This is a genomic window from Nonomuraea sp. NPDC050680 (assembly GCF_040654555.1).
Taxonomy (GTDB): domain Bacteria; phylum Actinomycetota; class Actinomycetes; order Streptosporangiales; family Streptosporangiaceae; genus Nonomuraea.
The window spans coordinates 1-115,343 of sequence record NZ_JBFAIF010000013.1 but is presented as its reverse complement, the minus strand read 5'-3'; the positions used below and the strand labels follow the sequence as shown (position 1 = coordinate 115,343).

The window sequence follows — 115,343 nt, the reverse complement described above, 5'->3', positions numbered from 1 at the left end:
AAGGTTGACAAGGCGCCGGCTGACCCGGCAAACCATTTTCCGACTCGGGCACCGCGATGGTGCTGACCGCCCAGGTCCACCGGTTTCCGACCTGAGCACCGCGACGGTGCTCACCGACCAGATCCACCGGTCTCCGACCTGAACACCACACCGGCGCTCACCGACCAGATCCACCGGTCTCCGACCTGAACACCACACCGGCGCTCACCGACCAGATCCACCGGTCTCGACCTGAACACCACACCGGTGCTCACCGACCAAGTGCAGCGGTCCGTTGTCTTGGCGGCCGGCTGCGCGTACGACCTGCCTGAGGTGAACCGCACCGACGTGGATGGCCGACCCCTGCCAGATCGGCGTTCCGGCCACGGCGCTCGGCGAAGGCGTTCCGTCAAGGCGTGCCGACGGAGGCGGTCCGACCACTGCGATCCCGCCGGTCCTCCGGTCCGACCACTGCGATCCCGCCGGTCCCCCGGTCCGACCATGGCGGTCCCGTGCGGGCGGTCCGGCGCCCCGGTCATCCGGCGGACGCCTGCCGCCGGATTGTTCTTGCGCCCGGCCACGAGCGCGGAGTAGAGAACAGGGAGCAAGGAGCGCGCAGCAGAGACACGCCGAAGCGCTTTACAGGACGCATGTTCGCATCGGGCTGACACTTCGTCGTGCTTTTGCCGTTCAGCCGCCCGGTGCCTGCGGTTTCCTCACCATTCTACCGCCGACCCGGTCTTACACCGTGTATCGAGGGTGGCTCAGGTGATTCCGGGGATCTTCCCGGTACGCCAGAATCGGTCCCTGTGAAGCACGGGTACACCAACAGCACGGTCGGCGACGACACATGGGTCGTCAAGTGTTACGAAGGTCCTGACGCGGCGATCCGCCTCAAGACCGAGAGCAGGTTCCTGCGCCGACTGCGCGGGCGGCTGCCTGTGCCCGCCGTACACCGGGTGACCCCGACGAGCGTGACCACTCGCTACGTACGCGGGGCGCACGGCCAAGACCTGCTCGACGAGGGCCGCGTGACCGAGGTCCTCGCCGGATGCGGGCAGACGCTGGCCCGCATCCACCGGCTCGGGATCGTGCACGGCGATTACGGGCCGCAGAACCTGCTGTTCGATCCCGCCACGTTCGAGACGGCGGCGATCCTCGACTGGGAGTGGGCGCACCCGGGCGAGCCGATCGAGGACCTCGCGTGGTGCGAATGGATCGTACGCATGCACCACCCGGAGCACGTATCGCGCCTGCCGTCCTTCTTCGACGCGTACGGCGGCCCGGTGCCGTCCTGGCCGGACCGTCACGCGGCCATGGTGGCGCGCTGCCGTGCCCTGCTCGACTTCACCGGCCGGTGGGAGCCGGGCGGCGACGGCGAGAAACTGTGGCTCGAGCGCCTCGACATCACCGCCTCCTGGACCGACGCAGCCTGACACAGCCTGACGCCGACGCGGGCGGACATAAGGGCGGTGTCGTGGCGCGTGGCGTACGGGCCGGCTCGCGTCGCGCTCGTGGCCGGCCTGGGGCCGCCGTCTGGAGCCGCGGCCCGTCAGAGCAAGCGCAGCCGCCAGTCGTTGCAGCGCATCGGATGACCTACCGGGTACTCGAAGTCGACCTCCCCGACGAAGGTGAACCCGGCCTTGCGGCAGATCGCGTTGGACGCCTGATGCTCCACGGAGGGGTAGGCATGCAGGTGCCGGTGCCTGCCCTCCGCCCGAGCCTTGGTCGCGATGGCAATGGCAGCCGCCGTCGCGATGCCCCGCCCCTGAAACTCCGGCAAAATCCCCCAGCCCGTCTCATACACGGTCTCACCCTGCCATTCGCGCTCCCAGAAGCCGATCGAGCCGACCGTCTCCAGCTCAGGCTCGACGACCACGCTGAACATGGCGCCCAAGCCCGGATCATCCAGCTTGAGGTAGCGCTCGTGCCGCCCGACCACCTCTTCCTCGGTCTCGGGACCGCCCAGGTGCTCGGTCATCTCAGGAGCGTTGAGGCGGCGCAGCAGCTCCAGGTCACCCTGCGACCAGGACTCAAGTCGGACAAAAGGTATCTCCATCCCGCGGATGGTACTCAACGAGTCTGACAATCACCGCGCGAACCTTGCGACGTCCGGACCCATCTTGCGAGTGACCGTGCCGTGTTCGGATTACCTCCGCCGACGGGAGCGATGAAGACACTCCTACGGTGTTGCCGCGGCGGCCGAAGAAGGTCTCGAACATCTGTCGTCCGGATGCGCCGAGGTGGGGTTGCAGTGCCGGCCGGCAACCCGCGGGCGCGACGGTTCTGCGAACGATTCGGGATCACATCGTTGGGACGGCAGGACCCGCCGCCGGAGGAGGCGCACTATCGGCTGAGGGTACGCACTATTCGCTATGAGAACCTCAGGTTCTGCTATGGGCTCGTAGTCCGTGTTGTGCCGGTGGAACGTGGTCTGGGGCACGGATTCGGTCTCATCTTCGGAGGCGGCGGCGAGTGTGGGGTTTCCGGCCAAGCCTGGGGTTGCGGAGGCGGGGGCGGCGTTCGCTTGGACGCCCGGGGATGGGCCGTGACCGTCATCTTCCGGCTCGCCCCCGAAACGGCCCATCCGTACCTCAGCCAACTCACGGAACAACTCGATGACGTCCAGCCGTGTGCCCGACCGGCGCTCGGTGCCCGCCCCACCGCCCGCAGGCGGTGGACAGCGTCCGGCGGGCCATGCACCCAAGCCGGGACGGCGCCAGCCGTACCGGACAGGGCATGTCAGGAATTCTCACCATCGGACCGGCTTCCACCACGCCAAAGCCACCCCCGTGCTCATGCTCGCCAAGCACCGGGGCGGCCCAGGCCAGGCCACGCCCGTCCGAGTTGCCTGATTCCTTCAGGGAACTACAGGGAATTCAAGACGCTCGCAGGGAGTACATGAGCGGGACCCTGGGTGCACCCTCCGGCAAGCGGTACCCAGTGTGGTCGCCGGACATCGTGGCGAAGCGGCGGAAGAGGGTGTGGTCATACTCGTGCAGGAACTCCACACGCAGGCCCGCCGCCGCCACCGCGCTGACAACATCACCGATGCCGTGCTGGAACTGCACGGAGGTGTGAGACTCGATCAGCCGGCCACCGGTGTAGGTGTACGGTTCCTCCCAGACGTGCGGACCCCGGTCGAAGTAGTCGTAGGCGATCGTCGTGCCGGTCTCTTCATCAAGGACATGGGGAAAGGGGTGGAATTCCGCGAGGTACAGGAATCCGCTCGGTTTCAGCAGCGCGGCGACCGCCTCCGCCCAGCGGGTGAGCTCGGGCAGCCACACCAGGGCGCCGAGGCCGGTGTAGACGATGTCGTAGGTCTCGCCGAGCGCCTCGACCGCGTCGTACACGTCGGCGGTGACGAACCTCGCCGGCAGGCCGCAGTCGGCGGCGATGGCCTTGGCCTGGTCGATGGCGGCGTCGGAGAAGTCGAGCCCGGTCACCTCGGCGCCGAGCCTGGCCCAGGAGAGCGTGTCCAGGCCGAGGTGACACTGCAGGTGCGCCAAGCGGCGGCCGGACACGTCGCCGACCTCCGCGACCTCGAATGGTCTCAGGACGCTCCGGCCGTTGGCCTTGAAACCGTCGACATCGTAGAAGTCGCTGTCGAGATGGATCGGGACCCGTGCGTTCCAGTTGGCCCGGTTGGTCGTCAGATAGTCCATGACGCCTGAGCGTAAGCAGGAACGCGGTCGCGACGCCTCCCATTAAGTCGGGCGTACCGCCGCCAAAGGAACCTGCCGAATTCGGACTCACCCAGCCGGCCGGGCCGCGACGTTCGGATCAGGTTTGCCAACCCGGCGTTCGATCAGAGCTGGGCGCATCGATGGCAGCAGTGTCGCCGCGCTGTCAGGATGGGAGTATGTCCGGCGATCTTCGGCTGCGAGCCACCTTCGACCGCGTGGCTGACCTCTATCAGGACGCCCGCCCCGACTACCCGGCGGAGCTGTATTCCGACCTGCTGGCGATCACCGCGATCACGCCACCCGCGCACCTGCTCGAAGTCGGATGCGGTCCGGGCAAAGCCACGCTGCCATTGGCACGGATGGGCTTCAGGATCACCGCGGTCGAACTCGGCGATGCTCTGGCGGCCGAGGCACGGCACCGCCTCGCCGAATTCGCCGACGTTTCCGTGATCACGTCGTCATTCGAAGACTGGGAGCCGCCGGCAGAGACCCGCTTCGATCTCGCCTACGCGGCCACGGCGTGGAAATGGGTGGACCCGGAGGTCAAGTACGCGAAAGCAGCCGAGCTGCTCGCCCCGGGCGGCCATTTGGCCGTGTGGAACGCCGACCACGCGTTCCCGGCAGGTTTCGACCCGTTCTTTACCGAGATCCAGAAGGTCTACGACGAGATCGGCGAAGGTGATGGCGCCCCGTGGCCGCCGCCACCGCCTGAGAACCGGTCCGACCCCATCGCCACCGAATTTGCGACCTCCGGACACTTCACGGTGGTCGGGACGAGACTCTACGTGTGGGCTTTGCGCTACACGACAGACGAATACATCGCTCTGCTCGACACGTTCTCCGGCCACATCGCCATGGAGCCGGCCAGACGCGAACATCTCTACCGTGAGGTTCGCCGTCTCCTCGCCGCACGCCCGGACGGACGACTCGTCCGCCACTGGTCGGTCGGCCTCACCATCGGCCGACGCCTATGACCCGGAGAAACCCGTGACCAAACGACGCCCGTGCACCGGATCTTGACGCGCTCTCCCCGGAAACCGCACACCGACCTGCTTGGCTCATGGTCATGACGACCATCGCGTACCTGGACCAACTCGCCGCCAGCACCCCCGGCCGCGCGTACAAGCGGGACCTGCTGACCATGATGGACCTGCGGCCCAGCCAGACCGTACTCGACATCGGCTGCGGCCCCGGCACCGACCTGGCCGATCTCTCCGACGGTGTGACTCCTTCGGGTACGGTGATCGGCCTCGACCACGACCCGGCCATGGCGGACCAGGCCCGCTTACGGCTGGCTGACCGTGCCAACGTCGAGATCCGCGTCGGCGACGCCCACGCGATGCCCCTCGACGACGGCACCGTCGACCGGGCGCGTACGGATCGGATGCTGCAGCACGTACCGGGCCCGGGGCGGGTGCTGGCCGAGTTTCGCCGCGTGGCCCGGCCGGGCGCCACCATCGCCATGGCCGAACCCGACTGGCACGGCCTGCTGATCGACTCACCGGCCGGCCCGGGCCTCGTCCGGTACATCACCACGGAGGTGATCAGAAACCCGGCCATCGGCCGGAGTCTCGCCCGCCTCGCCGAACAGGCCGGACTGACCGTACGTACGGCGACGGTGTTCAGCCCGGTGATCCGGGACCTGGAGACGGCCGAGCAGCTCTTCGGCCTCCGCCGCACCCTCTCCAGGGCTGTGCACGCGGGTTACCTGGAGGACTCCGCCGACCTCGGCTCCGGGCCCTTCCTGGCGACTTGCACGCTGTTCATGGTGGTGGCCGACGCACCTTGACGGCGCCAACGCCTGGCAGACCGGAAGTTCCCGGCACAGGCAATCTGACGACGGGTGGGCCGTACACAACAAGTACAGAGCAAGTACCAGCTCTGTACGGCCCGCAGCCCCCTACTTGGCGTTCGCCTTGAGGTAGTCGCTGTTCATCTGGGCGATGGTGTCCAGCGGAATCCCCTTGGGGCACACAGCGGTGCACTCACCCGTGTTCGTGCACCCGCCGAACCCCTCCGCGTCCATCTGGTCCACCATCGCCTTGGCCCGCGTCAGACGCTCCGGCTGGCCCTGCGGAAGCAGCGACAGGTGAGTGATCTTGGCGGCCGTGAAGAGCGACGCCGACCCGTTCGGGCAGGCCGCCACGCAGGCCCCGCAGCCGATGCAGGTGGCGGCGTCGAAGGCGTCGTCGGCGTCCTCCTTGCGTACCGGGATGCTGTGGGCGTCGGGCGCCGAGCCCGCCGGGACCGAGATGAAGCCGCCGGCCTGAATGATGCGGTCGAACGCCGACCGGTCAACCACCAGGTCCTTCACCACCGGGAACGGTGCCGCGCGCCACGGCTCGATGGTGATGGTGGCGCCGTCCTCGAAGTGCCGCATGTGGAGCTGGCAGGTGGTGGTGGCGCGCTGCTCGCCGTGCGCGACGCCGTTGATGACCATGCCGCACATGCCGCAGATGCCCTCGCGGCAGTCGTGGTCGAAGGCCACCGGGTCGTCGCCCGACAGGATGAGGCGCTCGTTGAGGACGTCGAGCATCTCCAGGAAGGACATGTCCGGGGAGACATCTTCAACCCGGTAAGTCGCCATCTTGCCGGGAGCTGACGGGCCGCTCTGGCGCCAGACCTTCAAAGTCAAGTTCACTTGTAGCTCCGCTGGGTCATCTTGACGTACTCGTACTCGAGCGCTTCCTTGTGCAGCACCGGTCCGTCCCCGGAGAACTCCCAGGCCGACACGTGTGCGAAGTGCTCGTCATCCCGCAGGGCCTCGCCGTCGGCGTCCTGCGACTCGGCGCGGAAGTGGCCGCCGCACGACTCGGTGCGGATCAGCGCGTCCAGGCACATGAGCTCGGCCAGGTCGAAGAAGTCCGCGACCCGCCCGGCCTTCTCCAGGACCTGGTTCAGCTCCTCGGCGGTGCCCGAGACCTTGACGTCGCGCCAGAATTCCTCGCGCAGCTCCGGAATGCGCTCCAGCGCCTTGCGCAGCGACTCCTCGGTGCGTTCCATGCCGCAGTAGTCCCACATGAGCTTGCCGAGCTCGCGGTGGAAGGAGTCGGGGGTACGCGTGCCGTTCACCGCGAGCAGCCGGTCGATCTTGTTTCGTACCTTGATCTCGGCCTCGGCCACGGCGTCCTCGGAGACCTCCCCGAACGGCCCGGCCGCCAGGTAGTCGCCGAGCGTGGTGGGCAGCACGAAGTAGCCGTCGGCCAGGCCCTGCATCAGCGCCGAGGCGCCGAGGCGGTTGGCGCCGTGGTCGGAGAAGTTGGCCTCGCCGATCACGAACAGGCCGGGGATCGTGGACTGCAGGTCGTAGTCCACCCACAGGCCGCCCATGGTGTAGTGGACGGCCGGGTAGATGCGCATCGGCGCCTCGTAGGGGTTCTCGCCCGTGATGCGCTCGTACATCTCGAAGAGGTTGCCGTACTTCTTCTCCACGGCGTCCCGGCCGAGACGGTTGATCGCGTCGGCGAAGTCCAGGTAGACCCCGAGCCCACCGGGTCCGACGCCGCGGCCCTCGTCGCAGACGTTCTTGGCGGCGCGGGAGGCGATGTCCCGGGGGACAAGATTCCCGAAAGCCGGATAAATCCGCTCCAGGTAGTAATCGCGTTCGTCTTCTGGAATGTCGCCAGGAGCCCGGGAGTCACCGCCGACGAGCGGCACCCACACCCGGCCGTCGTTGCGCAGCGACTCCGACATCAGCGTCAGCTTCGACTGGTACTCGCCCGACACCGGAATGCAGGTCGGGTGGATCTGCGTGTAGCAGGGGTTGGCGAAGTACGCGCCACGCTCGTGCGCCCGCCAGATCGCCGTGGTGTTGCACCCCTTGGCGTTCGTGGACAGGAAGAACACGTTCCCGTAACCGCCGGAGGCCAGCACGACGGCGTCGGCCACGTGCCGCTCGATCTCCCCGGTGACCATGTCGCGGACGATGATCCCGCGCGCCCGGCCGTCGGCCACGATCACGTCGAGCATCTCGTGCCGGGTGAACATCTCCACGGTCCCGGCCGCGATCTGCCGCTCCAGGGCCTGGTAGGCGCCGAGCAGCAGCTGCTGGCCCGTCTGGCCGCGCGCGTAGAACGTACGCGACACCTGCGCGCCGCCGAACGATCGGGTGTCCAGCAGCCCGCCGTACTCACGGGCGAACGGGACGCCCTGGGCGACCGCCTGGTCGATGATGTTCACGGAGACCTGGGCGAGGCGGTAGACGTTCGACTCGCGGGCCCGGAAGTCACCGCCCTTCACCGTGTCGTAGAAAAGGCGATAGATCGAGTCACCGTCGCCGCGGTAGTTCTTCGCGGCGTTAATCCCGCCCTGCGCGGCGATGGAGTGCGCGCGGCGCGGCGTGTCCTGATAACAGAACGACTTGACGTTGTAGCCCAGCTCCCCCAGCGTCGCGGCGGCGGAACCGCCCGCCAGGCCGGTGCCGACCACGATCACGTTGAGCTTGCGCTTGTTGGCCGGGTTGACGAGCTTGGCGCCGAACTTCCGCTTCTCCCACCGCTCCTCGATGGGACCCGAGGGGGCCTTGGCGTCCTTGATCTCCGGGCCTTCGGTGTACTTCACTTGATCACTCCGAACGTGACGGCGAGCGGCGGCGCGAGGAAGCCGATGACCAGGACCGCGGACACCAGCGCCGCGACCGGGCGAAGGGCCTTGAAACGGGTGGCCCAGCCAAGGGTCTGGAACATGCTCCAGATGCCGTGCCGCAGGTGCAGACCGACCATGACGACGGCCACGACGTAGAAGAGCGTGACCCACCAGCGCGACAGGTCGAACCCGGCGATCATCCGGTCGGCCGGCGCGGCGTCGTACCCCTTGGGGTTCACCACGCCGAAGCTCAGGTCGAGCAGGTGCCAGACCAGGAAGAGCAGGATCGTCACGCCACCCCACCGCATGATGTGCGTGGTGTAGCCCTTGGCCTGCGACTTCTTGGCCACGTACTTCACCGGCCGGGCGTGGTGGGCCCGCCGCGCCAGCGAGATCGCGGCCCACATGTGCAGGACCACCGCCACGACGAGGCCGGCCTCCAGCAGCGTCAGCACCGTCCGGTACGGCGCGAGCGGCTCCAGCAGGGTGCGGAGCGCCTCGGCGTACTCGTTGAACGAGTCCTTGCCGAGGAAGATCTTGAGGTTGCCCAGCATGTGGAGGATCAGGAAGAGCACCATCGCGGCGCCCGTGACGGCCATGATGGCCTTCTTGCCATTGGACGAGCGCAGGAATCCGCCGCGCTTTCCGCTGGGGGTCGGCTTTTTCGGCGTGGGCTTCAAGACTGGCGCGGTAGCGGCGCCTCGCTCAATCGTGGCTGTCACGTCTTCCGACGCTAGATACCCAGCCATGATCCGTCCAAGTCATGACAGGCCTGGTTTCCATAGCCTTCCGCTATGATGCTTGGTTTGTACGGCCGGCGTAAGGAAATCCCACGAGCCGGTGCGAGGAAAATCACATGCAGCTGCAACAGCTCGCCTACTTCGTAGCCGTCGCGGAGACCAGGCACTTCACCCAGGCCGCCGAGCGGATGCGGGTCGCCCAGCCGTCACTCAGCAAGCAGATCAAGGCATTGGAGAGCGACCTCGGCGCCCCGCTGCTCTCCAGGGCGCGCGGCAACGTCACGCTGACCCCGGCGGGAGAGGCGCTGCTACCGCTCGCCCGCCGGATGCTGGCCGACGCCGGCACCGCCCGGCAGGAGGTGGCCGAGCTCGCCGGACTGCGCAGGGGCCGGGTCCGCCTCGGCGCCACGCCGTCACTGTGCGCCGGGCTGCTGGCCGATGCCCTAGCCCGCTTCCACCTCGCCTATCCGGGCATCGAGCTGCTGGTCGAGGAGGACGGCTCACGCGACCTGGTCAGGGCGCTGGCCCGCGGGCAGCTCGACCTGTCCCTCATCATCACGCCGCTGCAGGGCGACGACCCGTCCCTGGTGACCGAGGAGATCCTGCGCGAGAACCTCGTCGTGGTGACGCCCTCCCACCAGCCGGAGCGCAAGCCGTACCTGCGCATGGAGGATCTGCGCGGCCGGGGGATGGTGATGTTCAGGCGCGGCTACGACCTGCGCGAGGCGACGCTGGCGGCCTGCCGCCAGGCCGGGTTCGAGCCCAGGTTCGCGGTGGAGGGCGGCGAGATGGACGCCGTCCTGCGGTTCGTGGAGGCGGGGCTGGGGCTGGCCGTGGTGCCGTCCATGGTGCTCGACGGGCGGCCGGGGCTGACCGGCACTCCCCTGGCACCGCCGGGGCTGAGCCGCACCATCGCGCTGGCCCACCGCAAGGACGTGGAGCCGACGAGGGCGGCGCAGGCCTTCCGTACCACCCTGCTGTCCTTCGTCGTGGAAGCCGGTCATGAGCGCACGCTTCCGCAAGGGGTAGAGCTCATCGCAGAATAATCCCAACAGCCGAACTTCTATCAACTACCACCGGTGGAAGCTGGTGGTTTGCTCTCACGGTCCCATCTGGCTGAAGGGAGGCCGGTAGCGTGTGGCTAGTTGATGGCAGCCCAGCCCGCTACGCCGCGTGCGGCGATGTTGCGGGCCGCGATGTGGTCGGCGTGCCCAGCGAGGCCACACCCGATGCAGACGAACCGGCCCCGAACCGGCCGGTTCGCCCTGGACACACACCCGCATTCCGGACACGCCTGCGACGTATACGCGGGGTCGACCAGCAGGAAGGCGATTCCGGCGCGGGCGGCTTTGTAGCGGGTGAACGTGATCTGCTGGGCGAAGGCCCAGTTGTGCAGGGTGCGCCGCTGGAACCGATGAACCCTTACCCGGCCGCGGATACCCTGCAAATCCTCCAGGGCGACACCGCGGCCGGTGCGTTCGGCTTCACGCACCACGAACTTCGAGATTTGGTGGTTGAGGTCGGTCATCATCCGGTGCTCACGACCGGACAGGCGGCGCAGCACCCGCCGCGCCGCAGAAGTCCCCTTCTTCTGCAGGCGCCGGCGTTGGCGGTGCCGCCGCTCGCGCAGGGTGCGGACGTGGCCGTTGCTGCCGATCGGCCCCGGCAGAGCCGGGCCGGGCAACACCGCGCCGTCGCTGGTGACTGCCAGGTTGGCTATTCCTTGATCCACCCCGACGAAGCCGCTGACCGGCTCGCGTACCGCCGGTGCGGGCAGGGTGAGGGCGACCTGCAGCAGCCACACACCGCGTCGGCGGATCAGGTCGGCCTCGCCCACCGGCAGCGTGTCGATGGCTTTGAGGTCTTCTGGCCGGCCGGTGTAGGGGATGGTGACGCGGCCGGTGGGGGTCCACAGCGACACGGTGCGGGCGTCACGATTGAAGCTCATCAGCCGGGCGTCGTAGGGGACGGCGCCGTGCGGGCGGAAGATGTGGGCGCGTTTCTTGCTGGCGCGCCGGTTGGCGTAGGCGCCGGCGACCCGGGCGATCGCCCGCACGGCCGCTTGCGCGCCGAGCCCGGTCACCTGCCCGCGTACCTCGTAGTAGGCCAGCCGGTGCAGCTCCACCACAGCGAACGTGCGGTGCTGCCACGCCAGGCGGGAGACGACGGTGGCCGCCTGATTACACAGCAGCACCGCCGCGGCCAGCGCGTCGGCTTGGGCCGGGGTGGGCGTGAGCCGCAGTTGCACGATCGTGGGCAGGCCGTTGCGTTTGGTGGTGGAGCGGCGGATCGCCATCGCGTACCTCCTGTCACAGCGTTCTCACCCACCGCACATGTTACCGAACGTGACCGAGTCTTTCCATACTGTTTTCGAAAGATGGGGTGGCGCTTCCTCCCGGCCCTGAAGGACCGGGTCTCCGCCATCAAAACTTCTACGAAGAGGCGCGTGTGACGGCAACTCTCAACGAAACGCTGACGCTCCTCCTCATCGAGGACGACGCCGGTGACGCGTTCCTCGTCGAGGAGCTCCTGAAGCAGGCCGAGGCACCGCCGCACATCACCTGGGTACGCAGCCTGGCCGAGGGCAAGGCCAAGCTCGACGCCCGGATCCAGTGCGTACTCGTCGACCTCACGCTCCCCGACGCCACCGGCCTGGAAGCGCTGGAGCAGGTGCTGGGAGCGGCGCCGCACGCGGCCGTACTGGTGCTCACCGGGCTGCGCGACGCCCACGTGGGGGTCGTCGCGGTCAAGGCCGGAGCGCAGGACTACCTCGTCAAGCAGGACGTCGACGCGCGGCTGCTGGCCAGGGCCATCCGCTACGCGATGGAGCGCAAGCGGGCCGATCTGGCGCAGCTCAGGCTGGTCGCGGCCGAGCTGACGGCCAAGGAGAACGCCCGGCTGGAGAGCGGCCTGCTGCCGGTCGCCCTGCTGCACACCGACGCGCTGGAGCACACCACCCGCTACCTGCCGGGCAGCCAGGGGTCGCTGCTGGCCGGCGACTTCCTCGACACCGTGCAGACGCCTGATGGCGCGGTGCACGTCGTGGTCGGCGACGTCTGCGGGCACGGACCCGACGAGGCCGCGCTCGGCGTGGCGCTGCGCATCGCCTGGCGCACGCTGGTGCTCGCCGGGCAGACCGGCGAGCGGCTGCTGCACACGCTCGACGCCGTCCTGCGCGCCGAGCGCCAGGCCCCGGAGATCTTCACCACGCTGTGCATGGCGACCATCACGCCCGACCTGCGCAACGCCAGGATGCGGGTGGTCGGACACCCACCGCCCGTCCTCGTCCGTGACGGAGTGGTCGGCGTGGTCCCCGGCGCGCCCTCCGGGCCGCCGCTCGGCATCTTCTCCGACGCCGAGTGGACCGTCCTCGACGTGCCGCTGGGCGAGGAATGGTCCATGATGCTCTACACCGACGGTCTGATCGAGGCCGCGGTGGGCGAGCAAAAGGAGCTGCTCGGCGTGGACGGCCTGGTCGACCTGGTACGCGAGCACGGCTCGATCGATCTCGACCGGCTGATCAGGCACGTGGGCACGCTGAGCGACGACCTCGCCGTGGTGCGCGTCAGCAGGAGGTCGCAGTGAGCATCCATCCGCTGCCCCCGCCGAAGCCGGCGACGGGCGTCGGCAGACTGCCGGTGGGTCGCTGGTTCCTCGCCGTCGGCGTGGTGAGCGCCGTGGCGTTCGTGCTGGGGGCCACGCTGATCATGAAGCTGGTCGCCGACGTACGGGAGCGGGGTCCGCGGGCCGACGTCGCAGCCCAGCTCGACCGGCTGAACGCGGCGCTGATCGTGCTGCTGACCGTGGTCGCCGTGGTGGGGATCGGGCTGCTGTTCATCGTCCGCTACGCCGTACTGAAGCCCATCGCCCAGCTGACCGACCAGGTGCGCAAGGTCGCGGCGGGCGACTTCGACCACCGGCTGCACGTGGCGCGGCCGGCGGAGCTGGCCGAGCTGTCGAGCCACGTCGACTCCATGCGCGCGCGCATCGTGTCGGCCTGGCGGCGGGCCGAGGAGCAGTCCGACGAGCTGCGCAGGTCCAACGGGGAGCTGGAGCAGTTCGCCTACGTCGCCAGTCACGACCTGCAGGAGCCGCTGCGCAAGGTGGCCAGCTTCACGCAGATGCTGGAGCAGAGGTACGGCGACCGGCTCGACGACCGGGCCAAGGAGTACATCCGCTACGCGGTCGACGGCGCCAAGCGCATGCAGCTGCTCATCAACGACCTGCTCGACTTCTCCAGGGTGGGCCGGGTCACCGGCGAGCGAGTGGTCACCGACACGGACGCGGCGCTCTCCACGGCCCTGGACAACCTGTCGGCCGCCATGGAGGACACCGGCACGGTCGTCACCCGCGACGCCCTGCCCAAGGTGGTCGGCAACCGTGGCCAGCTCACCCAGCTCTTCCAGAACCTGATCGAGAACGCCGTCAAGTTCCGCTCGGACCTGCCGCCGCGCGTGCACATCGGCGTCAAGCGGGCCGGGCGGATGTGGGAGTTCAGCTGCTCGGACAACGGGATCGGGGTGGACGCCAAGTACGCCGACCGCATCTTCCTGATCTTCCAGCGCCTGCATCCACGGGACGTGTATCCAGGGACCGGCATCGGGCTCGCGCTCTGCCGCAAGATCGTCGAGTATCACGGCGGGCAGCTCTGGCTCGACAGCGGAGACAGCGGTGCCGACAAGGCCGACAAAGCCGACAAGGCCGACGGGAAGGGCGCGACGTTCCGCTGGACCCTGCCCGCGGCTGGAGATGAAGATGACGACTGACTGGCGGCCGATCGAGGTGCTCCTGGTCGAGGACGACCAGGGTGACGTGCTCCTCACCAAGGAGGCGTTCGACTTCAACAAGGTCCGCAACCGCCTGCATGTGGTCAACGACGGCGAGCAGGCGATGGCCTTCCTGCGCCGGGAGGACGGTTACCACGACGCGCCGACGCCCGACCTCATCCTGCTCGACCTGAACCTGCCCCGGATGGGCGGCTTGGAGGTGCTCACCGAGGTGAAGGCCGACGCCGAGCTGCGCACGATCCCCGTGGTGATCCTGACGACCTCCGAGGCGGAGGAGGACATCCTGCACAGCTATCGGCTGCACGCCAATGCGTATGTCTCCAAACCGGTAGATTTTGAGCAATTTATCCGAGTTGTCCGCCAAATAGATGATTTTTTCGTGACTGTGGTTAAGCTCCCGAGCAAAGGGCAGCCCACGTGACAGGGGTACGTGACAGGAATCACAGCGAGTCATCGAAAAAGTGAGTGACCCTCCTCACAAATCCCGAGGCGGTCGTCGTAACGTATCCCCCACCAAAGTGCGCGCTGCGAGCGGAGGCCATGCCCCGCCGTGCACGCGCCAAGCGAACAACCCGGATTCCCTGCGAGCAGGGTCCGCGGGAGGTGGAGAGGTCCGCGATGACCCAAACGACGCCCGATGCTCCTGTCAGAAGGCAGCGTGCGCAGATAAAGGTGCGCACGCTGCGCACCGACAGATGGTGGCTGGCCCCGCTGCTGACGTTCCTGGCACTCAGTGCCTTCCTCGTCTACGGCGTGTGGGCGATCTTCGACGGCAGCTACTACCTCGATCCGTACATCGCCCCGTTCTCGTCGCCGTGTCTGACGACCTCGTGTGCCGAGGGCGCGCGGCTGTTCGGCTGGGCGCCGATCGGTGACTGGTACACGCTGCCGCCCGGTCTGCTGATTCTCGGCCTGCCCGGCGGGTTCCGGCTGACCTGCTACTACTACCGGAAGTCCTACTACCGGTCCTTCTGGCTGTCGCCGCCCGCGTGCGCCGTACAGGAGCCGCACGGCAAGTACAGCGGTGAGACGCGCTTCCCGCTGATCATGCAGAACATCCACCGGTACTTCTTCTACGCGGCCATCGTCATCGGCGCGATCCTGAGCTACGACGCGATCCTGGCGGTCGTCCACAAGCCGCTCGGCCTGGGCTCGTGGATCCTGATCGCCAACGCCGTCCTGATCGTCGCCTACACGCTGTCGTGCCACTCGTGCCGGCACATCACCGCGGGCCGGCTCAACCACTTCTCCCGGCACCCGCTTCGCTACCGGGCCTGGACCTTCGTCTCCAAGCTCAACGCCAAGCACCAGCCACTCGCGTGGGCCTCGATGTTCTCCGTCATGGGCGCCGACCTCTACGTCCGCCTGGTCGCCAAGGGCATCATCGCCTTCCCGTTCGCTTAAGGATCTTTCTGTGGAAATCGAGCGTCACGAATACGACGTCGTCGTCATCGGCGCGGGCGGCGCCGGGCTGCGGGCCGCCATCGAGGCCCGCCAGCAGGGCAAGCGGACGGCGATCGTCTGCAAGTCGCTGTTCGGCAAGGCCCACACGGTCATGGCCGAGGGCGGCGCGGCCGCCGCGATGGGCAACGTCAACTCAGACGACAACTGGATGGTGCACTTCCGTGACACCATGCGGGGCGGCAAGTTCCTGAACAACTGGCGGATGGCCGAACTCCACGCCAAGGAGGCCCCCGACCGGGTCTGGGAGCTGGAGGCGTGGGGCGCGCTGTTCGACCGCACCAAGGACGGCAAGATCAGCCAGCGTAACTTCGGCGGGCACGAGTACCCCCGGCTGGCCCACGTCGGCGACCGCACCGGGCTGGAGCTGATCCGCACGCTGCAGCAGCGCGTCGTCGCGCTCCAGCAGGAGGACTTCGAGACGCACGGCGATCACGAGGCCTACATCAAGGTCTTCGCGGAATGTACGGTCACCCGCCTGCTCAAGGACGGCGACCGCATCTCGGGTGGCTTCGGCTACTGGCGCGAGTCCGGAAATTTCGTGGTCTTTGATGCGCCCGCCGTCGTGCTCGCGACCGGCGGCATCGGCAAGTCCTACGTGGTCACCTCCAACTCCTGGGAGTACACCGGCGACGGCCACGCCCTGGCCCTGCTGGCCGGCGCGAAGCTGATCAACATGGAGTTCATCCAGTTCCACCCCACGGGGATGGTCTGGCCGCCGTCCGTACGCGGCATCCTCGTCACCGAGTCGGTCCGCGGCGACGGCGGCGTGCTGCGCAACTCCAATGGCGAGCGCTTCATGTTCAACTACATCCCCGAGGTGTTCAAGGACAAGTACGCCACCAGCGAGGAGGAGGGCGACCGCTGGTACACCGACCAGGCCAACAACCGCCGTCCCCCGGAGCTGCTGCCGCGTGACGAGGTGGCTCGGGCGATCAACTCCGAGGTCAAGGCGGGGCGCGGCTCTCCCCAGGGCGGCGTCTTCCTCGACGTGTCCAGCCGGCTCCCGGCCGAGGAGATCAAGCGGCGGCTGCCGTCGATGCACCACCAGTTCAAGGAGCTGGCCGACGTCGACATCACCGCCGAGCCCATGCAGGTGGGCCCGACCTGCCACTACATCATGGGCGGCGTCGAGGTCGACGCCGACACCGGCGCGGCGGCCGTGCCGGGGCTCTTCGCCGCGGGCGAGGTCTCGGGCGGCATGCACGGCTCCAACCGCCTGGGCGGCAACTCGCTGTCCGACCTGCTGGTCTTCGGGCGCCGAGCGGGTGCCGGAGCCGCCGCGTACATCGACGGCCTGCCCGCCAGGCCCAAGGTGGCCCAGGAGCTCGTGGAGGAGGCGCACGCCGAGGCGCTGGCGCCGCTGGGCCGCTCCGGCGAGAACCCCTACGAGGTGCACCACGAGCTCCAGCGGACGATGAACGAACTCGTCGGCATCATCCGCAAGGCCGAAGAGGTCTCCGAGGCCCTGGAGGCCGTGGAGAAGCTCAAGGAGCGGGTGCAGCTGGTCGGCGCGGCCGGCTCGCGGATCTACAACCCCGGCTGGCACCTCGCGATCGACCTGCGCAACATGGTCCTCGTCTCGGAGTGCGTGGCGCGGGCCGCGCTGCTGCGCGAGGAGAGCCGCGGCGGGCACACCCGCGACGACTTCCCCGGCATGAACCCGGCGTGGCGCCGCAAGCTGCTCGTCTGCTCGACGGAGGACGGCTCGTCCGTCTCGGTCGAGGAGAAGGTGCAGCCTACGATGGCCGACCACCTGATCAAGCTGTTCGACCGGGACGAGCTGGCGAAATACCTCACCGACGAAGAGATGACCGAGTTCGACGGGATCGCAAAGTCATGAGCTACAAGGCAAAGTTCAAGGTATGGCGCGGTGAGGGCGGTGAGGGCAAGCTCGAGGACTTCACCGTCGAGGTGAACGAGGGCGAGGTCGTCCTCGACATCATCCACCGTCTGCAGGCCACGCAGGCGCCGGACCTGGCGGTCCGCTGGAACTGCAAGGCCGGCAAGTGCGGCTCCTGCTCGATGGAGATCAACGGCAAGCCCCGGCTGGGCTGCATGACGCGGATGTCCACCTTCACCGAGGACGAGACGATCACCGTCACGCCGATGCGTACGTTCCCCGTCATCAAGGACCTCGTCACCGACGTCTCGTTCAACTACGAAAAAGCACGAGAAATCCCGTCCTTCACCCCGCCGGAGGGTGTGCGGCCGGGCGAGTACCGGATGAAGCAGGTCGACGTCGAGCGGTCCCAGGAGTTCCGCAAGTGCATCGAATGCTTCATGTGCAACAACATCTGCCACGTCATCCGTGACCACGAGGAGAACAAGCCCGCCTTCGCCGGGCCGCGCTTCCTCATGCGCATCGCGGAGCTCGACATGCACCCGTACGACGTGGCGGACCGGCAGGAATCAGCCCAGGAGGAGCACGGGCTGGGCTACTGCAACATCACCAAGTGCTGCACCGAGGTCTGTCCCGAGCACATCAAGATCACCGACAACGCGCTCATCCCGATGAAGGAGCGCGTGGCCGATCGCAAGTACGACCCGATCGTGTGGCTGGGCAACAAGATCTTCAAGCGCGCCAAGTGACGTCGTACTGACCGTCGTACCGAATCAGGCCGGTGAGGGCTCCCCTCACCGGCCTTTTTCTCAGGGCCGCGTGACTTTATGACTTCTTTTGCTAAAGTGGTCAACAAGTCACACGGAGGTCGCACGATGGCGTTGGGAAGACCGAGCGAGGCGGCCGACCGCGCCGACCGGATCCTCGACGCGGCGGCCGAGCTGACCGTGCGCCTCGGCGTTCGCAAGGTGACGATCGACGACATCGCCCAGCGGGCCGGCATCGGCAAGGGCACCGTCTACCTGCACTGGCGTACCAAACAGCAGCTCTTCGCGGCCCTGTTCGTACGCGAGGCCATCATCTACGTCGAGACGCTGCTGGCGGAGTTGCGCCGCGATTCGGCCGCGGTGCTGCCCCACCGCATGCTCAGCACGCTGTTCCTGGTGAGCTGCCGCCGGCCGGTGCTGCGGGCGCTCCTCGCCGGCAACCTGCCGCTGCTCGAAGGCAGGATGGCGGACAGCGCGACACGCAGCCACGAGCTGCTCGCCACCGCGCGCTTCCATGAGGTGATGCTCCGGCACGGCCTGCTCCGCGACGACGTCGAGCACCTGATCTACGGCCTGACCGCGACGCAGGCGAGCTTCTACCTCCTCGGCACCGTGATCACGGTGCCCGACGAGCCGGACCCTGAAGCCAAGGCCAGGGTGCTCGCGCACATCGTCCGGCACGCGTACGAGCCGGCCGAGCAGCCTGACCCGCAGGTGATCGCCGCCGCAGCAGCGGAGATCATCGCCGCCTTAGAAGCCCTGATACCGCCGTACCGGAAGTGGCTCTACGCCGCGCACCCCTGATGAAAGGTCGTTCCATGGCAGCCAAGATCTGCCTCGTCACAGGCGCGTCGGCCGGCATCGGCCACGCCACCGCACTCGAACTGCTGCGTGCCGGCCACACGGTGTACGGCGTGGCCCGGCGCGTCGACCGGATGGAGGACATCCGCGAGGCCGGCGGCCACACCCTCGCGATGGACGTCACCAAGGAGGAGGACCTGCGACGCGTCGTCGACACCGTCCTCGCCGAGCAGTCGCGCATCGACGTGCTGGTGAACAACGCCGGCGTCGGCGTGTACGGGGCCGCCGAAGACGTGCCGCTCGACACCGCGCGCCACCAGTTCGAGGTCAACCTGTTCGGGCCCGCCCGCCTGATCCAGCTGGTCCTGCCAGGCATGCGCGAGCGCCGCTCCGGCGCGATCGTCAACGTCTCCTCGATCGCCGGGGTGATCTCGCTCCCGCTCGGCGCCTGGTACCACGCCTCGAAGCACGCCCTGGAAGGCTATTCCGACACCCTGCGCCAGGAGGTCGGCCGCTTCGGCATCAAGGTGGTGGTCGTCCAGCCCGGCCTCATCAAGACGGAGTTCGAGTCGAGCACTCCCCACGACCTGAGAGAGATCTCCGGCGAAGGCGCCTACGCCTCCGTCGCGAACGCGATGGCGGACCGCGCGGAAGCGGCTTTCGCCGGGAAGAACAAGGCTTCGGACCCCTTCGTGGTCGCCCAGACCATCCGCACGGCCATCGACGCCAAGAGCCCCAAGCCGCGGTACGCCGTCGGCTACCTGGCCAACCTCCTGCTGAGAGTCCACCGGCTGCTCTCGGACCGCGCCTTCGACAAGCTCGTCACCCGTACGTGACTGTAGGTTCCGCGCGGAGCGCGCCGCTGTCTGAGGCGGGAGGCCATGCGCCGGCCGTAATGGTCACGCGTGGCCAGGCCGTGGACGACGTGCCGATCGGTGGCGAGCTCGGACACTTGCCTTACGTGCCTTCACGCTCTCCCCAGATAACGACAACAGTCGCGAAATCGTACGACAGCGTTACGAGCGACGTCCCCAGCGGCGCTTGGGCTTCTGCGGAGGCAGCGGCTGGATGGCGGTCACATCGGCGGGCGACTCGTCGGCGAGCGGCCCTTCGAGGGTAGGCCCTCCGGCTGTAGGTCCTTCGCCAAGCTCTTCTGTGCGCAGCCCTTCGCTACCAGGCCCTTCGATACCACGTCCTTCGGCACCAGGTCGGGGCTGGCCGATGCTCTGCCACGGCTCGGCGTCGCCGGTCTCGGCGGCCGAGGCGGCGCCCAGCGGGCGCTCAGGCGAGTCTTCGTACGGACCGGCACCACCGGGCGGGATGTCCGCGGGCGGCTGCTCAGCCGGGACCAGAGCCTCGAACGGAGCCCGGTACGACTCCCCCTCAGGCTCGGGCCGGCTGAAGGCATCGAAGTCGGACTTGGTCGGCTCCTGGCTGAAGGTGTCGAACTCGTCCGGATGCAGCACCACAGGCTCGCCCGCCGCCATGGGCGGCTGCGCCGGACCGTAGCCGGGCTGGCCGTGCATGTTCGGGTCCTGGTAGACCGCGCCGTACTGGACCTGTCCCCCTGGATAGGTCTGTACGGGGACGAAGCTGATGATCGGCGCGTACGCCGTACCGCCCGGATAACCGGGCGCCGCGAAACCGGCAGTGGCATAGCCGGGACCTGCCGGATAGCCGCTCCCTCCCGGTCCACCGGGGGCTCCCGGGAAACCACCAGGGGCTCCCGGGAAGCCGGGCTGACCCGGGCCGCCCGGCAGGCCCGCCTTGCGCACGGCCGCCGCGTGGGCCATCCGGCGCAGTCGCCCCTCGAAGATGAGCACCGCGAACAGCACCAGCAGCACCAGCACGAGCGCCGGGATGCTGAGCTGCTGGGTCAGCGTCCGCTGGTCGTACTCGGGGGCCGCGTTACGCAGCTCGAGCGGGACCGACTCCTCCGTCGAGCTCTCCGTCAAGCTCGGCGACGGCGTCGTCGAAGGGGTCTCCACGGACGCCACGGTCGGCAGGACCACGCCCGTGTCCGTGGGCTCGGGCGTGGACGAGGGAGTGGTCGCGGCCGGCACCTCTACGCTCTGCGACGTTAACGGCTGCAGCGGCGAGGGCGTGGTCTTGGGCGTACTGGGGGTCGAACTCGGCGTCTTCGACTGCTTCGGGGTGCTCGTCTTCGTCGTCGTCTTCGTGGGCGCGGTGACGGTCTTGGTGATCGTCGTTTCCGGGTCCGGAGTGGGGGTTTCCAGCGTCGTGGTGACCGTGACGGTGGTCTCCGGCGTGATGTCGCACACCTCGCCGGCATCGCAGGGCTCGACGGCGGGGTCGTAGGCGACTGCGGAGGCGCTCGCGCTCTGGATGACGAAGGGAACCGCACCGGCACCCGTCAGCCCTAAGGCCAGAATCAGTGCGGACACGGCCGTCGCTCGCGTACGTGCCACCTGTGCCCTCCGCGCAGTCCCCGAAACCATGGTCAAGGAAATCCTAGCCGGGTAAAACTAACAGTAAAGACGGAATTACAACACCTTTCGTCGCAATCGCGCCCGTTGTGCCCTAGCGACCAGCCACAGCCCACCGAGCAGCACCGCGATCCCGCCGGCGACCCATGGCAGTCCGCGTACGCCTGCCAGGGGATTCACCCGTTCGGCCGGTTCAAAGCGGTTACCGGGAATGGCGAAAGGCAGGGGCGGCCCAACTTCTTCAGCCGATGTCATGGCTCCCCACCCGGCTCCCGCACCGGCACCGAAACCCGGAGTCCCAAGTCCCGGAGTGCCACCTGCTGGGGTACCGCTCTGTGGGGTGCCCAGGTCTGGAGCCCCGGCTCTCGGCATGCCGCCGGTACCGACTCCCGAAGTGCCGCCGATGACTCCTGGAGTGCCGCCCACTCCCGGAGTGCCGACCCCCGATGTCGGCGGAGGAAGGACCTGGGGGGCCTGGGGCAGCGTCAGTGCGGGCTCGCGCCGCAGCTCAGGCGCCGGGACCTGGACGGCCGTCCCGTTCCGTACGGCACTGGACGGGTGCGTATGACCGGCTGAGACCATCCGCAGATGGGACTTCGTGGTATGCCCGTTTCCAGGGCGTACCCTTCCGGCGACCGCCGTCTCGTCCGGGCGAGCGTCCTCGGCGCCGCGTTGGACGCGCACCGCTCGGCCACTCAGCGTGACGTCACCACGCGGGATCTCGACGAACGTCCCCGCTCTGTCCTCGGCGGACTCCCCACGCACCACCCCCTGTCCGCGCGTCGCCTTCGGCAGGGTCTGGGCAGATGGCTTCGTCCCCTGCGGCAGGGTCTGGGCGGACGCCTTCGTTCCCTGCGGCAGGGTCTGGGCGGACGCCTTCGTCCCCTGCGGCAGGGTCGCCACAGGCACCGCCGGCCTGCCGCTCGCTCTTACAGGCGCGCTCACTGGCTCCTTGACGGGGGTCGTGGTCGAGCCGACGACGGTCGCGACACCGCCGCCCGTGTCACGTGCCCGAGCCGCCGCCGTGAGCACGACCTCCTTCGGCCCGCGCGGCACCGTGAGCAGCACGTCCACCGACCGATCCCCCGCCACATCACCCAGCGCACACACCCGCGCCCCAGGGACCGCATCCGACGCCACCCCGCCCGGCGCGACTCCGCCACCTGGGTGCGTCTCACCGGACGCGCTCACACCCGGCGCGGTCACACCCCGTGCTGTCGCATCCGGCGCGCTGACCACTGGCGAGGTCGGCACCAGCGCGGTCCTCAGCGACACGGCCAGCGCCGACGATGGCCCGGACGCCAGCACACCTCTCGGCGCCGTCACCCCGTCGACCGGTCGCCCACCCGCCGAAGCCTGTCCGTCAGCCGCCTCCCCAGCGGCGAGCGCGTTCAGCGCGGCGGTCCGAGCCGCCAAAGCACCGTCCGGCAAAGCCTGCCCGGCGGTCGCCTGCCCACTCACACCCGGCCCGCGCGCAACCTCCCGGCCCGCAACCTGCCCATCGCTCGCCAGCCCACCCGAAACCGCCAGCCCACCCGGAACGGCCAGCCCACTCGGGACCTGCCCGCCCGGAACGGCCAGCCCGCCCGGGACCTGCCCGCCCGGAACCGCCAGCCCGCCTGGGACCGCCCGCCCCTCAACCGCCCGATCCCCCGGCCCGCCTACGACTCCCGGGTCCGCGTCCAACAGCTCACCAGCGGGCAAGCTGGGGCACGTCATCGACGTCAGCGCCGGTGCCGGGCTGGTCGCCACCGCGAGCCGGGCGTCGCGCCCCATCCCCTCCAGGCTCACCCGAAACCGCAGGGTATCCCCCGTACGTGCCCATCGCCCGATCTCGCCCGCATCGCCCAGTCGCTCGAAGACCAGCGCGAGCCCAGCTCCTCCAGCGGCCCGGAAGACCTCGGCTGCCACGGGCTCGCACTCGATGCCCGCCAAAACCGACGCCCCCGCGAAGGCCAGTGCCCCCGCCACGATCCAGCCATGTCTGACCACGTCGCCTCCCCTCAGGCCGCGTGACATTACTCTCAGTAATCGTTATGTCACCCAGAGGAGATGGTTAACCCTGTCGAAGCAGATCTTCCACGGCTTTCATGACCGGCAGATCCGCCCCGAGCCAAGCCACGTCGTAATACTCATCAGGCCCGAGCCACCGCAGCGCCAGATGCTCCTTGGCCTCCGGCACGCCCGAGGCCAAGGCGGCCAGCCAGGCCCGCATGACATACCCCTCCGACAGCGGCCAGTCGCCGCCCACCCGCGCGCCCACGGACACGGTCACGCCGAGCTCCTCACGGCACTCCCTGATCAGCGCCTCGATCTCGCTCTCGCCGGGATCCACCTTGCCGCCCGGGAACTCCCACCCGCCGGCGAGGGCGGGCGGCTCGGCCCGCTGCGCGGCGAGTACGCACCCATCCGAGGAGACGATCACCGCCGCCACCACGATCACCGTCATGCCGTCACCACGATCACTGTCATGCCACCACCGCGATCTCTGTCATAGTGCGGCATTCTGCAGCTTCTTGAGCTGTTCGAGCACGTCGGGGTTCTGTAACGGACGGGTGAAACCCATAATATTGCCGCGCGCTTGATACGTCGTCACCTTGATCGGCCCGCACAGCGTGCAGCGGGCCTCCACCATCTTGCCCTTCGACACGATCATTCCGACATGCCCGGGGTTGTTCGGCCCCGTGCCCGGTCCTGCGTTGAAGAACACCAGGTCGCCCGCCTGTTCGTCACCCTGCGGGATCTTCACGCCGAACGGCCACTGCGTGAACGTGGTCCGCGGGATCGACAGCCCCGCCGCCCGATAGGCGGCGTAGATGATGCCCGAGCAGTCGAACGCGTCGGGCCCGGTCCCGCCCCACAGGTACGGCTTGCCGCGCTGGGCCAGCGCGAACTCCAGGATCTTGGCCACCACGTCACTCGGCGCGGCCTCGACCAGCGGATCGTCACAGGCCTCGTCGGCCTGCGGCGGCACCTCGACGGCACCGGACTTGGCGTAGCCCTTGGCGATCTGCTCGACCTGGTCGACGTACCACCAGGCGCGGTTGTAGATGAACAGCGCCTGCCGTACCTTCTCCGGAGCGCCGTTGCGCTTGAGCATCTTCGCGGCGCCCATGATCGCGTCGGCGGGGTTGTAGATGTCACCCACGCCGTCACCGTCGCCGTCGGAGGCGTACCCGTTGAACTTCGACGACATCGCGATCTGCGCCTTGCCGCCCCACGTGCCGATCAGGAACTGCATCGGCCCGGCCGCGCCCGCGGAGTTGGTGCCGCTCTTGACGCCCGCCATGTTCGAGCGGCCGTGGTCGGTCTCCCGCTTGCCGACGGCGGCCAGGATGTTCCACTGGACGCCGATCTTCGTGCCGAACTTCTTGTACAGCTCCAGGTAGTCGGCCGGGATGTCGGAGGCGCCGGTGTCGGACACCTCCTGTACGGGCGTGTCGCCGTTGACGCAGTCAGTACGGGCGGTGCTCCCGCTGCCGAGGAACGACGGGATCGAGGTCATGAGCATCGGCGACATGATGACGACGGCGAGGAGCAGCACCCCGGCGGCTCCGACCGCCAGGGCGACGCGAGCGCGGGAGGTGTTCACCCCTGGGTGTCTCCGTCCTGGCCCTCGTCGGCGGGTTGCAGGTCGAAGACCCGCCAGTCGGAGCCCATCTGACTCACTGTGACCGCGTAGTCGTCCACGAGCTGCTTGTTGCCGCTCTTGGCGGTGATCTGCTGCGTGCCGGTCACCACGAAGACGATGGACGACTTCTCGACCTGCCTGATCTCCTTCATCTTGGCCGTCCCCGCCGCCACGAGCTCGTCGGCGCGGTCGCGCTCGACGGTGCCGGGCGAGGTGCGCGTCCTGGCGAGCACGTTGCCGAACTCGGCGGTGGTGAACACCTTGACCCGATCCACATAGGCCGAGGGCTCCTCGTCGTAGCGGAACGTTCCGTACGCGGCGGTGAACCGCTCGGCCAGGTCGGCCGCCGCGGCGAGCTGCTCCTTGGTCATCGGCAGGTAGGAGTAGATGTCGAACGGCTTGCCGCTGGCGGTCGCCAGCGGCTTGCTCGGCGCGGCCGGTGAGACGGTCGTGGTGTGGCCCGCGGACGCCTGCCCCGCGTCCGGTTCGCCGGAGTCCGGCCACATCGTCAGGTAGATGCCGACGGCGGCGATGACCACCACGATGGCGGCGAAGGCGACGCCCCGCCTGTCACCCGGCTGCGCCATGATCAGTCCCTGTCCGGGTTGCTGGGCTTGAGCCAGAACGGCACGGACGGCTCGCCCTCACCGGAGCCACTGCCACGGCGGCTGCTCGGCAGCCAGAGCGGCGGTGCCTCGGAGGAACGGCCCTTCGGCTCGTCGGCCTGGCGCCGACCGCCTGAACCGCCTGAACCGCCACCACCGAACATCCCGCCGCCCGACGAACCACGACTCGCCGACCGGGACCCGCCAGAACCGCCGGAACCCCCCGAACCGCCCGAGCCACCAGAGCCACCCGAACGACCGGAGCCACTCAGCCAGGATCCACCCGACCCTGACCCGCCCGACCTGGAGCCGCCCGACCCGCCGAACCGCGTACCACCCGACCTGGAGCCGCCGGAGCCGCCAGACCCACCCGCGCCACGGCGTGACGCCCAGCCACCCCCGGAACGCCCGCCGAACCAGCCACCTCCACCGGCCCCGCCACTCCCCGCGCCGACGCTTCCGCCACCGACGCTCCCAGCACCGGCGGCGGACCCACCTGACGCGCCACCTGACGAGCCGCCCGACGTCCGCGCCCCGCCGGGCGGCGGAGTGCCACGGGTGCGGGTCGGCGTGCCGCTCAGGTTGAGCGGCGGCGCGGCCCCGGCACGCGGTGCCGGCACCTGCCGGCCCGCGGCCTTACCACCCTGCTGGTCGGTGTTCAGCGGCGCGGCCGTGGCGGGGACCCGGGTGCCGGACGCGGCCGCGCCTTCAGCGGTCTCCTGCCCACGGGCCCGGCCCTGGGCGACCGTGGACGCCGCCGCCGCGGTGCCCGCCGACGCGCCCATCGCGGCCGCCTGGATGAGCGGCTCGGCCTTGCGCGCACCCCAGCGGCCGATCCTGGCCGCCGCCACCGGCGGCAGCGCCGAAGACGACCGCTCGAGTACGGAGGAGGAGGCGGCGTCGCCGAGCATGCGCGTGGTCAGCGTGTGCCCGTTCATCGAGGCGAACAGATGCTGGAACGGCCGCCGGTAGAAGAACACCGCGATCGTCAGCAGCGCCATGAACAGGATCTGCAGCCCCCACGGCATGGCGGTCGAGATGATCAGCGCGTAGCCGTACACCAGCACGCCGAGCACGAGCGCGAGCACGGCCTGCCGGAGCAGCGTGCCGATCAGCATCTCCACCCAGCGCATGGCGATGATCCGCCCGCTGCCCGGATGCACGCCGATCAGCAGGAACACCGGCCCGAGGATGAGCAGCAGCAGGAAGCCGACCTTCAGGACCAGCAGCGAGACCGCGACCAGGAAGATGAGCACCCCGGCGACCAGGGCGGCGATCAGCGCGCCGATGGCCACGCCGAGCCTGCTGGTCCAGTCGCGGCCAGAGAAGATCATGTAGCGGGAGTCGTTCTTGAGCTTCTCGGCGATCTCGGCGTATTTCGCCTGATGCGCGCCGACGTCCGGCGCCGGTTGATCGGCCGTCGCGGCGGGGATCGACTGTGTCTCCAGCATCGTACGGCCGAAGTCGCGCACGATCGGCTGGTTGGGGTCGGCGGTGCCGAACAGGCCCATCAGCCACGGCTTGCAGACCAGCGTGGACCACAGCGCCTCGGCGTTCTGGTCGACCCCGGGCGTGCCGGTCTGGCCGTAGCCGCCCGCCTTGACCTCCGGGTTCGTCTGGCCGGGGCCGGGCAGGCAGGAGGCGCCGCCCGCGCCGGGCAGGCCGGAGAAGGCCGAGTTGACGACCTCGCCCGTCTTGTCCGTGACGATCGTGCCGAGGCCGGTGAAGTCGCCGGGCCTGCTGAAGAACCAGGTCGCGACCGTGACCGCGAGCACCATCCAGATCACGCCTTCGGCGGTGGTGGTGGCCCGCTTGCGGATCAGTCCGTACCAGGCCAGCCAGATGGCGCCGAGGATGACGATCGGCCGGAGCAGCGGCCAGTACATCGCGTTGGACAGGTTCGTCACGATGTCATCGACCACGTCCTTGATGGACTGCAGCGGCCCTTCCGTAGCCGCGGCCTGGTAGGTGGTGATGGTCACCCGGTCGATCGCCTTGGCCCACAGGAAGATCGTGTTGGCCCAGGTGTTGCCGAGCACCGCGGCGAAGTCAGAGCAGCCCAGGTCGTAGGTGTGCCAGAACTGGCCGCTCATGCCGAACTGGGCGTAGTTGGTGGTCGGCGCCGCCGCCGCGCCGCCCTCGGGAACGGGCGCCTGCATCATGCCGTCGGAGCCGCTGCCGATCACCTCAGGAGCGAGCGCGCCGGACAGGTCGCAGGGGCCCGCGGCGGTGGCGGGTGAGAGCGCGCCCACCACGATCGGCACCACGAGGATGCTCACGAGCAGGGCCAGAGCGAGCGCGAGCCGCCTGGGTAGCCGGATCTTCATGACCGCACCTCCTGCGCTCTGCCGCCCACTCCCCCTTGAAGATCATGATGCCCGTTGTCGCTGGGTTTGTCGTGTGTCGGATTGGTGTCGAGCCAGCGGAGCAGATCTTCGGAGATCAGGTCTACTCCGATGCGGCCCGCCCTGCCATCCAGATCACGGAAAATGCATTCGCCGTTGCCGAGCGATCTCAGCACCGCCTTGTGCTCTTCCGATGCCTCCACGCCCAGCAGGGACATCACGTGATCGACCTCCACCCGCTCGGTGGACCTGAACGCGAAGACCGAGGACAGACAGTTGGTGACCTGCTCGTTCAGCAGGTCACCGGCATTCTGTGAGACGAGCACCAGCGCGGTGTTGCGGGAACGACCCATGCGGCTGACCTCCGGCACCAGCTTCGCACCCTCCGGCGTGGACGTGATCGCCCATGCCTCGTCCAAGAAGATCGCCTTGGGCGCACGGCGGTCCAGGCTGTTCATCAGCCGCCGGGCGAACTGGGAGACCAGGTAGAGCAGCGCGACCGACAGCCGCTGCTCGTAGGAGTAGTCGTCGCGGCCCGTGGCCACGTCGGGCAGCGTCAGGCCACCGAGCGTGAACACGGTGGTCCAGCCCTCGGTGTCGACCTGGTCGCCGCCTGAAGGGTCGAAGCAGAGCTTGGCCAGCCGCATCTCCGACATGGACCGGAGTACGGCGCCGAGGTTCTTGGAGGCGGCGTCCGTGGACTGCTCCAGGAACTCCACCACCTTGCCGAGCGAGGGGTCCACGCCGTTGGACACGGCCGCGACGGCCTGGATCATCGCCGACTCGCGTTCCTCCGACATCCGGGGCAGCAGCAGGCGCAGCGTCTCCGTGGCCATGGTCTTCTTGGCCGCGATGTCGTCGCCGAACGAGAACGGGTCGAGCAGGCCGGGCGCGGCCGAGCCGAGCGGGATGACGCGGGCCTTGCGCTCGCGCTTCTGCAGCAGCTGTACCAGCGACTCGGCGTCGCCCTTGGGGTCGATCACGGCGACGGTGACGCCGCGCAGCGCCATCTGATAGATCATCAGCAGCGCGAGCGTGGTCTTGCCGCCACCGGGCTCGCCGGTGATCGCGATGGCCGTCGGCCGGTTGCGGGTGGCCGCGACGAGCGGGTCGAAGTGCACGATGCTGCGGGCCCTGCCGACGGTCTCCCCGATGTACGGCCCGAGCCAGCCCTCGCTGCCGTCGCCCAGCCGGTCGCCCAGGTCCACGGTCGCCGTGGCCATGCCGCCGGCGATCGTCCGCAGCGGCTGCCGCTGGGCGTAGGCGTTGACCCTGACCTTCTCTCCCGGCAGCGCCTCGCAGAACAGCGAGAACTGGTCGCCCGTCGAGCTGACCACGTCGATGCCCATGTCACGGTAGTGCTCGACGACCGCTTCGACCCGCTGTACGCACAGGTCCTCGGTCGGGGCCGACACGATCAGCCGGTGCCAGCCGTACACGAAGGGCAGCCGCTCCTTCGTGATGCCGTGCTCCAGCATGCGGGCCGCGTCGATCTGCTCGGCGAGCGCGAGCGGCGCCTCCGCGCCGGCCTCGCGGATGTGGATGTCCATGTCGCGCGCGTGCGCGAGCTTGCGCGCGACGTCCTTCGACGCCTTGACCGGCGGGATCAGCCGCATCCTCGACGAGATCTCGACGGGGAAGGGCAACTGATCGGCGAAGTGCAACCACGGCTCGCCGTCCGGGAACGGCATGATGTCCGGGAAACGGGCGAACGACAGCTGCGCGACATAGGAGTCGCCCTGCGGCTGCACGATGCGCAGCAGCGACCTGCCGTTGTGGATCTCACCCTCGACCAGCGACTCGATCTCGCCCTTGCCCCAGCGCCGCTTCGGGCTCGCCGACGGCGGCGGATCACCGAGCGCGCCCGCGGCCGAGTGCTGGAACAGCCACGCCACCTCCACGGAGGTGGCATGCCTGGCGTAGAGGGCGCTGGAGGCGAGTGCCCGGCCCAGCCGTTCGGCCTGCTCGGTCCATCTGCCGATCTCGCCTTCCGGCACTTGGTCGTCCTCGAGCCCGAGCGCCTTCTCCGTACGCTGGTAGAAGCCGAAGAGCTGCCCCAGCACGCCCGCGCCCACCTGCTTGCCCCGAGGGCCGAGGCGGACACCGATGTAGACCTCCTTGGACCAGAAGTCCTTGGCCCAGACGTGCCGGTACATCTCCTCCAGATAGTCGCGCCAGCCCGGCCCCTCGTCGGAGGTGGCGTTGAGCGTCATCGCCCATTCGGCCGCGGGATAGGTGCGGTGCGCGACCCTCAGGTGTACCTCGGCGTCGGGCATCCGGATCGTGGCCAGCGCGATCGTGATGTTGGTGGCCAGCGCCTCACGCTCTTCGGGCGTGACGAACTCGTAGCTGATCGTCGGAAGGCGGAAATACGCCCATGCGCAGGTGTTGGTGAGCAGGATGCGGTCGTCGAAATAGCGGACCGCCAGGCGCTGATGCGCTCGGGACCCCCTGCTCATGCCGCCCCCTCGGCGCATGAACAAGTCAGGCCTGCTCGCATGTTCACTTATCGCTCACCGATTCTCGTGCCCGGGGGGTCACTCGCCAACTCCTCTTCGCTCGGACGGACCGTCTGTGCCGCAAAGCCCGCGACCACGACCCCGGCGAGGGCGAGGTAGGCCCGCCGCCCGGCCGCGCGCAACTGCCCAGGATCGACCACCCCGTCGCCGCCCGGCGCCAGGTCGTCCTCCCAGGGGACCCTGACGATGGCCCGGCACCTGCCGCTGGCCACCGACTCCGCCTGCTCGACGTCGGCCATCGAACGCCTGCTCACGCCGTTGACCACCATGACCGCCCGCCTGCGCAGGTCCGCGCAGCCGTGCCCGTCGAGCCACTCGTACGTCATCGCCACCGCCTCGGGCGCCTCCTCACTCGCGGGGACCACCAGGACCAGCTGGTCGGCGTACGGAAGCACGCGAGCCGCGAGCGCGGCGGCCGGGTCCATGACGGCCAGCTTGTAGTGCCGGTCGAGCAGGTGCATGGCCTGGCCCAGCCGGTGGTCGGAGAACAGCGTCCGGTCGGACAGCCGCTGCTCGGCGTCCGCGTCGGTGTCGGCGCCGATCACCTCCAGCCCCGACCCGGTGCGCGTGGTGTAGCCCCGCATGGTCAGGTAGCCACTGACCCGCTCGAGCCCCGCCAGCAACGAGGCCAGCGTCTCGGGGGTCTCCGGGTCGATCCTGCTGGTCAGGGTGTGGCCACCGATGTTGGCATCGATGGCCACGACCCGGTCGTCGCGATACTGGGCGAAGGTGTGCCCCAGCATCAGCGCGGTCGTGCTCTGCCCGGCGCCACCGGTGCAGCCGAGCACCACGACCCGGCGACTGCCGCTGAACACCGCCCTGGTCCGGGCCTCGTCGATCTCCGATCCATCGGTCCGCACGCTGCCGCCGCCGACGACCACCTGCGCGATCCGCCGCCAGCCACCGGAGTCGCGGCCGACCACGGACTCGACCCGCCGCACCCGCTCGCCCGGCGTGGGCCCCTGGGTGATCTGCCTGGCCACGGGCGCCCGCACGACCTGCTCACTCTGCTCGCTTTCGAACGGCCCGCCGCCCACTGCCTCGTCCGCGGACATCCCGCTGTCGCGGTCGCTCGCGGACATCCCGCTGTCGCGGTCGCTTGCCGGCGCGGCTCGCTCGCCCTTCGCGGGGCCGGCCCCTTGACGGCCGCGCTCGCCCTTCGCCGGGCCGTTCTCCTGACGGGCCCGCTCGCTCTTGGCGGGGCCGATCTCGTGGACGGACGCGGTGGTCGCGGACTTGGCGACAAACGCGGTGGTCTCGGGGTCGGGGACGGACGCGATGGTCGCGGGGTCGTGGACGGACGCGGTGGTCGCGGGCTCGCCGCGCCCCACGGGAGCCGTCCCGGCCTTCGGGGCCTCGTCGTCGCGCGTCACCGGCCGGATGAAGCGCACCGGCTTGCTTTCGGGGCTGAGCGGCGGCCAGAGCCGTTGCACGTCCGGGAACACGAGCGGCGGGCTCTGCCTGGGCGGCTTCCCCTTCCTGTGCTGGTCACGCGCCACCTCATCCACCCCGGCCGCGCGCACCTCCTCGGGACCGGCGCCGTCGGAGGGGGTCACGTCGCCGTCGGAGGGGGTCACGTCAGAGGGAGTCGCGTCAGCGGGCGCCGTCTCAGCGCTCGCGGTCTCAGAGGGGGCCGCCTCAGAAGGGTCCGCCTCGGCGCGGGTCACCTCGGCGCGTGCCGCCCCGCTGGACGCCGTCGTGTCGGCGCTGGACGCCGTCGTGTCGGCGCTCGCCGCCAACCTACGCAGCCGCCGCAGCGCCTCTGTGTCGATCGGCTTTCCGGCCACCCGGGCTACGTCCTCGCCGCTCCTGTCGATCGGCTTCTCGGCCACCAGGGCGACGTCTTCGCTACCTCTGTCGATCGGCTTCCCGGTCGCCTGGACGACCTCTTCGCCGCCCTCGTCCCCCTGTACGGCGATCAGTGGCGGCCCCGTCGGCCGTGAACCGCTCTCAGCGGTCTTGCCCACCCTCGACCCCACACCCGATGTCTCGTCCGCCGACGAGCCCGTCTTGGCCGACCGTGAGCCCATCGCGAGCGTCTTGTCCGGATGAACGGACGGCTCAGGCTGTCGTACCGACGGCTGGACCGCGAGCTCGGTGCCCAGGGCGGGCGCGGTGCCGCGGCGCGTGATCGAGCCCCAGCCGGGGCGGGCGGGCCTGGGCTCGGCGACCGGGGCCTGGGCGGCCGCCGCGGCGGCGGCCGCGACCGCGGGGCGGACCTGGCGTGGGCCGGTCACCGGCTCGGCGCCGACGGCCCGCCTGGTCTCGGTGGCGATCTCCAGCTCGGCGCGACGCTTGGGCTGGCGTGCCTTGCGCGGCGCCTTGACCCGCTTGGGCGTGACCTGCCAGACGCGTCCCGCGAAGGTGACCATCTCGGGCTCGGAAGTCGGCGCCATCCGGCACCAGGCCCGCGGCTCGCCCACGTAGCGCAGCTGCGACTGCAGGAGCTCGGTCAAGCGCTTGCTCTCGATCACCGGGCGGGTGGACAGCCAGGTGACGACACCCGGTGGTACCAGGTAAAGCACGTGCCATGGTGCGGCGAAAGGGATGTGCAAGAGCATGAGGAGCAGGGACCATGGAGCCAGGACGCCGACGAACACACCGATCCACACGATCGGGAGGGGCATCGGCAGCCGTAGGTCGTACAGCTTGTAGAGCCGCTTCTCAATTCGCCAGATATTGGTATACGTGGGCAGGTCCACGCGGTCCTCCTCTCCACCCGCTCGTACAATGACCGCCCTTGAGCGGTCTCAATCCTTTACTTGATGCCCAGTGCTCCCGCGATCGCCTTCGCCGTCACCTCAATGATGTTGGGCACGTAGAAGATCACGCCGATGGCGATGGCCAGGATGAGGAACTGCACGAACCTCGTGATCTCGCGCGTGAAGAGGAAGAACAGCGCGACCACGGAGACGACGACGAGGAAGAGCGGGGCGAAGAAGGCCCGCAGGAAGTTGGCGAGCCCCTCGGAGTCGATGCCGGTGGGGGCGGGCGTTGGCGTCATTTCGATCAGGTTGAGCACTATCGTTTTCAAGATCACTTCTTTGTCCTCCCGGGGGTACCGATCAACAAGGCGTTCGTGCGTCTACCCAACGGCCCGACCGGCACCGCGGATGTCGTCGACGTACCATTTGTCGCCCTGCTTCTCGACGGTGAGGCGATATGCCTGCTCCAGGCGGGCGCCGACCGCGTTGGCGTCGGTGGCGTTCGGATCGGCCGACGGCGTCGCGCCACTCGGCACGCTCCACACCACGACCACCTGGATCTCTCGAGTGGTGGCGCCCCCCACAGGCACCACGATGTCCTTGAGCTCGGCGAAGGTGAAGGCGCCGCCGAAGCTCGCGATGCTCTTGCCCGGGGCGACATAACGCTGCAGCCCCGTCGTGTCGCCTGAGCCGTAGTTCTTGAAGAAGTCCTCCAGCTGCGGCTTGAGCTCGGCGGCTGCGGCGTCGTCGTTCTCGGGCTTGGCGAGCTGAGGCAGGTCGGCCCGGCCGGGCGCGGGCAGTATGGCGGGCCGGCCGGAGACGACGAATCTGCCGCCGCCGTCGTCCGAGTAGTAGATCGGGACCGACAGCATCATCCGGCGGGAGCCCGACTGGAAGGCCACGGTGACGATCGCGTCGCTGGCGCTGGTGGCCTCGATGTCGTACGGCTGGATCGCGACGGCGGCCAGTTTGCCGTTGCCGTCCCAGCCCATCTGCTGATCCATGCCGTCCGCCAGGAACGCGGCCAGCTTGCCCGCCCTGCTCGGCGCGTCGGCGGGAGTGAAATTCAGATAGACGCCGGCGAACTGGGCCGCGAACGCCATGCCGCGGTCGGCCGGGAATCCGTGATTGGCCACGGGCGCCTCGTTCGGAGCCGCCGCGCCACTCTGAGTAAATCTCTCAAATGGGGCACGGACCCCATTGACCACGATAACTATAATAAGCGCCCAAAGAACGATACGGCCGGTCCACACCAGCCATCTCCCCCCGGCGCCAGACCAGCCGCCACGACGCGGCCTGCGGGCAGGCGACACGTCGAAGTCGGCCATGTCATGGCGAGCCGAAAGCTCGGGGTCGCCAGGGATCCGAGGACCCTGCTGGACGGTTGACCTACGAGCCATCACGCCTCCGCTCGCGCCGATCCCCCGGGCTGGCGCGGTGTCGTCCGTTGCCGATCCCCATCATCCGCGGTGAAGCAGTCACCCTACCGGTCTCCGCCATTGTTCCAGGAAAGCCACGCCCATGCTGCAGGCATCGCCGTCCATGGGCAAACCAGGTTGTGTATGCCACGCTGGAGTGCCAACTCTTGTCACTTCCCCTGCCAAATGGGCATTTGACCAGGCCAGAGGCCGGTAATGGCATAGCCCCGCGGCCACGGATTCCTGTCCAAACCAGCCATGGACTCTCTTTGACCTGCGGAATTGGTATAACACGCGAACGGCCGCATGCCCGTGAGGGGGCCTGCGGCCGGGTGCGTGGCGCGCCCTCAGGCAGGCTCTGGGTCCTGCCCCAAGTCGCGCCGTCTCCTGCTACGCAGATCGACCACCGTGGGCGCCACCGATCGCTCCAGCGAACCACGCAGGCCTTCGAGCATGGTGGCGGCGTCCTGCCCACGCACCCGCATGGCGAGCTCTTCGCGCTCGTCCACTTTCCTGCGCAAGTACGCCTCGCGATTGACGCGCAGACCGTACATGAGCTCGACCCGCAACAGGGCGAGCTCCTCTTCGAGGCTGATGCCCGCCAGTGAAGGTGCGGGACGTCGTTTCCGGATAATGCGACGGATCATGAGGGCCCTCCCGAGTCAGCGTAAACGCTGTGACGATTCGACGCGTAGGGGCCCAAAGTGGTTGACAACTCACTTATCCGAGAATCAGCCGTTGAAGCAGAGCTCCCGGCCGCGGTTCGTCCACCTGCGGCCGGTTATCGACCGGCGGGGCGCCGTCGTGTCCGGCTCAGGCTGACCGGGCACCCACCGTCAGGGCGCGCAGTTCCCGCGCCGAAGGCAGAGCGCGGGCCTTCTCCGGCAAGGCATCGATGATCAGATGGGCCGCTGAGATCACTCGGGTATCGCGTCGCTCGGTGGGTAGCGCGTCGAGGAGTCGCAACGCCCGATGCGTGCCCTCGGCAGGATCGGTGCGGGCGTGGAGCGCGGCGCCATAGAGCGCGAGCAGGGTCGCTGTGCGATGCCCCGCCGGATAGAAGCTCTCGGCTGTATGGCGGGCATCCTCGGCGCGCTTGGTGTCCCCCGCGAGCGTGTAGATCAGTGTTCGGTCGTACCACAGCGCACGGCCTTGACGTGAGTCTCCCGAGGAAGACAGCCGCTCGTATGTCTCCTCAGTGCGGCGTAGCGCGGTGATCGCCTCATCGTGGCGCCCGATCGTCGAAAGGATCGCAGCCTCGACTCCGAGAGCGGCCACGAGCGGCGCGCTGGGGGCATCTCCCGCGAGACGACGTGCTTCGCGTGCCACAAGAAGCACACTGTCGAGGTCCTCATCCGGATCATGTCGCCGGTAACCCGCTTCCCAGCCTCGCAGCCACGACGCCAGGAGATCATCACCGGACTGCTCGCTCAGCTGACGGGCTTGTGCCCACCATCGGTGCGCCTCGCGACGGTTGCCCAGGTCGAACCACTTGCCACCGATCAGGGCCGCGTGACGCGCGGCTGCATGGGCGAGGTCACGCTGGGCGTTCCCCCGGGACGCGTTGCGCGCAGGGGCGGAACCCACCGTGGATGCCGACACCTTCGACGCGCTGAAGGTCGAGGTCGCCCGGCAGGAAGAGATCGCCAAGCGGGTGATCTCATGATCCGGCGACAGCCTGCCCGCGCCCCCGGACGGCACCGTAACGGCCAGGCTCACACCAAGGTGTACCGCCGCCTGTGGGATGGCCCGGCCCGCGCCGAGGCTGAACTACTCGATCAGACATGGCCCGGTTGGAGCGTGCTCTACAGCCTCGGCAACCGCCGTTTCTACGCCGTGGCGGCATGGCCGGCACCGAGGCCGTTGATCGTCGAAGACGACACTCCAGAAGGCTTGGAGGAGCGGATGCGCGAGGCAGAGTCGGCCTTCACTTGGTACGCGCCCCTCATCCCTCCCCAGAGCAGGCACGGCGGTACCGCTTCCCTGGCGTACGCCGCCGTGCCGTAGTTACCGCCTGGCTGCTCTTGGAGTCAGCTGCCATAGAGGGTGGGCAGATCGACCAGGGCGAGGGGGTTCCAGGGTGGCGATCCGCCGCTCACAGTGGCCAAGCGGTCAGCAATTCGCCAGGGCCGTAGGCGGCATCGAGCCCCGGACAGTCGACTCCGCTGCGCGAGACAGCCACCACTGGAACGGGCTCGTCGGTGAGCGCGGCGCGGTGCCGGTGAAGGGCTGCCAGGTCGTGCCGGTCGAAGGGGGATTGCTCCATCCACTTGATGGAGCCGACGAAGAGCAGTTCCTTGGCGATGGGGGCGCGGTCCGCCCCGACAATATCGATCTCGATGTCGTTGGTGCGTGTCCAGTAGCCGCCCACCGCAGGGGCCGCGGGCAGCCGGTCGTCCGGCAGTATCCGGGCGAGCGCCTCGCGGACGAGCGGCTCGACCGCCCGGCCGCGCCAGCTGGTCCAGTTGTCCCGGATCCGCGCCAAAGTCAGATCTCCCCGTCCCCCGCTCGATCTCCTCCATGGAAGGACCGAGAAGATGCAGCCAAAACCGCAGGTACGGATCCGCCACCCGGTAGCGGCGATCCTTCGACGGGCGCAAGGACACGGGCAAATCCGCGGCAATGACCCGCTTGTTTGTGAGCAGTTCCAGCGCTCGCTGTAGCGGCGTGGCGCCGGTCCCGCCGGCCGCACGGGCGATGTTGGTGAAGGTACGCTCGCCACTACCGATCGCCGCCAGCACCGCACGGGCCTGAGCCTGCGGCGGGAACTCCGCGGCCAGCGAGCGCTCGGCGGACACCAGCAATGCCGAGACCGGATCGTTCAGCGACTCGCCGAGGAAGTCCCACAGTCCCGCGCCGTGCGGCCACTCCGCGCAGATCAGCGGCAGCCCGCCGGGGACCAGTGCGGCGTCGAAGGCTCCTAGCGTTCCCGGCGCATGTTACTAACATCAATGTTAGTAACAACAATGTTAGTAACGTCATCCGGCGCGGGAAAGCGCCAAGGGCCCGGCCCCCTGAACGTTGAAGCGGAACTCCACCGTGCACCCGCGCTTGTGTCGTCCGAAGACTGGCCGCTCTTGGAGTCAGCTGCCATAGAGGGTGAGCAGATCGACCAGGAGGAGGTCGTCACGGCGGCCGGCCAGATCGACCAGGTCGGGGTGGAAGCCGTGCAGAGAGTACAGGGCGAGAGTGGTGCCGGCGGTGTCATACCCCTGATCTGCGAGCAGGGCACGAATGCGTTCCAGGCGCTCCAGGTCACCGGTCCCCCGGCGGGCGGCGGTCGCCTTGGCCTCACCGAGGAGCGCGATCCTCGCTCGGAGGGCCTGCGGGCGTTCGCCGGCGGCCAGAGCGATGACGTCGACCTCGTGCTTCGTGCGGCCGGCCTGGTCGGCGACCTCGGTGGTGCCGACCGAACCGGGCAGCCCACCGGGCAGCAGGGTGTGGGCGTAACGGCGGGTGAAGTCGCGGGCCAGGTCCTCGAAGTGCGGTCCGAGGATCTTGGAGTTGAAGGTCGGAGCGGCCTGCTGCCACACCTGCTCGGCGAAGCCCTGCTCTACGGCGGCGGCCTGCGGGAGGGTGATGAGCTGGTTGAAGCGGATGACGGGGTCGGCGAGGGTGATGACGGGGTGCCTGGAGCGGAGGATGTCCTGTTCGCGCCGGATGTAGCCGGTGGATTCCAGCACTCCGAGGGGGTAAGCGACGGCGTTGCGCGGGCGCTCCAGGGCAGCACCGATCTTGCTGGGGGTGGTGGCGCCCTGCGCGATCGCGGTGAGGATGTCGTAGTACAGGGTGTGCTGCGTGATCCTCGGGTCCTCGCGCAGCAGGTACTCGGTCTCGGCGCGGGAGTACACCGCACGCCCCGGATCGAGCAGTGTCCGGGTCAGCCAAGCGTCGAAGCCGTCGTCCGGATGCGGACGGGCGGCCACCGGCCGGTAGCCCGGGGCCCCACCGAGGACCGCGTGCACCTTCAGCGCGGTCAGCGGGTCATCGATCCGCCAGAAGGCCCGGCTGTCCCGGTAGCCGAAGGCACCCAGCCGTAGATCGACCACCGCACGGCCGCGCAGCGGCTTGGTCCCTGAGAGCAGTTCGTGCATGACGCTCATCGCGGAGCCGCACAGGATCAGCCGCGGACCCGACCCTGCACCCGGCCGGGCGCCGCGCTGGCGCTCGTCGTAGAGCTGTTGCAGCAGTCCCGGGATTTCGGGCGAGTGCTGGAGCAGGTACGGCAACTCGTCGATCACCAGGAGCGGGTGCGACGAACGGGCGGTCACATCAAGGGCATTGGACAGGACGTCACGCCAGTCGGTCAGGCGCAGGCTCCCCGGCCTCAGCCCGGCGTGGGCGGCGACCGCGTCACTGAACCGCCGGATCGCGGGCAGCCGCCCTTCCTCCCGCACGGCCGTGACATACAGGCCGCCGACCTGCTCGGACAGGGCCTGCAGAAGGTACGACTTCCCATGCCGCCGCCGCCCGGACACGATGCCGAGCCGCATCGCCGGGTCCGGATCGGTGAGGAACTCAGCGAGTAGATCCCACTCCCGGTCCCGATCGACCACGTGGTCCGGCTTGGTCGGCAGGCTCTCCTCCACCCATCCTCCTACATTTCGACTGCGACGGAATATGGCTAAGTCTACTTCGACGCATTCCGTCGTACCGGGATGTGCTGAGGCTCCAGACCAACAGGAAAGGGGCCCACCCTCAAAGGTGGACCCCTTCTGACCTGACCCGCACTCCGAAACGCCAGAAATCAAACGTTGAAGCGGAACTCCACAACATCTCCGTCACGCATGACGTAGTCCTTGCCCTCGATGCGGGCCTTGCCCACCGAGCGGGCGCTGGCGATGGAGCCCGCCTCGACCAGGTCGTCGAACGAGACGACCTCGGCCTTGATGAAGCCGCGCTGGAAGTCGGTGTGGATCACGCCGGCGGCCTCGGGCGCGGTGGCGCCCTTGCGGATCGTCCAGGCCCTGGTCTCCTTGGGCCCGGCCGTCAGGTAGGTCTGCAGGCCGAGCGTCTCGAAGCCCACTCTCGCCAGCTGCGACAGGCCGGACTCCTCCTGGCCCACCGACTGCAGCAGCTCCAGTGCCTCCTCGTCGTCGAGCTCGACCAGCTCCGACTCGATCTTGGCGTCGAGGAAGACCGCCTCGGCCGGGGCGACCAGGGTGGACAGCTGCTCCCTGAGCGCGGCGTCGATCAGCTCGTCGGCGTCGAGGTTGAACACGTAGAGGAAGGGCTTGGCCGTCAGCAGGTGGAGCTCGCGCAGCTCCTCGCGGTCGAGGCCGCTCTCGAAGATGGTCTTGCCGGTCTCGAGCACGGCCAGGGCGGCCTCGGCGGCCTCCAGCGCGACCTTCTTGTCCTTATTGTGGCGCGCCTCCTTCTGCAGGCGCGGCACGGCCTTCTCGACGGTCTGCAGGTCGGCCATGATCAACTCGGTGTTGATGGTCTCGATGTCGCGCTTGGGGGAGATCTCGCCGTCGACGTGCGTGACGTCGGGGTCGGTGAAGACCCGGATCACCTGGCAGATGGCGTCGGTGTCGCGGATGTTGGCGAGGAACTGGTTGCCCCGCCCCTGCCCCTCCGAGGCGCCCTTGACCAGGCCGGCGATGTCGACGAACTCCACCTTGGCGGGCAGCACCTTCGCCGAGGAGAAGATCTCGGCCAGCTTGGGCAGGCGGTCGTCGGGCACGCCCACGATGCCCACGTTGGGCTCGATGGTGGCGAACGGGTAGTTCGCGGCTAGGGCGTTGCCGGTCTTGGTCAACGCGTTGAACAGCGTGGACTTGCCGACGTTGGGCAAACCGACAATGCCGATGGAGAGGCTCACGTTCGCCGAGTTTACTTGCTCACAAGACTCAGGCAGGTCACGGGCCGATAGGAGCCCCGAGCCTCCAGGTAGCGCTCGGAGCTGCCCGGGCAGCTCGCGGCGGACTCGGCGAACGCGGTCACCCGCGCCCAGGCCCTCGGCGACGCGCAGGCGACCCGGTCGATCGCCGACCTGGTCACCGCGCCGGGCCCCGGCTCGGCCACGCACATCCCCCGGCCGAGCACCTTGCCGCCCCGGCCCAGGCAGATCACGGCGTCGCCGGACGGCGTGCCGGGTGCCGGACCGCCCAAGGTGAGCGTGTCGAGGGTGGTCGCGGGGCAGCTCGACGGTGAACGGACGAGGGCGACGGCTCTGCCGTACCAGCCGGACTCCGAACACGGCCGCTCGCGGCCGTCGAGCGCGACGCAGTCGCCCGGTCTGAGCACGCCCCCGCCACCGCCCGGCGCGCCGGGGTGCGGTTCGAGGAAGTTGCGTACGCAGGCGGCGCGCCCTCCGTCGATGCGCAGGACGTCGTCGACGTCGTCGGGGCAGGCGCCCGGCCCCGGCGGGTCGGCGGACACGGCGACCACCTCGGAGTCACCGCCGTTGCAGGGCGTCAGGTCGTAGCGTTCGGCGGATCGGCGTACGCACGCGCCGGCCTCCCACCGCAGTACCGGCCGGAAGTTAGGGGCGGCGACGAGGCGCGGGGAGCCGGCGCGGACGACCACCACCGCCAGCGCGGCCACGCCGGCCGCCACGGCGAGCGCCGCCACGAGCGACAACGTCGGCCGCCATCGGGTAATCATACAAGTACTGTCGGTGACCGAGGATGAGGCGCACAAGCGGAATGCCCAAGCGTGTCGGAGAGATCCGCGATCAATGACCTGCAATCATCGTTCGGGTGGACAAGCGGTGGAGCGGTAGTGGATAGCGGAGTGGATGTCGTCTCGCTTCTCATCGGCCTCGCCGTCGGGTTGGCCATCGGGTTCATGATCGCCCGCACCCGGGCGGCGGTGCGGCTGGCCGAGTCCGACGCCAAGGCCAGATCGGCCGCCGACAAACTCGTCTACGTCGAGGAGCAGCTCGCCGAGCGCTTCCAGGCGCTGTCCACCCGGGCGCTCGACGTCAACAATCTCCGCTTCCTGGAGCTGGCCGAGACCCGGCTGGCCGCCAGCCGCGCCGAGGCCAGCGGCGACCTCGACCAGCGCAGGCAGGCGGTCGAGCACCTGGTCGAACCGCTGAAGGACGCGCTCACGCGGGTGGAGGCCCAGCTGCGCGACACCGAGTCGGCCCAGCGCGCCGGCCGGGCCGAGCTGGCCAAGCAGATGGAGTTCGTCCGGCAGAGCAGTGTGGAGCTGCGTTCGCAGACCATGGCGCTGGTCCGGGCGCTGCAACGGCCCGAGGCCCGTGGCCGGTGGGGCGAGCTGCAGTTGCGCAGGGTCGCCGAGATCGCCGGGATGCAGCGCTACTGCGACTTCGACGAACAGGTCACCGAGGGCGCCATGCGGCCCGACATGATCGTGCGGCTGGCCGGCGGCAAGAACATCGTGATCGACTCCAAGGTGTCGCTGGCCGCCTATCTGGAGGCCGCGGAGGCGTCCGACGAGTCGCTGGCCACCGTGCGGCTCGACGCGCACGCCAGGCACGTACGCGAGCACGTCGACCGGCTGGCCGCCAAGACGTACTGGCAGGGGTTCAACCCGTCGCCGGAGTTCGTGGTGCTGTTCATCCCCGGCGAGGCGTTCCTGGCGCCCGCGCTGGAGCGGGATCCGGCGCTGCTGGAGTACGCGATGACGCGCCGCGTGCACATCGCCACCCCGACCACGCTGATCACGATGCTGCGCACCGCCCAGTACGCCTGGCAACAGGCCGCGCTGAGCGAGAACGCGCGCGCGGTGTTCGAGCTGGGCAAGGAGCTGTACGAGCGGCTCTCGTCGCTGGGCAGGAATGTCGAGTCCCTGGGCAAGTCCCTGACCCGGGCCGTCGAGGCGTACAACAAGACTGTGGGATCGCTCGAAAGCCGCGTGCTGGTCAGCGCGCGCAAGCTGCACGATCTGGGCGTCGTCGACGGCGAGCTCGACGCTCCGGAGATGCTGGACGGCCTGCCCAGGCCGCTGGCCTCGCCCGAACTGCTGGAAACCTCGTCTCTGATCTCGCACGCGAACGGTAAGTTGGCCAACGGGTCGCAGTAAGGGGGCGGGGGCCAATGAGTGAGAGAGGCAAGCGATCAGCCGTCAGGCTGACCGCTCGCGGTGCCATCGCGCTCGCCTTGATCGCCACGCTGGCGGCCTATGTCGTGGCCGCCCTGATCGACCTGCCGATCGTGGTCGGGCCGGTGTTCGTGGTGGCGAGCCTGCTCGGCGTGCTCCTGGTCAACCCGCGCGAGCTGCTGTCGCTGGTGGTGACGCCGCCGCTGGTGTTCTTCGTCGCGACGTTCTTCGTCGAGCTGGGCCGGGCGTTCGGCTCGGTGTCGATCGTGCAGTCGCTCGCGCTCGGCCTGTTCAGCTCGTTGTCACGTGGGGCGCCCTGGCTGTTCGCGGGCTCGGCGATCGTGCTCGTCGTCGCCTGGCGTCGCGGCCTGCGCGACAACGTGCGGGACCTGCGCGAGGACCTGCGGGCGGGCGCCGAAGCGCCGCGCCCGCGCCAGTCGTTCGTACCGGAGCCGGAGGGCTACTTCGAGCCCAAGGTGTACGGCACGGCGCGCACCGAGGACTGACCCGGCTGCCCCGGGACTGACCTGGCCAGTACCGGGACTGACCATGTCGTCGGGAACGCTGGCTACGCGCGTGTCCGGGTCAGGATGCTCACCAATTTCGTTAGTCATCCCTAGTGTTGTTTATGTATCTTGGGGTATGGAGTTGCTGCGCATGTCCAAGGCCGCGAAGCGTCTGGGTATCCACCCGATGACGCTTCGCCAGTGGGCTATCGACGGCAAGATCCCGTTTTCCTGGGTCGGTCGTGAGCGCCGGTTCTCCTCGCTCGATGTGGAAAATTTGAAGCGCGGCAGCGGCTCGACAGCCTCCCGTCCAAGGCGGGAGGTTCTGTATGTGCGCGTGTCCGGCTCGTCCGGGCAGGAGTCCTGGCTGGCAGCGCAGGAACAGGAGTTGCGGGCCACGTCCACGGGTGAGGTCGTGAAGGTCGTCAGGGACCGTGGATCGGGCCTGCGGGAGAACCGGCCGGGCCTGAATCGGGTGTTGGCGATGGTTTGCGATGGCTCGGTGTCGGTGGTGCGGGTGACGCATGAGGACCGGCTGGCCCGGTTCGGGGTGGGATGGCTCAAGCGCCTGTTGTCCGTGTACGGCGTCACGCTCGAAGTCCTGCACCCGAACAAGTCCGGTGGCCGCGATGAACTCCTCGAAGACTTCGTGTCCTTGGTCACCACCTTCGCCGGTCGCGTGTACGGCATGCGCTCGACGGAGGCCCGCAAGCGGCTGCTGGCCGAGACCGGCCAGTGCGCCAGCGAGGAGGATGGTGCCGTGTGAGCCGGAAACTTCCGCTTGCCGAGGGCGAAACCTCCCGCACCGCATGCGCACGAGGCATGCTGCGCACCGCAGTGGATGAGAAGAGCGGCGAACTCCTGACCCCGGCTGTGCTGGCGGAGCGCGTCGGATGGGCTGTCGACCTCGTCGGTGGCATGGCCGGCGCGCTGATGGCCGGGCACTGGAACACGGCTGATGTGGACCGGCTGGCTGGTGGTGAGGACGCCGGGGGCCGCAGACTGCCGTCGAATGCGTGGATGGCCCTGCGACGCCTCGGCTGGACGGCTGCCCCGCCCGAGGGGATCAAGGTCAACGACCGTATCGTCCGCATGGCCCAAGAGGCGGCCGGGCGGACGCTGCGGTCGGCGAAATGGCGCGCCGACCTGACCGCCGCAGTACTGGCCACCTGGCCCGCCGATCCGAACACGCGCACCGCCCAGGAGTGGGAGCAGGTCCGTGCGGCGGCACCCGGTGGGCAGTTCCTGCCGTCCAGCGTGATCAAGTCCCGCACCCGCCAAGCGGCTGCCTTCACCACCAAGCACGGGCGCCTTCCGGCCGATGTGTTCGAACTGGAACCCGCACCCCGGGCGGCGCGGATACTGCTGCTGTCGGCATGCGACAGCCAGCAGGCCACCATCGAACGCGCCGACGACTCCACCCGGGCGCTGCTGCGACTCCAGCTCCCCACCCGGCCCGACCCGCAGGCATACGCGGACTGGACGTGGGTCGCATGCCCCATCGCCCTGCCCCCGACGATCCCGCCGAGTGCGGTGCTGCACCTGCCCGCTGTGCGCATCCACGGCGGCCGGGCGCGGGTCGATCTCGCCTACACCGTGGCCGTCCCCACGACCCGGCGCACCGGACACACCGTTGCGCTCGGTGTGGACTGGGGGCTTAACACGCTGCTGAGCGCGGGTGCGGTACGGCTGCACAGCGACGGGAAGATCACCGCTCTCGGGGCCGGGGGGCAGTTCCGGGCTGCTGGGGTAGCGGCCAAGCAGCACCGGCTCCGGCGTCTGTCAGAGCGTCTGCACGCCAAGGCCGACCACTACCAGCGGCTCATGGACGGCCGCGCCCCCGATCCGGCTCTGGCCGGCCACCACACGCTCCTGTCGCAAGAGATCCAGCGCGTCTGCGCCCGCCGCTCCAACCTCAACGACGCCCTGTCCTGGGCCGCCGCCCGCTGGGCCGTGGACCAGGCCATCGCCGCCGGCGCCAGCGTCATCTACCTGGAAGACCTGCGCTCGATGGAGGCCAAGGGCATGGGCCGCACGCACAACACGCGCATGTCCCAGCAGGTGCGCGGCCAGATCACCGACCGGATGCGGCACCTCGCCGCCGAGACCGGCATCGCCGTGGTGAGCGTCCCAGCCCGCAACACCTCCAAGCACTGCCCCCAATGCCTCACACCACTGCGGCACCGCAAGGCACCCGACCGCCCCACGGTCGCGGGCTGGAAATGGGCCATCTGCCCCAACCAGTCCTGCGGCTGGCAAGGCGACCGTGACATGGGCGCCTGGCGCCGCATCGCCGCCCGCGGCCTGACCCATCAGGCCACGACCGTCATCGACCATGCCAGCGCAACCATGGCCATCCGCACCATCGTGGACAAGCTCGAAACCCAAGCCGTGGTCATCCCGACCACCACCATCAGCCGCAGCGACCGGTCCAAGACCGGACCCACTCGGCACAGGCCAACACGCCCCGCGCCCAGGCGACGCAGGGCACCCTCCCCCACCAGCCCTGCGGGCTCGGCGGGCAAGCGTCCGGGGGGACACGCACCCACGGACCGGGCCCGGCTGCCCCGCGCAGCCCACCGGAACCAGGACGTGACAACGATCAGCACACCCACCACGGGCCACCGGCCACGCGGGGCAGCCCTGGGCGCGGGATTCCACCTCCACGCCCACGCCACCCCACCACAGTGGGCACAACCCCCGCCAGACACCATGTCCGACGTGGGATCGCTCAGCTGATCAGAGACGCTCGGAGGTCCTTGCGGAGCTCGTGCGGCAGTGCGAAGCGCACGCTCTCGTGGACCGGCTCGACCTCGGCGACATCGTCGAACCCGTGCTCGGCCAGCCGGGCGAGCACCTCGGCGACCAGCTCCTCCGGCACCGAGGCGCCACTGGTCACGCCGACCGTGGTCACGCCTTCGAGCCACTCGTCACGGATGAAGGTGGCGTTGTCGACCAGGTAGGAGGCGTCGGCGCCGTAGTCCTTGGCCACCTCGACCAGGCGCTTGGAGTTGGAGGAGTTTTCCGACCCGACCACGATGACCAGCTGCGACTCGGCGGCGATCTCCTTGACCGCGACCTGGCGGTTCTGCGTCGCGTAGCAGATGTCGTCGCTGGGCGGGTCGATCAGCGTGGGGAAGCGTTCCTTGAGCTTGGCCACCGTCTCGTTGGTCTCGTCGACCGAGAGCGTGGTCTGCGACAGCCAGACCAGCTTGGACGGGTCCTTGACCTGGATCCGGTCAACGGAGTCGAGGCCGTCGACTAGCTGGATGTGGTCGGGCGCCTCACCGGCGGTGCCTTCGACCTCTTCGTGCCCCTCGTGCCCGATCAGCAGGATGTCGTATTCCTGACCGGCGAACCTCTTTGCCTCGTTATGCACCTTGGTGACCAGCGGGCAGGTAGCGTCGATCGTGCGCAATCCGCGTTGCCTGGCCTCGTCGTGCACCGCGGGCGAGACACCGTGGGCCGAGAACACCACGATCTCGCCCTCTGGCACTTCTTCGGTCTCCTCGACGAAGATGGCGCCTCTGGCCTCCAGCGTCTTGACCACGTGCGTGTTGTGAACGATCTGCTTACGCACGTAGACGGGCGCACCGTACTGCTCCAGGGCTTTCTCGACCGCCACCACGGCTCGATCGACTCCGGCGCAGTAGCCGCGTGGCCGGGCTACGAGCACTCGGCGGGAAGTGGGGGTCTGGGGCTCCATACTTCTTATGCTACGTGGAGCGGCCGACAGGCCCGCGCGTGCGTGGTTGCCCGCCGTGCCAGACTGGCCGTCCAATACAGACCTCCCAGGGAGACGTCATGTCCCTCAGCGACGTGATACGCAACATCACGAAGACCATCACCAACAAGGACGAGCTGAAGGAGAAGGCCAAGGACCTTCCGCTCCTCGTGATCCAGACCACTTTGAGCGCGGCCGGTCAGGCGCTGCTGCTCGTCGACCGGATGAAGAACTCGATCAGAGGGATCGGCGGCAAGGAGGACAAGGAGGCGGACCACGACTCCCGCCCGTCCGCCGTCGGCCAAGTGACCCCCTCCGCGGACGAGGAGGTGGCGAAGCCCGCTCGCAAGGAGCCGGTCATCTTCGCGCCGCGCCCCACGCCGTCCGACACCCCCGCGTCCAACGGCTCCCCCAAGACCAAGCCGGACCCGGTCATCTTCGCCCCGGCGGCCAAGCCGAAGCCCGAGGCCACCACCACCGAGACCGCTGCCACCGAGACTGTCGCCACCGCGCCCGCCCCGGTGACCACCCCCGAGCCGACCGTCGCCCCCGAGCCGGCCGTGGCGCCCGAGCCGATCGTGGCGCCCGAGCCCAAGGCCGCGCCGGAGCCTGCGTCTGCCACCGCCGAGCCCGCCGTTCTCGCCGAGCCCGCCGCCACCGTGGAGCCCGCGGTCGCGCCCGAGCCCGCAGCGGCCCCTGAGCCGGTGGCCGCGACCGTCGAGCCCGCTGTCGCGCCCGAACCCATCGCCGCCCCTGAGCCCAAGATCGCGCCTGAGCCTGAGGTCGCCGCCGTCGAGCCCGCCGTCGCCGCCGAACCGGTGGCCGGGGCGGAGCCGGTCGTCGCGCCGGAGCCCGTCGAGGTCAAGCCCGCGCGGGCCACCAAGCCGCGTACCCCTGCCAAGCCGCGGGCCACCGCCAAGCCGAAGGCCGCCCCCAAGGCCAAGCCCGCCACGGAGACGGTCACCGCCACCGAGACAGAGGCGACCACCGAGGCGAAGGCAAGCCCCAAGACGAAGGCGGCTCCCAAGGCGAAGGCCACCACCGAGGCAGCGGCCGTCGCCGAGACGAAGGTCGCCACCGACCTGGCCGAGCCACTGCCCGGCTACTCCGAGCTGACCGTCGCCTCCCTGCGCGCCAGGATGCGCGGCAAGTCGGCCGAGCAGATCACCGAGCTCATCGCGTACGAGCAGGCCACGAGCGGGCGGCCCGAGGTCGTCCGGATGTACGAGAACCGCCTGGTCAAGCTGCAGGCCGGAGAATAAGTCGTCCTGGCACCGTAGTCTTCCGCCATGACCTCGAAGACCTCGCCCGAGTCTCCGCTGCCGATCCGCACCGTCCTGCAGATGGTGGGCGGCTGGATCGGCAAGCTGGGCACGGTCTGGGTCGAGGGCCAGATCACCGATCTGAGCGCGCGTGGCGGCACGGTGTTCATGACGCTGCGCGACCCGGTGGCCAACGTGTCGGCCCGGGTCACCGCCCCGCGCGGCGTCTACGAAGCGACCGTGCCCCGCCCGGCCGACGGCGCGCGGGTCGTGGTGCACGTCAAGCCCGATTTCTGGGTCAACAAGGGCTCGTTCGCCTTCACCGCGCTGGAGATCAGGCCGATCGGCGTGGGCGAGCTGCTCGCGCGGCTCGAACGGCTGCGCCAGCTGCTGGCCGCCGAGGGCCTGTTCAACGCCGACAGGAAGCGGCGGCTGCCGTTCCTGCCCGGCACGGTCGGGCTGATCTGTGGCCGCGACTCGGCGGCCGAGCGCGACGTGCTGGAAAACTCCAGGCGCCGCTGGCCGGCCGTGCGGTTCAAGGTCGAGGAGGTGGCCGTCCAGGGCCCGTACGCCGTGGGCGAGGTCACCGAGGCGCTGCGCAAGTTCGACGCGGACGCCGAGATCGAGGTGATCGTCATCGCTCGTGGCGGCGGCTCCCTGGAAGACCTCCTGCCGTTCTCCGACGAGACGCTGGTGCGCTCCGTGGCCGCCTGCCGCACTCCTGTCGTGAGCGCGATCGGCCACGAGCAGGACAGTCCGCTGCTCGATCTGGTGGCCGACGTGCGGGCCTCGACGCCGACCGACGCCGCCAAGAAGGTGGTGCCCGACGTGGGCGAGCAGCTCACGCTGGTGCGTCAGCTGCGCGACAGGGGCCGCAGGGTGCTCGGCGGCTGGCTCGATCGGGAGATGTCCTGGCTGACGTCAGTGCGCTCGCGGCCCTCGCTGGCCGACCCGGTACGCGAGCTCGAACGCCGGGCCGAGCAGGCCGAGGCGCTGCGCGACCGGGCCAGGCGCTCGCTGAGCGGCTCGCTCGACCGCGCGGAGGACTCTCTGTCGCACCTCCGCGCCCGGCTCGTCGCCCTCTCACCCGCCGCCACGCTCGAACGCGGCTACGCCATCGTCCAGGATCCGTCCGGGGAGGTCGTCCGGCTGGCCAAGGACGTGGCCCCCGGCTCCCTACTGACGATCCGGCTCAGCGACGACCGCCTGACCGTCCGTACGGAAGACCCCGCCAAACCCCGCAAACCCCGCAAGAAGGCCTCCGAGGAAACCGCCTCCTGAGCCGGCTTTCAAGGGCGACCCACTCCGGAGCCGGCCTTCGAGGGCGACCGGCTCTCGAAACCGCTTGAACCGGACTCCGAGGGCGACCTGCCCTGCCTCATGTCCTGATCGTCTGGGTCAGGGCGTCGAATCCGGCCTTGATCTCCTCGATCGACATGCCGCGTTCGTCGCGCTGGTATTGGAGCAGGTGGGCGTTGATCGGCGCCAGCAGCGCGTCGGCCAGGAAGTTCGCGCCTTCCGGGCGTACCTGCGCGAGGAGCCCGGCCAGGTGGGTGTGATGCGCCCGGTACGCCCCACTGAGCTGTGCGGTCGGCGGCCCGAGCAGCAGGAACAGGTCCATCTGCTCGACCACCCGATCGATCAGCGCGTGCAGGAACGCCCTGATCCGCTCGGCAGGAGGCGCGCCCGGCCCGACCGGCGGCAGCCCGCGCAGGAAGTCCTCCTGGAAGCGCCGCTCGCGATCGTCGATCAGCGCCAGCACCAGCCCCGCCCGATCCCCGAAGCGACGGTAGACGGTGCCGACCCCCACGCACGCCTCACGGGCGACCTCGTCGAGGGAGAGACGGCCCACGCACCCATCGGCCACCATCCTGGCGGCCACCTCGATGATCTTCTGTCTGTTGCGCGCCGCGTCAGCCCGTTCGGGCTGGGGCTGTCCGATGATCGGCAATGATCGGCGCTCGCACACAGGCTGAGCATAATCCTGGAAAACGGAAATTTCTCCGGCTAGGCTTTGGCTGCCATAAATGGAGAAATTTCCGATTCGAGGAGCGATCATGGCGAACGACTTCAACGAGCAGATCATCGCTGAGTTCCGCGCCAACAAGGGCAAGGTCGGCGGCATGTTCGAGGGTGCCAACCTGGTGCTTCTCACGACCACGGGCGCCAAGAGCGGCAAGCGTACGACCAGCCCGGTGATGTACTTCGAGGACGGTGACCGCTACATCGTCATCGCCTCGTACGCCGGCGCGGACCGCCACCCGGCGTGGTACCACAACCTGGTCGCCAACCCCGAGGTGACCGCCGAGATCGGGACGGAGACGTACGAGCTCACGGCCGAGGTCGTGGGCGAGGAAGAGCGCGACAGGCTCTATGCCCACGTGGTCACGATCGCCCCGGGTTTCGCGGAGTATCAGGAGAAGACCACCCGCCGCATCCCGGTGGTGGCCCTCCGCCGCTCCGCCTGACGGGCATCAGCGGCTAGAACGGGGCGTCGTCCGACTGGGCGGTGGTGGGGTCGGCGCGGCGGGCCATGGCGGCGGCGAGCTTCACCCGGGCGCCCTGCAGCCACTCCTCGCAGATGGCGGCCAGCTTCTCGCCGCGCTCCCACAGCTCGATCGACTGCTCCAGGGTGAGCCCGCCCGTCTCCAGGCGGCGCACCACCTCGGTCAGCTCCTCGCGGGCCTGCTCGTATGAGGGTGCCTTCTCTTCTGCCACGGGCACCACCCTAGAGTCAGGCACCGACATCCCGCGCCCTGGCCCGCCGAGGAGCCTCGGCGACGAGCGGCTCAGCCCGTCGCCACGGGTCAGCCCGCCGCCTCCCGATCGGAGGCGCGGGTCGTCAGTCCGCCGCCTCCTGGTTGGGGGTGCGGGTCGTCAGCCCGAGGTGCGCGTCGTCAGCCCGCCGCCTCCGGGTTGGAGGCGTGGGTCAGCTCGTCGCCTTCGGTCGCTGCTGCAGGATGGCGGCCAGTTCGCCCAGTTCGGTCCAGTCGGCCGTGCCGGTGACGACCAGCGTGACCTCCGGCAGCACCCGGATCAGCGAGCGCTGTTTCTTGTCCTCGCGGAAGCGCTGCTCCCAGGGCTGCCCGGCCACCTGCTGGGTGCCCACGGCCCGGTTGGAGTTGGCCATCCGGTCGGCGAACCCGGCGGCCGGCTTCTCGTCGCTCTGCACGAACATGGCGTGCTGCCTCTTGGCCGTCGCATAGCCCAGGTAGAGAACCTGGGCCCCGCCGGAGCCCTTGGCGATCTTGTTGCTGTTGGGGACCCAGCCCGCCGGGTCCTTCGCGGGCGCCCACACCTGGTAGGGCACCTCATGCCCGAAGTTGGCGACGGTGATGGAGTAGTCGAGCTTGGGGATGTGCTCCTCCCGGCTCTGCGGCGTGACCAGCAGAAATAGCCCTATCCCCACGAGACAGACGAGCAGGGCTACCGCGTAGCCGTAGAAACCTTCCGTGAACCGTCGCACAACTGGCGAGATTACCCGCTGGTGGTGCCGCCCGACGAAGTGGCCAGGCGGATCTACCCGCCGCCCGACCAACGGGTGGACGGATCTACCCGCCGCCCGACCAAACGGGTGGACGGATCTACCCGCCGCCCGATGAAGCGGCCGGGCGGATCTGGCCGATGATGGCGAGCACGTCCTCGGCCAGCCCGGGGTCGTCCGACAGCACCACCTCGGAGACGGCGGCCGCGAGCGCGCCGGTGAGGACGACCACCAGCGCCTCCTGGTCCTCGAAGAGCGCGGCGTTGCGCTCGGCCCACTTGCGCAGGCGGGCGCGCATGACGAGCTCGAAGCCGGGCGGCCCGTCGCCGCGCAGGAACAGCGCGGCCAGCTCGCGTTCCTCGATGCACCCGTCGAGGTAGGCGCGGGCGGCGCGGATGAAGACCCGCATCGGGTCGTTCTCTCCTTCGCCGCGAGCCTCGCGGGCGGCCTGCTTGGTCCGCTGGGCCTGCCTGGCCTGCCACTCCTCGAACAGCGTGAGGTAGAGGTCGGCCTTGCCGGAGAAGTGGTGGTAGAGGCTGCCCACGCTGGCGTCGGCCTTGGCCACCACATCGGTCACTCCGGCCTCGGCGAAACCCTTGGAGACGAAGACGTCTCTGGCGGCCTTGAGTAGCGCGCTGCGCGTGGCCGCGCCTCGCCCGGAGGTGCGGGCTGTCGCCGGTTGTTCCACATCGCTGCTCATGGCAGGCACATTATCCTCCGGTGACCGGGGATACAGGGACAACTACGATCGAGACAGTTTGTCCACGAGGAGGCCCTTCATCATGTCCGACCAGACGTCCGTACCCGCAGCGCTGGCCACGGGAGAGCGCGCCCCTGATCGCAACCTGGCTCTGGAGCTCGTACGCGTCACCGAGGCGGCCGCGATGGCGGCGGCCCGCTGGGTGGGCAGGGGCGACAAGAACGGCGCGGACGGCGCCGCGGTCAACGCGATGCGCCAGCTGATCAATACCGTGTCGATGAACGGGGTGGTGGTCATCGGGGAGGGCGAGAAGGACCACGCCCCGATGCTGTTCAACGGCGAGCGCGTCGGCGACGGCAGCGGCGCCGACTGCGATGTGGCCGTGGACCCGATCGACGGCACCCGGCTGACGGCGCTCGGCATGCCGGACGCCGTATCGGTGATCGCGGTGAGCGAGCGCGGCTCGATGTACGACCCGTCGGCCGTGTTCTACATGGAGAAGCTGGTCACCGGCCCCGACGCCGCGGACGTGGTCGACATCGAGGCTCCGGTGGCCACGAACATCCAGGCGGTCGCCAGAGCCAAGGGGTGTTCGTCCTCCGACGTGACGGTGGTCGTACTCGACCGCCCCCGGCACGAGCAGATGGTCAAGGAGATCAGGGAGACCGGGGCGCGGATCAAGTTCATCGTCGACGGCGACGTGGCGGGCGCGATCATGGCGGCCCGCGCCGACACCGGCATCGACCTCATGCTGGGCATCGGCGGCACACCCGAGGGCATCGTGGCCGCGTGCGCGCTCAAGTGCCTGGGCGGCGTCATCCAGGGCAAGCTGTGGCCACGCGACGACGCCGAGCGGCAGAAGGCGCTCGACGCCGGGCACGACCTCGGCCAGGTGCTGACCACGAACGACCTGGTGCGTTCGGAGGACGTGTTCTTCGCGGCGACGGGCATCACGCAGGGCGAGCTCATGCAGGGCGTACGGTTCAGGGGCGGGGTGGCGCTGACGCACTCCCTGGTGATGCGCGGGCGTTCCGGCACCATCCGCAAGGTGGACAGCGAGCACCAGCTCACGAAGCTGCGCGCCTACAGCGCGATCAACTTCGACACTGCCGGATAGGGGCCGGATAGGGACCGGATAGGGACCGGATAGGGACCGGATAGGGATCAGCGGCGGCGCTTGCGGCGAGGCGGCTCTTTGACCTTGACGTCGCCCGCGAAGTTCGTGGTGCGCACCTCGACCACCGGCGCGCCGGGCTCGGTCGGCTGCTTGGTCAGCCGGACCGTGCTGCCCTTCGCGACGCGGATCACCTCAAGGCCCTCGGGCACGTGGATCTCCAGACCGCCGAAGACCAGCGTCGCGTTGATCACGATGCGCCGGTTCTGCAGGATGGCTTCGCGGAAGTCCAGCTTGGTGGTGCCGAACATGGTGGTCACGCTCAGCTCGGCGGGCACCACCCAGCGTCCGCCGCGCTGCTCCTGCTTGAAGAACGCCGACACCGGCCTGCCGTCGAGGTTCAGCGGTTGCTGCTCCGCCGGCAGCAGGTCGGCCGTCACCGCGGCGAGCTCGCCCAGCGTCCGCGCCGAGTAGACGACGCCGAGCCGTTCCTCCAGCTCGTCGAGCATGAGGCGGCCGTCGGCATGGGCGTCCTGGAGCACCTGGACGAACCGCTCGCGATCCTCGTCGGAAGCGCGTAGTTCGTGCGGGCGCGGGGCGCTGTCATCCTCTTTGGGGCGGCGTGCCGAGACCCATTCCTCGGCCAGCCGTTCTCCGACTTCTTGCAGGCGTGGCAACCAGGATCCCGGGCGTTCATTCACACTTCTGACGATATCCGGCAGTCGGCCACTTCGCTCGCGCCTCGGGCGCCGCGCCAGCCGAAAGTGCCCCGAAAGTCAGCCGAGAGTCGGCCGAGAGTCAGCCGAGCCGCGCGACCAGGGCCGCGATCTCCTCCGCGAGCGCCTCGTCGACTTCGGCGTGGCGGTTGAGCAGGCGGTACCACATGGCGCCGAAGATCAGATCGACCGCGAGCTCCACGTCCACGTCGGCGGGGAGCGCGCCGCGTTCCAGCACCGAGCTCAACGCCTGCCTGCGCGGGCCGATGAGCTTGGCCCGTAGCTCCGCACCGAACTGGGGATCGGACTGGGCCTCGGCCATGAGACCCACGACCACCTGACCGGCCACGCCATGGGCCACCGCGAACGTCTCGCGCAGGAACGCGACCAGGTCAGCCCCCGCGTCGCCGCTGTCGGGCGGGGGCTGCATCTCGGCCCCTACCAGGTCGGTCATCGCCTCCAGCAGCACCTCGCGTTTGGTCTGCCACCAGCGGTAGAGGGTCTGCCTGCCGACGCCCGCCGCGACGGCGATGCCCTTCAGGGTGACGTTCGGGTATCCGTCGCGCTCGCACAGGTCGAGCGCGGCCTTGAGGATCGCCTTCCTGGCCACCTCGCTACGCGGTCTGCCTACCATGCCCGCCACTTTACAAGACACGATGCCTCGATATAGTTTCGAGGCAAGATGTCTTGAATTAGGAGGAAACACGATGCGAGTCGTGATCATTGGCGGCACCACGGGTATCGGGCTGGCGACGGCGACCCGGCTGGCGGCCGACGGCGCCGAGGTGGTCATCACCGGCCGGTCCGCCGAGCGGGTGGCGGCCGCGGTGAAGCTGCTCGGCGACCGGGCCTCGGGCGAGGCCGTGGACGCCCGTGACACCGAGGCGATGCGCGATCTCTTCGCCAGGACCGGTGCCATCGACCATCTGATCATCACCGTGACCGGCCGCGGACCCGCCGGGCCGCTGCGTTCACTGACGAAGGAGGCGCTGGTCGAGGCCGTACAGAACAAGCTGATCCCGCATCTGCTGGCCGCGCAGGCCGCCCTGGACGTACTCGATCCCGAGGGTTCGATCACGTTCGTGACCGCGGCGTCGGCGGGCTCGGCCTTCCCCGGCGTCTCCGCTCTGGCGGCGGTGAACGGCGCGATCGAGGCCGCGGTGCCCGGCCTGGCGGTCGAGCTCGGCCCGATCCGGGTGAACGCCGTCTCCCCCGGCGTGATCGACACCGAGTGGTGGTCCGGACTCGCCACCGAGGCGCGGGAGGCCCTGTTCGCCCACGCGGCGGGGAGCTCGCCGGTCGGCCGGGTGGGCCGGCCGGAGGACGTGGCGGCGACGATCGCCTACGTGGTGGGCAACTCCTTCGTCACCGGAACGGTGCTGACCGTCGACGGAGGGGGCAGGCTGAAGGCATGAGGACGATCCTGATCACCGGCGCGACGGACGGGCTCGGGCGGGAGCTGGCGCGGCGGCTCGCCGTCGGCGACCGCGTCATCGTGCACGGACGCGACCCGGAGCGGGTACGGCAGGCGCGGGCCGACGCGGAGGAGGTACGGCAGGCGCGGGCCGACGCGGAGGAGGTACGGCAGGCGCGGGCCGACGGGGGTGGCACCACCGAGGGTGTGCTGGCCGACCTGGCCGACCTGAGCCAGGTGGACCGGCTGGCCGACGAGGTGCTCGACCGGTTCGACCGGCTCGACGTGCTGGTCAACAACGCCGGGATGGGCGGCGGTCCGCCCGGCTCCGGCCGCGCGGAGAGCCAGGACGGCATCGAGCTCCGCTTCGCGGTCAACTACCTGGCCGGATACCACCTGACCCGGCGGCTGCTCCCACTACTCGGCAAGTCGGCGCCGTCGAAGGTGGTGAACGTCGCCTCGGCCGGGCAGCAGGCGATCGACTTCGCCGACCCGATGCTGACCCACGGCTACGGGCGTCAGCGCGCGTACAGCCAGAGCAAGCTCGCGCAGATCATGTTCACCTTCGACCTGGCCGAGGAGCTGGCCGGGCAGGGCGTGACGGTCAACGCCCTGCACCCGGCCACGTACATGGACACCACGATGGTCCGCGAAGCGGGGGCGCCGGTGATGAGCACGGTCGACGAGGGCGTGGCGGCGACGCGGCGGCTGATCGACGGGCTCGACGGCGTGAGCGGGCGTTACTTCAACGGACAGCGGGAGAGCCGGGCCGACGCCCAGGCATACGACCTCGCGGCGCGGAAGCGATTGCGCGAGCTCAGCGACGACCTGGTACGGCGAGCGCTGGGCTGATCCACAGGCCACTGGCACGGGCGGCGACGTCACAGGGGGATGCCGCCACAGGGCAGCGGCATCACAGGGCCGTGGGAAGGTGGCGAAAGGGCTGGCCAAGCGGCTAACCTGACCCCGCCTCACGTTCCCCCCATCAGGAGGCCGCCGTGCCGACTCCTCGTGATCGCCAGGCCCGTACAGCCACGTTCGTCGTGTACGCGGTGCAGGGCCTCTCGTTCATCACGCTGCTCGCCCAGGTCGCGAACCTGCAGACCAAACACCGGCTCGACGAGGGCGCCCTGACGATCCTGCTGCTCATCGTGCCGGTCTTCGCCGGGCTGGGCAGCGCGGGCGCCGGCTGGTTCGCCTCGCGCCGGGGCAGCAAGCCGCTGCTCCGTCTCGCGCAGCCGGTCGTCGCCGTCGCCGTGGTGCTCATCGCCCTCGCGCCGAGCGTGCCGCTGCTGGTGCTCGCGTTGCTGCTGTTCGGCCTCGGGCTCGGCGCGGTCGACGCGGGCATCAACATGCAGGGCGTGGCCGTCGAACGTCGTTACGGCCGGGCCGTGCTGAACGGCTTCCACTGCATGTGGAGCGTGTTCAGCACGGCCGGGGCGCTCTGGGCGTCGGCCGCCGCCGAGCTTCCCTTGCTGGTCACGATGACCGTTCCGATGGTCGTGGCGGTGGCGGGCTCCCTGTACGCCGGGCCGCGGCTGTGCACCGTCGAGGAGGAGAAGGTCGAGGAGAGCGCCGCGACGGCCGCCGGCGGGTTCCCGTGGAAGCCGATCATCCCGCTCTGCCTGGCGATGGCCTTCCTGTACATCGGGGACGCCTCGGTCTCCAACTTCAGCACCGTCTACATGCAGCAGGTGCTGGCCGCGACCCCCGCGGTCGTCCCGCTGGCCTACGCCGCCTACCAGGCCACCACGCTGCTGATCAGGCTCGGCGGCGACGTCGCCGTCAGGAAGTACGGCCCGGCCGCGATCGTCAGGATCGGCGGCGCGATCGCCACCCTCGGCTTCCTGGGCATCGTCCTGGCGCCCAGCCAGCCGCTGGCCATCCTGGCGTTCGGCCTGACCGGGGTGGGGCTGTCGGTGATCGCGCCGCAGTCGTTCTCGGCGGCGGGGCGACTCGACCCGGCGGGGACGGGCGTGGCCATCGCGCGGGTCAACATGTTCAACTACGTCGGCTTCATCGTGGGCGCGGCGCTGGTCGGCGGCATCGCCAGCGCCAGCGACATGCAGGTGGCGTTCGTCGCGCCGCTGGTGCTGTCCGCCGGGATCATCATCCTGGCCAGGGGCTTCGAGCCGCGACGGGTCAAAGAGGCCGCATGACCGTCAGCCGGTCGAGCAGCAGCGCCTGGCGCGGACCTGGCGCCACCTCACTCCGACGGACACGCTCATTGCGTCACCTCGGTCACCTCCGCGACCTCGACGGGGCGGTGTTCGCGGCGGGAGAGCTCGGCGGCCTCGGCGACGTACAGGGCCGCCAGAGCGTCCTCGATGGAGCACAGGCTCACGTCGCTGCGCAGGAAGCAGTCGATCTCGGCGGCGTACGCGTCGGCGAAGCGGGTGACGAAGTCGGGCCACGGCTCCCCGGGCGGTTGCAGGCCCTCTGAGCTGCTCAGGGGCGCGCGCGGGCCGAGGCCGACGGCCCGGGTGCCCTTCGTACCGGCCAGTTCCATGCGCACGTCGTAGCCGGCGCCGTTGTAGCGGGAGCCCTGCAGCGTGGCCAGCGTGCCGTCATCGAGCGTGAGCAGCGCGGCGCTGGTGTCGACGTCGCCCGCCGCGCCGAAGAAGGCGGCGCCCCGGTTCGCGCCGGTCGCGTACACGGACGCCACCTCTCGCCCTGTCACCCAGCGCAGGATGTCGAAGTCGTGGATGTGGCAGTCGCGGTAGATACCGCCGGAAAGTGGGATGTACTCGGCGGGCGGCGGCGCCGGATCCGCGGTGATGAGGTGAACCCGGTGCAACTCCCCCAGCTCACCGCCACGCAGCGCCATCGCCGCGTCGATGTAACCGGGGTCGAACCTGCGCTGGAAGCCGATCTGCACCCGGTTGCCCCGGCCGGCCGCGAGCACCTCCACGGTCTCCTTGACGCTCCCCGCGACCGGTTTCTCGCAGAACACCGGGATGCCCAGCCCGCACGCCTTCAGCAGGAGCTCGGCGTGCGTGCCGGTCGGGGTGGCGATGACCAGCGCGTCCGCCTCGAAGGGGTCTCCCGCTCTGCCGTACGGCGAGTCGCGTACGGGATCCGAGACGACCAGCTCGTCCACCAGCGGATGTGCGGCCAGGGTGGCCGCGTGAAACGCGCCGATCCTGCCCAAGCCCAGCAGTCCCACGCGCATGGCGCCTCCAATGAGGTGGGGTCTTCTTTCTAAGCGAGACCTTCTCCATCAGTCAATATTTTGTCCTGACATTCTGACCTTTAAGCCTTGGATGACCTCCGCGGCGCGGTGGGCGGGGAGGCGGGCGAAGCCGACCACGACCCCGGGCGGTCCGGGCGTGAGACGCGTCGGGCCGACCGGGTCGGCGGCCAGGCCCAGCTCCCGCGCCGGCCCTACGAAGGCGTCCTCGTCCGAGCCCGGCGGCAGGTCCAGGTAGGCGTGCAGGCCCGCCGCGATACCCCGGACGCGCACCTCGGGCAGGTGCTCGGCCACGGCCTTGACCAGGGCGTCCCTGCGACGCCGGTACTCCCGGCGCATCCGGCGCAGGTGCTTGTCATAGCCGCCGGTACGCAGGAAGTGGGCCAGGGCGTACTGGTCGATGACCGGCGAGCCCAGGTCCAGCTCGCCTCTCGCCTGCCGCATGGACTCGGCCAGCTCGGCGGGGGCCGCCACCCAGCCGAGCCGCAGCCCGGGGGCCAGCGCCTTGCTGACGCTGCCGGACAGGATCACCCGGGCGGGGGCGAGGCCCTGCAGGCAGCCGACGGGGTCGCGGTCGAAGCGGAACTCGGCGTCGTAGTCGTCCTCCAGCACGACCCCGCCGCTCTCGGCGGCCCACTCCATGAGGGCGACCCGCCGGGCCGGGGAGAGCACGACGCCGGTGGGGTACTGGTGGGCGGGGGTGATCAGGACCGCGTCCGCTCCGCGCGCCCGCAGCTCCGTCACGACGAGGCCCTGGTCGTCCACCGGGACGGGGACTAGCTCGGCGCCCGCCCGCAGGAGGAGGGGGACCTGGCGGTGGCTGTTCGGGTCCTCCACGGCCAGCCGCAGGCCGCGGGTCCCCTGGGTGAGCACGTGGAGTGCCAGGCTGATCCCCTGGGCCACCCCGCCGACGATCACCAGGTTGTCGGCGCGCACGTCCGCCGCCCGGACCCGCCGCAGGTAGCCGGCCAGCTCGTCGCGCAGCTCCGGGACGCCGCCGGGGTCGCCGTAGTCGAACACGTCGGAGGGCATCGTGGTGAGCACATGGCGTACGGAGGCCAGCCAGCGCTCCCGGGGAAAGCAGCCGAGGTCGGGAGAGGTGGGGCGGTGGCCGTAGTGGGGGCTGTAGACGGGGCCTGGGTCACTCGCGGGGACCGCGTCCGTCATTGAGCGGGACGAGATTGGCGCCACCTGGGTGCCCGCGCCCACACGGGAGATCAGGAACCCCTCGGCCACCAGCTGCTCGTACGCTTCGACCACGACCCCCCGCGAGACCTGGAGGTCGGCGGCCAGGTCGCGGCTGGCGGGCAGCCGAGTGCCCGGGGTGAGGCGGCCATGCCGGATGGACTCGCGAATCTCCGCCGCGATCTGCCCGGCGATGCCCCCCTGATCACGATTTATCGAGACGTGTAGGTCAGCCACATTGGTCCATCCTTTTAGCGGGATATTGGACTGCTGCTATGAGCCATTGTGCCCCTAGTCTCCTTGTTCATGAGAAGCGGAGTTGCCGGGGCCGCCACCGCCATGTTCCTCGTGGGGACGCTGGCGGGCGTGTCCGGCCTGATCCAGGACTATCCCGTGTACGGCGGGCAGACGGTGCGCTACCTGATCGCGGCGGTGATCTGGCTCGTCGTGATCCGGGCCCTCGGCCTGCGGTTCGTCCGGCTGACGTGGCGCGAGACGCTGCTGCTCGTCGGCCTGACGCTGCTCGGGCTGGTGCTCTTCAACCTGTGCGTGATCGAGTCGACCCGCACCTCCGGCCCCGCGCTGGTCGGGACCGTACTGGGCACCGTGCCGCTCGCCCTGGCGCTGCTCGGCGGCCGTCCAGCGCCCCGGCTGCTGACCGGCGCGGTGGTCGTGGTGGCCGGCGCGACGCTGGCCACCGGGCTCGGCAGCGGCGACCTGCCCGGCCTGCTGTGGTCGCTGGGCGCGCTGGTGGGCGAGGTCAGCTTCTCGATGCTGGCCATCCCGCTGCTGCCGAAGCTGGGGGCGATCCGGTTGTCGGCGTACTCGACGGTGCTGGCCGTCCCGATGCTGGCCACGATCGGCCTGGTCAAGGAGGGCACCGGCATGCTCCAGACGCCGACCCCGGCGCAGGCGCTCGGCCTGGCCTACCTGGCGACCGTGGTGACCGTGCTGGCCTTCTTCCTCTGGTACACCGCGCTGCCCAAGCTCGGCCCCGGTCACGCCGGGCTGTTCGCCGGTCTCATCCCGGTCGGCGCGATCAGCACCGGGCTCGCGCTGGGCATCGCCACCCCGACGCTCTTCGATCTGCTCGGCGCGGCCCTGGTCATCGCGGGCATCCTTGTCGGCCTGACCACCACACGGAAGCGGGAACCGGTCCCCGTCGGCTGACAGACCACCCAGACGGCCGACGTCGCGCACGTCACGGCGGCCGGCCGTCTCCACCGGAGGAGCGTGTCCCTGGACAGGGCCCGGCCACGGTCGGCGGGTGGGGCCCACCGGGCCGGCCGTAAAGAAGACTGGTAGAAAAGATAGGCTCTGTGCGGCGAATGGGGAGGATCATGGGCGAGTTCGATTACAGCGAGTTGCTGCCGCTGGGCGCCGACGACACGCAATACCGGCTCATCACACCGGACGGCGTGCGGCGGGTCGAGGCGGCCGGGCGCAGCTTCCTCGAAGTGGAGCCCGAGGCGCTGCGACTGCTCACCGAGACCGCGATCCACGACATCTCCCACTTCCTCCGTCCTTCGCACCTCGCCCAGCTGCGGAAGATCGTCGACGACCCCGAGTCCAGCGGCAACGACCGGTTCGTCGCGCTCGACCTGCTGAAGAACGCCTCCATCTCGGCCGGCGGCGTGCTGCCCATGTGCCAGGACACCGGCACCGCCATCGTCATGGGCAAGCGCGGCCGCCACGTCCTCACCGACGGGCGCGACGCCGAGCACATCTCGCGCGGCGTCTACGACGCCTACACGCGCCTCAACCTGCGCTACTCGCAGATGGCGCCGCTGAGCATGTGGGAAGAGAAGAACACCGGCAGCAACCTGCCCGCCCAGATCGAGCTCTACGCCGAGGACCCCTACGGCCACGCGGACGAGTACAAACTGCTGTTCATGGCCAAGGGCGGCGGATCGGCCAACAAGTCGTTCCTATACCAGGAGACCAAGGCCGTGCTCAACGAGAAGCGGATGCTGGCCTTCCTGGAGGAGAAGATCCGCTCGCTCGGCACCGCGGCCTGCCCGCCGTACCACCTGGCCATCGTGGTCGGCGGCACGTCGGCCGAGTACGCGCTGAAGACGGCCAAGTACGCCAGCGCCCGCTACCTCGACTCGATCCCCACCTCGGGCTCCCCCTCCGCGCACGGCTTCCGCGACCTCGAGCTGGAGGCCAAGGTCTTCGAGCTGACGCAGAAGCTCGGCATCGGCGCCCAGTTCGGCGGCAAGTACTTCTGCCACGACGTACGCGTGATCCGGCTGCCCCGGCACGGCGCGTCCTGCCCGGTGGCCATCGCGGTGTCCTGCTCGGCCGATCGGCAGGCCCTGGCCAAGATCACGCCCGAGGGCGTCTTCCTGGAGCAGCTGGAGACCGATCCGGCGCGCTTCCTGCCGGAGACCACCGACGAGCACCTCTCGGACGACGTCGTCACCATCAACCTCAACCGGCCCATGCCGGAGGTCCTGGCCGAGCTGTCGAAATATCCGGTGAAGACGCGGCTCTCGCTGACCGGCCCGCTCGTGGTCGCCCGCGACATCGCGCACGCGAAGATCGCCGACCTGCTCGACGCGGGCGGCGAGATGCCGCAGTACCTGAAGGATCACGCCGTCTACTACGCGGGCCCGGCCAAGACGCCGGAGGGCTACGCGTCGGGTTCGTTCGGCCCTACCACCGCGGGACGGATGGACTCCTACGTGGAGCGCTTCCAGGCCGCCGGTGGCTCGATGGTGATGCTGGCCAAGGGCAACCGGTCGAAGCAGGTGACCGACGCCTGCAGGGAGCACGGAGGCTTCTACCTGGGGTCCATCGGCGGGCCCGCGGCCAGGCTGGCGCAGGACTGCATCAAGAAGGTGGAGGTCCTGGAATATCCGGAGCTGGGGATGGAGGCGGTGTGGAAGATCGAAGTGGTCGACTTCCCCGCGTTCATCGTCGTAGACGACAAAGGCGACGACTTCTTCACCGATCGCACCGGGCCGGTCCTGTCGATAGGCCGCCGCTGACGCTCTCGCGAACCGGTCGCCGAAAGGGTGCCGGGTGGGCCGTCCCCGGCCGCTCGGCACCGCCGGTCAAGTGACGCTCAGGCGGCACCGGTCAGGTGACCCTCAAGCGGCGCTGGTCAGGTGACGTTCAGACGGCGCTGGTCAGGTGACGCTCAAGCGGCCAAGAGACCGCGGTGGGGCGCGACGACGGAGCCGTCTGGAAGGAGCAACCCGGTGTCCTCGAACAGCACCACGCCATTGCACAGCAGGCTCCAGCCCTGATCAGGGTGAGCCGAGATCACGTGGGAAGCCTCACGGTCGGGTGAGTCGGCGGTGGGACAAAGCGGGTAGTGACTGCACATCGTGCACCTCTCAGGTGGCGCTCCTGTTGTGGGTTTCAAAAGGGCAGCTGTCGCCCCGACGGCGTGCGAAGGTCCAGTGCGGGTGCGACCGGCTTCTTTGCCGGTCGGCGACGAACCTGACTCTGGCGCATCCTCATCACGTCCCTCAACGAACTCGTCTCGGTTATCGGTCCGGTAAGCACCAGGGCGTTTGTCCCCAGTGTGACCGCCGACACTGACAGTTTCGGCCGCCTCCGGGTTCATCCGATCCCCTTAACTTCACTCTGCCCCTTGGCCCTTACGAGACCCTTACAAACTGCTGACGACTGCGTCAGGCCCCTATGAGTAACCCTGCCGGACGCCTGCGAACTTCTTGCGGGGCATCGCGCACAATCCTGGTGACCAACTTGGGCGGGGTGTCATATCGGCAGGTCAGCGGCCCGAGGCAGATTCGGACGGGCGCCCCGCCGATGCCCTCGGGCGCGACAAGGGCGAGCTCGGCGGTCGTGGATCTTGGCGCGTTCCCGAAGCGGGCGGCCACCGAGACGTCGCCGGTGCGGGGCGCGGCCGGGATGCGGGGCCGGGGAGCCGCTGGGCGGACGGCTGGCCATCGAGCGCGTTTACCACCATCATGGGAACGCCACCGGTGTTCGACGCTTGGAAGCACGCCTACTCCTTATCAACTGGACCGATGTGGACAGCAGGTTTGCTGACGTCACGAGTCAGACCAGTTGACTTAACTTCGCAACAATTTATCGGCCCCGCCTCTACTGGTCGGTTTAGACAAATAGGTAAGCTGCCTGCCATGCGTGCGCCCTCCGGTTACCTACTAGCCGCGCGCTACCGGCTTCTGGAGCCGGTCGGCCGCGGCGGCATGGGTACCGTTTGGCGAGCGCATGATGAGCTGCTCGATCGGGACGTGGCGGTCAAGGAGGTCCGGCTGCCGGTCGTGCTCGACGAGGAACTGCGAGCCGAGCTGTGCGCCCGCACCGAGCGCGAGGGCAGGGCGACCGCGATGGTCGCGCATCCGTCGGTCATCACCGTGTTCGACGTGGTCACCGAGGACGACCGACCGTGGATCGTGATGGAGCTGCTCAAGGCCAGGTCCCTTGAGCAGCTGATCCTGGAGGGCGGACCGCTCCATCCCCGCAAGGCGGCCGAGATCGGGCGCCAGATCCTCGGGGCGCTGCGGGCCGTACACGCCAAGGGGATCCTGCACCGCGACGTGAAGCCCAGCAACGTGCTGGTGATGGAGGACCGCGCGGTCCTGACGGACTTCGGGCTGGCCGCACTGGAAGGTGACGTTTCTATTACCCAGGCGGGCATCGTGCTCGGTTCCGCGGGATACATCGCTCCAGAGCGGGTGCTGGGATCGAAGGCCAGTCCGGCCGGTGATCTGTGGTCGCTCGGCGCGACCCTCTACACCGCCGTCGAGGGCAGGGGCCTGCACGGGCGCCGTACGGCCGCCGCCGCGCTGGCCGCGCTCACCAGCGGCGAGCCGATCCCGATGACGAAGGCCGGGCCGCTGGCGCCGGTTCTCGACGCGCTGCTGCGCATCGACCCGCAGACCAGGCTCGACTCCGTACGCGCCTCGTTGATGCTGGCCAGGGTGGCGGCGGGCGGCTCCGCGGAGGAGCCGCTGGCCCCGAGCAGATCGGTACGGCCGGCCCCGGTGATCACCACCCCCTCTTTCGCGCGCCGGCCCGCGCACCGCGGGCTGCACCGGGCAGAGGCCATCGCGGCCGCCTTGGCGGTCCCGCCACCACCTCAGGAACGTAAACCGGGTGAAGGCGTCCATCGGAAACGGGTCGAACCCCGACCTACACCGTCCGCTTATGCCCGTTTCAAAGCGACGGTGATAAAGTTGTGCCTTCCTCGACGGTTCTGGCCAAGAGAACTTCGCAAGCGAGGGTAAAGCACTTCCCAAGCGAGAATCGATATCTTCTTCTCATGCCGGAACAGCAGTCACGCCTGCTCGCGGAACGCTACGAGCTCATCGCGCCCCTCGGTCGAGGGACCATGGGCACCGTATGGCGCGCCCGCGACCGCGCGCTCGGGCGCGAGGTGGCGGTCAAGGAAATCCGCCAGGACCCGGGTCTCACCGAGGAACAGCGGGCCGAGCTGCGCGAGCGCATGGTCCGGGAGGGGCGCATCGCCGCCCGGATCAACCACCCGTCCGTCGCCGCCATCCACGACGTGCTCATCCACGACAACAGCCCGTGGATCATCATGGAGCTCATCGAGGCCCGCTCCCTGGAGCAGGTGATCGACGAAGAGGGCCCGCTGCCGCCCCGGCTGGTGGCGGAGATCGGCGTCGACCTGCTCGGCGCGCTGCGCGCGGCGCACTCTCAGGGCATCACGCATCGCGACGTCAAGCCGGGCAACGTGCTCATCACCGAGAGCGGCCGCGTGGTGCTGACCGACTTCGGCATCGCCAAGGCCGAGGGCGACTCCCGGCTCACCAAGACCGGCATGGTCATCGGCTCGCCCGGATACACGGCGCCGGAGCGGGCCAGGGGCGAATACACCGGGCCCGAGTCCGACGTCTGGTCGCTGGGGGCGACGCTGTACTTCGCCGTCGAGGGCCGTCCCGCGTACGAGAGGTCCACGATCGCGGAGACGCTCGCCGCGCTGCTGAGCGAGAACGCCGACCCGCCGACCCAGGCCGGGCAGCTGCGGCCGGTATTGACCGGGCTGCTGGACAAGGACCACAAGCGGCGACTGTCGGCGGCCAAGGCGGAGACCTTGCTCAGGATGGTCGCCGACACGCCCACGAGCGAGATGCCGGCGATCACGGCGGAGGCCCTGATCGCCCAGGAGGCCGGCGTGCCCGACTCGAACGACACGGCGCCCGCCGTACAGCCCCCCAAGGCGGCCGGCCCGTGGGGTCCCCCACCCGGCCATGGAGCGGGCCCGAGCGGGCAGGCGCCGGGCGGAGCGGGTGGTCCCGGCGGGCAAGGCCCTCGGCGCGGGCAGGGGGCGATGGGCGGGCCGCAGGGGCCTGGGACCGGGCCAGGTCCGAACGCGTTCGACACGCCCCCGCAGGGCCCCCCGACAGGCGCACAGGCCGCGCGGGCAGGCGGGGCGCCTGGCGCGCAGGCCGCCGGTCCGGCGACCGGAGCGCGGCCACACGGCCCCGCGGGTGCCCCATCCGGGCCCGCGGGTGCCCCATCCGGGCCCGCGAGCGGCCCTCCCGGATCTCCCGGATCTCCCGGATCGACGGGCGCCCCGTCCGGGCCCGGTGGCGCTCAGCGTGGTGCCGCAGGACCCGGTGCCCCGACCGGGCCTCGTCCGAGCGGTGCGTACGACCCCGAGCGGACCATCAGCGTGGCGCGTCCGAAGACTCCCCTGCCCCAGGACCCGTCACGGCGTGGCTCCGACGAGGAGAGCACCGTCACCACCCGCATCCACCAGCCTCCGGGCCAGCAGGTCTACCCGCTGCCCCCGCCCCAGCAGCAGAACCCGCGAGGCCCCCGGCCCGGACCGCCGCCGGGCGGCCCGCAGGCAGGGCCCTACATGGGCCCGCAGGCAGGACCCCCCATGGGACCGATGGGGCCGCAGCAAGGACGGCCGACCGGCCCGTACCCGGGCCCGCCACGCCCGGCGGGGCAGGAGCGCCAGGCCGGGCAGGGGCTGGGCACGGACCTGTTCGCCATCGCGAAGGAGCCCGAGCAGGGCCCCACGGGCAACCGCAACGGGATGCTGGTCCTGATGGCCGTGGCCGCGGCCGCCGCCGTGGTGATCGCCGTCCTCATCGTGGCACTCCTGTCGAGCTGAGCCTGCACATGTTGAGCTGAGCCTGCACATGTTGAGCTGAGCCTGCACAGCCACGTCCTGTCGAGGTGATCTGGCATGGCCTCGTCCTGGCGCCCCTTTCGGGCTGTTCCGGCATGCGTGAGCCAGACTGGGAGGCATGAGCGAGTTCCGCATTGAACATGACTCCATGGGTGAGGTGCGCGTTCCGGTCGGAGCCAGGTGGCGCGCGCAGACGCAGCGGGCGGTGGAGAACTTCCCGGTGTCCGGACGGCCGCTGGAGCCGTCGCACATCGCCGCGCTCGGACTGATCAAGGCGGTCGCCGCCGAGGTCAACGGAGAGCTCGGCGTGCTGGAAAAGGACCTGTCAGAGGCCATCGCGCAGGCCGCGGCCGACGTCGCGGAGAACGAGCACGACGACCACTTCCCGATCGACGTCTTCCAGACCGGTTCCGGCACCTCGTCCAACATGAACGCCAACGAGGTCGTCGCGACGCTGGCCGAGGAGCGGCTGGGCCGTCCCGTACACCCGAACGACCACGTCAACGCCTCGCAGTCGTCCAACGACGTGTTCCCGACCTCGATCCACGTGGCGGCGGCGACGGAGGTGACCTACCACCTGCTGCCCTCCCTGGAACACCTGGCGGCGGCGCTGCGGGCCAAGGCGATCCAGTTCGACCAGGTGGTGAAGTCGGGGCGGACGCACCTCATGGACGCCACGCCTGTGACGCTGGGGCAGGAGTTCGGCGGCTACGCCACACAGATCGAGCACGGCTCCGTACGGGTGAAGACGGCGCTCGGCCACGTGCTGGAGCTGCCGCTGGGCGGTACGGCGGTGGGCACCGGCATCAACACCCCGCCGGGCTTCGCGAAGCTGGCGATCGAGAAGCTGCGCGAGGCGACCGGGATCCCGTTCAGGGAGGCGATGGACCACTTCGAGGCGCAGAGCGCGCAGGACTCCATCGTCGAGCTGTCGGGGCAGCTGAAGGTGGTCGCGGTCTCGCTCAACAAGATCGCCAACGATCTGCGGTGGATGGGCTCCGGGCCGCGCGCGGGGCTGGGCGAGATCAACCTGCCGGACCTGCAGCCGGGCTCGTCCATCATGCCCGGCAAGGTCAACCCGGTGATCCCCGAGGCTACGGCCATGGTCGCGGCGCAGGTCATCGGCAACGACGCCGCGATCACGTTCGCGGGCGCGTCGGGCAGCTTCGAGCTGAACGTGCAGCTGCCGGTCATCGCGCGCAACATCCTGGAGTCGATCCGGCTGCTGGCCAACGTCTCACGGCTGCTGGCCGACCGGTGCGTGTCGGGGATCACGGCCAACGTGCCACGGCTGCGCGAGTACGCGGAGTCGTCGCCGTCGATCGTCACGCCGTTGAACCGGTATGTGGGCTACGAGGAGGCGGCGAAGATCGCCAAGCAGGCGTTGGCCGAGCGTAAGACGATCCGCGAGGTGGTCATCGAACGCGGCCACGTGTCGGCCGGCCGGCTCACGGAGGAGCAACTCGACGCCCTGCTGGACGTACTCTCCATGACCCGGCCCGCCGAGTGACGACGACGTCAGGCCGCCCGCCGAGCGACGACCGCCTCAGACCACCCGCCAAGTGACGACGGTCCTCGAACCGCACGCCAAGTGACGACGGTCCTCGAACCGCACGCCAGGTGACGACGGCCTCAGGCCGCCCTGTGGGTGGCCTGAGCCCAGCGGGTGAGCAGGGTCTCGGCGGCTCCCGAGTCGACGGCGTCCCCTGCTCGCTTGTAGGCGTGGGCGAGGGCCCCGGTGAGGTCGGCGGCGGGAGGTGTGCCGTCGGCCGCGACCAGGGCGGCGGCCGCGTTCAGTAGGACGATGTCGCGGACCGGCCCCCGCTCGCCCGCGAGGACCGCCCGTGCCACCGCCGCGTTGTGCGCCGCGTCGCCGCCGGCCAGGTCCGAGGGGCGGGCTCGTGGGATCGACAGGTCCGCCGGGTCGAAGCGGGTGGGGGTGACCGTGCCCTTGCGGACGAGCCAGATGGCCGAAGGGCCGGAGGTGGTGAGCTCGTCGAGGCCGTCGTCACCGCGGAAGACGAGCGAGGAGCCGCCGCGCTCCGCGAGGACGCCCGCGATGACCGGCGCCAGGTCCGCGTGGAAGACGCCGACCGCCTGGGCGGCCGGCAGGGCGGGGTTGGTGAGGGGACCGAGGAAGTTGAAGACCGTCGGCACCCCCAGCTCTCGCCGCGCCCCCGAGGTGCGTCTCAATGCCGGGTGGAAGGTGGGCGCGAAGCAGAACGTGATGCCGACCTCCTCCACGACCCGGGCGACACCGGCCGGCGACAGGTCGATGACCACGCCGAGCTCTTCCAGCAGGTCGGCGGCTCCGGTGGCCGAGGAGGCGGCCCGGCCGCCGTGCTTGACGACCTTGGCCCCGGACGCCGCCGCCACGATGGCCGCCATGGTCGAGACGTTGACCGTGTTGGCCCGGTCGCCGCCGGTGCCGACCAGGTCGACCGGGTCGCCGGGGATCCTGATGGCCGACGATCGGGCGAGCATGCCGTCGGCCAGGCCGGACACCTCCGCCACGGTCTCGCCCTTGGCGCGCATGGCGATGGCGAACGCGGCGATCTGGGCGTCCGTGGCGGCACCCGACATGATCTGGTCCATGGCCCAGGCGGCCTGGCCCGAGGTGAGCGAGGTGCCGTCGAGGAGGATGCTGAGCAGCGCTGGCCAGGTTGTCACTGGACGCCCTTTCGTCTGAGGTGCTCGACAAGGGGGTCCTGACATGACGACGGCCGCCTCGTCGAGGCGGCCGGGGTGCGTATGCGCTAGGAGGACCGCCTAGAAGGCGGGCCACCAGGAGTACGAATACGCGTGCATGGGAGAAACCGTACCAGCCACGCGGGCGCCGTGGCCGCCGGGACACACCACATAAAGGACTACCGATCTATGTCGCGGACACCCATGCCGCCCTCGGCCCGCGAGCGCTTAGGCTCGGAGACATGGCGAACGAGCTGACGGGGCGGACGGCGCTGGTCACGGGGGGCGGAGCCGGCATCGGGGCCGCCTGCGTGAGACGGCTGGCCGCCGGCGGGGCGAAGGTGCTGGTCGTCGACCGGAGCGCGGAGTCGGCGGAGAAGGTGGCCGCCGAGGTCGGCGGGGTGCCGGTGGTGGCCGACCTGAGCGATCCGGAGTTCGTCGGCGTGCTGCCGGACGGGCCCGTCGACATCGTGGTCAACAACGCGGGGTTCCAGCACGTGGCGCCGATCGAGGAGTTCCCGCCCGAGGTGTTCGCCACGATGCTGCGGGTCATGGTCGAGGCGCCGTTCCGGATCGCGCGGCACGTGCTGCCCGGCATGTACGCGCGGGGGTGGGGGCGGTTCGTCAACATCTCCTCGGTGCACGGGCTGCGGGCTTCGCCGTACAAGTCGGCGTACACGGCGGCCAAGCATGGGCTGGAGGGGTTCTCCAAGGTCGTCGCGCTCGAAGGGGCGCCCCATGGGGTGACCTCCACCTGCGTGTGCCCGGCCTACGTACGGACCGGGCTGGTCGAGGGCCAGATCGCCGACCAGGCGAAGATGCACGGCATCGACCCGGGCGAGGTCGTCGAGGACATCATGCTCCAGCCCGCGGCGATCAAGCGGCTGATCGAGCCCGACGAGGTGGCCGAACTGGTCGCCTACCTGTGCGGCCCCGCCGGGTCGTTCATCACCGGCGTCTCCCTGCCCCTCGACGGCGGCTGGACGGCCCGTTAGTGGCGAGGGAGCGCCGTCGTCTGGAGGAGGAGCGCCGGGAGCGTAGCGACCAGAGCGACGGGGGAAGACGGCGGCATGAGGCGACCGAGCCCGCCTCACGAAGTGAGGCCATGAACACGCCATGAGCAGACGCTTTCTGGAGCTGCTGGCCAGAGAGGCGTCGGCGGTCGAGTTCGAGGGGCCGATCATTCAGGCCAGGGCCGCCGGGGCCGACGCGGCGACCGTCGAGGAGCTGGAGCTGGCCAAGGTCGACGCGCTCAAGGTGCGCGCGCTGCTCAAACGCCGGGCCAGGCGTGAAGCCGAGCTGTCGGCCCTCTACGACACCGCCAACGACCTGGCCGCGCTGCGCGACCTGGACGCGGTGCTGGAGGCGATCGTGCACCGGGCCAGGCAGCTGCTCGCGACCGACACCGCCTACCTCACGCTGCACGATCCGGCCCGCGGCGACACCTACATGCAGGTGACCGACGGCTCGATCTCGGCCAAGTTCCGGGCGCTCCGGCTGGCGATGGGGGCGGGGCTCGGCGGGCTGGTGGCGCAGAGCGCCACGCCGTACGCGACCGCCGACTATTTCGACGACGCCCGCTTCCACCACAAGAACCACATCGACGAGGCCGTCACCGAGGAGGGCCTGGTCGCGATCCTCGGTGTGCCGCTGCGGCTGGGGCAGCGGGTGATCGGCGTGCTGTTCGCGGCCAACCGTAGCCGCCGGCCGTTCCTGCAGGAGGAGGTGTCGCTGCTGGCGAGCCTGGCGGCGCACGCGGCCGTCGCGATCGACAACGCCAGGCTGCTGCAGGAGACCAGGAACGCCCTCGAAGAGCTGTCCACCGCGCACCGCACCGTCAGGGAGCACGGTCAGGCCGTGGAGCGGGCCGCGCTGGCCCACGACCGGATGACCTCGCTGGTGCTGCGCGGCGGCGGCATCGAGGATGTGGCCGCCGTGGTGACCGATGTGCTCGGCGGCTCGCTGGCCGTACTCGACGACCTGGGCCGGCCGATCACCGGAGACGTGGGCGAGCTGGACGCGGGCGTGTTCGAGGCCGCGCAGGCGTCCAGGGCGCTGGGCCGTACCGTGCGCAGGGCGGATCTGCTGATCGCGTCGGTGGACGTCGGCGGTGAGCCGCTCTGCACGCTGATCCTGCGCAGTGACGACGCCGACGAGCGCATCCTGGAGCGGGCGGCGCTGGTCTGCGCGCTGCTGCTGCTGTTTCGCAGGAGCGTGGCCGAGGCGGAGGGCCGGGTGCGGGGCGAGCTGCTCGACGACCTGATCTCCAGGCCCGGCTCCCCCGGGCTGGCCGACCGGGCCCGCCGGCTGGGTGTGGACCTGGCCGCGCCGCACGTGGTGGTCGTGGTCCGGCATGACGGGCAGCGCGAGCGGGCCGCGTTCTGGGCGTCGTCGCAGGCGGCCGTGCGTCATGGGCTGGCGGCGGGGCGGGCCGATGAGGTCGTGCTGCTGCTTCCCGGCGGCGACGCGGGCGCCATCGCGCAGCGCGTCGCGGCCGAGCTGAGCACGTCGCTGCACACGCCCGCCACGGCCGGAGCCTCGCGCAAGAGCGACGTGGCCGCGGCCTACCAGGAGGCCCGGCGCTGCGCGGAGGCGCTCATCGCGCTGGGCCGGGCGGGTGACGGCGCGAGCGCGAGCGAGCTGGGCTTCGTCGGCCTGCTGGTCGGCGACGGGCGCGACGTGCGCGGCTTCGTCGGCTCGGTGCTCGGCCCGGTGGTCGAGTACGACGCCCGCCGGGGCACCGTCCTGGCCGACACGCTCGCCGCCTACTTCGGCTCGGGCGGCTCGCCCTCCCGTACGGCCGAGGCCATGCACATCCACGTCAACACCGTCACCCAACGGCTCGACCGCGTCGGCAAGCTCCTGGGCGAGGGCTGGCTGGAGCCGGAGCGGGCGCTGGAGATCCAGCTCGCCCTCCGCCTGCACCGGCTCGGCCACACATCCCCGCCACAGACTGTGGGTTCCGACGCCATATGAGTGACGCCGGTCACTCCCTAGCGTGACGGCATGGCCACTTCCATCAAGAAGATCGTCGCCGCGAGCCTGATCGGCACCACCATCGAGTGGTACGACTTCTTCCTGTACGGCTCGGCAGCCGCCCTCGTCTTCAACAAGCTCTTCTTCCCCGACGCCGACCCCCTGACCGGAACGCTCCTGGCGTTCCTCACCTACGCCGTCGGGTTCATCGCCCGCCCGCTCGGCGGCCTGATCTTCGGCCACTTCGGCGACCGGCTCGGCCGCAAGCGGCTGCTGGTGGTCAGCCTGCTGCTGATGGGCGCCGCCACGTTCCTGATCGGCTGCCTGCCGACGTACGCGGGCGTGGGCGCCGCCGCGCCGCTGCTGCTGACCCTGCTGCGGCTGGTGCAGGGCTTCGCGCTGGGCGGCGAGTGGGGCGGCGCGGTGCTGATCGTCTCCGAGCACGGCGACGCGGCGCGACGCGGCTTCTGGGCCTCCTGGCCGCAGGCCGGCGCGCCGGGCGGCAACCTGCTGGCCACCGGCGTGCTGGCGGTGCTGTCCGCCACGCAGTCGGCCGAGGCGTTCCTGGCGTGGGGCTGGCGGGTGCCGTTCCTGCTGTCGGGCGTGCTGGTGCTGATCGGCCTGTGGATCCGGCTGTCGATCACCGAGTCGCCGGTGTTCCAGCAGGCCGAGCCGGAGGAGACCGCGCCGATCATCGGCGTGCTGCGCCACCACTGGCGCGACGTCATCGTCGCGATCGGCGCGCGGCTGGCCGAGAACATCTCGTTCTACCTGCTCACGATCTTCGTCATCACCTACGCGAAGGTGAACGAGATCGAGAACACCACCGTGCTCAACGCCGTGCTGATCGCCTCGGCCATCCACTTCGTCACGATCCCGATGTGGGGCGCGCTGTCGGACCGGATCGGCCGCCGCCCGATGTACCTGGCCGGGGCCGCCGGCATCGGGCTGTGGATCTTCGCGTTCTTCCCGCTCATCGACACCGGCAACTTCCTGGCCATCACGCTGGCCATCACCGTGGGCCTGCTCTTCCACGGCATGATGTACGGCCCGCAGGCGGCCTTCTTCGCCGAGCTGTTCGGCACCAGGATGCGCTACACCGGGGTGTCGATCGGCGCCCAGCTGTCGGCCATCGTGGCCGGGGCGCTGGCCCCGATCATCGCGGTCGCGCTGCTGAAGGGCTATGGCAGTAGCGTGCCGATCTCCGTCTACCTCGGCCTGGCGGCCGTCCTCACCCTGGTCGCCGTCTACGCCGCCAGGGAGACCCAGGGCCGCGACCTGGCGGAGAAGGTGAACGCGTGAAGGTCACCACGCCGCGGCTCACCCAGCACGTCCTGACCGTGGCGGGCAGGGACAGTGGCGAGCCCGTGCTGTTCGTGCACGGCAACGTCTCCTCCGGCGCGTTCTGGCGGGACACCATGGCCGCGCTGCCCGAGGCGTACCGGCCGCTCGCGGTGGACCTGCGCGGGTTCGGCGAGAGCGACCCCGAGCCGGTGGACGCCACGCGGGGCCTGCGCGACTACTCCGACGACCTGAGCGAGCTGATCGACCGGTTGGGCCTGGAGCGGGTGCACCTGGTCGGCTGGAGCATGGGCGGCGGCATCGTCCTGCGACTGCTGCGCGACCGTCCCGGCACGGTCAGGAGTGTCACGCTGGTCAACCCCGTCTCACCGTACGGCTACGGCGGCACGGAGGGCGCGGACGGCCGGCTCACCCACGCGGACGGCACGGGAGCGGGCGCCGGGGCCGCCAACCCCGACTTCGTCTCCCGCCTCAAGGCGGGCGACATGTCGGACGAATCCCCCACGTCCCCTCGCTCGGTGTTCCGGAGCACGTACGTGAAGAACCCGGTCCCCGACGAGGACTTCTACGTCCGCTCCATGCTCACCACCCACGTCGGCGAGGCCCACTACCCGGGCGACCCCGTCGGCTCGGCGCGGTGGCCGGGCGTCGCCCCGGGCAAGCACGGCGTGCTCAACGCCCTGGCCCCCACCCATTTCCGGCTCGACGACCTGCACGAGATCGACCCCAAGCCGCCCATCCTGTGGATCAGGGGCGCCGACGACGTGATCGTCTCCGACACCTCGCTGTTCGACCTGGCCCACCTGGGCCGGCTGGGCGTGGTGCCCGGCTCGCCCGGCACCACCGCGCAGCCCATGGTGACCCAGACCAGGGCCGTGCTCGACCGCTACGGCCGTTATCGGGAGGCCGTGCTCACGGAGTGCGGCCACAGCCCGCACCTGGAGCGTCCCGCCGACTTCCAGCGTCTGCTGGCCGACCATCTCGCGGAGTCCTGATGTTCGTCGCGTTAGCCCTGGTGGCCAGCCTGCTGACCCCCGCCCAAGGCGCCACCGACCTCACGGTGCCCGGCACCGGCCTTACCGTCCCGGGCGCGAGCCTCACGGTGCCAGGCGCCGAGCACACCATCAGCGCCCGGCTCGACGACCTGACCACGGCGGGCACCGTCGGGACGGGCCACACCGACCCGGCCGACTGGGCCGGGCTGCACTCGGCGGCCACCGTCAACCCCACCGGCGTCCCCGGCGTCCAGATCGACGGCTACTTCCCCGACACCTCGGCCACCAACACCAACCACGGCTGGAACCACGACTCCCAGTTCGTCATCAGGCTCCCCGAGAATTGGAACGGCGGCCTGGTCGTCACCGGCACCCCGGGCAACAGGGAGCAGTACGCCAACGACTTCACGATCTCCGACTGGGTGCTGTCGAAGGGCTACGCGTTCGCCGCCACGGACAAGGGCAACACCGGCCTGGAGTTCTACGCCGACGGCCGCCGCCCGGGAGACGCGATCGCCGAGTGGAACGAGCGCGTCACCCAGCTCACGGTGGCCGCCAAGGCCGTCGTCAGGCAGCGGTACGGCCGCCAGCCCCGGCGTACGTTCATGGCCGGCATCTCCAACGGCGGCTACCTCGTCCGCTGGCAGCTGGAGAACCGCGGATGGCTGTACGACGGCGGCGTCGACTGGGAGGGCACGCTCTGGCGAGTCAAGGGCGACAACCTGCTCAACTTCCTGCCCCAGGCGCTGAAGGAGTCTCCCGAGCAGGCCGGCTTCGCCGCGGGCTCGGAGTTCCTTTGGCCCTTCCACCGGCAGTACTACTGGGAGCTCACCCAGCGGCTCTACCAGAAGGAGCTCGACCCCTCCTACGAGGGCGCCCCGGCGGACTACGACTACGACGCGCGCAAGCCGTACGCGGCCGTCGCCAAGATCGCGCTGACCGGCCGGATCACCAAGCCACTCATCACCATCCACGGCACACTCGACTCGCTGCTGCCGATCTCGCGCGATTCCGACGTCTACGCCAAGATGGTCGGCCCGCACCGGCCGTTCCACTATCACCGCGTAGAGGGCGGCAATCACCTCGACAGCCTGGTCGACCTCTACCCCGACAAGCTGAAGCCGATGCTGCCGGTCTTCAGAGACTCCTTCGCCGAGCTGGAGGGCTGGGTCAGTCCCTGAGGTAGCGATGCCTGCCCGCGCGCGCCAGCCGGACGATGTGCCGCGCGCCGGGCAGGCGGCGGCCGAGCCGGTGCAGCAGTGTGTCGGCGCCCATCACCGAGCGCCGCTCGGGGTCCACGGCGGCCGAGGGCCGCACCTCGATCCTGCCCCTGCGCACCTCCAGCCCGAACCGCAGGCCGATCTCGTCGTCGGCGGTACGCAGCGAGGAGAGCCAGGCTCCCGGGCCGAGGCTGTCCTTTCCCGGCATCATCCGCTTGACCGGCACCTTGGCCACCAGCTGGCCGGCGATCTTGCCCGGCACCCCCGGCTCGACCAGCGCCGGCGCGCTCACCTCGCGTGGCCGCCGCGCGGTGTTACGCAGCACCAGCTCAAGCGCGGGACCGCCGCTCGGCGGCACGTACGGCACGGGCAGCACGACGTACAGGTGCCCCTCCTGCCGCCTGATGATCACGCCGGGCGACACCAGCGCGATCGACTCCGAGAACGAGCGCGGCTCGACGGCCAGCCCGAGCTCGCCGGCGTCGCTCCAGCAGGGCACCACCAGGCGCATCCTGGGCCGCTGGGCGAGCACGCCGAGGCAGTTCAGCGGGCCGTCCGGGCGGCGGACCCGGCTCCTGGCCTGGTGCGCGCCGCCGAACATGCGGACGTGCACCTCCCACTGGCCGGCCTTGAGCGGCTCGCCGTGCGCCGCCGCCGTCACGTCGACCCTGGCCTCGCCGACGATCCGCACGCGCACGTGGCGGCGCCCGTCCTGGACCCGTTCGACCTGGTAGGCGACCGGCAGGTAGTGGATGACGCTCGTCTCGCTGTGCCGTAGGTACACCTCGATGCGGGCCCGCTCGATGGCGGCGGTGACGTCCAGGACGCTGTCGGGCAGCAGCCTGGCGTCGACCGAGCGGGGTGGCTGCCAGAGCAGCCGCTCGCCGTCCGTACGGAATCTGGTGGGCCACCCGTCACCGCCCAGGACCTCCACGGACAGGCCGAGCACCAGCACCTGCGCGTCCCAGCGGACTTCGCTCAGGTCCGCCCGCAGCCCGGCCCGCCCGGAGGAGTTGGCCAGGACGACGAGCTGGTCCAGCCGCCCGGTACGGACGAAGGTGGCCACGGCCCGCAGCTGGACCGGGAGGTAGCGGTCGAGGCGCTCCGGGAAGCTGTCGAGCACGAGCTGCCTGATCAACCTGAAGTGCATGCCCCGGTCCACGGACGAGGCGAAGAACCGGCTGCTCAGCAACGGCTTGAGCACGGTGGTGCGCAACCAGTGGCCGTACATGCGGTCGCGCTGACGCCCGTCGCTCACGTAGGCGTCGATGTCGGCGAGCAGGATCCGCAGCTCGGCCACGGTGGTACGCGGATCCTCCACGACCTCCTCGCGCTCGCCGATGTGGCAGCAGATCTGATCGGCCAGCACGGCGACGACCTTGGCCTGAAGGTAGGCCCGTACGGCGAACGCCTGCTCGGCCACCTGCCCGCCTGGCACGGCGAAGCCGAGCTCGTGCTCCTCCAGGAAGGCGCGGCGATAGAGCTTGTGCGGGGTGAGCAGGCTGAGCAGCCGGTCGCGCAGGAGGTCGGCGCGCCCTCGGCTGCGCACGAACGCGGTCACCGGCGGCCCCACGTCCCGCACCAGGCGGCCGACCAGCACGTCGGCGTCTGTCTCCACGGCCCGCTCGTACATGCTCAGCAGGGCGCCGCGCTCCAGCCGGTCGCCCTGGTCCATCAGGTAGATGTAGTCGCCCTTGGCGGCGGCCATGCCGACGTTGCGTCCTCGCATCGGTGAGCCGGTGTGGGGCAGGTGCAGCACCCGGACGTTCCTGCGGACCGCGGCGACCGTGTCGAGCCGCTCCGCGATTCCGTCCATGGAACCGTCGTCCACGAAGATCACTTCATAGTCGTCCGCGGGCATGCTCTGCTCCAGGACGGAGCGGATGCACGCGTCGGCGCGGCTTCCCGGGTTGTGGACATTAACGATCACACTGACCTTCACACCCATGTGGTCAGCGTGCGCCGACCTATCTCATGGGGCGCGGCGGCTTGCCGATTGCAGAAGAAAAGATGGCTCGTTAATACCATCCACTGGTCTGGGCGTGCTGTTAATACCAGCCGCTGGCCTGCGAGTGCCCCCAGGCGCCACAGGGCGTGCCGTAGCGGCCCTTGATATAGCCGAGACCCCACTTGATCTGCGTGGCCGCGTTGGTCTGCCAGTCGCCGCCCGCGCTGGCCATCTTGCTGCCGGGCAGGGACTGCGGGATGCCGTAGGCGCCGGAGTAGCGGTTCATGGCCCGCTCGTTCCAGCCGCTCTCCTTCTGCCAGAGCGACTCCAGGCAGCCCCACTGGTCGGCGCCGAAGCCCGCCCCGGCCAGCATCTGCTTGGCGACGGCCTTGTTGCTGCCCGGCGAGGGATTGCTGCCCGGCGGGAAGTTGGCGGGCGGGAACCCGTCGCCGCCCGGTGACTTCTTCTTGACCACGATCCAGTCGAGATCGTTGGGCTTGCCGCCCTCGCGGCTCTCCTTGAGCTTGCGCGCCTGGTAGGCCTTGACCCCCGCCTCCTTGAGGGCGTCGCTGTCGGGGTCGGGCGCGTAGAGGTCGCCGCTGGCGATCCGGCCGAAGTCTTCCGCCGAGATCGGCGTGGGCGGCGTGTTGGCGTTCTGGATCGCTCGGTAGGCGACGAAAGCACCGCCGCCACAGACGACCACGACGGACAACCCGATGACCACCACGCGCTTCACTGTCCGCGAGGACGAACGGGCCGGTCGACGTGCCGAGCGGGGGGTTTCCGGCGCGGGGCGCTCACTCAACTGCGGACCAGGGCTCACGACCCATGAGCTTGCCCTGTCATGGGGGGTGGTCCGCAACCGAAACGGGACATCCGATTGGCGCCACATTTACTAACGGGCTGGTTGGCGCACAGTTTCGCCAGCAGTGTGATTTTCATCACATCGTCCGGCCCGCCCTTCGGGCGCCCGTCACCGAAGGGAGGGCCGCTTCTAGCGTGCCTGGAGTTGTTTTGGGTCTTGTGCGCGCCATGTCACAGTTTCATGACAGAACGCAGATAGTCGCAGCTGGGAAGAATAATGTCCGCGTGGCTGGCATCCTCCTCGTCGAAGACGACCCCTCCGTACGCACGGCTCTAGAGCTGGCGCTGACCAGGCAGGGGCACTCCGTCACGTCGTACGCGACGGGCGAGGAGGCCCTCGACCACGTCAGGTCCCGCCGCCCCGAGATCGCGATCCTCGACGTCATGCTGCCCGGCATGGACGGGGTCGAGGTGTGCCGGCGCATCCGCCGGCTCGACCAGCTGCCGGTCATCCTGCTCACCGCGCGCGGCGACGACCTGGACGTGGTGGTCGGGCTGGAGGCGGGCGCCGACGACTACGTGGTCAAACCGGTCGAACCCCGGGTCCTGGACGCCCGCATCCGCGCCATCCTGCGCCGGGCCGAGTCCGCCGCCTCCGACCGGATCTCCTTCGGCGACCTCATGATCGACCGGGGCGCGCTGAAGGTCACGCTGGCCGGCAAGGAGATCCACCTGACGCCGACCGAGCTGCGGCTGCTGCTGGAGCTCGTCCGGCATCCCGGCCAGGTGCTCAACCGGCGCTACCTGCTGCGGGCCGTCTGGGACCACACGCACGTGGCCGACTCGCGCCTGGTCGACGCCTGCGTGCAGCGCGTACGCGCGAAGATCGAGCCAAGACCGGCGGAGCCGGTGTTCATCCACACCGTGCGCGGGTTCGGTTACCGGTTCAGCCCTCCGTGATCCCGCTGCCCACCGGGCTACGCGCGCGCCTGGTCATCACCTTCACCCTGGTCGCCGTCACCGCCTCCTTCCTCGTCGCCACCATCGGCTTCGAGCTGGCCAAGTCGGCGCTCATCAAACGGGCCGAGGACACCTCCATCGACCTGGTGACCAGAGAGCTGGGCCGCATCACCTTCCCGGTCGGCACGCTCCGGCAGGGCGAGGCCCCGCCCACCACCAAGAACCTGGAGAACGTCGCCCAGTCCCTCAACGGCCCCGGCCGCAGCGTCGTCGTCGAGTACAAGAACCTGGCCTACGCCGAAGGCCCGCTGAACATGAACGACGTGCCCAACGAGCTGTACGGCCGGGCCAAACGGAACGTCGTCACCCAGCGCACCCTCATCCACGACGAGCTCTGGCTCATCGTCGGCGCCGAGGTCTATCGCAGTACCGACACCGGACCCGAGGCCACCGGCCTGCGGGCCTTCGTGTTCTTCCCGCTGCGCGACGACGAGCGCCAGCTGGCCACGCTCAGGGGCACGCTCACCCAGGGCGGCGCGGTCATCCTGCTGATCGCCCTGGTCGTGGCCCTACTGTCGGCCAGGCAGGTGCTGCTGCCCGTCAGGCGACTCAGCGCCGCCGCGCAGGCGCTCGGCCAAGGACGCCTGGACACGCGTCTGCCCGTGTACGGTCAGGACGAGCTGGCCGAGCTCACCTCCAGGTTCAACGACGCGGCGGCGGCGCTGGAGCTCAGCGTGTCGGAGCTGCGCTCGCTGGAGGCGCTGTCGCGCCGCTTCGTCGCCGACGTCTCGCACGAGCTGCGCACCCCGCTCACCGCGATGACCGCCGTGGCCGACATGCTCTCCGAGGAGGCCGAGCGGCTGCCCAGCGCGCCCGCGGAGGCGGTACGGCTGGTGCTGCGGGAGATCGAGCGGCTGCGCGGCCTGGTCGAGCACCTCATCGAGATCAGCCGCTTCGACGCGGGCACCGCGACGCTCAACCTGGAGCCGGTCGACGTCTCCGACGCCATCCACGACTGCCTGGAGGTACGCGGCTGGAGCGAGCAGGTGGAGGTGCACACCTCCCGCATCCTGACGGTCAACCTCGACCCGAGGAGGTTCGACGTCATCGTGGCCAACCTCGTCGGCAACGCGCTCAAGCACGGGCTGCCGCCCGTGGTGGTCAACGCCAGGGCCACGAAGAACGGGCTGGAGGTCAAGGTACGCGACCACGGCAAGGGCATCCCGATCGAGGCGATGCCCCATGTGTTCGACCGCTTCTTCAAGGCCGGCGCGGGCCGGGCGCGCAGCCAGGGCAGCGGTCTCGGCCTGGCCATCGCGCGGGCCAACGTGCACCTGCACGGCGGCACCATCTCGGTGCGCCGCCAGGAGCCGGGCACGCTCTTCACGGTCTGGCTGCCCCATGGCTGACCGTCGCGGGGCTGCGCGCCGCGTGGCAGAGGGTCGCGCTCTCGCCGCCGCGCTCCTCGCCCTCATGGCGGTGACCGCCTGCGGCATCTCCCCCACGGACGTCGAGGAACGGGCCGCGCCGCCGGTCATCGAGGTGCCGCCACCATCGAAGACCATCTACCTGCTCAAGAACGGCAAGCTGACGCTGGAGCCCGCCGACGTCGACTCCGACACGGTCAGCAGCCTGCTCACCGCCCTGTTCGACGCCTCCGGGATGCCGCTCGGCGACCGGGACACCGCCCTGCGCGGCTTCACCTTCGAGCGCATCGAGGACTCGCTGAACCCCATCCAGCGCGACGAGGTCCAGCTGCCGCGCACCTCGACGCTGACCGTCTTCGTCAGGGGCGAGGGCACGCTCAGCAAGCTGGCCAAGGCCCAGATCGTCTGTACGGCCCAGCAGGACGCCGCGTTCGAGCAGGTCAAGATCATCCACCAGTACCCGGACGACCGCCCCTCCAAGACGGAGGGACGGTTCATCTGCGGCGACCTGAAGTGACCTACCTGAAGGGCCTTACAGGGTGATGTCCTCCAGCATCTCGGTCACCAGTGCGGCGATCGGCGAGCGCTCCGACCTGGTCAGCGTGACGTGCGCGAACAGCGGGTGGCCCTTCAGCTTCTCCACCACCGCCACCACGCCGTCGTGCCGCCCGACCCGCAGGTTGTCACGCTGCGCGATGTCGTGGGTGAGCACCACCCGGGAGTTGGCGCCGATCCTGCTCAACACGGTCAGCAGGACTCCGCGCTCCAGCGACTGCGCCTCGTCCACGATCACGAACGCGTCGTGCAGCGACCGGCCGCGGATGTGCGTGAGCGGCAGCACCTCCAGCATGCCGCGGTCGAGCACCTCCTCGATCACCTCGGGAGAGCTGACCGCGCCCAGGGTGTCGAAGACCGCCTGTGCCCACGGGCCCATCTTCTCGCCCTCGGAGCCGGGCAGGTAGCCGAGCTCCTGGCCGCCCACGGCGTACAGGGGGCGGAAGACGACGACCTTGCGGTGCTGGCGGCGCTCCAGCACGGCCTCCAGGCCCGCGCAGAGTGCCAGCGCCGACTTGCCGGTGCCCGCGCGCCCGCCCAGTGAGACGATCCCGATCTCCGGGTCCATCAGCAGGTCGAGCGCGATGCGCTGCTCCGCGGAGCGGCCGTGCAGGCCGAACACCTCCCGGTCGCCGCGCACCAGCCGCACCGACTTGTCCGGCAGCACGCGGCCGAGGGCCGAGCCCTTGGCCGACAGCATCCGCAGGCCCGTGTGCGTCGGCAGGTCTCTGGCCTCCTCCAGATCTGCCGTGCCGTGCTCGAAGAGCGTTCCCACGTCCTCCGTGGTCACCTGGACCTCGGCCATCCCGGTCCAGCCCGACTCGACCACCAGCTCGGCGCGGTATTCCTCCGCGGACAAGCCGATCGAGGCGGCCTTGACCCTCATGGGCAGGTCCTTGGAGACCAGCACGACATCGCAACCCTCGGCGGCGAGCGAGCGCGCCACGGTCAGGATGCGGGTGTCATTGTCGCCAAGGCGGAACCCGACGGGCAGGATGGATGGATCGCTGTGGTTGAGCTCAACCCTGATCGTGCCGTCTCCCGTAGGCATCGGCTCGTCCAGCCGGCCGTACTGAACTCGTAGATCGTCGAGGTAGCGCAAAGCTTTCCTCGCGAAATAGCCGAGTTCGGGGTGGTGTCGCTTGCCCTCCAGTTCGGTGATGACCACGATCGGGAGGACCACGTCGTGCTCCGCGAACCGGGTCATGGCGGCCGGGTCGGCTAGCAGTACTGAGGTGTCCAGCACGTACGTGCGCTTGGCCGGGTTGGTCGAAGGGTTGCTCGAGGACACTGCCACACGTTCTCCCCCGGGCGCCCATCGAAACGGGCACCCTGCAGACGAGGTGGGAACCGGACCGGACCCGCGTCCCCGACCACGATCTGCCGGCGGCGCCGGATTCCGGCCCCCCGCGGCAGGTGTTGGTGCAAAGGCGGGCCCTCTCCGGAGTGTCCGGCCTGTGGCCGGACACTTTTCACGTTACGTCCTGGATACCCAGATGTCCCGTCAGGAACCGTAACGTCGGTGTCTCGCGGCGTAGTCGCGCAGCGCCCGCAGGAAGTCCACCCTGCGGAAGTCGGGCCAATATGCCTCATGGAAGTAGAACTCTGAGTGAGCGCTCTGCCACAGCATGAAGCCCGACAGGCGTTGCTCGCCTGAGGTCCGGATGAGAAGATCCGGGTCGGGTTGGCCGCGAGTGTAGAGATGCTCCGCGATGTGCTCGACATCGAGCACCTCAACGAGGTCCTCGATGCTGGCACCCTTGCTGGCGTGCTCCTGGAGGAGTGAGCGCACCGCATCGGCAATCTCACGCCTTCCTCCATACCCAACTGCAACGTTCACAATCAGGCCGGGACGGTGCGATGTGACTTCTTTTGCGTTTTTGAGGACATTCGCCGTCTGGTCAGGGAGCAGGTCCAGCGCGCCGACCGGGCTGATCCGCCAGCCCGCCTCCACCAGCTCCCGCGTCACGTCCTCGATGATGCGCAGGAGCGGCTCCAGCTCCTCGCTCGGCCGGTTGAGGTTGTCGTTGGACAGCATCCAGATGGTGACCACCTCGACGCCGCTCTCGCGGCACCAGGTGACCAGCTCGGCTATCTTGTCGGCACCCTTGCGGTGACCACTCGCGACATCACGCATCCCCATGGCCCGCGCCCAGCGCCGGTTGCCGTCGATGATGACCCCGACGTGCCGGGGGACGCTGTCTTTCGACAGCTTGGTCTCCAGCCGGTGCTCGTACAGCCGGTAGACCAGATCACGCAGGCCCACGGAGTCCTCCCCATCGGTGCCGTGCCTATGGTCGAATGACCCAACAGGCAATTATCACCGCGTTTCACCCCAGCCTGCCCCCTCAACCGGAATCCCGGCCGCCCAGGCAGTCCTCCACCTCATCGACCAGACCGTGCACGAACGCGGCCAACTCGGACGATGTCAGGACCGCCCGCATCCCCACGCCGCTGGAGCCCCAGGCTTCCACGTAGGCCCTGCGGGTAACCCGCCACTGGCCCTGGACCGGCAGCCAGATGGGGATGGTCCTGAGCTGGCAGCGTAGCTCCCCGCCGGTCACCGCGCCGGACCTCGCGCGATATCGGAACGAGAACAGCTCGCTCCCGCCTTCGTCGCCGGGGAATCTGTCATCAGGATCCGGCCATTTACCCGCTTCGCCCTGTTCCTGCTCTTCGCGGGCCCGGCTGACGCCGCGCGCCAGCCGAGCCAGCAGCCAGCCGCACCGCTCGCCGACGGTCCCGCACGGCGCGCCGTCGCGGCGGAGTTCCAGGGTGATCTCGTACGGCCTGCCGACGCTGTCCGTGCACGCGACGGGCGTGACGGTCAGGTATGAGCCGTCGACACAGCGGAGTCCTCCCATGTCAAGAGGGTATCCCCCGTCAAACTCCGCCAAACCCGTAGAAATACCCAGCCGTACCACCGAATACCTGGTCGCGGTCGGTGCCGCCGAGCAGGGCCGCCGCCACCTCCCAGACCGTCCGGTAGTCGGCCGCCAGCAGGGCCACAGGCCAGTCGCTGCCGTACATCAGCCGTTCGGGCCCGAACGCCTCCACCGCGTGCTCCACGTACGGCCTGAGGTCCTCCACGGTCCACTCCTGGTGGTCCGCCTCGGTGACCAGTCCCGAGACCTTGGCGTACACATTGGGACACGCGGCGGCCCGGGTGAGCTGGGCGGCCCACGGCTCCCACTCGTGGTCCTTGATCCGTGGCTTGGACAGGTGGTCGATGACGATCTTCAGGCTCGGATGCCGCTCGGCGAGGGTGACCACGTGGTCGAGGTGGCGCGGCAGCAGCGACGGCACGTCGAGGGTCAGACCGGCCTCGGCCAGCAGTCCCAGAGACTCCAGGACGCGGTCTTGGACCACCCAGTCGGGGTCGGGCTCGTCGTGGATGAGGTGGCGGATCCCGGCAAACTTCGGATGTTTCCGGTAGCGCTCGATGGCCGCCCCGGCCTCGTACGGGCGCTCCAGCGGCACCCAGCCGACGACGGCGGCGATGAAGTCGTGCGCCTCGGCCTGGGCCAGCATGGCGTCGGTGTCCTCGTAGCAGTCGGCCGCCTGTACCAGGACCGTGGCCTCTGTGCCGGTGGCGTCGAGCTCCGGCCGTAGGTCCCCGGGGGTGTAGGTGCGGTACAGGGGGCCTAGGTCGGGGGTCAGCCAGGTGTACCAGCCGGTCTCGACATTCCAGAAATGCTGGTGCGCATCCACTATCACCTGACAAAACCTAGGATGTCTGGGTATGTCAGATCAAGAGGCGCCAGCCATGTGGCCGCCCGCCCAGACGCGCGACTGACCGCGCCGCCCGCCCCAACGCGCGACCGCGCCGGCCGTCACGAAGACGGCCGACGCGGTCGGTGTCGGTCGGTGCTGGTTGGTGCCGACCGGTGCCGGTTGGTTCCGGTCGGTGCTGGTTGGTTCAGGCCGGTGCTGGTTGGTTCAGGCCGGTTACCTGTTGATGCCAACTGGTTCCGCTGTGGGTCAGCTCAGCCGGTCGAGGAGGGCGTTGTACTCCTCCCACAGCTCCTTGGGCAGGTGCGAGCCGAACTTGTCGAAGTGGGCCGGAATCAGCGCCGCCTCCTCCCGCCACACCTCGCGGTCGACCGTGAGCAGCGTACGCAGGTCCTCTTCCGCCAGGTCCAGGCCCTCGACGTCGAGCGCGTCCGGCAGCAGGCCGATCGGGCTGGGCACGGCCTCGGCCTCGCCGTTGAGCCGGTCCACGATCCATTTGAGCACGCGGCTGTTCTCGCCGAAGCCGGGCCAGATGAACTTGCCGTCGGCGTTCTTCCGGAACCAGTTCACGTAGTAGATGCGCGGCAGCCTGGCGTTCTTGCGGCGGCCGATCTCCAGCCAGTGGGCGAAGTAGTCGCCCATGTTGTAGCCGCAGAACGGCAGCATCGCGAACGGGTCATGGCGCAGCTCACCGACCTTGCCCTCGGCGGCGGCGGTCTTCTCGGAGGCGACGTTGGCTCCGAGGAAGACGCCGTGCTCCCAGCTCAGCGACTCGGTGACCAGCGGCACCGCGGTGGCGCGGCGGCCGCCGAACAGGATCGCCGAGATGGGCACGCCCTTGGGGTCCTGCCATTCGGGGGCGATGGTCGGGCACTGCGCGGCGGGGGTGGTGAAGCGCGCGTTCGGATGGGCGGCGGGCTCATCGGACTCCGGCGTCCACGAGCGGCCCTTCCAGTCGGTCAGGTGCGCGGGCGGCTCGGCGGTGAGCCCCTCCCACCACACGTCCCCGTCGTCGGTCAGCGCGACGTTGGTGAAGATGCTGTTGCCCCAGAGCGTCTTGACCGCGTTGGCGTTGGTGACCTCGCCGGTGCCGGGCGCGACGCCGAAGAAGCCGGCCTCGGGGTTGATGGCGTGGAGGCGGCCGTCGTCGCCGAACCGCATCCAGGCGATGTCGTCACCGACCGTCTCGACCTTCCAGCCGGGGATCGTCGGCTGGAGCATGGCGAGGTTGGTCTTGCCGCAGGCGCTCGGGAACGCGGCCGCGATGTAGCGGGTCTCGCCCGAGGGCGGGGTCAGCTTGAGGATGAGCATGTGCTCGGCCAGCCAGCCCTCGTCACGGGCCATGACGCTGGCGATGCGCAGGGCGTAGCACTTCTTGCCGAGCAGCGCGTTGCCGCCGTAGCCGGAGCCGTAGGACCAGATCTCGCGGCTCTCCGGGAAGTGGCTGATGTACTTGGTCGAGCTGCACGGCCACGGCACGTCCTCCTGGCCGGGCGCCAGCGGCGCGCCGACGGAGTGGACGGCCTTCACGAACTCGCCGCGCTCCTCGATCAGGCGCAGCGCCCCCTCCCCCATACGGGTCATGACCCGCATGGAGACGGCCACGTACGGCGAGTCGGTGATCTCGACGCCGAGCTGGGAGATCTCCCCGCCCAGCGGGCCCATGCAGAACGGCACGACGTACATGGTCCGGCCACGCATGCTGCCGGCGAACAGCTTGTCGAACGTCTGGCGCATCTCGGCGGGCGCGACCCAGTTGTTCGTCGGCCCGGCGTCCTCCTCGCGCTCGGAGCAGATGAACGTGCGGTCCTCGACCCGGGCCACGTCGGTCGGGTCGGACTTGGCGTGGAAACTGTTGGGCCGCTTGGCCAGGCGCGTGAACGTGCCCTGCTCGACGAGCAGGTTGGTCAGGCGCGTCCACTCCTCCTCCGAGCCATCGCACCACTCGATCCGGTCGGGCTGGGTCAATGCGGCGATCTGGTTCACCCAGGCGACCAATTCGGCATTGCTCGTCGGGGCGGGTACTTCCACGGAAACGGACACGGCGGCGGCTCCTCCACTCTCTCGGGCCCAAACATCATTCACGACGACGGCGCCGAAAAGCCAATTGGCATAGACCTATGCCCGGATCCGGCCGTCGCCGCAGGCTGCGGCCTCGATGATTGGGGGAGCCTACCCCGAAGAAGCGGGTTCAAAAGAAATCGACCCGCCCACTGTCCGGCCAATGAAGTTGGTCTAAACCAATTTCGCAAGAGGTTTAGTCCATTCGCCGGAGAGTTTCTCCTGCGTACTCTCAGGAATTGACGTCCGGCCCGGCGGAGCGAACTCGGTCGACGTGTTGCAACGCGTCTCGCAGTTCGGAGAGCCAGGTGTCGGTGTTCTTTCCGACGAGTCGTACGCACCAGGCCAGCGCGTCGCTGCGACTGCGGGCCACGCCCGCGGCGACGAGCGTGTCGAGCACCTGGCGTTCCTGCTGTCGCAGGCGTGTCATGACGGGCACCGAAAGAGTGGTGAACATCACAGCGGTATCGCCGCAGGCGACACCCCAGGACACCTTCTGCCGGAACCGCCTCTCGGCCTCCTTGGCGATCTCGATGCGGCGCTCGCGCGTCTCTTCCCTGAACCGTCCGATGAGCCCCTCGATCAGGGCCGCCTTCTCGACGTCCGATCCCTCGGAACCGGGCTCCGGCAGTGTGCCGAGAACCGCGATCTCCTCGCGGTCCAGGACGATCTCCGGCGCCTCGGTGAACCATCCCTCGGGCAACCGCCCGGTGAACCAGCCCTTGATCTGGGCCGCTGCTTCATCACTTACCATGTAATTAGAATTACACGGGTGCGGAGAAAAAGCACGCGCCGAAGGACTTCCTCTTTAGGGTGAAGCCGTCAGCGAACGCGAGCCGCCGCCGCCGGGCTGACCCTGACGATTCCGGCCAGGTTCCGAGTGCTCATCGGGGCGATCTTGACCACGTCGCCGGTGCGCGGGGCCACCACCATCTTGCCGTCGCCCCAGTAGATCGCCACATGCGAGATATAGCCGGGATTGGTCGGGTCAAGGCGCCAGAAAATCAGGTCACCCGGCTGGATCTGGGCGAGCGGCACCTGCGGCCCGGCCAGCCACTGCTGGTGCGTCACCCGCGGCATGCGTACCCCCGCCTGCGCGAAGGCCCACTGAACCAGGCCCGAGCAGTCGAAGGTGTCGGGGCCTTCCGCGCCCCACACGTACGGCCTGCCCAGCTTGGAGGCGGCGGCCCTGAGCGCGACGGTGATCTGCTCGCCATTCACGAACGAGCCGGCCGCCCAAGTGCGGGCCTTGGCCTGCGCGGGAGGCAGCACCGGGTTGACCATGGCCGTCTGGGTGCCCTTGGGCAGCACCTTGAGCAGGGCCTTGCGCAGCTTGTCGGAGTTGGCCTTGGGCGCGCTCACGATCAGCGCGTTGTCGCGCGGCAGGCCGAGCGTACGTCCGACCTCACGGGAGACGACGGCGTCGACCGCTCCGAAGCCGGTCGTGGCGTAGGCCCCGATGCGCAGCGGCCCTGAGGGCCCGCGCACCCGGCTGTGCAGACTGAGGCCCCCGTCGCTGCCGAGCACGAACGAGACCGCCACGTCGCCGGCCGCCACGTTGTTCCACAGCGCGTCGGAGGCCGCCGTGACCTTGGGCGTGTAGGCGCGGAAGGTCGAGGGGTCGACCGCGAGCGTCTGCACCCGCTTGTCGTCGAGCATGATCGAGGCCGCGTCGGCCAGTTCGAGCGCCGTCACCCCTTGCAACCGCGCCACCTTGCGCAGCAGCTCGTTGGTCAGCGGCTTGCGGGTGACCACGAAGAGATTGGGCTTGTGTAATTGGCCCAGCGGCTTCACCGGCTGCTTCGCCGGCTGCGTGGTCGTGCCGCTCTCGGCCGCCAGGCTCTGCTGGGGCATGGGGCGGTGCTGCTGCCGCACGGCGGCCGCGGGCAGCTGGCCGCCCGCCTGCCGCTGGCTCACCTGCGCGAGCAGCAGCAGGTCGGCGGTCAGCACCGCGACGAGCGACACCACGATGAACGGGACCAGTTTGTGGTGGTCACGCCGCTTCCTGGAGCGGACCAGGAAGCTGAGATCCTGCCGGATACCGGAGGAACGCGAAAAATCCGCCGGACCGTCGTGGGCCCGGCGGGTCGTGTCTTCGGAAGTCAGTTGCCGATGTACGGAACGGCCTCGAGGATCTCGACGGTGTTCTGGCGACCGTTGGGCATGGAGTAGGTCGCCTTTTCGCCGATCTTTTTACCATTGATCGCCGCGCCAAGGGGCGATTTCGGCGAATACACGTCGATCGGGGCTCCGCTCTCCTCACGGGACGCCAACAGGAAGGTCACCTCATCGTCGTCACGGACGAACCGGATCGTCACGGTCATGCCGGGGCCGACGACCCCTTCGGTCTTCGGTGCCTCTCCCACCTGGGCGTTGTCGATGATCTGCCGGAGGTGGAAGATGCGGGCCTCCATCTTGCCCTGCTCATCCTTGGCCGCGTGATAGCCGCCGTTCTCCTTCAGGTCACCTTCCTCACGGGCGGCCTCGATCTTCTTGGCGATGTCGACGCGCCCTGGGCCCGAGAGGTATTCGTACTCCGCCTTGAGACGGTCGTACGCCTCCTGCGTCAGCCATGTGACGTTCTCATCGCGAGAGTCGGCCACGGGTTCTCCTTGCTTGCCTAGGGGGCCCTGAGATCACTAGAGGTTGCATGCGGTCGAATTGCGAAAGGCTAACAAGTCAACAGCTCGTACGCTTCCTCAAACGTCTCATTCTACGAGATTGCAGTACTGGATGTGGACGGACGTGGCCTGGGCACTCGTGTCCAGGCGCTCTTTGAGCTGCTTACTACCCCCACCAGCCGGGATTCTTACTTCCCTGCTGCCCACTTCTGCGTGGTTGACATCTGTGGCCCTGATACGGCATACGGCGACCCGGTCAGCTGGCTTGCTCACCTCGAAGGTGATCTCGGCCTCGTTGGGGCGATTGGCCTGGAACGACACCACCTGGGGGATGGCCCCGGTGTTGCCGCCGGTCATCGACCACATCACGTAGCCCCAGCCACCTGCGATGATGGCCACCAGCACGCCGATCACGACGTGCACGACGACGCGGCCCCGGCGCTCAGGACGGTCGGGGAAGTCGTCGGGTGTGCCGAGAACTGGACGGCTCTCGACATCTTCGGTGGCCATGGCGGAATCTCCCTGCACTCCCTCAGCGTTATCCGAGACAATTGTTCCCTGCGGGGGTCACGCCCTCGCGACCGCCCAGCTGAACCTAACCTCTCTGGGCAAGTGATCGGTCCAACTGAGGAGACATCGAGCCCGTGAGTGCACCGTTGAGGCTGATGGCCGTCCACGCCCATCCCGACGACGAGTCGAGCAAGGGCGCCGCCACGATGGCGCGCTACGTCCGTGAAGGCGTCGACGTGCTGGTCTGTACGCTCACAGGCGGTGAGCGAGGCTCGGTGCTCAACCCCAAGATGGACCGGCCGGAGATCGTCGACAACATCGGTGAGGTCCGCAAAGCGGAAATGGCCCGCGCGCGGGAGATTCTTGGAGTTCAGCAGGAGTTCATGGGCTTCGTCGACTCCGGCCTGCCGGAGAGCGAGGAGGAGGAGCTGCCCGAGGGCTGCTTCGCGGTACAGAAGCTCGAAGACGCCTCCGCGCCCCTTGTCGCCGCCGTACGCGCGTTCAGGCCACACGTCATCGTCACGTACGACGACGACGGCGGCTACCCCCACCCCGACCACATCATGACGAACCGGGTCTCGGTGGAGGCGTTCGAGGCGGCCGGCGACCCCGACCGCTACCCGGGCACCGGCGACCCGTGGCAGCCGCTGAAGCTCTACTACCAGATGGGCTTCACCAAGGAGCGGTTCGAGGCGCTGCACGAGGCGATGACCTCGCGGGGCATGGGTTCCCCTTACTCGGACTGGATCTCCCGCTGGGAGGACCGGCCCGCCAAGTGGCCCGTGACGACCCGGGTGCCCTGCGCCGACTACTTCGAGCTGCGTGACGAGGCACTGCTCGCGCACGCCACCCAGGTGGACCCCGACGGCTTCTGGTTCGTCTGCCCGCGCGAGCTCCAGCAGGAGATCTGGCCGACCGAGGACTACCACCTGGCGCGCTCCCTGGTCGACACCGAGCTGCCGGAAGACGATCTGTTCGCCGGAATCCATGCCGACGAGGTCTCCGCCGCCTGCCACTGACCCGAATCCACGCCGATGAGGGTCTCCGCCGCCTGCCACTGACCGGAGCATGACCCCTCGGTGGCAGACTGGAGGAGTGATAGTTCTCGCAGCGGGTGATGTGAGTCCGGGCCTGCTCGGCTTCGTCGTCGTCGCCCTCATCGGGGTCGCCCTGTACATCCTGATCAAATCGATGAACAAGCAGATGTCGAAGATCCAGGTGCCCCGGGCGGCCGACATCGACGACAAGAAGGCCGAATAGATGCCGGTCGAAATAGTCGACAACGCCGAGCAGAGCCGGTTCGAGATTCTCGTGGACGGCACGGTCGCCGGGTTCGCGGACTACCGTCTGCTGCCCACGAAGATCGTCTTCACGCACACCGAGGTGCTGCCCGAACATGAGGGGCAGGGCCTGGCGGGCAAGCTGGTCGGGCACGCGCTCGACGCGAGCAGAGACACCGGCCTGCGGGTCGTGCCCCTCTGCCCGTACGTCGGCAAGTACATCGAGCGCCACCCCGAATACAAGGATCTGGTCGACGGCTCAACCGCCGGGTGACCAGGCGCGTCAGGTCGCCGGGTGACCACGCGGCGTCAGTCGCCGGGTGACCACGCGCGTTCGAGCGCCTTGGGCAGGCCCCACCAGCCCAGCGGGGTGAGCACGTCCTCGGTGTCGACGATGCTCAGATAGCCCCACAAGGTCACCACCGGCACGAACAGGCGCTCGGTCGCGTCGAGGTCGTCGGCGTCCTGGTCGTCGATGTCGATGTCCTCCGACTCGGCGATGAGCCGGGCCAGCCGCTCGGGCGAGGCGAGCACGCCGGGACCCAGCCTGGTCAGGGCCGCCACCGCGGCCAGCCAGTCGGCGTGCTGGATGGCGCACAGGTTGGCCAGCACGGTGTCCTCGTGGCTGAGGTCGCCGTCGAGATCCGCGAACTCCTCCAGGCTGTCGCCGGCCTCCGACAGGTCGGAGATGGGCCCGGCGATGCCGGCCGCCACCGACAGCCAGAGCTCGCCGTCGTCCTCGGGCATCGGCCGGTCGTCGAGCCCGGCGCAGGCCCGCAGTACGTTCGCCGGATAGCCGGGCAGACCGAGCAGCTCACGCAGCAGCGCCCCGGCCCGCCGCAGCTCGTCGGCGGGCAGCTCGGGCGGCTTGGGCAGCTCGCCGACGATCCGCCGCAACTCGGTCAGGGCGAACGCCTCCTCCTCGTCCCAGGCGGCGAACAACTCCTCGTCCTGCTCGTCGCTGACCGCGAACCCGGGCACCCGGCCGTCGGGCTGCGGCTCACTCAGCCAGCGCTCCTGAAGCTCCTCGTACGTCCTGCGGGCCCCCGGGTCACCGGCGACCAGCGCGTCGGGGTCGATCTCACCCGCGCTGACGCGTTCCTCCAGATACCGCACCAGCAGCGAGAACATCTCCTCGGCCACCGGCCCGCGCTCGTCCTCCTCCGGCCAGACGAAGTAGCCGGGCGTCATCAGCATGGGCTCGGTGCCGGTCGACTCGACCCAGCGCTGCACGTCGCCGACCGTGGCGACACCCGACTCGATCGAGGCGAGCGTCGACCTGGCCGACTCCCAGAACGCCAGGGAGAGCGGGTTGCCCACGGCCATCAGCGCGCGCCGCAGGTCGGGCAGCGCCACCAGCGCCACCCCGGAGGGCACGGCGAGCAAGGCGCGTGCCACGTCCCTGCGGGTGAGGGCGGCGGCGGGGCGGCCGGCATGCGTGCACACGTAGTCCAGATCCACGCTCCGTAACCTACGCCCCCGCCGTCCCCACCAAACGCGTGTGTGCGTGACCGATCTCCGTCGGCCTGTGCGGGCTGCTGATGATGCCGCCCAGGCGAATGTTGGTCGTCAGGTGACTCCAGGTCCACAGTGACGGAGAAGGGGGCGGCAGCCTTGATCACTCCGGTGAACATTTCGCCGTCCCTGTAGGCATTGGTGGCGGGGTCGAGAACGTAGGTGTAGATGATGGGGACACCGGTTGCGGTTCCGCGCTGATCTGGGTGTGCATCCACGCGGGCGCCACCATCTCGGCGGTCATGGTGCGTGCCTCCTTCGAGGAGCCTCAACAGTTCCAGCGCTGCTGGGCTCAGTTTATTGTCCGCGATGCCAAGGCACCCGATCTCGGAAGAGCGCGATTGCCTTGCCGACTGAGCGAGGCGGAGGCCGTGCGCGGCCTCACCGACGGGGTGGGCATTGTGAGAGGCTGAATCGTATGAACCGGCTAGCTGATGCAACGTCGCCGTATCTGCTTCAGCACGCTGACAATCCGGTCGACTGGTGGCCCTGGACACCGGAGGCATTCGAGGAAGCGCGACGGCGCGATGTACCCGTTCTGCTGTCGGTCGGTTACTCGGCGTGTCACTGGTGTCACGTGATGGCGCACGAGAGTTTCGAGGACGCCGACACCGCGCGGCTGATGAACGAGCACTTCGTCAACATCAAGGTGGACCGTGAGGAGCGGCCCGACGTCGACGCCGTCTACATGAGCGCCACCCAGGCCATGATCCATCAGGGCGGCTGGCCGATGACGGTGTTCGCCACGCCCGAGGGCCATCCGTTCTACTGCGGCACCTACTTTCCGCGGCCCCAGTTCCAGCGGCTGCTGCGCGGGGTGCACGACGCGTGGACCGGCGATCGGGCGAGCGTGACCGAGCAGGGGTCGAAGGTGGTCGAGGCGCTCAACGCGCACACGACGCTGCCCACCGGGCCGCTGCCCGGCGAGGAGACGCTGGCGCTGGCCGTACGGAATCTGCGGGAGTCCTTCGACAAGGTCCGCGGCGGGTTCGGCGGGGCGCCCAAGTTCCCGCCGTCGATGGTGCTGGAGTTCCTGCTGCGCTCCGGCGAGACCGAGATGAGCGGCCGCACGCTGGAGTCGATGGCGCGCGGCGGGATGTACGACCAGCTCGGCGGCGGTTTCGCGCGCTACAGCGTCGACGCGGGCTGGGTGGTGCCGCACTTCGAGAAGATGCTGTACGACAACGCGCTGCTGCTACGGGTCTACACGCACTGGTGGAAGGCGAGCCGGGCGCCCCTCGCCCGGCGGGTGGCGCTGGAGACGGCCGAGTGGCTGCTGCGCGAGCTGCGCACCGCCGAGGGCGGCTTCGCCTCGGCGCTCGACGCCGACAGTGAGGGCGAGGAGGGCCGCTTCTACGTCTGGACGCCGGAGCAGCTGCGTGAAGTGCTCGGCGATGAGGACGGGGACTGGGCCACGCGGCTCTTCGAGGTGCGGGGGACGTTCGAGCACGGCACGTCGGTGCTGCAACTGCTCACCGAGCCTGGCACGGATGATGCGGCGCGCTTCGACGACGTCCGGGCGCGGTTGCTCACCGCCAGGCAGCGGCGGGTCCGGCCGGGCCGTGACGACAAGGTCGTGGCCTCGTGGAACGGCCTGGCCATCGCCGCGCTGGCCGAGACCGGCACGGTGTTCGACCGGCCGGACCTGGTGGCGGCCGCCCGGCAGGCGGCGGAGCTGCTCGAAGACGTGCACATGGACGGCGGCAGGCTGCTGCGGACCTCGCGCGACGGACGGGCGGGCCGCAACGCCGGAGTCCTGGAGGACTACGCGAACCTGGCCGAGGGACTGATCGCCCTCTACGGCGTGACCGGGGAGACGCGCTGGCACCGGCTGGCGGGCTCGCTGCTCGACACCGTGCTCGACCGGTTCGGGGACGGCGAGGGCGGCTTCTACGACACGGCCGACGACGCCGAACGGCTGTTCCAGCGGCCGCAGGATCCCACCGACAACGCGACCCCGTCAGGACAGTACGCCGCCGCCGGGGCCTTGCTGTCCTACTCGGCGCTGACGGGGTCCGCGCGGCACCGTGAGGCCGCCTACGCGGCGCTGGGCACGGTGTCCGTGCTGGCCACCGGGCACGCGCGGTTCGCCGGCTGGGGGTTGGCTGTGGCGCGGGCGGCGCTCAGTGGTCCCGTCGAGGTGGCGGTCGTCGGGCCGATGGACGACCCGCGTACGCGGGCGCTGCACCGCGAGGCGCTGCTGGCCGACGTTCCCGGTCTGGTCGTCGCGCTGGGCGACGGCGAAGGCGTGCCGCCCGGCGGGCCCGAGCTGCTGGAGGGCCGCGGGCCGGTCGGCGGCGCACCCGCCGCGTACGTGTGCCGGGGCTTCACCTGCCGGATGCCCGTCACCACCCCCGAGGAGCTACGGGCCGAGCTGGCCGACCGGTGACCGGCCGTTGTCGCTCCATCGGCCGGTGTCGTTCCCGTCCGGCCCGGTCGTGGGGACGTCCGGTTGGCCGGTGGGCGGGCCGCCGGTGTCGTTCTGCCGTGGCGGATCCTGCTGCGTATCCGGGCCCTGCGTGGTGGGCTGCTCCGTGCTCGGCTGCTCGGTGATCTCGGGGGTGGGCGAGGACCACGGGTCGGGTGCCTGGGTGTGCTGCGGTTCCTGCGGCATGTCCTGGCGCTCGTCGGGGCGGACCCAGTCGGAGCCGTAACCGTAGTCGGACGGCTCGGGGAACTCCATGACCGGCTTGCCCGCCATGGCCTCGGTCATGAACGCCCGCCAGACCTGGGCGGGCAGCTGGCCACCGAACTGCACACCGTAGCCGGGGATCTCCACCGGCTTGTTGTCGTCGCGGAACATGTTGACGGCGACGGCGAGCTGCGGCGTGAAGCCGTTGAACCAGACCGCCTGGGAGTTGTCCGTGGTGCCCGTCTTGCCGGCGACCGGGCGGTCGTACAGCCTGGCCGCGGTGCCGGTGCCGTACTTGACGACCTGCTGCATCGCGTACGCGGTGTCGGCGGCGGCCTGCTCGCTGACCACCTGGGTCGACGCGCCCTTGATCACGTTCTTCCTGCTGTCGGGGGCGGTCACCGACTTCACGACGTGCGCCTCCATGTGGACGCCGCCGTTGGCGAAGGAGGAGAAGCCGGAGGCGTTCTGCACGGCGCTCAGCGAGGCGACGCCGAGCGGGAACGTGGCGGCCGACTCGTGCTGCTTGAGCTGCGCCTCCGGGATGCCCGCCGCCACCGCGGTGGCGGCCACCTTGTCGAGGCCGACCTTCTGGCCGAGGTCGACGAACGCGGTGTTGACGGAGTTCTGGGTGGCGCTGATCAGGTTGATCTCGCCGTAGGAGCGGTCGCTGTCGTTGGGGATGGGCTTGGTGGCCGAGGCCACGCGCATCGGCGAGTTGCCGTTGACCCTGGTGGACAGGTCGAAGCCGTTGTTGAGCGCGGCGGCCAGGGTGTAGGGCTTGAACGTGGAGCCGGCCATCACCTTGGCCGAGAAGGCGTTGTCGTACTCGGAGCGGTCGGGGCGGCCGCCGTAGAAGGCGACGACCTCGCCGGTGGCCGGATCGACGGCCGCCAGCCCGGTGCGCACCTTCTTGGGCGTCGAGTCGGGCAGCACGGTCTTGACCGCGTTCTCGGCCGCCTGCATGAGCTTCTTGTCGAACGTCGTGACGACCCTCAGCCCGCCGCCGTTGATGTCCTCGTCGGTGTAGCCGCGCCGGTTGAGCTCGGCGGTGACCTGGTCGAGCATGTACTGGGCCTGGCCCTTGAGCTCGAACGGCTTCTTCGGCGCCTTGAGCGCCGGGAACGTCTGGGCGGCGGCCTGCTCGGGGGTGAGCGTGCCCGTCTGCCGCATGGCGTCGATCACGGCCTGCCAGCGGGCCTCGGCGGCGTCGAGGTCGGCGCCCTTGGGGTCGGCGAAGCGGCTGGGCTGCTGGATCACCGCGGCCAGGTAGGCGCCCTCGGCCACGCTCAGCTTGCCGACGTCCTTGCCGAAGTACGCCTGCGCGGCCGCCTGGGCGCCGTTGGCGCCGCGGCCGAAGTAGATCGTGTTGAGGTACTGCTCAAGGACCCAATCCTTGGACTTGGACTGGTCGACCTTGATGGAGATCATGATCTCCTTGAACTTGCGGGTGATGGACCGTTCCTGGCTGAGGCCGCTGTAGTAGTTGCGGACCAGCTGCTGGGTGATCGTCGAGCCGCCCTGGAGTTGCTGCCCGGAGATAGTGGACCACACGGCTCGCGCGGTGCCTTTGACCGAGACGCCGCCGTCTTGGTAGAAGGAGCGGTTCTCGGCTGCTATCACCGCGTCACGTACGTGCTGAGGCACCTTGTCCAGCGGAACGTTCCTGCGGTCGATGCCCTTCTTGGCGAGCACGCTCTTGCCGTCGCGGTAGTAGATCACCGACCCCTGGGCCGTGGCGTCCTTCTGGGTGCTGTCGGGGATCGGAGTCATCGCCCACGCGACGGCGAAAAGCCCTATGGCCAACAGGATTCCGGCGCCGAACACGATCAATAGTCGTGTCAGGATTCGCCGCTTTCGCACGCCCTTTTCACCACCGATCCGCACTCGCAACCCCCCGATCGCGCCTCGCCAAACCCCCGTCAGCTGGGCGAATGTCAAGGGTAAGCGATCGATAACGGTGCCTCGTACCCTCCCGCGATAGTACGGCTAGCGCGTTTCGCGTTGGGGAACATTCGCTACCAATGGCAAAACGCGGTAGGGAACAGGTGTGTCGAGCGCGATGATCGAGGAAGTCCTGAGGACTCCCTGAACCTCGACGATCTGGTCGATCACCCGCTGCAGATCGGCGTTCGTCCGCGCCACCACCCGGCATAGCAGGTCGCTGCCGCCCGTGATCGTGTGGACCTCCAGCACCTCGGGGATGTGGGCCAGCCGGTGCGCCACAGGGTCGTGCCCGGCGACCTGCCTGATCTCCATCGTCACGAACGCGGTGACGTCGTAGCCGAGCGCCACCGGCGAGACGTCGGGCCCGAACCCGGTGATCACCCCCCTGGCGATCAGCCGGTCGAGCCGGGCCTGCACGGTGCCGCGGGCCACGCCCAGCCTGCGTGAGCACTCCAGCACCCCCAAGCGCGGCTCGGCGGCCAGGAGGGCGATCAGCCGGGCGTCCAGTTGGTCGATCGTCATGGTGTACAGATCTCCTGCTCTTCTCGCCGACGGGTAGTACATATTGTCCAGCCAAAAAAGCAGCTGTTGCTCAACCCGTCCAGCGAATCCGAGTATTAATGCTATGACTGATGTCTTTCCGGTTAACGGGATGCACGCCGTGGTGTTCGCCGTGGGCAACGCCAGGCAGGCGGCGCACTATTACTCGACCGCGTTCGGCATGCGACTCGTGGCCTATCGCGGGCCGGAGAACGGCAGCCGCGACGAGGCGGCCTACGTCCTGACCTCGGGGAGCGCCAGGTTCGAGTTCAGGGCCTCGATCCGGCCGGGGACCGAGCTGGCCAGGCACGTCGCCGAGCACGGTGACGGGGTGATCGACCTGGCCATCGAGGTGCCGGACGTGGAGGCCGCCTATCGGCACGCCATGGAGCAGGGGGCCCGCGGGCTGGCGGAGCCGTACACGCTGGAGGACGAGCGGGGCAAGGTGGTGCTCGCGGCGATCGCCACCTACGGCGAGACGCGGCACACGCTCGTCGACAGGTCCAACTACAGCGGCGCCTACCTGCCCGGTTACGTGGCCGCCGAGCCGCTCGTCGCCCCGCCCGCGACCAGGTCCGGACGGCTGTTCCAGGCCGTCGACCACTGTGTGGGCAACGTCGAGCTGGGCCGGATGGACGAGTGGGTGGAGTTCTACAAGCACGTGATGGGCTTCACCAACATGGCGGAGTTCGTCGGCGACGACATCGCCACCGAGTACTCGGCGCTGATGTCCAAGGTCGTGGCCGACGGGAGCCGCAAGGTCAAGTTCCCGCTGAACGAGCCGGCCGTGAGCCGCAAGAAGTCGCAGATCGACGAGTATCTGGAGTTCTACCGTGGACCGGGCGTGCAGCACGTCGCGCTGGCCACCAACGACATCCTGACCACGGTCGACCACATGCGCGCGGCCGGGGTGAGCTTCCTCGACACCCCCGACTCCTACTACGACGACCCCGAGTTGCGCTCGCGCATCGGGCGGGTCAGGGCGCCGATCGAGGAGCTGAAGAAGCGCAAGATCCTGGTCGACCGCGACGAGGACGGCTACCTGCTGCAGATCTTCACCAAGCCGGTGCAGGACCGGCCCACGGTCTTCTTCGAGCTCATCGAGCGGCACGGCTCGCTCGGGTTCGGCAAGGGCAACTTCAAGGCGCTGTTCGAGGCCATCGAGCGGGAGCAGGAGCGAAGGGGCAACCTTTAGATCGCGCCACGGTCGCCCTGACGGCGCCGGGGCGATCACCCGGCCGGGCGCGCTCCGGCAGGTCGTCGAGGTGGTCCTCGCCTGGTTGTGGTGCGTGGGCAGCCCGCTCGACCTAGGCTGGGTTCTGTTCGACCCGCGCGAGCAGGCTCCGCATGACAAAGCCGCGAAGACGGTCGTGGTCGATGCCTGACTCCGCGTAGAATTCCTGTCACTTAGCGAAGGGAAGAGCGCAGCCTATGGGGTTTGACCAGCGCAGGGCCGCTTCGCTCGTGGCGCTTCTGAGCATCCTCGCCTGCGCGCCGTCCAACGGCGCCATGGCGCCCGCAGCGGCCCGGCCGGTGAGCGGAGACACGGGCGCGCCCGGCATCGGCGACCCCGACTTCCCCCTCGACGGCAACGGCGGCTACGACGTCTCCCACTACGGCCTCGAGCTCGGTTACACGCCGAGCAGCAAGCACCTCGACGGCGTGGCGACGATCAAGGCCACGACCACGCAGCCGCTCTCGCGGTTCAACCTCGACCTGTCCGGCCTCGACGTGAGCGAGGTCACGGTCGACGGGGAGAAGGCCATCTTCTCGCGCAACGGCACCGAGCTCGGTGTGCTGCCCACCACGCCGCTCGGCGACAAGGCCGGCTTCACCGTCAAGGTGACCTACTCCGGGGTGCCCAAGCCGATCAAGGACTCCACCAACCTCGGCACGTTCGGCTTCGTCCCGACGCCCGACGGCGCGTTCGTGGCCTGCGAGCCCGACGGCGCCAAGACCTGGTACCCGGTCAACGACCACCCCGCCGACAAGGCGGCCTACGACTTCGCGATCACCGTGCCCGACGGCGTGACCGCGCTGGCCAACGGCGAGCAGGTCGGCGAGCCCACGACCGCCGACGGCAAGACCACCTTCCGGTGGCGCGAGCGGCATCCGATGGTGAGCTATCTCGCGACGGCCACGATCGGCAAGTTCGAGCTGCGCAAGGGCCGGACGCCGGGCGGCATCCCCAACCTCGCGGCGGTCGACCCCAAGCACCGCAGCTCACTCAACGGTCTCTACAACGTGTCGGGCGAGGTCACCGACTACTGGAGCAAGATCTTCGGGCCCTACCCGTTCTCCTCCACGGGCGGCATGATCGACGACTTCGCGGCCGGCTACGCCCTGGAAAACCAGACCAAGCCCCTCTATGGCGGCTTCGAGCCCGACCAGAGCATCATCGCGCACGAGCTGGCCCACCAGTGGTTCGGCGACAGTGTGAGCATCAAGCGCTGGCGTGACCTGTGGCTCAACGAGGGCTTCGCCACTTATGCCGAGTGGCTCTGGGCCGAACACAAGGGCACCAACACCGCCGACCGGCTCTTCCAGACCTTCCACAACCGCGCCGCGGGCGACCCGATGTGGAAATATCCCCCTGGCCGTGCCCAGCCCAAAGACCTGTTCAACGACTCGGTCTACACCCGGGGCGGGATGACCCTGCACGCCCTGCGCAAGGCCATCGGCGACGAGACGTTCTTCACGCTGCTGAAGACGTGGACGTCCGACCACAAATACGGCAACGTCACGACGGACGAGTTCATCGCGCTGGCGGAGAAGCTCTCGGGCAAGGATCTCAAGCCGCTGTTCGACGCCTGGCTCTTCCAGCCGACCAAGCCCGCCGCCTGATCACCTGATCACGTGATCGCGGGGTGCCGGGCGTACGCGTGCGCCTGATCGCGGGGCTCACGGGGCGCCGGGCGTACCCGTGGGTGCCGAGAAGACCAGGACCGACGCTGTGAAGCCGTGCACGTGGTTCTGGCCGCCCACCGGGCCGACCTCGCCGGCGGCGAAGAAGCCCGCGATCCCGATCTGCCCGAGCGTGTCGCGCAGCGCCACCGGATCGTGGTCGGCGGTGCCGAACATCGCCGACCCCCGGCCGTTGCACGAGAACAGCAGCGCGCCGTCGATCCGGCCGAGCTCCTCCCGGTGCGCGTCGAGCAGGTCGTAGAGGTCCTCGTCCGCCGTGGCCGCGTCGCGCACGTGGAAGCGTACGGTCCTGCCGACCTCCACGACGTCCCCGATGGCCACGGCCTCGCGTTCCGGGTCGATGCCGATCACGCCTCTGATGAGGAAGTCGCCGCGTTCGTGCCGTTCGGCGTACTCGTTCATGGCCACGCCGATCTGCAGGCCGGCGGCGACCAGTTCGCGGTCGTCCTCGTCGAGCTCGCTGACGATGTCCTCCAGCCGGGCCAGGGCCGGTTGGCCGGCCAGCTCCAGCAGCAGGTTCTCCTCGGAGCGGGTCACGACCATGGTCGGGCCGATCGGCCGGCAGCCCTGGCTGACCACTGTGCTGACCCGTACGGAGCCGCTGAGCAGCACGCCGATGGCGCCCTCGGTGTAGACCTCGCCGTCGGCGAAGAGCCGGACCGACCCCCGGCCCCCCATCCCGTTGGCCAGCCCGCCGATCAGCGGCAGATCACCCAGGACGTCCACAGAACGTTCCACGAACGCGTCCGTGGGAAAGGTGTACGGATCGGCCAGCAGGATCGCCACGTGATCATCCGCGGTCCGCTCCGGCAGCCCCACCACCACGAACCGGTCCTCGGCGGTCAGCGTCTCCAGCGCGAACGTGGTCAGCTCGGCCCCGTCCAGCGTCGCCGCCCACGCGCTCACGGCGGACGTCAGCTCGACCCCCTGCCCGTCAGCGATCACGCCGGTGGCGCTGCAGCCGATCACATGGGCCTCGGGGGCCAGCCTCATCGCGCACTCCCCCGCCCTGGCGACCTCGTCAGGATCGTCGCCGCAGATGAAGAAGCACACCAGGTCCGCCTCGCCGCTGAGTCTCGACAGGGCCTGACCGACAGCACGCTCCGCGGCCTCCACCAGGTCGGAACCCACGGCGAGGCCGTCGGCGAAGCGGCTCGTCAGCACAGCCACGGATCTCGCCTCCTCAGCGGGTTGAAGTTCCCTAGGAACCGATTCTCCCCATTAAAGGAACAAGCACGCGCACGAACCGTCACGCAATAGTCAAGATCCGAAATCTCCGCCAGATGCGAAAGTGTCTGCCGCGGTGGTCCCAGGGGACGTAGTCTCGTTCCCGTGCATCAGCCGCAAAATATCCGCGAGCTGCGAGAGAGCGGTCACGTTCATCGCACCGTGAAAGCAGAGGTCCGCGAAAACCTGCTGGCCAAGCTGCGGGCCGGTGAGCCCCGTTTTCCAGGCATCGTGGGCTTCGACGACTCCGTCCTGCCCCACTTGGAGCGGGCGCTACTCGCCGGACACGACCTCGTCCTGCTCGGTGAGCGGGGCCAGGGCAAGACCCGACTCATCCGCACCGTCACCGGGCTGCTCGACGAGTGGACCCCGGTGGTCGACGGGTGCGAGATCAACGACCATCCGTACGCACCGGCCTGTACGCGCTGCCTCGCGCTCGCGCGGGAGCTGGGCGACGAGCTGCCCGTGGCGTGGAAGCATCGCGACGAGCGCTACGGCGAGAAGCTCGCGACGCCCGACACCTCCGTCGGCGACCTGATCGGCGACGTCGACCCGATCAAGATCGCCGAGGGCCGGACGCTCGGCGACCCGGAGACCGTCCACTACGGGCTGGTACCGCGCACCAACCGGGGCGTGTTCTCCGTCAACGAGCTGCCCGACCTGGCCGAGCGCATCCAGGTGTCCCTGCTGAACGTGCTGGAGGAGCGCGACATCCAGGTGCGTGGCTACAACCTGCGCCTGCCGCTCGACATCCTGCTCATCGCCAGCGCCAACCCCGAGGACTACACCAACAGGGGCCGGATCATCACGCCGCTGAAGGACCGTTTCGGCGCCGAGATCCGCACCCATTACCCGCTGACGATCGAGGACGAGCTGACGCTCATCCGCCAGGAGTCCATGCCGGACATCGGGGCGGACATCCCCGAGCACCTGGTGGAGGTGATCGCCCGGTTCACCCGCCTGGTCCGCGAGTCCACCGCGGTCGACGCCCGCTCCGGCGTGTCGGCGCGGTTCTCGATCGCGGCCGCCGAGACCGCCATGGCCTCCGCCGTACGCAGGGGGGCGATCGCCGGCGAGGAGCAGTCCGTGGCCCGCGTCTGCGACCTGACCAGCGTCGTCCACAGCCTGCGCGGCAAGGTGGAGTTCGAGGTCAGCGAGGAGGGCAGGGAGACCGAGATCCTCGCCCACCTGCTCCGCCGGGCCACGGCCGAGACGTTCAGGAGCCGGTTGGGCGGCATGGACCTGTCTCCGCTGACGGACAAGTTCGCCGAGGGCAACCAGGTGGAGTCCGGCGAGCTGATCCCGGCCGCCGAACTGCTGCGCCGCATCGGCCCGGTCAGCGGCCTGGCGAAGGTCATGTCGCGGCTGGGCATGGGTGAGGGTGAGGAGTCGCCGGGGCACGCGGCGGCCGCGCTGGAGTTCGCTCTGGAGGGCCTGTATCTCATGCGCCGCCTGTCCAAGGACGACGTGGACGGGGTCTCCGTCTACCGGACGTGAACATCTGGGCGGTCTCCTGCGTCGAACGTGATGATTCATCACGCCGTCGGGGGAGACCGCCCATGCGCCTGCTCGTCTGTGCCACCGCCCTGAGCGCCACCGCCTTGTGCGCTCTCGCCGTGCCCGCCAACGCCGCGGACACCAAGATCGTGTACGGGTACGCCTGGGCGACCGGCACGACCGAAATCCGCATCACACCCATGACCGCCACGTACCGCAAGCCGCTCCACACGTTCAAGGCCCTCTCCGGCGCCAAGGAGCTGCGGCTCGACTACGCCAAGGCGGCCTTCCGGCGGGTGACCGTCGCCTGCGACCTCAAAGAGACCGAGGGGCACGTGGCGATCGACCGCAAGGGCCTGGGCACCACCGTCTGCCGGCCCGACGCCCTGACCGACCAGCTGGCATCCGGGCCCCGCCCGATCCGGGTGGAGTATCGCGGTACCGAGGCCGTCAAGATCAACGAAGTGCTCGCCAAGTGGCCCGCGCCGCGCACCGCCCGCGGCACGGTCAAGCGGGTGGACGACACCACGGTCCTGTTCACCAGAGCCGGTAAAACGGTCAAGCTCGGCTACACGAACCTGATGTCGTTCGCCAGGACCACCAGGCGCTGCGGCGACGGCTGGCTGGCCGGCAAGCCGGTCAACGCCGACAGGCACGGCCTCGGCAAGAAGGCGTGCCAGAGCCGCGACTTCACCAAAGCCCTCAAGTCGGTCGGGCACCCGGTGCTCGTACAGGTCGATTACACGCCAGATGTCAACGAACTCTCCGGTGTGCGTGAGGTCTTCGGGGACGCGTAGCCCCCGTTCTCGGGTTAGCGTGTGTTCGTGATGGCCTACCGCTATGGCGAGTACAACGATGGCCCCGACCCCCTCGCCCCGCCGTACGACGTACGCGCCGCGCTCGACGAGATGGGCGACGCCATCCTGTCCGGCTCCACCCCCGTGCACGCCCTGCGCGACCTGCTCAAGCGCGGGCTGCCCGGGGCCCAGGACCGCCGGGGTCTCGACGACATGCTCAGAGAGGTACGACGGCGCCGCCGGGACCTGCGCGAGAGCGGCCGCCTCGACGGCACGCTGGAGCGGGCGCGGGCGCTCCTCGACAAGGCCATCGGCCAGGAGCGGGCCGAGCTGTTCCCCGACCCGTCCGACGACGCGCGGCTGCGCGAGAGCGAGCTCGACTCGCTGCCCGACGACACGGCCAGCGCGATCCAGCAGCTGACCTCCTACGAGTGGCGCTCCGCAGCCGCCAGGCAGACCTTCGAGGAGCTGCGCGACCTGCTGCGCCGCGAGGTGCTCGACAGCCAGTTCCGAGGGCTGCGCGACGCGCTGGCCCAGCCGGACCCGGCGGCGATGGAGCGCGTCCGGCAGATGATGTCGGACCTCAACGACATGCTCGACAAGGACGCCAGAGGTCAGCACACCCAGCAGGACTTCGATGCGTTCATGAAGGAATACGGCGATCTCTTCCCGGAGAAGCCTCGCGACCTCGACGAGCTGGTCGACGTCCTGGCCCGGCGGGCCGCCGCGACCCAGCGCATGCTCGCCTCGATGACCCCGAGCCAGCGCGAGGAGCTGGCCAACCTGATGAGCCAGACGCTCGACCAGGCGGGGTTGTCCGACGAGATGCGCCGTCTCGGCGAGTCCCTTCAGGCCCGCCGGCCCGACCTGGCCTGGGACACCCCCGAACGGCTGACCGGCGAGGAGCCGCTGGGCATGGGCGACGCCGTCACCGCCCTGGAGGAGCTGGCCGACCTCTCACAGCTGGAGACCTCGCTCCGCCAGGACTATCCGGGCGCCAGGCTCGACGACGTCGACGAGTCCGCGATCCGCCGCGCGCTCGGCCGCTCGGCGGTCGATGACCTGGAGGCACTCAAGCGGATCGAACGCGAGCTGGAGGAGCAGGGCTACCTCCTGCGCCGCCGGGGCAAGCTGGAGCTCACCCCCAAGGCCGTCAGGAGGCTCGGCGAGACCGCGCTGCGCCGGGTGTTCTCCTCGCTCGACGCGGGCCGGCGCGGCGACCACGACCAGCGCGACGCGGGCTCGGCCGGGGAGCTGACCGGCTCGTCGCGGCCCTGGCGCTTCGGCGACGAGCAGCCGATCGACGTGGTCCGCACGCTGGTCAACGGCGTCCGCAACGGCGGCGTCCAGCCCGAATCGGGCGCCGTGCACCTCTCGGTCGACGACTTCGAGGTGGCCGAGACCGAGCGGCGCAGCGCGGCGGCCGTCTGCCTGCTGGTCGACCTGTCCTACTCGATGGCCCTGCGCGGGACCTGGGCGGCGGCCAAGCAGACCGCGCTCGCCCTTCAGGCGCTGGTCGCCGCCAAGTTCCCGCAGGACGCGGTGCAGATCATCGGGTTCTCCAACTACGCGCGGGTGCTGCAGCCGGACGAGCTGGCCGGGCTCGACTGGGACATGGTCCAGGGGACGAACCTGCACCACGCCCTGCTCATCGCGGGCCGGCACCTGGATCGCCATCCCGACTTCGAGCCGGTGGTGCTCGTGGTCACCGACGGCGAGCCGACAGCTCACCTGATGCGCAACGGGCACTCGGCCTTCGAGTGGCCGCCATCGCCCGAGACGCTGGAGCTCACACTGTCCGAGGTGGACAAGATGACGCGGCGGCGAGCGACGCTCAACATCTTCATGCTGGCCGGTGACGACCGGCTCAAGGAGTTCGTGGACGAGGTGGCGCGGCGCAACGGCGGTCGCGTGTTCTCCCCCAGCGCGGACCGGCTGGGCGAGTACGTGGTGAGCGACTTCCTACGGGTGCGCCGGTCCCGCTGACGGGCCGGCTGTCTGAACGTCAGGCGTCGACGAGGGGCGCGTAGAAGTCGAGGGCGACGTCGAAGCCGTCCCGGCAGTTGCGGTGCGAGCGGTAGCAGGGGCGCCAGGCGGAGCTGGCGCCCACGCCCGTGCGGGCGTCGGTCAACGCCGGCGGCACGCGCTCGGGCCGGGGCAGCAGGCCGCCCCCCAGGTAACGGACGCCCTCGAGCTGGGTGTGCTCGCCGCGGCCACCGGAGACGAAGCCGCCGAGCCGCCACCCGCTCTCCTCGTCCCACACCAGCGCGCTGCCGTCCACCAAGCGGACGGTCGCGCCACGCGGCTCGCAGGGGCCCTCCCACCAGTCGGCGACCTCGGCTCCGAGCAGGTCGACGACCCGCTGCACATAGCCGGTCGGCTGCTGCAGCCACTCGTCGGTATACGGCTCGACATGCCTGATGGCCACGGACGGCACCCCCTTGTGCCCAAACGGTAAGGAAAAAGCGACGGTGGCCAACCATACCCGCGCCGAACTTATTCCGTTGCCAGAGCGTCTAGTCATTACGGACGATATTTACGTCCGACACGGGGAAGGAGGGGGGCTCCATGATTGCCATGATTCTTCTGATCGTGCTCATGGTGGTCGCGATCGCGGCCACCGAGCTGATCATGCGCTGCTCCTCAGAGGGTAAACAGAGTGTCGAGTCCACGGGCGAGATCGTCGGGGACTAGTCTCCTTCGCATGTCGTCCCTGCTTCTCTGGCTGCACATAGGCTTCGCGATCTTCACGATCGGCCCGCTCACGGCGGCCACCATGACCGCCCCGCGGGCCATCCGCGGCAAGAACCTGCCCGTCCTGCAGAACATCCAGCGGACCACCCGGATCTACAGCATCGGTTCGCTGGGTGTGCTGATCTTCGGACTGGCCGTCGGCATGTCGATCGGCGGCGGCATCCTCGGCAAGTGGTACATGACGGCCTCGATGACGCTGTTCATCGTGGCCGCCGTGCTGATCGTCATCATCGACCGCGACCTGCGCGCCGCCGTCCGGGTCCTCGGCACCGAGACCCCGGACGACGACGCGAAGGTGCAGAACGGCAGGATCGCCGCCATCAGCGGGCTGCTGTCGCTGATCTGGCTGGTGATCCTGTTCCTGATGGTCGTACCGGGTTCCTAGCCGAGCGCCTGCGTGAGGTCGGCGAGCAGATCGTCGATCGTCTCGATGCCGACCGACAGCCGCACCAGGTCGGCGGGCACCTCCAGCGGCGAGCCGGCCGCCGAGGCGTGCGTCATCCTGCCCGGATGCTCGATGAGCGACTCGACGCCGCCCAGCGACTCGCCCAGCGTGAACAGCTTCGCCCGGTCGCACACCTTGACCGCCTCGGCCTCGCCGCCCGCGACGCGGAACGACACCATGCCGCCGAACCGCTTCATCTGCTTGGCGGCCACCTCGTGCCCGGGGTGGTCACCCATCCCCGGGTAGAGCACCTGCGTCACGCGCGGGTGCGCGAGCAGCAGATCGACGATCCGCTCGGCGTTGTCGCAGTGACGGTCCATCCGTACACCCAGGGTCTTGAGCCCGCGCAGCGTCAGCCAGGCGTCGAACGGCCCGGCCACCGCGCCCATCGCGTTCTGGTGGAAGGCCAGCTCCGCGCCGACCGCCTGGTCGGCCGCGATCAGCGCGCCGCCGACCACGTCGGAGTGGCCGCCGACGTACTTGGTGGTGGAGTGCACGACCACGTCCGCGCCCAGCGCGAGCGGCTGCTGCAGGTAGGGCGAGGCGAAGGTGTTGTCGACGACCAGCAGCGCCCCGTTGTCATGGGCCAGCTGGGCGAGCGCGGCGATGTCGGCGATGCCGAGCAGCGGGTTCGTCGGCGTCTCCACCCAGACGATCCGCGTCTTCTGGGTCATCGCCCCGGCCACGGCGTCGAGGTCGCCGAGCGGCACCGGGTCGTAGTGCAGGCCCCAGCGCTCACCGACCTTCGCGAACAGCCGGTAGGTGCCTCCGTAGGCGTCGTTGGGGATGACGACGTGGTCCTGCGGCTGACAGAGAGCGCGCAGCAGGGTGTCCTCGGCCGCCAGGCCCGACGCGAACGCCAGCCCGCGCACGCCCCCCTCGACCGCGGCCAGCGCCTCTTCGAGCGCGGCCCTGGTCGGGTTGGCCGAGCGACTGTACTCATATCCGGAACGCAGGCCACCCACGCCGTCCTGCTTGTAGGTGGACGTCGCATAGATCGGCGGCACGACCGCGCCGGTAAGCGGGTCAGGCTCCTGACCTGCGTGGATCGCCAGAGTTTCGAAACCGTTCGTCATAGGCCCACGGTAACGGAAGCGGCCCGCGGCCCGTTCCCCAACGGACCGCGGGCCGAGGCGGGCGCCGTCCCCTACCGCGCCCGCGTGACTCGCGCGTCATGCCCCGCGCGAGCCAGGTCTCAGGCTGCTTGAGGCTTCTTCCTGTCGCCACCTGCCCGCGGCGCCAGCGGTATAACGTCGGCGTCACGTGCGGGCACCTGGATGTGGCGGCCGCTGCCACCCTCCGCGTGCTCCCCGTTGATGCGGGAGAGCAGCACCGGGTCGGCCAGCGCCAGCAGCAGACCCACGACCAGACCGACACCCAGTAGTACGAACCCAAGGACAATCATTTTCCCGTCCCCCTTCCGGACATGTATCAGCATCGTCGACGGCCCCCCGCCGCCGCCTCCGCTGAAGGGCTGGTCCTCGGCGAGCCCCCTCAGCCGAACGGTCGATGCCCACCATCCGACTCGCGGCTTAGGCTCCTAGGAGTGGGGGATGCCAAGCAGGTCGTCTATTGGATCCGCCGGCTGAGCGACATCGCGGCGGTCGGCTGGCTGGCCATGATGCTCCTCATGGACCTCGCCGTAGCCGCCAGCAGGGGCGGCGTCCAGTGGCTGGTGCCGATCTGCGGGGTCGCGGGCATCGCGGCCGCCGTCCTGCGGCGCCGTTTCCGGGTCGAGACGTTCGTCGTCATGCTGGCTCTCTCGCTCGTCTCCTCGCTGGTGATCGCCGTCAGCGAGTTCGCGGGCGTGCCCGGCGCGGCGGAGACCGGCGCGCTGATCATCCTGACGATCGGCGTGCTGCGCCACGTCGAGCCGGTCAAGCGGGCCGCGGTGTTCGGGGGCACCGCGCTGGTCGTCCTCATGGCGGAGGGCGCCTCGCGCGATCCCCAGAACAAGCTGGCCTTCTCGTTCGTCCTCTTCACCGCGTGGACGATGACCGCCGCCGTCGGCGGCTACCTCCGCTTCCAGCAGGAGCGCCGCAAGGAGGCCGTCCATTCGGTACGGCGTGCGGAGCGCCTGGAGCTGGCCAGGGAGCTGCACGACCTGGTCGCCCACCACATCACCGGCATCGTCGTACAGGCCCAGGCCGCCCGCACGGTCGCCGCCATGAAGCCGGACGCCGTGCTGCCCGCCCTCGACGCCATCGCCGGCGCCGGGACGGACGCGCTCACCTCGATGCGGCGCCTGGTCACCGTGCTGCGGGCCGAGGACGAGGCCGCCAGGACCCCCGGCACGTCGCTGGCCGATCTGCGGCTGCTGACGGAACGGTTCTCGGCGAACGGGCCGCGCGTCGCGTTCGAGATCGGATCCGGCATCGACGACCACACCCTGGCGCCGGAGGTCATGACGACGGTCCACCGAGTGCTGCGGGAGGCGCTCACCAACATCCGCAAGCACGCGCCGGGGGCCAGCTGGGTCGAGGCCGAGCTGCGCCGGTTCGACCAGCTCGTGCTGCTGCGCATCCGCAATTTCGGCTCAGCCACCGATCCCCGGCTCTCGCGTCTGGGCGGCGGGTTCGGGCTGGTGGGGATGGCCGAGCGGGTGGAGGCGCTGGGCGGCCGCCTCTACGCCGGGCCCGGTTCCGACGGCGCCTGGGAAGTGGTCGCGGAGTTTCCGACGTCCTGAGGCGTGCGCCGCGTCGAACTCCGCACCCATCGCTCCGCGCAGCCTGGCGGTGATCCGGTCGACGTCGGCCCGCTCGGGGGCGGGCAGCGGTACGCCCACCGCCTCCCTGAGCGCGGCGGCCACGCCGAGCATCCCCGCTGCCTCCCAGTACTCCTCGGAACGGCTCCAGCCGAGCATCCCCGCCGCCTCCCGGTACCCCCCGGACCGGCTCCATCGGGCCTGTCGTCCCTTCCCGGACTCCTCGGCCGGTCGTCCCTTCCCGGTCTGCTCGGCCGTGAGTGACAGCGCGCCCGCGAGCCCTTCCAAGGCGAGCGCGACCGCTCTCGGGTCTCCGGTGGCCCGGGCCGCCTCATAGCCCTGCCGCTGCCTGGCCAGCGCCGTGCCGGCGTCACCGCGCTGCTCGGCGGCGAACCCCAACTCGGCCAGCACGAACGCGATGCCGGGCGTCCCCCGCACCTCACGCAGCCAGCCAAGCCACGGCGTCAGAAGCCCTTCCGCCCGCACGTAGTCGCCCTGCCGCCTGGCGCTCAGTGCCAGCCCGAGCACGGCATGCTCCTCCGCGGCCTTGTAGGACTGCTCCACGGCCAGCAGCCTGGCCCGCTCGTGGTAGTGGTCGGCCCGCTCGTACCGGCCCGCCAGGAGGGCCACACGGCCCAGCCCGGCCAGTTTGAAGGCGACCTCGAAGCCGAGCTCCTCCGCCAACCGCAACTGCTCCTCGCGCAACCTGGCGGCCTCGGCGTAGTCACCCCGTATCTCGGCCAGCCGATCGAGCGCGTCCATGGCCTCCAACCGCCCCCACGCGTCACCCAGCTCGCCGAACAGCTCCAGACTCCGCCGCCCGTCCCGCTCCATCGCGGCCAGGTCCCCCCGCCCGACGGCCAGCTTCGCGCGCAGGCTGAGCGCGGCGGCGATCCCCCAACGGTCACCGAGCGCCTCGAACGCGGCCAGCGCCCGGCTCGCCGCCGCCTCGTGCGCGCCATGATCGCCGTACGCCCAGCGCACATGGGTCAGGAACCAGTCGGCCAGTGCCCGCCCTCCGGCATCGAGCCCCGCCACCCGCACCGGCGGCGCCACCTCCCCGACGGACAACGCCATCCCCGCCAGCCACACCGACGCCACAGCCGCCCGACCGACGGCCAGATCGGTGGCGGGCACGGCCGGGACGGCTCCAGATGCCGGGGCGACACTGGACGCCAAGGTGGCCCTAGACGCCGGGGTGGCCCCGGACGCAGAGGTTGCGCTGGACGCAGAGGTCGCGCTGGACGTCGGGGCGGCTTTGGACAGGGCGGTGGCCAGCGAGCGGCGGGCCTCGCCCATGCGACCGCGTAGGAACCAGTACCAGGCCAGCGCGTTGACCAGGCGGAGCGGCTCCGGGCCTGACAGGGCGAGCCGCAGGTTGGCGGTCTCGGCGTCCAGGCGTTCGAGCCACTGCCTCTGCCCGGGGCCGCGCAGGTCCGCCCGTTCGGCCAGCGCTGTGTAGTAGCGGGCGTGACGTGCGGCGATCCGCCCGTGCTCGCCCGCCTCCGCCAGACGCTCGGCGCAGTAGACCGCGACGGACTCCAGCAGCCGGTACCTGGGGCCGGCGGACACCACCACCAGCGAGCGGTCGACCAGACGGGCCAGCACGTCCACCACGTCCACGCCGGGCTCGGCGCAGACCGCCTCGGCCGCCTCCAGCGAGCACCCGTCCGCGTGTACGGCCAGCCGCCGCAGCACGACCCGCTCGTGACCGGACAGCAGGTCCCAGCTCCAGTCGATCACCGCCCGGAGCGTGCGCTGGCGCGATGGGGCGTCACGCATGCCGGAGCTGAGCAGGCGGAACCGGTCGTCGAGCCGTTCGGCCACCTCCCGCGCACCCAACGCGCGCACCCGTGTCGCGGCCAGCTCCAGCGCCAGAGGCAGGCCGTCGAGCCGCCGGCAGATGGTCGCGACCGCCTCAATCACCTCGTTCGGCTTACTCGGACCGCCGGTCGCGCCCGTGGTGGTGGCGCCAGCGGTGGTCGCGTTCGTGGTGGTCGCGTTCATGGTGGTCGCGCCAGCAGTGGGGGTGCCGGCAGTGGTGGCGTTCGGCTCGTTCAGCTTGATTCCTGCGCGGACGGTGAAGAGGCGTACCGCGTCGGGCTCGGTCAGCGGAGGTACGACATGGACGCGTTCGCCGGTCACTCGGAGCGGTTCCCGGCTGGTAGCCAGGATCCGCAACCCTGGGGCGGCCCGTAGCAGTGCGGAGATCAGTTCCGCCGCTTCCTCCACCAGGTGTTCGCAGTTGTCGAGCACGAGCAACGCGCGCTTGGCGGCCAGGGCGGTCGCCAGCCTCGGCGGCAGTGGCGCGGCGTCGTCGTCCCGTACGCCGAGCACGTCCGCGACCGCCTCGGCCACGTCCGTGATCCCGCCCAGCTCCACCAGCCACACCCCGTCGGGAAAGGCGGTGCTTTCGTCGAGGAGGGAACGGGCGGTTTCCAGCGCGAGGCGGGTCTTGCCCACGCCACCAGGTCCGGTGAGCGTCACCAGGCGGGCGGCGGCCAGCAGGTCGCGGGCCCGGGCGACCTCCGCGTCCCTGCCGATCAGCTCCGTGAGCGGCGACGGCAGGTTGGCGCGGGGCGACTGGGCGGCGGGCGAAGGGGCCTGCCGGACGAGCGAAGGATCCTGCCGGAGGATCGCCTCCTGGAGTGCCGCCAGCTCGGGCGTGGGGTCCAGGCCCAGCTCCCCCGCCAGCCGCTCGCGCAGCTCGCCGTAGCTGGCCAGCGCCTCGCTCTGCCGGCCGGCCCGGTACAGGGCCGTCATGTGCTGGGCGCGCAGGCGCTCGCGCAACGGGTGCCGGGAGACCAGGTCGGCCAGGTCCACGTCCTCGCCCAGGGCGAGCCGTACCTCCGCCTGCTCTTCGAGGGCGGCCAGGCGCAGCTCCTCCAGACGCGCGATCTCCGGACGGAGGAACTCCTCGTCGGCGAGGTCGGCGTACGCCGGACCGCGCCACAGGCTCAGCGCCTCGTGGAGCTGGTCGGCCCGCTCGCGCGGATCCGAGGCACGCTCGCCGACGAGCTCGCGGAACCGGTCGGCGTCCAGCGCGGCACCGGAGTGCCCCGCCTCCCGCCGGGCTCTGGCCTGCGAAGGGTCGGCGTGCGCCAGGCGGTAGCCGGCCGGGGTGTGGACGATCGAGCCGGGGTCGCCGAGGGCACGGCGGAGCTGGGAGACGCGCGCCTGGAGGGTGCCGACGGGATTGCGGGATGGCCGTTCCCCCCACAGGTCGTGGATCAGCCGGTCCATCGAGACCGGCCCGCCCCCGTGAGCCAGGAGGTCGGCCAGCAACGCCCGCATCCTGGGCTCCGTCACCTGGATCGGGCGGCCGTCGTCCGTCCAGACCGCCAGCGGCCCGAGCACCCCGAAACTCACCACGTCAGGGACAACCCGTAGCGAGGCGGAAGGATTTCCGTAGGGGGAGGTTCGATGGTGGGGCTCATGAGTCGAGTGACAGTGATCGGAATGGGCCCGATGGGGTCGAAGATGGCGGAGACGTTCCTGGCGGCGGGCCACGAGGTGACCGTCTGGAACCGTACCAAGAGCAAGACGGACCCGCTCGTGGCCAGCGGCGCCCGGCGCGCGGACGAGGCGGCCGAAGGCGAGTTGCTGGTGATCAGCCAGGTGAGCTACCAGGCCATGTACGACAGTCTGGGCGAGGCGCGGCTGGACGGGAAGGTGCTGGTCAACCTCAGCTCAGGCACCCCGGAGGAGCTGCGCGCGGCGGCGGGGTGGGTGGCCGGACGGGGCGGCACGCTCGTCACCGGAGGGATCATGGTGCCGCCGCCCGCCATCGGGCTGCCCATGGCGTACACCTTCTACAGCGGCCCGAAGGAGGCCGTCGACCGGCACGCCGAGACGCTCAAGGCGCTGGCCACGATCACTTATGTGGGCGAGGACCAGGGCCTGGCGATGATGTTCTACCAGGCGCAGCTGCTGATCTTCTGGTCCAGCCTGACCAGCTACATGCACGCGCTCGCGCTGCTCGGCACGGCGGGGGTGCCGCCCCGGGACTTCCTGCCGTTCGCCAGGGAGACCTTCACGCAGCTCGGGGGCGACGGGCCGATGGGATTCGCCAAGATCCTGGCCGAGGAGGCCGAGGCCCGGGTGTATCCGGGCGAGCTCAACTCCCTGCACATGCAGGCGGTCGGCATCGGCCACGCCGTCCACGCGCTGAAGGACGCCGGGCTGGAGACCACGGTGCCGAACGCCCTCAAGGAGCTGTTCGAACGCGCCGACGCCGAGGGACGCGGCTCGGAGGGGCTCGGCACCGTGATCGAGTCGATCAGAAAGCCCTAGTGGTCAAGGCCCTAGTGGTTGGCGAGGAAGGCGAGCAGGTCCTGCCGGGTCAGTAGCCCGGCCGGCTTGCCCTCTTCGAGTACCACGGCGGCGTCCGCCTTCTCCAGCGCCTCCACCGCGCGCGCCACCGACTCGCGGGGGGCGGGGATCGGCCGCGGCGGCCGCAAGTGGTGGGGGGTGGGTTGGGGGGGGGGGTGGCCGCCGCCGGGGGGGGGGTGGGGGAGGGGGGGGGGGGCCCTGGGTGCGCCCACCAC

The 115,343-nt window shown here is 69.7% G+C and carries 102 protein-coding genes and 1 pseudogene; 50 read left to right on the top strand and 53 right to left on the bottom strand.

The genetic code is table 11. The features are described from left to right. Positions 1-788 precede the first annotated feature (788 nt). Positions 789-1,415, top strand: a complete 627-nt coding sequence (locus tag AB0H88_RS34210) for a phosphotransferase (RefSeq protein WP_357651845.1) — start codon at positions 789-791, stop codon at positions 1,413-1,415. Between the two features lie 116 nt (positions 1,416-1,531). Here the strand turns inward: AB0H88_RS34210 and AB0H88_RS34205 are convergent, their stop codons facing one another. Together AB0H88_RS34205 and AB0H88_RS34200 are read right to left on the bottom strand one after the other, a co-directional pair. Continuing rightward, positions 1,532-2,038 (bottom strand): GNAT family N-acetyltransferase, encoded by a 507-nt coding sequence (locus AB0H88_RS34205; protein WP_357651843.1) that lies wholly within the window; start codon positions 2,036-2,038, stop codon positions 1,532-1,534. 820 nt (positions 2,039-2,858) lie between these two features. Further along, positions 2,859-3,644 carry a class I SAM-dependent methyltransferase gene (locus AB0H88_RS34200; protein ID WP_357651842.1) on the bottom strand — a complete coding sequence of 262 codons (786 nt, stop codon included), beginning with the start codon at positions 3,642-3,644 and terminating at the stop codon, positions 2,859-2,861. A 197-nt stretch (positions 3,645-3,841) separates the two neighbouring features. Here AB0H88_RS34200 and AB0H88_RS34195 point away from each other — a divergent pair, with 197 nt between their 5' ends. Continuing rightward, on the top strand, positions 3,842-4,639 hold the full coding sequence (locus AB0H88_RS34195; protein ID WP_357651839.1) for a class I SAM-dependent methyltransferase: 798 nt from the start codon (positions 3,842-3,844) through the stop codon (positions 4,637-4,639). Between the two features lie 92 nt (positions 4,640-4,731). Next, the gene (locus tag AB0H88_RS34190; RefSeq protein WP_357651837.1) at positions 4,732-5,454 is read left to right on the top strand and encodes a methyltransferase domain-containing protein; all 723 of its coding nucleotides are present in this window, start codon (positions 4,732-4,734) and stop codon (positions 5,452-5,454) included. A 111-nt stretch (positions 5,455-5,565) separates the two neighbouring features. Here AB0H88_RS34190 and AB0H88_RS34185 read toward each other — a convergent pair whose 3' ends face one another. From AB0H88_RS34185 to AB0H88_RS34175, 3 genes are read right to left on the bottom strand one after another with little or no spacing between them, the layout of a single operon-like run. Continuing rightward, positions 5,566-6,306: a succinate dehydrogenase/fumarate reductase iron-sulfur subunit gene (locus tag AB0H88_RS34185; protein ID WP_357651835.1), complete on the bottom strand. Its 741-nt coding sequence runs from the start codon at positions 6,304-6,306 to the stop codon at positions 5,566-5,568. Continuing rightward, the gene (locus tag AB0H88_RS34180; protein ID WP_357651833.1) at positions 6,303-8,225 is read right to left on the bottom strand and encodes a fumarate reductase/succinate dehydrogenase flavoprotein subunit; all 1,923 of its coding nucleotides are present in this window, start codon (positions 8,223-8,225) and stop codon (positions 6,303-6,305) included. The genes AB0H88_RS34185 and AB0H88_RS34180 overlap by 4 nt, the downstream gene beginning before the upstream one ends. Further along, the gene (locus AB0H88_RS34175; RefSeq protein WP_357651832.1) at positions 8,222-8,929 is read right to left on the bottom strand and encodes a succinate dehydrogenase cytochrome b subunit; all 708 of its coding nucleotides are present in this window, start codon (positions 8,927-8,929) and stop codon (positions 8,222-8,224) included. Before AB0H88_RS34175 ends, AB0H88_RS34180 begins: the two co-directional genes overlap by 4 nt. 176 nt (positions 8,930-9,105) lie before the next feature. Here AB0H88_RS34175 and AB0H88_RS34170 point away from each other — a divergent pair, with 176 nt between their 5' ends. After that, the gene (locus AB0H88_RS34170; protein ID WP_357651830.1) at positions 9,106-10,035 is read left to right on the top strand and encodes a LysR substrate-binding domain-containing protein; all 930 of its coding nucleotides are present in this window, start codon (positions 9,106-9,108) and stop codon (positions 10,033-10,035) included. A gap of 95 nt (positions 10,036-10,130) precedes the next feature. Here AB0H88_RS34170 and AB0H88_RS34165 read toward each other — a convergent pair whose 3' ends face one another. Then, positions 10,131-11,285 (bottom strand): transposase, encoded by a 1,155-nt coding sequence (locus AB0H88_RS34165; protein ID WP_357651828.1) that lies wholly within the window; start codon positions 11,283-11,285, stop codon positions 10,131-10,133. Between the two features lie 152 nt (positions 11,286-11,437). Between AB0H88_RS34165 and AB0H88_RS34160 the strand changes: the two genes are divergently transcribed. The 8 genes from AB0H88_RS34160 to AB0H88_RS34125 all read left to right on the top strand — a co-directional run bounded on the left by AB0H88_RS34160 (position 11,438) and on the right by AB0H88_RS34125 (position 19,484). Continuing rightward, on the top strand, positions 11,438-12,574 hold the full coding sequence (locus AB0H88_RS34160; protein WP_357651826.1) for a SpoIIE family protein phosphatase: 1,137 nt from the start codon (positions 11,438-11,440) through the stop codon (positions 12,572-12,574). Beyond that, positions 12,571-13,755 carry an ATP-binding protein gene (locus AB0H88_RS34155; protein ID WP_357651824.1) on the top strand — a complete coding sequence of 395 codons (1,185 nt, stop codon included), beginning with the start codon at positions 12,571-12,573 and terminating at the stop codon, positions 13,753-13,755. The genes AB0H88_RS34160 and AB0H88_RS34155 overlap by 4 nt, the downstream gene beginning before the upstream one ends. Next, on the top strand, positions 13,745-14,197 hold the full coding sequence (locus AB0H88_RS34150) for a response regulator (RefSeq protein ID WP_357651822.1): 453 nt from the start codon (positions 13,745-13,747) through the stop codon (positions 14,195-14,197). Before AB0H88_RS34155 ends, AB0H88_RS34150 begins: the two co-directional genes overlap by 11 nt. A gap of 197 nt (positions 14,198-14,394) precedes the next feature. Further along, positions 14,395-15,180, top strand: coding sequence for a hypothetical protein (locus tag AB0H88_RS34145; protein WP_225300741.1), 786 nt, complete (start codon positions 14,395-14,397; stop codon positions 15,178-15,180). A gap of 10 nt (positions 15,181-15,190) precedes the next feature. Beyond that, positions 15,191-17,080 carry a fumarate reductase/succinate dehydrogenase flavoprotein subunit gene (locus tag AB0H88_RS34140; protein WP_357651819.1) on the top strand — a complete coding sequence of 630 codons (1,890 nt, stop codon included), beginning with the start codon at positions 15,191-15,193 and terminating at the stop codon, positions 17,078-17,080. Beyond that, complete coding sequence (locus AB0H88_RS34135; RefSeq protein ID WP_225300743.1) at positions 17,077-17,829, top strand: succinate dehydrogenase/fumarate reductase iron-sulfur subunit; 753 nt, start codon at positions 17,077-17,079, stop codon at positions 17,827-17,829. The genes AB0H88_RS34140 and AB0H88_RS34135 overlap by 4 nt, the downstream gene beginning before the upstream one ends. Positions 17,830-17,955: 126 nt before the next feature. Continuing rightward, entirely contained in the window at positions 17,956-18,651 is a 696-nt protein-coding gene (locus AB0H88_RS34130) for a TetR/AcrR family transcriptional regulator (RefSeq protein WP_357651816.1), read from the top strand. 14 nt (positions 18,652-18,665) lie between these two features. Beyond that, positions 18,666-19,484 carry an oxidoreductase gene (locus tag AB0H88_RS34125; RefSeq protein ID WP_357651814.1) on the top strand — a complete coding sequence of 273 codons (819 nt, stop codon included), beginning with the start codon at positions 18,666-18,668 and terminating at the stop codon, positions 19,482-19,484. A gap of 180 nt (positions 19,485-19,664) precedes the next feature. Here AB0H88_RS34125 and AB0H88_RS34120 read toward each other — a convergent pair whose 3' ends face one another. The 12 genes from AB0H88_RS34120 to AB0H88_RS34065 form a co-directional block, all read right to left on the bottom strand. Beyond that, positions 19,665-21,077, bottom strand: coding sequence for a hypothetical protein (locus AB0H88_RS34120; protein WP_357651811.1), 1,413 nt, complete (start codon positions 21,075-21,077; stop codon positions 19,665-19,667). Between the two features lie 75 nt (positions 21,078-21,152). Further along, positions 21,153-23,087, bottom strand: coding sequence for a hypothetical protein (locus AB0H88_RS34115; RefSeq protein ID WP_357651809.1), 1,935 nt, complete (start codon positions 23,085-23,087; stop codon positions 21,153-21,155). A 64-nt stretch (positions 23,088-23,151) separates the two neighbouring features. Then, positions 23,152-23,544, bottom strand: coding sequence for an NUDIX domain-containing protein (locus AB0H88_RS34110; RefSeq protein ID WP_357651806.1), 393 nt, complete (start codon positions 23,542-23,544; stop codon positions 23,152-23,154). 42 nt (positions 23,545-23,586) lie between these two features. Next, complete coding sequence (locus AB0H88_RS34105; RefSeq protein ID WP_357651803.1) at positions 23,587-24,687, bottom strand: bifunctional lytic transglycosylase/C40 family peptidase; 1,101 nt, start codon at positions 24,685-24,687, stop codon at positions 23,587-23,589. Beyond that, a complete protein-coding gene (locus AB0H88_RS34100) occupies positions 24,684-25,313 on the bottom strand; it encodes a hypothetical protein (protein WP_357651800.1) in 630 nt (209 codons plus the stop codon). The genes AB0H88_RS34105 and AB0H88_RS34100 overlap by 4 nt, the downstream gene beginning before the upstream one ends. Positions 25,314-25,315: 2 nt before the next feature. Further along, positions 25,316-27,658, bottom strand: coding sequence for a type IV secretion system protein (locus tag AB0H88_RS34095; RefSeq protein WP_357651798.1), 2,343 nt, complete (start codon positions 27,656-27,658; stop codon positions 25,316-25,318). Beyond that, complete coding sequence (locus tag AB0H88_RS34090; protein ID WP_357651795.1) at positions 27,655-30,135, bottom strand: ATP-binding protein; 2,481 nt, start codon at positions 30,133-30,135, stop codon at positions 27,655-27,657. The genes AB0H88_RS34095 and AB0H88_RS34090 overlap by 4 nt, the downstream gene beginning before the upstream one ends. 47 nt (positions 30,136-30,182) lie before the next feature. Further along, a complete protein-coding gene (locus tag AB0H88_RS34085) occupies positions 30,183-32,897 on the bottom strand; it encodes a TcpE family conjugal transfer membrane protein (RefSeq protein WP_357651793.1) in 2,715 nt (904 codons plus the stop codon). Between the two features lie 56 nt (positions 32,898-32,953). Further along, positions 32,954-33,199 (bottom strand): hypothetical protein, encoded by a 246-nt coding sequence (locus AB0H88_RS34080; RefSeq protein WP_357652102.1) that lies wholly within the window; start codon positions 33,197-33,199, stop codon positions 32,954-32,956. A gap of 81 nt (positions 33,200-33,280) precedes the next feature. Then, positions 33,281-34,036, bottom strand: coding sequence for a conjugal transfer protein (locus tag AB0H88_RS34075; protein WP_357651790.1), 756 nt, complete (start codon positions 34,034-34,036; stop codon positions 33,281-33,283). A gap of 629 nt (positions 34,037-34,665) precedes the next feature. Beyond that, positions 34,666-34,965, bottom strand: coding sequence for a hypothetical protein (locus AB0H88_RS34070; protein ID WP_225296516.1), 300 nt, complete (start codon positions 34,963-34,965; stop codon positions 34,666-34,668). A gap of 166 nt (positions 34,966-35,131) precedes the next feature. Continuing rightward, positions 35,132-35,968, bottom strand: coding sequence for a hypothetical protein (locus AB0H88_RS34065; protein WP_357651787.1), 837 nt, complete (start codon positions 35,966-35,968; stop codon positions 35,132-35,134). Between the two features lie 12 nt (positions 35,969-35,980). Between AB0H88_RS34065 and AB0H88_RS34060 the strand changes: the two genes are divergently transcribed. Further along, entirely contained in the window at positions 35,981-36,325 is a 345-nt protein-coding gene (locus AB0H88_RS34060) for a hypothetical protein (RefSeq protein WP_357651785.1), read from the top strand. Between the two features lie 88 nt (positions 36,326-36,413). Here the strand turns inward: AB0H88_RS34060 and AB0H88_RS34055 are convergent, their stop codons facing one another. The 4 genes from AB0H88_RS34055 to AB0H88_RS34040 all read right to left on the bottom strand — a co-directional run bounded on the left by AB0H88_RS34055 (position 36,414) and on the right by AB0H88_RS34040 (position 40,927). Continuing rightward, complete coding sequence (locus AB0H88_RS34055; RefSeq protein ID WP_357651782.1) at positions 36,414-36,803, bottom strand: DUF234 domain-containing protein; 390 nt, start codon at positions 36,801-36,803, stop codon at positions 36,414-36,416. A 598-nt stretch (positions 36,804-37,401) separates the two neighbouring features. Beyond that, on the bottom strand, positions 37,402-38,907 hold the full coding sequence (locus AB0H88_RS34050; protein ID WP_357651780.1) for an ATP-binding protein: 1,506 nt from the start codon (positions 38,905-38,907) through the stop codon (positions 37,402-37,404). A gap of 158 nt (positions 38,908-39,065) precedes the next feature. Continuing rightward, positions 39,066-40,142, bottom strand: a complete 1,077-nt coding sequence (gene ychF, locus AB0H88_RS34045; protein ID WP_357651778.1) for a redox-regulated ATPase YchF — start codon at positions 40,140-40,142, stop codon at positions 39,066-39,068. Between the two features lie 11 nt (positions 40,143-40,153). After that, entirely contained in the window at positions 40,154-40,927 is a 774-nt protein-coding gene (locus AB0H88_RS34040; protein WP_357651775.1) for a hypothetical protein, read from the bottom strand. Between the two features lie 117 nt (positions 40,928-41,044). Between AB0H88_RS34040 and AB0H88_RS34035 the strand changes: the two genes are divergently transcribed. The 4 genes from AB0H88_RS34035 (at position 41,045) to AB0H88_RS34020 (ending at position 45,576) form a co-directional block, all read left to right on the top strand. Beyond that, on the top strand, positions 41,045-42,313 hold the full coding sequence (locus tag AB0H88_RS34035) for a DNA recombination protein RmuC (RefSeq protein WP_357651773.1): 1,269 nt from the start codon (positions 41,045-41,047) through the stop codon (positions 42,311-42,313). 14 nt (positions 42,314-42,327) lie between these two features. Continuing rightward, positions 42,328-42,837, top strand: coding sequence for a DUF6542 domain-containing protein (locus AB0H88_RS34030; RefSeq protein ID WP_357651771.1), 510 nt, complete (start codon positions 42,328-42,330; stop codon positions 42,835-42,837). A 151-nt stretch (positions 42,838-42,988) separates the two neighbouring features. Further along, positions 42,989-43,603 carry an IS607 family transposase gene (locus tag AB0H88_RS34025; RefSeq protein ID WP_357651769.1) on the top strand — a complete coding sequence of 205 codons (615 nt, stop codon included), beginning with the start codon at positions 42,989-42,991 and terminating at the stop codon, positions 43,601-43,603. A gap of 56 nt (positions 43,604-43,659) precedes the next feature. After that, entirely contained in the window at positions 43,660-45,576 is a 1,917-nt protein-coding gene (locus tag AB0H88_RS34020; RefSeq protein WP_357651767.1) for a zinc ribbon domain-containing protein, read from the top strand. Here AB0H88_RS34020 and AB0H88_RS34015 read toward each other — a convergent pair. Next, positions 45,569-46,543, bottom strand: coding sequence for a 4-hydroxy-3-methylbut-2-enyl diphosphate reductase (locus tag AB0H88_RS34015; RefSeq protein ID WP_357651765.1), 975 nt, complete (start codon positions 46,541-46,543; stop codon positions 45,569-45,571). The genes AB0H88_RS34020 and AB0H88_RS34015 overlap by 8 nt on opposite strands. Before the next feature lie 98 nt (positions 46,544-46,641). Here AB0H88_RS34015 and AB0H88_RS34010 point away from each other — a divergent pair, with 98 nt between their 5' ends. Together AB0H88_RS34010 and xseA are read left to right on the top strand one after the other, a co-directional pair. Then, positions 46,642-47,823, top strand: a complete 1,182-nt coding sequence (locus AB0H88_RS34010; protein WP_357651764.1) for a hypothetical protein — start codon at positions 46,642-46,644, stop codon at positions 47,821-47,823. A 27-nt stretch (positions 47,824-47,850) separates the two neighbouring features. Further along, the gene (xseA, locus tag AB0H88_RS34005; protein ID WP_357651762.1) at positions 47,851-49,104 is read left to right on the top strand and encodes an exodeoxyribonuclease VII large subunit; all 1,254 of its coding nucleotides are present in this window, start codon (positions 47,851-47,853) and stop codon (positions 49,102-49,104) included. 97 nt (positions 49,105-49,201) lie between these two features. On the opposite strand, the gene AB0H88_RS34000 is transcribed toward xseA, so the two are convergent. Further along, positions 49,202-49,792 carry a helix-turn-helix domain-containing protein gene (locus tag AB0H88_RS34000; RefSeq protein WP_357651760.1) on the bottom strand — a complete coding sequence of 197 codons (591 nt, stop codon included), beginning with the start codon at positions 49,790-49,792 and terminating at the stop codon, positions 49,202-49,204. A gap of 88 nt (positions 49,793-49,880) precedes the next feature. Here AB0H88_RS34000 and AB0H88_RS33995 point away from each other — a divergent pair, with 88 nt between their 5' ends. Next, entirely contained in the window at positions 49,881-50,291 is a 411-nt protein-coding gene (locus AB0H88_RS33995; RefSeq protein ID WP_357651758.1) for a nitroreductase family deazaflavin-dependent oxidoreductase, read from the top strand. A gap of 13 nt (positions 50,292-50,304) precedes the next feature. On the opposite strand, the gene AB0H88_RS33990 is transcribed toward AB0H88_RS33995, so the two are convergent. The 3 genes from AB0H88_RS33990 to AB0H88_RS33980 all read right to left on the bottom strand — a co-directional run bounded on the left by AB0H88_RS33990 (position 50,305) and on the right by AB0H88_RS33980 (position 52,007). Further along, positions 50,305-50,571, bottom strand: coding sequence for an exodeoxyribonuclease VII small subunit (locus AB0H88_RS33990; protein ID WP_357651756.1), 267 nt, complete (start codon positions 50,569-50,571; stop codon positions 50,305-50,307). A gap of 181 nt (positions 50,572-50,752) precedes the next feature. Beyond that, positions 50,753-51,289 (bottom strand): DUF4245 domain-containing protein, encoded by a 537-nt coding sequence (locus tag AB0H88_RS33985; protein WP_357651753.1) that lies wholly within the window; start codon positions 51,287-51,289, stop codon positions 50,753-50,755. A 118-nt stretch (positions 51,290-51,407) separates the two neighbouring features. Then, positions 51,408-52,007, bottom strand: coding sequence for a TetR/AcrR family transcriptional regulator (locus AB0H88_RS33980; protein ID WP_357651751.1), 600 nt, complete (start codon positions 52,005-52,007; stop codon positions 51,408-51,410). A gap of 82 nt (positions 52,008-52,089) precedes the next feature. Here AB0H88_RS33980 and glpX point away from each other — a divergent pair, with 82 nt between their 5' ends. Further along, positions 52,090-53,124 (top strand): class II fructose-bisphosphatase, encoded by a 1,035-nt coding sequence (glpX, locus tag AB0H88_RS33975; RefSeq protein ID WP_357651749.1) that lies wholly within the window; start codon positions 52,090-52,092, stop codon positions 53,122-53,124. A gap of 47 nt (positions 53,125-53,171) precedes the next feature. Here the strand turns inward: glpX and AB0H88_RS33970 are convergent, their stop codons facing one another. Both AB0H88_RS33970 and AB0H88_RS33965 read right to left on the bottom strand, forming a co-directional pair. Further along, entirely contained in the window at positions 53,172-53,822 is a 651-nt protein-coding gene (locus AB0H88_RS33970) for a DUF1707 domain-containing protein (protein WP_357651747.1), read from the bottom strand. Between the two features lie 97 nt (positions 53,823-53,919). Continuing rightward, the gene (locus AB0H88_RS33965; protein ID WP_357651744.1) at positions 53,920-54,471 is read right to left on the bottom strand and encodes a TetR/AcrR family transcriptional regulator; all 552 of its coding nucleotides are present in this window, start codon (positions 54,469-54,471) and stop codon (positions 53,920-53,922) included. Between the two features lie 73 nt (positions 54,472-54,544). Here AB0H88_RS33965 and AB0H88_RS33960 point away from each other — a divergent pair, with 73 nt between their 5' ends. From AB0H88_RS33960 to AB0H88_RS33950, 3 genes are all read left to right on the top strand, one after another. Then, positions 54,545-55,252 (top strand): SDR family oxidoreductase, encoded by a 708-nt coding sequence (locus AB0H88_RS33960; protein WP_357651741.1) that lies wholly within the window; start codon positions 54,545-54,547, stop codon positions 55,250-55,252. Beyond that, a complete protein-coding gene (locus AB0H88_RS33955; RefSeq protein ID WP_357651739.1) occupies positions 55,249-56,103 on the top strand; it encodes an SDR family NAD(P)-dependent oxidoreductase in 855 nt (284 codons plus the stop codon). Before AB0H88_RS33960 ends, AB0H88_RS33955 begins: the two co-directional genes overlap by 4 nt. 146 nt (positions 56,104-56,249) lie before the next feature. Continuing rightward, positions 56,250-57,410 (top strand): MFS transporter, encoded by a 1,161-nt coding sequence (locus AB0H88_RS33950; RefSeq protein WP_357651737.1) that lies wholly within the window; start codon positions 56,250-56,252, stop codon positions 57,408-57,410. Between the two features lie 65 nt (positions 57,411-57,475). On the opposite strand, the gene AB0H88_RS33945 is transcribed toward AB0H88_RS33950, so the two are convergent. Beyond that, positions 57,476-58,423 (bottom strand): Gfo/Idh/MocA family oxidoreductase, encoded by a 948-nt coding sequence (locus AB0H88_RS33945; protein ID WP_357651735.1) that lies wholly within the window; start codon positions 58,421-58,423, stop codon positions 57,476-57,478. Between the two features lie 48 nt (positions 58,424-58,471). Continuing rightward, positions 58,472-59,863: a PLP-dependent aminotransferase family protein gene (locus AB0H88_RS33940; protein ID WP_357651732.1), complete on the bottom strand. Its 1,392-nt coding sequence runs from the start codon at positions 59,861-59,863 to the stop codon at positions 58,472-58,474. 69 nt (positions 59,864-59,932) lie between these two features. On the opposite strand from AB0H88_RS33940, the gene AB0H88_RS33935 reads away from it, so the two are divergent. Then, positions 59,933-60,796 carry a DMT family transporter gene (locus AB0H88_RS33935; protein WP_357651730.1) on the top strand — a complete coding sequence of 288 codons (864 nt, stop codon included), beginning with the start codon at positions 59,933-59,935 and terminating at the stop codon, positions 60,794-60,796. A gap of 170 nt (positions 60,797-60,966) precedes the next feature. After that, the gene (locus tag AB0H88_RS33930) at positions 60,967-62,619 is read left to right on the top strand and encodes a fumarate hydratase (protein ID WP_357651728.1); all 1,653 of its coding nucleotides are present in this window, start codon (positions 60,967-60,969) and stop codon (positions 62,617-62,619) included. A 152-nt stretch (positions 62,620-62,771) separates the two neighbouring features. Here the strand turns inward: AB0H88_RS33930 and AB0H88_RS33925 are convergent, their stop codons facing one another. After that, positions 62,772-62,960 carry a DUF5999 family protein gene (locus AB0H88_RS33925; RefSeq protein ID WP_357651726.1) on the bottom strand — a complete coding sequence of 63 codons (189 nt, stop codon included), beginning with the start codon at positions 62,958-62,960 and terminating at the stop codon, positions 62,772-62,774. 784 nt (positions 62,961-63,744) lie between these two features. Between AB0H88_RS33925 and AB0H88_RS33920 the strand changes: the two genes are divergently transcribed. The 3 genes from AB0H88_RS33920 (at position 63,745) to AB0H88_RS33910 (ending at position 68,244) form a co-directional block, all read left to right on the top strand. Beyond that, on the top strand, positions 63,745-64,854 hold the full coding sequence (locus AB0H88_RS33920) for a serine/threonine-protein kinase (RefSeq protein ID WP_357651724.1): 1,110 nt from the start codon (positions 63,745-63,747) through the stop codon (positions 64,852-64,854). Positions 64,855-64,889: 35 nt separating this feature from the next. After that, positions 64,890-66,716, top strand: coding sequence for a serine/threonine-protein kinase (locus AB0H88_RS33915; RefSeq protein WP_357651722.1), 1,827 nt, complete (start codon positions 64,890-64,892; stop codon positions 66,714-66,716). A 136-nt stretch (positions 66,717-66,852) separates the two neighbouring features. Next, positions 66,853-68,244 (top strand): class II fumarate hydratase, encoded by a 1,392-nt coding sequence (locus AB0H88_RS33910; protein ID WP_357651720.1) that lies wholly within the window; start codon positions 66,853-66,855, stop codon positions 68,242-68,244. Positions 68,245-68,366: 122 nt separating this feature from the next. Here the strand turns inward: AB0H88_RS33910 and trpD are convergent, their stop codons facing one another. Then, complete coding sequence (trpD, locus tag AB0H88_RS33905; RefSeq protein WP_357651718.1) at positions 68,367-69,404, bottom strand: anthranilate phosphoribosyltransferase; 1,038 nt, start codon at positions 69,402-69,404, stop codon at positions 68,367-68,369. 260 nt (positions 69,405-69,664) lie between these two features. Between trpD and AB0H88_RS33900 the strand changes: the two genes are divergently transcribed. From AB0H88_RS33900 to AB0H88_RS33880, 5 genes are all read left to right on the top strand, one after another. Further along, positions 69,665-70,417, top strand: a complete 753-nt coding sequence (locus tag AB0H88_RS33900; protein ID WP_357651715.1) for a 3-hydroxybutyrate dehydrogenase — start codon at positions 69,665-69,667, stop codon at positions 70,415-70,417. Positions 70,418-70,538: 121 nt separating this feature from the next. Further along, entirely contained in the window at positions 70,539-72,398 is a 1,860-nt protein-coding gene (locus AB0H88_RS33895; protein ID WP_357651713.1) for a GAF domain-containing protein, read from the top strand. Between the two features lie 30 nt (positions 72,399-72,428). After that, positions 72,429-73,700, top strand: a complete 1,272-nt coding sequence (locus AB0H88_RS33890; protein ID WP_357651711.1) for an MFS transporter — start codon at positions 72,429-72,431, stop codon at positions 73,698-73,700. Next, positions 73,697-74,695, top strand: a complete 999-nt coding sequence (locus AB0H88_RS33885) for an alpha/beta hydrolase (protein ID WP_357651709.1) — start codon at positions 73,697-73,699, stop codon at positions 74,693-74,695. The genes AB0H88_RS33890 and AB0H88_RS33885 overlap by 4 nt, the downstream gene beginning before the upstream one ends. After that, complete coding sequence (locus AB0H88_RS33880; RefSeq protein ID WP_357651707.1) at positions 74,695-75,876, top strand: tannase/feruloyl esterase family alpha/beta hydrolase; 1,182 nt, start codon at positions 74,695-74,697, stop codon at positions 75,874-75,876. The genes AB0H88_RS33885 and AB0H88_RS33880 overlap by 1 nt, the downstream gene beginning before the upstream one ends. Here AB0H88_RS33880 and AB0H88_RS33875 read toward each other — a convergent pair. After that, positions 75,866-77,863 carry a glycosyltransferase family 2 protein gene (locus AB0H88_RS33875; RefSeq protein ID WP_357651705.1) on the bottom strand — a complete coding sequence of 666 codons (1,998 nt, stop codon included), beginning with the start codon at positions 77,861-77,863 and terminating at the stop codon, positions 75,866-75,868. The genes AB0H88_RS33880 and AB0H88_RS33875 overlap by 11 nt on opposite strands. Positions 77,864-77,963: 100 nt before the next feature. Next, positions 77,964-78,590: a lytic transglycosylase domain-containing protein gene (locus AB0H88_RS33870; RefSeq protein ID WP_357651703.1), complete on the bottom strand. Its 627-nt coding sequence runs from the start codon at positions 78,588-78,590 to the stop codon at positions 77,964-77,966. Between the two features lie 362 nt (positions 78,591-78,952). Here AB0H88_RS33870 and AB0H88_RS33865 point away from each other — a divergent pair, with 362 nt between their 5' ends. From AB0H88_RS33865 to AB0H88_RS33855, 3 genes are read left to right on the top strand one after another with little or no spacing between them, the layout of a single operon-like run. Further along, complete coding sequence (locus AB0H88_RS33865; protein ID WP_357651701.1) at positions 78,953-79,627, top strand: response regulator transcription factor; 675 nt, start codon at positions 78,953-78,955, stop codon at positions 79,625-79,627. Then, positions 79,624-81,036 carry a HAMP domain-containing sensor histidine kinase gene (locus AB0H88_RS33860; protein ID WP_357651699.1) on the top strand — a complete coding sequence of 471 codons (1,413 nt, stop codon included), beginning with the start codon at positions 79,624-79,626 and terminating at the stop codon, positions 81,034-81,036. The genes AB0H88_RS33865 and AB0H88_RS33860 overlap by 4 nt, the downstream gene beginning before the upstream one ends. Positions 81,037-81,058: 22 nt before the next feature. After that, positions 81,059-81,571 (top strand): hypothetical protein, encoded by a 513-nt coding sequence (locus tag AB0H88_RS33855; protein WP_357651697.1) that lies wholly within the window; start codon positions 81,059-81,061, stop codon positions 81,569-81,571. 15 nt (positions 81,572-81,586) lie between these two features. On the opposite strand, the gene AB0H88_RS33850 is transcribed toward AB0H88_RS33855, so the two are convergent. The 9 genes from AB0H88_RS33850 to AB0H88_RS33810 all read right to left on the bottom strand — a co-directional run bounded on the left by AB0H88_RS33850 (position 81,587) and on the right by AB0H88_RS33810 (position 90,533). Next, on the bottom strand, positions 81,587-82,906 hold the full coding sequence (locus AB0H88_RS33850) for a PhoH family protein (protein ID WP_308016218.1): 1,320 nt from the start codon (positions 82,904-82,906) through the stop codon (positions 81,587-81,589). A gap of 207 nt (positions 82,907-83,113) precedes the next feature. Continuing rightward, on the bottom strand, positions 83,114-83,875 hold the full coding sequence (locus tag AB0H88_RS33845; RefSeq protein WP_357651694.1) for an isoprenyl transferase: 762 nt from the start codon (positions 83,873-83,875) through the stop codon (positions 83,114-83,116). 82 nt (positions 83,876-83,957) lie between these two features. After that, positions 83,958-84,473, bottom strand: coding sequence for a hypothetical protein (locus AB0H88_RS33840; RefSeq protein WP_357651692.1), 516 nt, complete (start codon positions 84,471-84,473; stop codon positions 83,958-83,960). Between the two features lie 19 nt (positions 84,474-84,492). After that, a complete protein-coding gene (locus tag AB0H88_RS33835) occupies positions 84,493-85,326 on the bottom strand; it encodes an amidohydrolase family protein (RefSeq protein ID WP_357651690.1) in 834 nt (277 codons plus the stop codon). Between the two features lie 264 nt (positions 85,327-85,590). Beyond that, on the bottom strand, positions 85,591-87,384 hold the full coding sequence (locus AB0H88_RS33830; RefSeq protein WP_357651689.1) for a phosphoenolpyruvate carboxykinase (GTP): 1,794 nt from the start codon (positions 87,382-87,384) through the stop codon (positions 85,591-85,593). 250 nt (positions 87,385-87,634) lie between these two features. Continuing rightward, positions 87,635-88,156 carry a hypothetical protein gene (locus AB0H88_RS33825; protein ID WP_357651687.1) on the bottom strand — a complete coding sequence of 174 codons (522 nt, stop codon included), beginning with the start codon at positions 88,154-88,156 and terminating at the stop codon, positions 87,635-87,637. 68 nt (positions 88,157-88,224) lie between these two features. Continuing rightward, positions 88,225-89,367, bottom strand: coding sequence for a C40 family peptidase (locus AB0H88_RS33820; RefSeq protein ID WP_357651685.1), 1,143 nt, complete (start codon positions 89,365-89,367; stop codon positions 88,225-88,227). 137 nt (positions 89,368-89,504) lie between these two features. Beyond that, positions 89,505-90,005, bottom strand: a complete 501-nt coding sequence (greA, locus tag AB0H88_RS33815) for a transcription elongation factor GreA (RefSeq protein WP_225296428.1) — start codon at positions 90,003-90,005, stop codon at positions 89,505-89,507. Positions 90,006-90,110: 105 nt separating this feature from the next. Next, on the bottom strand, positions 90,111-90,533 hold the full coding sequence (locus tag AB0H88_RS33810; protein WP_357651683.1) for a DUF4307 domain-containing protein: 423 nt from the start codon (positions 90,531-90,533) through the stop codon (positions 90,111-90,113). Positions 90,534-90,667: 134 nt separating this feature from the next. On the opposite strand from AB0H88_RS33810, the gene mca reads away from it, so the two are divergent. From mca to AB0H88_RS33795, 3 genes are all read left to right on the top strand, one after another. Beyond that, the gene (gene mca, locus AB0H88_RS33805; RefSeq protein WP_357651681.1) at positions 90,668-91,552 is read left to right on the top strand and encodes a mycothiol conjugate amidase Mca; all 885 of its coding nucleotides are present in this window, start codon (positions 90,668-90,670) and stop codon (positions 91,550-91,552) included. Positions 91,553-91,628: 76 nt separating this feature from the next. Beyond that, positions 91,629-91,793 carry a hypothetical protein gene (locus AB0H88_RS33800; protein ID WP_357651679.1) on the top strand — a complete coding sequence of 55 codons (165 nt, stop codon included), beginning with the start codon at positions 91,629-91,631 and terminating at the stop codon, positions 91,791-91,793. Further along, on the top strand, positions 91,794-92,087 hold the full coding sequence (locus tag AB0H88_RS33795; RefSeq protein WP_357651676.1) for a GNAT family N-acetyltransferase: 294 nt from the start codon (positions 91,794-91,796) through the stop codon (positions 92,085-92,087). 35 nt (positions 92,088-92,122) lie between these two features. Here the strand turns inward: AB0H88_RS33795 and AB0H88_RS33790 are convergent, their stop codons facing one another. Next, a complete protein-coding gene (locus AB0H88_RS33790; protein WP_357651674.1) occupies positions 92,123-93,274 on the bottom strand; it encodes a hypothetical protein in 1,152 nt (383 codons plus the stop codon). Positions 93,275-93,746: 472 nt separating this feature from the next. Here AB0H88_RS33790 and AB0H88_RS33785 point away from each other — a divergent pair, with 472 nt between their 5' ends. Continuing rightward, positions 93,747-95,717: a thioredoxin domain-containing protein gene (locus tag AB0H88_RS33785; RefSeq protein WP_357651672.1), complete on the top strand. Its 1,971-nt coding sequence runs from the start codon at positions 93,747-93,749 to the stop codon at positions 95,715-95,717. On the opposite strand, the gene AB0H88_RS33780 is transcribed toward AB0H88_RS33785, so the two are convergent. Then, a complete protein-coding gene (locus AB0H88_RS33780) occupies positions 95,691-97,823 on the bottom strand; it encodes a transglycosylase domain-containing protein (protein WP_357651670.1) in 2,133 nt (710 codons plus the stop codon). The two genes, AB0H88_RS33785 and AB0H88_RS33780, sit on opposite strands and share 27 nt — an antisense overlap. A 126-nt stretch (positions 97,824-97,949) precedes the next feature. Further along, positions 97,950-98,429 (bottom strand): Lrp/AsnC family transcriptional regulator, encoded by a 480-nt coding sequence (locus AB0H88_RS33775; protein WP_357651668.1) that lies wholly within the window; start codon positions 98,427-98,429, stop codon positions 97,950-97,952. Positions 98,430-98,532: 103 nt separating this feature from the next. Between AB0H88_RS33775 and hppD the strand changes: the two genes are divergently transcribed. Together hppD and AB0H88_RS33765 are read left to right on the top strand one after the other, a co-directional pair. Continuing rightward, positions 98,533-99,642: a 4-hydroxyphenylpyruvate dioxygenase gene (hppD, locus tag AB0H88_RS33770; RefSeq protein WP_357651666.1), complete on the top strand. Its 1,110-nt coding sequence runs from the start codon at positions 98,533-98,535 to the stop codon at positions 99,640-99,642. Positions 99,643-99,911: 269 nt separating this feature from the next. Then, positions 99,912-101,291 carry a M1 family metallopeptidase gene (locus AB0H88_RS33765; RefSeq protein WP_357651664.1) on the top strand — a complete coding sequence of 460 codons (1,380 nt, stop codon included), beginning with the start codon at positions 99,912-99,914 and terminating at the stop codon, positions 101,289-101,291. Between the two features lie 57 nt (positions 101,292-101,348). On the opposite strand, the gene AB0H88_RS33760 is transcribed toward AB0H88_RS33765, so the two are convergent. Then, positions 101,349-102,533, bottom strand: coding sequence for an FIST N-terminal domain-containing protein (locus AB0H88_RS33760; protein ID WP_357652100.1), 1,185 nt, complete (start codon positions 102,531-102,533; stop codon positions 101,349-101,351). Between the two features lie 171 nt (positions 102,534-102,704). Between AB0H88_RS33760 and AB0H88_RS33755 the strand changes: the two genes are divergently transcribed. From AB0H88_RS33755 to AB0H88_RS33745, 3 genes are all read left to right on the top strand, one after another. Further along, a complete protein-coding gene (locus AB0H88_RS33755; RefSeq protein WP_357651662.1) occupies positions 102,705-104,096 on the top strand; it encodes a sigma 54-interacting transcriptional regulator in 1,392 nt (463 codons plus the stop codon). A gap of 62 nt (positions 104,097-104,158) precedes the next feature. After that, positions 104,159-104,893: a hypothetical protein gene (locus tag AB0H88_RS33750; RefSeq protein ID WP_357651660.1), complete on the top strand. Its 735-nt coding sequence runs from the start codon at positions 104,159-104,161 to the stop codon at positions 104,891-104,893. Positions 104,894-104,923: 30 nt separating this feature from the next. After that, positions 104,924-106,879, top strand: coding sequence for a hypothetical protein (locus AB0H88_RS33745; protein ID WP_357652098.1), 1,956 nt, complete (start codon positions 104,924-104,926; stop codon positions 106,877-106,879). Between the two features lie 19 nt (positions 106,880-106,898). On the opposite strand, the gene AB0H88_RS33740 is transcribed toward AB0H88_RS33745, so the two are convergent. Next, complete coding sequence (locus AB0H88_RS33740; protein ID WP_357651657.1) at positions 106,899-107,321, bottom strand: DUF6292 family protein; 423 nt, start codon at positions 107,319-107,321, stop codon at positions 106,899-106,901. 140 nt (positions 107,322-107,461) lie between these two features. Here AB0H88_RS33740 and AB0H88_RS33735 point away from each other — a divergent pair, with 140 nt between their 5' ends. Both AB0H88_RS33735 and AB0H88_RS33730 read left to right on the top strand, forming a co-directional pair. After that, positions 107,462-107,587 carry a hypothetical protein gene (locus AB0H88_RS33735; RefSeq protein WP_263655728.1) on the top strand — a complete coding sequence of 42 codons (126 nt, stop codon included), beginning with the start codon at positions 107,462-107,464 and terminating at the stop codon, positions 107,585-107,587. Between the two features lie 10 nt (positions 107,588-107,597). Beyond that, a complete protein-coding gene (locus AB0H88_RS33730; protein ID WP_357651654.1) occupies positions 107,598-108,032 on the top strand; it encodes a hypothetical protein in 435 nt (144 codons plus the stop codon). Here AB0H88_RS33730 and AB0H88_RS33725 read toward each other — a convergent pair. Both AB0H88_RS33725 and AB0H88_RS33720 read right to left on the bottom strand, forming a co-directional pair. After that, on the bottom strand, positions 108,029-109,168 hold the full coding sequence (locus AB0H88_RS33725; protein ID WP_357651652.1) for a cystathionine gamma-synthase: 1,140 nt from the start codon (positions 109,166-109,168) through the stop codon (positions 108,029-108,031). The two genes, AB0H88_RS33730 and AB0H88_RS33725, sit on opposite strands and share 4 nt — an antisense overlap. Positions 109,169-109,287: 119 nt before the next feature. Further along, complete coding sequence (locus tag AB0H88_RS33720) at positions 109,288-109,497, bottom strand: hypothetical protein (RefSeq protein WP_357651650.1); 210 nt, start codon at positions 109,495-109,497, stop codon at positions 109,288-109,290. 141 nt (positions 109,498-109,638) lie between these two features. On the opposite strand from AB0H88_RS33720, the gene AB0H88_RS33715 reads away from it, so the two are divergent. Continuing rightward, a complete protein-coding gene (locus AB0H88_RS33715) occupies positions 109,639-110,778 on the top strand; it encodes a histidine kinase (RefSeq protein WP_357651648.1) in 1,140 nt (379 codons plus the stop codon). A 2,181-nt stretch (positions 110,779-112,959) separates the two neighbouring features. Here the strand turns inward: AB0H88_RS33715 and AB0H88_RS33710 are convergent. Beyond that, positions 112,960-114,039, bottom strand: a pseudogene (locus AB0H88_RS33710) (BTAD domain-containing putative transcriptional regulator); the annotation flags it as partial. 192 nt (positions 114,040-114,231) lie between these two features. Here AB0H88_RS33710 and AB0H88_RS33705 point away from each other — a divergent pair. Beyond that, positions 114,232-115,089 carry an NAD(P)-binding domain-containing protein gene (locus tag AB0H88_RS33705; protein ID WP_357651646.1) on the top strand — a complete coding sequence of 286 codons (858 nt, stop codon included), beginning with the start codon at positions 114,232-114,234 and terminating at the stop codon, positions 115,087-115,089. Positions 115,090-115,100: 11 nt separating this feature from the next. On the opposite strand, the gene AB0H88_RS33700 is transcribed toward AB0H88_RS33705, so the two are convergent. Beyond that, the gene (locus AB0H88_RS33700) at positions 115,101-115,256 is read right to left on the bottom strand and encodes a CBS domain-containing protein (RefSeq protein ID WP_357652117.1); all 156 of its coding nucleotides are present in this window, start codon (positions 115,254-115,256) and stop codon (positions 115,101-115,103) included. Positions 115,257-115,343 lie beyond the last annotated feature (87 nt).

Coding starts and splice junctions, on each gene's coding strand:
- AB0H88_RS34205 (WP_357651843.1), bottom strand. CDS start 2,038: ATGGAGATACCTTTTGTCCGACTTGAGTCCTGGTCGCAGGGTGACCTG.
- AB0H88_RS34200 (WP_357651842.1), bottom strand. CDS start 3,644: ATGGACTATCTGACGACCAACCGGGCCAACTGGAACGCACGGGTCCCG.
- AB0H88_RS34195 (WP_357651839.1), top strand. CDS start 3,842: ATGTCCGGCGATCTTCGGCTGCGAGCCACCTTCGACCGCGTGGCTGAC.
- AB0H88_RS34190 (WP_357651837.1), top strand. CDS start 4,732: ATGACGACCATCGCGTACCTGGACCAACTCGCCGCCAGCACCCCCGGC.
- AB0H88_RS34170 (WP_357651830.1), top strand. CDS start 9,106: ATGCAGCTGCAACAGCTCGCCTACTTCGTAGCCGTCGCGGAGACCAGG.
- AB0H88_RS34165 (WP_357651828.1), bottom strand. CDS start 11,285: ATGGCGATCCGCCGCTCCACCACCAAACGCAACGGCCTGCCCACGATC.
- AB0H88_RS34150 (WP_357651822.1), top strand. CDS start 13,745: ATGACGACTGACTGGCGGCCGATCGAGGTGCTCCTGGTCGAGGACGAC.
- AB0H88_RS34145 (WP_225300741.1), top strand. CDS start 14,395: ATGACCCAAACGACGCCCGATGCTCCTGTCAGAAGGCAGCGTGCGCAG.
- AB0H88_RS34135 (WP_225300743.1), top strand. CDS start 17,077: ATGAGCTACAAGGCAAAGTTCAAGGTATGGCGCGGTGAGGGCGGTGAG.
- AB0H88_RS34130 (WP_357651816.1), top strand. CDS start 17,956: ATGGCGTTGGGAAGACCGAGCGAGGCGGCCGACCGCGCCGACCGGATC.
- AB0H88_RS34125 (WP_357651814.1), top strand. CDS start 18,666: ATGGCAGCCAAGATCTGCCTCGTCACAGGCGCGTCGGCCGGCATCGGC.
- AB0H88_RS34110 (WP_357651806.1), bottom strand. CDS start 23,544: ATGACGGTGATCGTGGTGGCGGCGGTGATCGTCTCCTCGGATGGGTGC.
- AB0H88_RS34100 (WP_357651800.1), bottom strand. CDS start 25,313: ATGGCGCAGCCGGGTGACAGGCGGGGCGTCGCCTTCGCCGCCATCGTG.
- AB0H88_RS34095 (WP_357651798.1), bottom strand. CDS start 27,658: ATGAAGATCCGGCTACCCAGGCGGCTCGCGCTCGCTCTGGCCCTGCTC.
- AB0H88_RS34090 (WP_357651795.1), bottom strand. CDS start 30,135: ATGAGCAGGGGGTCCCGAGCGCATCAGCGCCTGGCGGTCCGCTATTTC.
- AB0H88_RS34080 (WP_357652102.1), bottom strand. CDS start 33,199: ATGACGCCAACGCCCGCCCCCACCGGCATCGACTCCGAGGGGCTCGCC.
- AB0H88_RS34070 (WP_225296516.1), bottom strand. CDS start 34,965: ATGATCCGTCGCATTATCCGGAAACGACGTCCCGCACCTTCACTGGCG.
- AB0H88_RS34060 (WP_357651785.1), top strand. CDS start 35,981: ATGATCCGGCGACAGCCTGCCCGCGCCCCCGGACGGCACCGTAACGGC.
- AB0H88_RS34040 (WP_357651775.1), bottom strand. CDS start 40,927: ATGATTACCCGATGGCGGCCGACGTTGTCGCTCGTGGCGGCGCTCGCC.
- AB0H88_RS34030 (WP_357651771.1), top strand. CDS start 42,328: ATGAGTGAGAGAGGCAAGCGATCAGCCGTCAGGCTGACCGCTCGCGGT.
- AB0H88_RS34025 (WP_357651769.1), top strand. CDS start 42,989: ATGTCCAAGGCCGCGAAGCGTCTGGGTATCCACCCGATGACGCTTCGC.
- AB0H88_RS34020 (WP_357651767.1), top strand. CDS start 43,660: ATGCTGCGCACCGCAGTGGATGAGAAGAGCGGCGAACTCCTGACCCCG.
- AB0H88_RS34015 (WP_357651765.1), bottom strand. CDS start 46,543: ATGGAGCCCCAGACCCCCACTTCCCGCCGAGTGCTCGTAGCCCGGCCA.
- AB0H88_RS34010 (WP_357651764.1), top strand. CDS start 46,642: ATGTCCCTCAGCGACGTGATACGCAACATCACGAAGACCATCACCAAC.
- xseA (WP_357651762.1), top strand. CDS start 47,851: ATGACCTCGAAGACCTCGCCCGAGTCTCCGCTGCCGATCCGCACCGTC.
- AB0H88_RS33995 (WP_357651758.1), top strand. CDS start 49,881: ATGGCGAACGACTTCAACGAGCAGATCATCGCTGAGTTCCGCGCCAAC.
- AB0H88_RS33990 (WP_357651756.1), bottom strand. CDS start 50,571: ATGTCGGTGCCTGACTCTAGGGTGGTGCCCGTGGCAGAAGAGAAGGCA.
- AB0H88_RS33980 (WP_357651751.1), bottom strand. CDS start 52,007: ATGAGCAGCGATGTGGAACAACCGGCGACAGCCCGCACCTCCGGGCGA.
- glpX (WP_357651749.1), top strand. CDS start 52,090: ATGTCCGACCAGACGTCCGTACCCGCAGCGCTGGCCACGGGAGAGCGC.
- AB0H88_RS33965 (WP_357651744.1), bottom strand. CDS start 54,471: ATGGTAGGCAGACCGCGTAGCGAGGTGGCCAGGAAGGCGATCCTCAAG.
- AB0H88_RS33960 (WP_357651741.1), top strand. CDS start 54,545: ATGCGAGTCGTGATCATTGGCGGCACCACGGGTATCGGGCTGGCGACG.
- AB0H88_RS33955 (WP_357651739.1), top strand. CDS start 55,249: ATGAGGACGATCCTGATCACCGGCGCGACGGACGGGCTCGGGCGGGAG.
- AB0H88_RS33945 (WP_357651735.1), bottom strand. CDS start 58,423: ATGCGCGTGGGACTGCTGGGCTTGGGCAGGATCGGCGCGTTTCACGCG.
- AB0H88_RS33935 (WP_357651730.1), top strand. CDS start 59,933: ATGAGAAGCGGAGTTGCCGGGGCCGCCACCGCCATGTTCCTCGTGGGG.
- AB0H88_RS33930 (WP_357651728.1), top strand. CDS start 60,967: ATGGGCGAGTTCGATTACAGCGAGTTGCTGCCGCTGGGCGCCGACGAC.
- AB0H88_RS33925 (WP_357651726.1), bottom strand. CDS start 62,960: ATGTGCAGTCACTACCCGCTTTGTCCCACCGCCGACTCACCCGACCGT.
- AB0H88_RS33920 (WP_357651724.1), top strand. CDS start 63,745: ATGCGTGCGCCCTCCGGTTACCTACTAGCCGCGCGCTACCGGCTTCTG.
- AB0H88_RS33915 (WP_357651722.1), top strand. CDS start 64,890: ATGCCGGAACAGCAGTCACGCCTGCTCGCGGAACGCTACGAGCTCATC.
- AB0H88_RS33910 (WP_357651720.1), top strand. CDS start 66,853: ATGAGCGAGTTCCGCATTGAACATGACTCCATGGGTGAGGTGCGCGTT.
- AB0H88_RS33900 (WP_357651715.1), top strand. CDS start 69,665: ATGGCGAACGAGCTGACGGGGCGGACGGCGCTGGTCACGGGGGGCGGA.
- AB0H88_RS33895 (WP_357651713.1), top strand. CDS start 70,539: ATGAGCAGACGCTTTCTGGAGCTGCTGGCCAGAGAGGCGTCGGCGGTC.
- AB0H88_RS33890 (WP_357651711.1), top strand. CDS start 72,429: ATGGCCACTTCCATCAAGAAGATCGTCGCCGCGAGCCTGATCGGCACC.
- AB0H88_RS33880 (WP_357651707.1), top strand. CDS start 74,695: ATGTTCGTCGCGTTAGCCCTGGTGGCCAGCCTGCTGACCCCCGCCCAA.
- AB0H88_RS33875 (WP_357651705.1), bottom strand. CDS start 77,863: ATGGGTGTGAAGGTCAGTGTGATCGTTAATGTCCACAACCCGGGAAGC.
- AB0H88_RS33840 (WP_357651692.1), bottom strand. CDS start 84,473: ATGGGAGGACTCCGCTGTGTCGACGGCTCATACCTGACCGTCACGCCC.
- AB0H88_RS33825 (WP_357651687.1), bottom strand. CDS start 88,156: ATGGTAAGTGATGAAGCAGCGGCCCAGATCAAGGGCTGGTTCACCGGG.
- AB0H88_RS33810 (WP_357651683.1), bottom strand. CDS start 90,533: ATGGCCACCGAAGATGTCGAGAGCCGTCCAGTTCTCGGCACACCCGAC.
- AB0H88_RS33795 (WP_357651676.1), top strand. CDS start 91,794: ATGCCGGTCGAAATAGTCGACAACGCCGAGCAGAGCCGGTTCGAGATT.
- AB0H88_RS33785 (WP_357651672.1), top strand. CDS start 93,747: ATGAACCGGCTAGCTGATGCAACGTCGCCGTATCTGCTTCAGCACGCT.
- AB0H88_RS33775 (WP_357651668.1), bottom strand. CDS start 98,429: ATGACGATCGACCAACTGGACGCCCGGCTGATCGCCCTCCTGGCCGCC.
- hppD (WP_357651666.1), top strand. CDS start 98,533: ATGACTGATGTCTTTCCGGTTAACGGGATGCACGCCGTGGTGTTCGCC.
- AB0H88_RS33750 (WP_357651660.1), top strand. CDS start 104,159: ATGCGCCTGCTCGTCTGTGCCACCGCCCTGAGCGCCACCGCCTTGTGC.
- AB0H88_RS33745 (WP_357652098.1), top strand. CDS start 104,924: ATGGCCTACCGCTATGGCGAGTACAACGATGGCCCCGACCCCCTCGCC.
- AB0H88_RS33735 (WP_263655728.1), top strand. CDS start 107,462: ATGATTGCCATGATTCTTCTGATCGTGCTCATGGTGGTCGCGATCGCG.
- AB0H88_RS33730 (WP_357651654.1), top strand. CDS start 107,598: ATGTCGTCCCTGCTTCTCTGGCTGCACATAGGCTTCGCGATCTTCACG.
- AB0H88_RS33725 (WP_357651652.1), bottom strand. CDS start 109,168: ATGACGAACGGTTTCGAAACTCTGGCGATCCACGCAGGTCAGGAGCCT.
- AB0H88_RS33720 (WP_357651650.1), bottom strand. CDS start 109,497: ATGATTGTCCTTGGGTTCGTACTACTGGGTGTCGGTCTGGTCGTGGGT.
- AB0H88_RS33705 (WP_357651646.1), top strand. CDS start 114,232: ATGAGTCGAGTGACAGTGATCGGAATGGGCCCGATGGGGTCGAAGATG.